The 114,725-nt window shown below is 71.2% G+C and carries 97 protein-coding genes, 1 tRNA gene and 2 pseudogenes (2 of these 100 running past the window's edge); 65 read left to right on the top strand and 35 right to left on the bottom strand.

Annotated features, from left to right (window positions below):
* Both ACIP63_RS23930 and ACIP63_RS23925 read right to left on the bottom strand, forming a co-directional pair.
* Window positions 1-245 carry the 5' portion of a lysine transporter LysE gene (locus ACIP63_RS23930; protein WP_401518987.1) on the bottom strand. Its footprint begins 94 nt before the window's first position, so the window shows 245 of its 339 coding nt (coding positions 1-245); its start codon is at window positions 243-245; its stop codon lies beyond the left edge, outside the window.
* A gap of 137 nt (window positions 246-382) precedes the next feature.
* Window positions 383-1,432 (bottom strand): LacI family DNA-binding transcriptional regulator, encoded by a 1,050-nt coding sequence (locus tag ACIP63_RS23925; RefSeq protein ID WP_401518985.1) that lies wholly within the window; start codon window positions 1,430-1,432, stop codon window positions 383-385.
* 408 nt (window positions 1,433-1,840) lie between these two features.
* Here ACIP63_RS23925 and ACIP63_RS23920 point away from each other — a divergent pair, with 408 nt between their 5' ends.
* The 6 genes from ACIP63_RS23920 (at window position 1,841) to ACIP63_RS23895 (ending at window position 11,460) form a co-directional block, all read left to right on the top strand.
* Window positions 1,841-3,127: an ABC transporter substrate-binding protein gene (locus tag ACIP63_RS23920; protein WP_401518982.1), complete on the top strand. Its 1,287-nt coding sequence runs from the start codon at window positions 1,841-1,843 to the stop codon at window positions 3,125-3,127.
* Between the two features lie 6 nt (window positions 3,128-3,133).
* Window positions 3,134-4,114: a carbohydrate ABC transporter permease gene (locus tag ACIP63_RS23915; protein WP_401518980.1), complete on the top strand. Its 981-nt coding sequence runs from the start codon at window positions 3,134-3,136 to the stop codon at window positions 4,112-4,114.
* Window positions 4,111-4,971 carry a carbohydrate ABC transporter permease gene (locus ACIP63_RS23910; RefSeq protein WP_401518978.1) on the top strand — a complete coding sequence of 287 codons (861 nt, stop codon included), beginning with the start codon at window positions 4,111-4,113 and terminating at the stop codon, window positions 4,969-4,971. Before ACIP63_RS23915 ends, ACIP63_RS23910 begins: the two co-directional genes overlap by 4 nt.
* A 43-nt stretch (window positions 4,972-5,014) precedes the next feature.
* The gene (locus ACIP63_RS23905) at window positions 5,015-6,268 is read left to right on the top strand and encodes a glycosyl hydrolase (RefSeq protein WP_401518975.1); all 1,254 of its coding nucleotides are present in this window, start codon (window positions 5,015-5,017) and stop codon (window positions 6,266-6,268) included.
* A gap of 64 nt (window positions 6,269-6,332) precedes the next feature.
* Window positions 6,333-8,390, top strand: coding sequence for an endo-beta-N-acetylglucosaminidase (locus tag ACIP63_RS23900; RefSeq protein ID WP_401518972.1), 2,058 nt, complete (start codon window positions 6,333-6,335; stop codon window positions 8,388-8,390).
* Window positions 8,391-8,430: 40 nt separating this feature from the next.
* The gene (locus ACIP63_RS23895; RefSeq protein ID WP_401518970.1) at window positions 8,431-11,460 is read left to right on the top strand and encodes an alpha-mannosidase; all 3,030 of its coding nucleotides are present in this window, start codon (window positions 8,431-8,433) and stop codon (window positions 11,458-11,460) included.
* A 61-nt stretch (window positions 11,461-11,521) separates the two neighbouring features.
* On the opposite strand, the gene ACIP63_RS23890 is transcribed toward ACIP63_RS23895, so the two are convergent.
* From ACIP63_RS23890 to ACIP63_RS23875, 4 genes are all read right to left on the bottom strand, one after another.
* Window positions 11,522-11,881, bottom strand: coding sequence for a DUF6204 family protein (locus ACIP63_RS23890; RefSeq protein ID WP_401518967.1), 360 nt, complete (start codon window positions 11,879-11,881; stop codon window positions 11,522-11,524).
* 159 nt (window positions 11,882-12,040) lie between these two features.
* Window positions 12,041-12,877, bottom strand: a complete 837-nt coding sequence (locus ACIP63_RS23885; RefSeq protein ID WP_401518964.1) for an aldo/keto reductase — start codon at window positions 12,875-12,877, stop codon at window positions 12,041-12,043.
* Between the two features lie 136 nt (window positions 12,878-13,013).
* The gene (locus tag ACIP63_RS23880; protein ID WP_401518961.1) at window positions 13,014-14,813 is read right to left on the bottom strand and encodes an AMP-dependent synthetase/ligase; all 1,800 of its coding nucleotides are present in this window, start codon (window positions 14,811-14,813) and stop codon (window positions 13,014-13,016) included.
* Between the two features lie 228 nt (window positions 14,814-15,041).
* Window positions 15,042-15,935 carry a LysR substrate-binding domain-containing protein gene (locus ACIP63_RS23875; protein WP_401518959.1) on the bottom strand — a complete coding sequence of 298 codons (894 nt, stop codon included), beginning with the start codon at window positions 15,933-15,935 and terminating at the stop codon, window positions 15,042-15,044.
* Window positions 15,936-16,050: 115 nt separating this feature from the next.
* On the opposite strand from ACIP63_RS23875, the gene ACIP63_RS23870 reads away from it, so the two are divergent.
* Both ACIP63_RS23870 and ACIP63_RS23865 read left to right on the top strand, forming a co-directional pair.
* The gene (locus tag ACIP63_RS23870) at window positions 16,051-17,085 is read left to right on the top strand and encodes a bile acid:sodium symporter family protein (RefSeq protein WP_401518956.1); all 1,035 of its coding nucleotides are present in this window, start codon (window positions 16,051-16,053) and stop codon (window positions 17,083-17,085) included.
* Window positions 17,086-17,256: 171 nt separating this feature from the next.
* Window positions 17,257-17,520 carry a hypothetical protein gene (locus ACIP63_RS23865; protein ID WP_401518954.1) on the top strand — a complete coding sequence of 88 codons (264 nt, stop codon included), beginning with the start codon at window positions 17,257-17,259 and terminating at the stop codon, window positions 17,518-17,520.
* A gap of 10 nt (window positions 17,521-17,530) precedes the next feature.
* On the opposite strand, the gene ACIP63_RS23860 is transcribed toward ACIP63_RS23865, so the two are convergent.
* Together ACIP63_RS23860 and ACIP63_RS23855 are read right to left on the bottom strand one after the other, a co-directional pair.
* Window positions 17,531-17,797: a hypothetical protein gene (locus ACIP63_RS23860; RefSeq protein WP_401518952.1), complete on the bottom strand. Its 267-nt coding sequence runs from the start codon at window positions 17,795-17,797 to the stop codon at window positions 17,531-17,533.
* Window positions 17,787-18,056: a hypothetical protein gene (locus tag ACIP63_RS23855; protein WP_401518949.1), complete on the bottom strand. Its 270-nt coding sequence runs from the start codon at window positions 18,054-18,056 to the stop codon at window positions 17,787-17,789. The genes ACIP63_RS23860 and ACIP63_RS23855 overlap by 11 nt, the downstream gene beginning before the upstream one ends.
* A 165-nt stretch (window positions 18,057-18,221) precedes the next feature.
* Here ACIP63_RS23855 and ACIP63_RS23850 point away from each other — a divergent pair, with 165 nt between their 5' ends.
* From ACIP63_RS23850 to ACIP63_RS23840, 3 genes are read left to right on the top strand one after another with little or no spacing between them, the layout of a single operon-like run.
* The gene (locus ACIP63_RS23850) at window positions 18,222-19,064 is read left to right on the top strand and encodes a helix-turn-helix domain-containing protein (RefSeq protein WP_401518947.1); all 843 of its coding nucleotides are present in this window, start codon (window positions 18,222-18,224) and stop codon (window positions 19,062-19,064) included.
* The gene (locus ACIP63_RS23845; RefSeq protein WP_401518945.1) at window positions 19,046-19,255 is read left to right on the top strand and encodes a DUF397 domain-containing protein; all 210 of its coding nucleotides are present in this window, start codon (window positions 19,046-19,048) and stop codon (window positions 19,253-19,255) included. Before ACIP63_RS23850 ends, ACIP63_RS23845 begins: the two co-directional genes overlap by 19 nt.
* Window positions 19,256-19,284: 29 nt before the next feature.
* Window positions 19,285-19,764: an NUDIX hydrolase gene (locus ACIP63_RS23840; protein WP_401518942.1), complete on the top strand. Its 480-nt coding sequence runs from the start codon at window positions 19,285-19,287 to the stop codon at window positions 19,762-19,764.
* 77 nt (window positions 19,765-19,841) lie between these two features.
* On the opposite strand, the gene fdhD is transcribed toward ACIP63_RS23840, so the two are convergent.
* Genes fdhD through ACIP63_RS23815 form a run of 5 tightly spaced genes read right to left on the bottom strand, consistent with a single transcriptional unit; the run spans window position 19,842 to window position 26,473 of the window.
* Window positions 19,842-20,690, bottom strand: a complete 849-nt coding sequence (gene fdhD / locus ACIP63_RS23835; RefSeq protein ID WP_401518941.1) for a formate dehydrogenase accessory sulfurtransferase FdhD — start codon at window positions 20,688-20,690, stop codon at window positions 19,842-19,844.
* Between the two features lie 5 nt (window positions 20,691-20,695).
* Window positions 20,696-21,556 (bottom strand): 2Fe-2S iron-sulfur cluster-binding protein, encoded by an 861-nt coding sequence (locus ACIP63_RS23830; protein WP_401518938.1) that lies wholly within the window; start codon window positions 21,554-21,556, stop codon window positions 20,696-20,698.
* Window positions 21,553-23,541: an NAD(P)H-dependent oxidoreductase subunit E gene (locus ACIP63_RS23825; RefSeq protein ID WP_401518936.1), complete on the bottom strand. Its 1,989-nt coding sequence runs from the start codon at window positions 23,539-23,541 to the stop codon at window positions 21,553-21,555. Before ACIP63_RS23825 ends, ACIP63_RS23830 begins: the two co-directional genes overlap by 4 nt.
* Window positions 23,532-25,487: a molybdopterin oxidoreductase family protein gene (locus ACIP63_RS23820; RefSeq protein WP_401518933.1), complete on the bottom strand. Its 1,956-nt coding sequence runs from the start codon at window positions 25,485-25,487 to the stop codon at window positions 23,532-23,534. The genes ACIP63_RS23825 and ACIP63_RS23820 overlap by 10 nt, the downstream gene beginning before the upstream one ends.
* Window positions 25,484-26,473 carry a 2-dehydropantoate 2-reductase gene (locus ACIP63_RS23815; RefSeq protein ID WP_401518930.1) on the bottom strand — a complete coding sequence of 330 codons (990 nt, stop codon included), beginning with the start codon at window positions 26,471-26,473 and terminating at the stop codon, window positions 25,484-25,486. The genes ACIP63_RS23820 and ACIP63_RS23815 overlap by 4 nt, the downstream gene beginning before the upstream one ends.
* A 279-nt stretch (window positions 26,474-26,752) precedes the next feature.
* Between ACIP63_RS23815 and ACIP63_RS23810 the strand changes: the two genes are divergently transcribed.
* From ACIP63_RS23810 to ACIP63_RS23730, 17 genes are all read left to right on the top strand, one after another.
* Complete coding sequence (locus ACIP63_RS23810) at window positions 26,753-27,703, top strand: beta-ketoacyl-ACP synthase III (RefSeq protein ID WP_401518927.1); 951 nt, start codon at window positions 26,753-26,755, stop codon at window positions 27,701-27,703.
* 75 nt (window positions 27,704-27,778) lie between these two features.
* Window positions 27,779-28,456 (top strand): GntR family transcriptional regulator, encoded by a 678-nt coding sequence (locus ACIP63_RS23805; RefSeq protein WP_401518924.1) that lies wholly within the window; start codon window positions 27,779-27,781, stop codon window positions 28,454-28,456.
* 258 nt (window positions 28,457-28,714) lie between these two features.
* Window positions 28,715-29,896, top strand: a complete 1,182-nt coding sequence (locus ACIP63_RS23800) for an ROK family protein (protein WP_393760670.1) — start codon at window positions 28,715-28,717, stop codon at window positions 29,894-29,896.
* Between the two features lie 225 nt (window positions 29,897-30,121).
* Window positions 30,122-31,645, top strand: a complete 1,524-nt coding sequence (locus ACIP63_RS23795; protein WP_401518921.1) for a sugar ABC transporter ATP-binding protein — start codon at window positions 30,122-30,124, stop codon at window positions 31,643-31,645.
* Window positions 31,642-32,694 (top strand): ABC transporter permease, encoded by a 1,053-nt coding sequence (locus ACIP63_RS23790; RefSeq protein ID WP_401518919.1) that lies wholly within the window; start codon window positions 31,642-31,644, stop codon window positions 32,692-32,694. The genes ACIP63_RS23795 and ACIP63_RS23790 overlap by 4 nt, the downstream gene beginning before the upstream one ends.
* A 78-nt stretch (window positions 32,695-32,772) precedes the next feature.
* Window positions 32,773-33,810, top strand: coding sequence for a substrate-binding domain-containing protein (locus ACIP63_RS23785; protein WP_401518916.1), 1,038 nt, complete (start codon window positions 32,773-32,775; stop codon window positions 33,808-33,810).
* A gap of 47 nt (window positions 33,811-33,857) precedes the next feature.
* Window positions 33,858-35,078, top strand: a complete 1,221-nt coding sequence (locus ACIP63_RS23780) for a Gfo/Idh/MocA family protein (RefSeq protein ID WP_401518914.1) — start codon at window positions 33,858-33,860, stop codon at window positions 35,076-35,078.
* A 12-nt stretch (window positions 35,079-35,090) separates the two neighbouring features.
* Complete coding sequence (locus tag ACIP63_RS23775; RefSeq protein WP_401518912.1) at window positions 35,091-36,095, top strand: sugar phosphate isomerase/epimerase family protein; 1,005 nt, start codon at window positions 35,091-35,093, stop codon at window positions 36,093-36,095.
* A gap of 324 nt (window positions 36,096-36,419) precedes the next feature.
* Window positions 36,420-40,127, top strand: a complete 3,708-nt coding sequence (locus ACIP63_RS23770; RefSeq protein WP_401518910.1) for a ThuA domain-containing protein — start codon at window positions 36,420-36,422, stop codon at window positions 40,125-40,127.
* Window positions 40,128-40,221: 94 nt separating this feature from the next.
* The gene (locus ACIP63_RS23765; protein ID WP_401518908.1) at window positions 40,222-41,340 is read left to right on the top strand and encodes an inositol-3-phosphate synthase; all 1,119 of its coding nucleotides are present in this window, start codon (window positions 40,222-40,224) and stop codon (window positions 41,338-41,340) included.
* A complete protein-coding gene (locus ACIP63_RS23760) occupies window positions 41,337-42,473 on the top strand; it encodes an SCO3242 family prenyltransferase (protein ID WP_401518907.1) in 1,137 nt (378 codons plus the stop codon). The genes ACIP63_RS23765 and ACIP63_RS23760 overlap by 4 nt, the downstream gene beginning before the upstream one ends.
* Entirely contained in the window at window positions 42,470-43,333 is an 864-nt protein-coding gene (locus ACIP63_RS23755) for a sugar phosphate isomerase/epimerase family protein (RefSeq protein ID WP_401518905.1), read from the top strand. Before ACIP63_RS23760 ends, ACIP63_RS23755 begins: the two co-directional genes overlap by 4 nt.
* Window positions 43,327-43,965, top strand: coding sequence for an EboA domain-containing protein (locus ACIP63_RS23750; protein WP_401518902.1), 639 nt, complete (start codon window positions 43,327-43,329; stop codon window positions 43,963-43,965). Before ACIP63_RS23755 ends, ACIP63_RS23750 begins: the two co-directional genes overlap by 7 nt.
* Window positions 43,962-44,810, top strand: coding sequence for a TatD family hydrolase (locus tag ACIP63_RS23745; RefSeq protein ID WP_401518899.1), 849 nt, complete (start codon window positions 43,962-43,964; stop codon window positions 44,808-44,810). Before ACIP63_RS23750 ends, ACIP63_RS23745 begins: the two co-directional genes overlap by 4 nt.
* A 3-nt stretch (window positions 44,811-44,813) precedes the next feature.
* Window positions 44,814-45,989 (top strand): metabolite traffic protein EboE, encoded by a 1,176-nt coding sequence (eboE, locus tag ACIP63_RS23740; protein WP_401518896.1) that lies wholly within the window; start codon window positions 44,814-44,816, stop codon window positions 45,987-45,989.
* The gene (locus ACIP63_RS23735) at window positions 45,986-47,383 is read left to right on the top strand and encodes an alkaline phosphatase family protein (protein WP_401518894.1); all 1,398 of its coding nucleotides are present in this window, start codon (window positions 45,986-45,988) and stop codon (window positions 47,381-47,383) included. The genes eboE and ACIP63_RS23735 overlap by 4 nt, the downstream gene beginning before the upstream one ends.
* Window positions 47,384-47,424: 41 nt before the next feature.
* Entirely contained in the window at window positions 47,425-48,495 is a 1,071-nt protein-coding gene (locus ACIP63_RS23730) for a sugar phosphate isomerase/epimerase family protein (RefSeq protein ID WP_401518891.1), read from the top strand.
* Between the two features lie 70 nt (window positions 48,496-48,565).
* Here the strand turns inward: ACIP63_RS23730 and ACIP63_RS23725 are convergent, their stop codons facing one another.
* The 4 genes from ACIP63_RS23725 to ACIP63_RS23710 all read right to left on the bottom strand — a co-directional run bounded on the left by ACIP63_RS23725 (window position 48,566) and on the right by ACIP63_RS23710 (window position 55,186).
* The gene (locus tag ACIP63_RS23725; RefSeq protein WP_401518888.1) at window positions 48,566-49,957 is read right to left on the bottom strand and encodes an OFA family MFS transporter; all 1,392 of its coding nucleotides are present in this window, start codon (window positions 49,955-49,957) and stop codon (window positions 48,566-48,568) included.
* Between the two features lie 123 nt (window positions 49,958-50,080).
* On the bottom strand, window positions 50,081-52,237 hold the full coding sequence (locus tag ACIP63_RS23720) for an acetate--CoA ligase family protein (protein WP_401518885.1): 2,157 nt from the start codon (window positions 52,235-52,237) through the stop codon (window positions 50,081-50,083).
* Window positions 52,238-52,239: 2 nt separating this feature from the next.
* Window positions 52,240-53,478 carry a formyl-CoA transferase gene (gene frc, locus ACIP63_RS23715; RefSeq protein ID WP_401518882.1) on the bottom strand — a complete coding sequence of 413 codons (1,239 nt, stop codon included), beginning with the start codon at window positions 53,476-53,478 and terminating at the stop codon, window positions 52,240-52,242.
* 16 nt (window positions 53,479-53,494) lie between these two features.
* Window positions 53,495-55,186, bottom strand: a complete 1,692-nt coding sequence (locus ACIP63_RS23710; protein WP_401518879.1) for a thiamine pyrophosphate-binding protein — start codon at window positions 55,184-55,186, stop codon at window positions 53,495-53,497.
* Window positions 55,187-55,352: 166 nt separating this feature from the next.
* On the opposite strand from ACIP63_RS23710, the gene sucC reads away from it, so the two are divergent.
* From sucC to ACIP63_RS23695, 3 genes are all read left to right on the top strand, one after another.
* Complete coding sequence (sucC, locus tag ACIP63_RS23705; protein WP_401518876.1) at window positions 55,353-56,489, top strand: ADP-forming succinate--CoA ligase subunit beta; 1,137 nt, start codon at window positions 55,353-55,355, stop codon at window positions 56,487-56,489.
* 2 nt (window positions 56,490-56,491) lie between these two features.
* The gene (gene sucD / locus ACIP63_RS23700) at window positions 56,492-57,373 is read left to right on the top strand and encodes a succinate--CoA ligase subunit alpha (protein WP_401518874.1); all 882 of its coding nucleotides are present in this window, start codon (window positions 56,492-56,494) and stop codon (window positions 57,371-57,373) included.
* Between the two features lie 390 nt (window positions 57,374-57,763).
* Window positions 57,764-59,338, top strand: a complete 1,575-nt coding sequence (locus ACIP63_RS23695) for an aldehyde dehydrogenase family protein (protein WP_401518871.1) — start codon at window positions 57,764-57,766, stop codon at window positions 59,336-59,338.
* A gap of 50 nt (window positions 59,339-59,388) precedes the next feature.
* Here the strand turns inward: ACIP63_RS23695 and ACIP63_RS23690 are convergent, their stop codons facing one another.
* Entirely contained in the window at window positions 59,389-60,243 is an 855-nt protein-coding gene (locus ACIP63_RS23690) for an NAD-dependent epimerase/dehydratase family protein (RefSeq protein WP_401518868.1), read from the bottom strand.
* A gap of 127 nt (window positions 60,244-60,370) precedes the next feature.
* Here ACIP63_RS23690 and ACIP63_RS23685 point away from each other — a divergent pair, with 127 nt between their 5' ends.
* The gene (locus ACIP63_RS23685) at window positions 60,371-61,237 is read left to right on the top strand and encodes a helix-turn-helix transcriptional regulator (RefSeq protein WP_401518865.1); all 867 of its coding nucleotides are present in this window, start codon (window positions 60,371-60,373) and stop codon (window positions 61,235-61,237) included.
* On the opposite strand, the gene ACIP63_RS23680 is transcribed toward ACIP63_RS23685, so the two are convergent.
* On the bottom strand, window positions 61,222-62,559 hold the full coding sequence (locus ACIP63_RS23680; protein WP_401518864.1) for a DUF2254 domain-containing protein: 1,338 nt from the start codon (window positions 62,557-62,559) through the stop codon (window positions 61,222-61,224). The genes ACIP63_RS23685 and ACIP63_RS23680 overlap by 16 nt on opposite strands.
* A gap of 189 nt (window positions 62,560-62,748) precedes the next feature.
* Between ACIP63_RS23680 and ACIP63_RS23675 the strand changes: the two genes are divergently transcribed.
* The 15 genes from ACIP63_RS23675 to ACIP63_RS23605 all read left to right on the top strand — a co-directional run bounded on the left by ACIP63_RS23675 (window position 62,749) and on the right by ACIP63_RS23605 (window position 77,334).
* A tRNA-Leu gene (locus ACIP63_RS23675) sits at window positions 62,749-62,833 on the top strand.
* Window positions 62,834-63,110: 277 nt separating this feature from the next.
* A complete protein-coding gene (locus tag ACIP63_RS23670) occupies window positions 63,111-64,349 on the top strand; it encodes a DUF6421 family protein (RefSeq protein ID WP_401518862.1) in 1,239 nt (412 codons plus the stop codon).
* On the top strand, window positions 64,342-65,466 hold the full coding sequence (locus ACIP63_RS23665; protein ID WP_401518859.1) for a branched-chain amino acid aminotransferase: 1,125 nt from the start codon (window positions 64,342-64,344) through the stop codon (window positions 65,464-65,466). Before ACIP63_RS23670 ends, ACIP63_RS23665 begins: the two co-directional genes overlap by 8 nt.
* The gene (locus ACIP63_RS23660; RefSeq protein ID WP_401518857.1) at window positions 65,463-66,047 is read left to right on the top strand and encodes a bacilysin biosynthesis protein BacA; all 585 of its coding nucleotides are present in this window, start codon (window positions 65,463-65,465) and stop codon (window positions 66,045-66,047) included. Before ACIP63_RS23665 ends, ACIP63_RS23660 begins: the two co-directional genes overlap by 4 nt.
* The gene (locus tag ACIP63_RS23655; protein WP_401518855.1) at window positions 66,047-67,288 is read left to right on the top strand and encodes an MFS transporter; all 1,242 of its coding nucleotides are present in this window, start codon (window positions 66,047-66,049) and stop codon (window positions 67,286-67,288) included. The genes ACIP63_RS23660 and ACIP63_RS23655 overlap by 1 nt, the downstream gene beginning before the upstream one ends.
* Window positions 67,273-68,424, top strand: coding sequence for a GNAT family N-acetyltransferase (locus tag ACIP63_RS23650; RefSeq protein ID WP_401518852.1), 1,152 nt, complete (start codon window positions 67,273-67,275; stop codon window positions 68,422-68,424). The genes ACIP63_RS23655 and ACIP63_RS23650 overlap by 16 nt, the downstream gene beginning before the upstream one ends.
* The gene (locus tag ACIP63_RS23645; protein ID WP_401518850.1) at window positions 68,418-69,668 is read left to right on the top strand and encodes an acetyl-CoA carboxylase biotin carboxylase subunit family protein; all 1,251 of its coding nucleotides are present in this window, start codon (window positions 68,418-68,420) and stop codon (window positions 69,666-69,668) included. The genes ACIP63_RS23650 and ACIP63_RS23645 overlap by 7 nt, the downstream gene beginning before the upstream one ends.
* Window positions 69,665-70,750 (top strand): aminotransferase class IV, encoded by a 1,086-nt coding sequence (locus tag ACIP63_RS23640; RefSeq protein WP_401518848.1) that lies wholly within the window; start codon window positions 69,665-69,667, stop codon window positions 70,748-70,750. Before ACIP63_RS23645 ends, ACIP63_RS23640 begins: the two co-directional genes overlap by 4 nt.
* A 74-nt stretch (window positions 70,751-70,824) precedes the next feature.
* Window positions 70,825-71,118 carry a ferredoxin family protein gene (locus tag ACIP63_RS23635; protein ID WP_401518845.1) on the top strand — a complete coding sequence of 98 codons (294 nt, stop codon included), beginning with the start codon at window positions 70,825-70,827 and terminating at the stop codon, window positions 71,116-71,118.
* Window positions 71,119-71,140: 22 nt separating this feature from the next.
* Window positions 71,141-72,661 (top strand): coproporphyrinogen-III oxidase family protein, encoded by a 1,521-nt coding sequence (locus tag ACIP63_RS23630; RefSeq protein ID WP_401518843.1) that lies wholly within the window; start codon window positions 71,141-71,143, stop codon window positions 72,659-72,661.
* A gap of 7 nt (window positions 72,662-72,668) precedes the next feature.
* Entirely contained in the window at window positions 72,669-72,950 is a 282-nt protein-coding gene (locus ACIP63_RS23625; protein ID WP_362928106.1) for a phosphopantetheine-binding protein, read from the top strand.
* A gap of 49 nt (window positions 72,951-72,999) precedes the next feature.
* A complete protein-coding gene (locus ACIP63_RS23620) occupies window positions 73,000-73,575 on the top strand; it encodes an RBBP9/YdeN family alpha/beta hydrolase (protein WP_401518840.1) in 576 nt (191 codons plus the stop codon).
* Window positions 73,572-75,155 (top strand): amino acid adenylation domain-containing protein, encoded by a 1,584-nt coding sequence (locus ACIP63_RS23615; RefSeq protein ID WP_401518837.1) that lies wholly within the window; start codon window positions 73,572-73,574, stop codon window positions 75,153-75,155. Before ACIP63_RS23620 ends, ACIP63_RS23615 begins: the two co-directional genes overlap by 4 nt.
* 65 nt (window positions 75,156-75,220) lie before the next feature.
* Window positions 75,221-76,579 carry a S8 family serine peptidase gene (locus tag ACIP63_RS23610; RefSeq protein WP_401518835.1) on the top strand — a complete coding sequence of 453 codons (1,359 nt, stop codon included), beginning with the start codon at window positions 75,221-75,223 and terminating at the stop codon, window positions 76,577-76,579.
* Window positions 76,580-76,818: 239 nt separating this feature from the next.
* Window positions 76,819-77,334 (top strand): holo-ACP synthase, encoded by a 516-nt coding sequence (locus tag ACIP63_RS23605; RefSeq protein ID WP_401518834.1) that lies wholly within the window; start codon window positions 76,819-76,821, stop codon window positions 77,332-77,334.
* Between the two features lie 83 nt (window positions 77,335-77,417).
* On the opposite strand, the gene ACIP63_RS23600 is transcribed toward ACIP63_RS23605, so the two are convergent.
* Complete coding sequence (locus tag ACIP63_RS23600; RefSeq protein WP_401518831.1) at window positions 77,418-77,900, bottom strand: MarR family winged helix-turn-helix transcriptional regulator; 483 nt, start codon at window positions 77,898-77,900, stop codon at window positions 77,418-77,420.
* A 91-nt stretch (window positions 77,901-77,991) separates the two neighbouring features.
* On the opposite strand from ACIP63_RS23600, the gene ACIP63_RS23595 reads away from it, so the two are divergent.
* The 6 genes from ACIP63_RS23595 (at window position 77,992) to rbsD (ending at window position 85,001) form a co-directional block, all read left to right on the top strand.
* Complete coding sequence (locus ACIP63_RS23595; RefSeq protein ID WP_401518829.1) at window positions 77,992-78,864, top strand: haloalkane dehalogenase; 873 nt, start codon at window positions 77,992-77,994, stop codon at window positions 78,862-78,864.
* 281 nt (window positions 78,865-79,145) lie between these two features.
* Window positions 79,146-80,162, top strand: coding sequence for a LacI family DNA-binding transcriptional regulator (locus tag ACIP63_RS23590; RefSeq protein WP_401518827.1), 1,017 nt, complete (start codon window positions 79,146-79,148; stop codon window positions 80,160-80,162).
* Complete coding sequence (locus tag ACIP63_RS23585) at window positions 80,159-81,706, top strand: sugar ABC transporter ATP-binding protein (RefSeq protein WP_401518824.1); 1,548 nt, start codon at window positions 80,159-80,161, stop codon at window positions 81,704-81,706. Before ACIP63_RS23590 ends, ACIP63_RS23585 begins: the two co-directional genes overlap by 4 nt.
* On the top strand, window positions 81,696-83,657 hold the full coding sequence (locus ACIP63_RS23580) for a substrate-binding domain-containing protein (RefSeq protein WP_401518822.1): 1,962 nt from the start codon (window positions 81,696-81,698) through the stop codon (window positions 83,655-83,657). Before ACIP63_RS23585 ends, ACIP63_RS23580 begins: the two co-directional genes overlap by 11 nt.
* Window positions 83,658-83,676: 19 nt before the next feature.
* The gene (locus ACIP63_RS23575; RefSeq protein WP_401518820.1) at window positions 83,677-84,615 is read left to right on the top strand and encodes a ribokinase; all 939 of its coding nucleotides are present in this window, start codon (window positions 83,677-83,679) and stop codon (window positions 84,613-84,615) included.
* Window positions 84,612-85,001, top strand: coding sequence for a D-ribose pyranase (rbsD, locus tag ACIP63_RS23570; protein ID WP_401518817.1), 390 nt, complete (start codon window positions 84,612-84,614; stop codon window positions 84,999-85,001). Before ACIP63_RS23575 ends, rbsD begins: the two co-directional genes overlap by 4 nt.
* 47 nt (window positions 85,002-85,048) lie before the next feature.
* Here the strand turns inward: rbsD and ACIP63_RS23565 are convergent.
* Window positions 85,049-85,366: pseudogene (locus ACIP63_RS23565) on the bottom strand (aldo/keto reductase); the annotation flags it as partial.
* Between the two features lie 275 nt (window positions 85,367-85,641).
* Between ACIP63_RS23565 and ACIP63_RS23560 the strand changes: the two are divergent.
* Window positions 85,642-86,076 (top strand): VOC family protein, encoded by a 435-nt coding sequence (locus ACIP63_RS23560; protein WP_401518815.1) that lies wholly within the window; start codon window positions 85,642-85,644, stop codon window positions 86,074-86,076.
* Between the two features lie 9 nt (window positions 86,077-86,085).
* On the opposite strand, the gene ACIP63_RS23555 is transcribed toward ACIP63_RS23560, so the two are convergent.
* The 3 genes from ACIP63_RS23555 to ACIP63_RS23545 all read right to left on the bottom strand — a co-directional run bounded on the left by ACIP63_RS23555 (window position 86,086) and on the right by ACIP63_RS23545 (window position 88,553).
* Window positions 86,086-86,886, bottom strand: a complete 801-nt coding sequence (locus tag ACIP63_RS23555; protein WP_401519558.1) for an N-formylglutamate amidohydrolase — start codon at window positions 86,884-86,886, stop codon at window positions 86,086-86,088.
* Window positions 86,883-87,566, bottom strand: a complete 684-nt coding sequence (locus ACIP63_RS23550; RefSeq protein ID WP_401518812.1) for a TetR/AcrR family transcriptional regulator — start codon at window positions 87,564-87,566, stop codon at window positions 86,883-86,885. The genes ACIP63_RS23555 and ACIP63_RS23550 overlap by 4 nt, the downstream gene beginning before the upstream one ends.
* A gap of 108 nt (window positions 87,567-87,674) precedes the next feature.
* Window positions 87,675-88,553 carry a septum formation family protein gene (locus ACIP63_RS23545; RefSeq protein WP_401518809.1) on the bottom strand — a complete coding sequence of 293 codons (879 nt, stop codon included), beginning with the start codon at window positions 88,551-88,553 and terminating at the stop codon, window positions 87,675-87,677.
* 272 nt (window positions 88,554-88,825) lie between these two features.
* Between ACIP63_RS23545 and ACIP63_RS23540 the strand changes: the two genes are divergently transcribed.
* The gene (locus ACIP63_RS23540; protein ID WP_401518807.1) at window positions 88,826-89,224 is read left to right on the top strand and encodes a VOC family protein; all 399 of its coding nucleotides are present in this window, start codon (window positions 88,826-88,828) and stop codon (window positions 89,222-89,224) included.
* Window positions 89,221-89,733 carry a DUF1772 domain-containing protein gene (locus tag ACIP63_RS23535; protein ID WP_401518805.1) on the top strand — a complete coding sequence of 171 codons (513 nt, stop codon included), beginning with the start codon at window positions 89,221-89,223 and terminating at the stop codon, window positions 89,731-89,733. The genes ACIP63_RS23540 and ACIP63_RS23535 overlap by 4 nt, the downstream gene beginning before the upstream one ends.
* 22 nt (window positions 89,734-89,755) lie before the next feature.
* On the opposite strand, the gene ACIP63_RS23530 is transcribed toward ACIP63_RS23535, so the two are convergent.
* Window positions 89,756-90,235: a hypothetical protein gene (locus ACIP63_RS23530; protein ID WP_401518803.1), complete on the bottom strand. Its 480-nt coding sequence runs from the start codon at window positions 90,233-90,235 to the stop codon at window positions 89,756-89,758.
* A 275-nt stretch (window positions 90,236-90,510) separates the two neighbouring features.
* Here ACIP63_RS23530 and ACIP63_RS23525 point away from each other — a divergent pair, with 275 nt between their 5' ends.
* Entirely contained in the window at window positions 90,511-92,040 is a 1,530-nt protein-coding gene (locus ACIP63_RS23525; protein ID WP_401518800.1) for a hypothetical protein, read from the top strand.
* Between the two features lie 72 nt (window positions 92,041-92,112).
* The gene (locus ACIP63_RS23520) at window positions 92,113-93,078 is read left to right on the top strand and encodes an aldo/keto reductase (RefSeq protein ID WP_401518797.1); all 966 of its coding nucleotides are present in this window, start codon (window positions 92,113-92,115) and stop codon (window positions 93,076-93,078) included.
* A 45-nt stretch (window positions 93,079-93,123) separates the two neighbouring features.
* Here the strand turns inward: ACIP63_RS23520 and ACIP63_RS23515 are convergent, their stop codons facing one another.
* The 6 genes from ACIP63_RS23515 to ACIP63_RS23490 form a co-directional block, all read right to left on the bottom strand.
* Window positions 93,124-93,600, bottom strand: coding sequence for a hemerythrin domain-containing protein (locus ACIP63_RS23515; RefSeq protein ID WP_401518794.1), 477 nt, complete (start codon window positions 93,598-93,600; stop codon window positions 93,124-93,126).
* Between the two features lie 54 nt (window positions 93,601-93,654).
* A complete protein-coding gene (locus tag ACIP63_RS23510) occupies window positions 93,655-94,242 on the bottom strand; it encodes a YbaK/EbsC family protein (protein WP_401518791.1) in 588 nt (195 codons plus the stop codon).
* A gap of 69 nt (window positions 94,243-94,311) precedes the next feature.
* Entirely contained in the window at window positions 94,312-95,112 is an 801-nt protein-coding gene (locus ACIP63_RS23505; RefSeq protein ID WP_401518788.1) for an SAM-dependent methyltransferase, read from the bottom strand.
* Window positions 95,113-95,307: 195 nt separating this feature from the next.
* Window positions 95,308-95,739 (bottom strand): helix-turn-helix transcriptional regulator, encoded by a 432-nt coding sequence (locus tag ACIP63_RS23500; protein ID WP_401518786.1) that lies wholly within the window; start codon window positions 95,737-95,739, stop codon window positions 95,308-95,310.
* Window positions 95,740-95,775: 36 nt separating this feature from the next.
* Complete coding sequence (locus ACIP63_RS23495) at window positions 95,776-96,588, bottom strand: SAM-dependent methyltransferase (protein WP_401518783.1); 813 nt, start codon at window positions 96,586-96,588, stop codon at window positions 95,776-95,778.
* Between the two features lie 98 nt (window positions 96,589-96,686).
* On the bottom strand, window positions 96,687-98,081 hold the full coding sequence (locus ACIP63_RS23490; protein WP_401518780.1) for an MFS transporter: 1,395 nt from the start codon (window positions 98,079-98,081) through the stop codon (window positions 96,687-96,689).
* 47 nt (window positions 98,082-98,128) lie between these two features.
* Between ACIP63_RS23490 and ACIP63_RS23485 the strand changes: the two genes are divergently transcribed.
* Window positions 98,129-99,448, top strand: coding sequence for an aminotransferase class I/II-fold pyridoxal phosphate-dependent enzyme (locus ACIP63_RS23485; protein ID WP_401518777.1), 1,320 nt, complete (start codon window positions 98,129-98,131; stop codon window positions 99,446-99,448).
* Here the strand turns inward: ACIP63_RS23485 and ACIP63_RS23480 are convergent.
* Window positions 99,425-100,732 (bottom strand): annotated as a pseudogene (locus tag ACIP63_RS23480) (MFS transporter). The gene ACIP63_RS23485 and the pseudogene ACIP63_RS23480 sit on opposite strands and share 24 nt — an antisense overlap.
* A 44-nt stretch (window positions 100,733-100,776) precedes the next feature.
* Between ACIP63_RS23480 and ACIP63_RS23475 the strand changes: the two are divergent.
* Complete coding sequence (locus ACIP63_RS23475; protein ID WP_401518774.1) at window positions 100,777-101,802, top strand: GlxA family transcriptional regulator; 1,026 nt, start codon at window positions 100,777-100,779, stop codon at window positions 101,800-101,802.
* Between the two features lie 25 nt (window positions 101,803-101,827).
* Here the strand turns inward: ACIP63_RS23475 and ACIP63_RS23470 are convergent, their stop codons facing one another.
* Together ACIP63_RS23470 and ACIP63_RS23465 are read right to left on the bottom strand one after the other, a co-directional pair.
* Window positions 101,828-102,484: a YceI family protein gene (locus tag ACIP63_RS23470; RefSeq protein ID WP_401518771.1), complete on the bottom strand. Its 657-nt coding sequence runs from the start codon at window positions 102,482-102,484 to the stop codon at window positions 101,828-101,830.
* A 119-nt stretch (window positions 102,485-102,603) separates the two neighbouring features.
* Window positions 102,604-103,368, bottom strand: a complete 765-nt coding sequence (locus ACIP63_RS23465) for an IclR family transcriptional regulator (protein WP_401518769.1) — start codon at window positions 103,366-103,368, stop codon at window positions 102,604-102,606.
* A gap of 80 nt (window positions 103,369-103,448) precedes the next feature.
* On the opposite strand from ACIP63_RS23465, the gene asnB reads away from it, so the two are divergent.
* Both asnB and ACIP63_RS23455 read left to right on the top strand, forming a co-directional pair.
* The gene (asnB, locus tag ACIP63_RS23460) at window positions 103,449-104,996 is read left to right on the top strand and encodes an asparagine synthase (glutamine-hydrolyzing) (protein WP_401518766.1); all 1,548 of its coding nucleotides are present in this window, start codon (window positions 103,449-103,451) and stop codon (window positions 104,994-104,996) included.
* A gap of 106 nt (window positions 104,997-105,102) precedes the next feature.
* Window positions 105,103-105,987, top strand: coding sequence for an alpha/beta hydrolase fold domain-containing protein (locus tag ACIP63_RS23455; RefSeq protein WP_401518763.1), 885 nt, complete (start codon window positions 105,103-105,105; stop codon window positions 105,985-105,987).
* Between the two features lie 36 nt (window positions 105,988-106,023).
* Here ACIP63_RS23455 and ACIP63_RS23450 read toward each other — a convergent pair whose 3' ends face one another.
* Window positions 106,024-107,259: a metallophosphoesterase gene (locus tag ACIP63_RS23450; RefSeq protein WP_401518761.1), complete on the bottom strand. Its 1,236-nt coding sequence runs from the start codon at window positions 107,257-107,259 to the stop codon at window positions 106,024-106,026.
* Between the two features lie 255 nt (window positions 107,260-107,514).
* Between ACIP63_RS23450 and ACIP63_RS23445 the strand changes: the two genes are divergently transcribed.
* The 3 genes in view from ACIP63_RS23445 to ACIP63_RS23435 are tightly spaced (each overlapping or abutting the next) and all read left to right on the top strand, a layout consistent with a single transcriptional unit that may run on beyond the window.
* Window positions 107,515-108,375 (top strand): DUF4132 domain-containing protein, encoded by an 861-nt coding sequence (locus ACIP63_RS23445; protein WP_401518758.1) that lies wholly within the window; start codon window positions 107,515-107,517, stop codon window positions 108,373-108,375.
* Window positions 108,372-113,561 carry a hypothetical protein gene (locus ACIP63_RS23440; protein ID WP_401518755.1) on the top strand — a complete coding sequence of 1,730 codons (5,190 nt, stop codon included), beginning with the start codon at window positions 108,372-108,374 and terminating at the stop codon, window positions 113,559-113,561. The genes ACIP63_RS23445 and ACIP63_RS23440 overlap by 4 nt, the downstream gene beginning before the upstream one ends.
* Window positions 113,558-114,725 carry the 5' portion of an AAA family ATPase gene (locus ACIP63_RS23435; protein WP_401518753.1) on the top strand. It continues 56 nt past the right edge of the window, so only the first 1,168 of its 1,224 coding nucleotides appear in the window; the start codon lies at window positions 113,558-113,560; the stop codon falls past the right edge of the window. The genes ACIP63_RS23440 and ACIP63_RS23435 overlap by 4 nt, the downstream gene beginning before the upstream one ends.

The following is a 114,725-nucleotide window of genomic DNA, read 5'->3' as shown; positions in this document are numbered from 1 at the left end:
CGTCGGCGGCGGCCCTTCACCGGATCGCGAAAGGTTCCCCAGGCGCCGTGGGCGAGGAACAGGCCGAGCAGTCCGGCACCCGCGACGGTCAGTGGTGGGCTGAAGGACCAGCTCAGGTAGGCGATCAGAACCAGTCCGGCGAGCAGGGCGCAGGCCAGCAGGCCGAGGATCGCCTCGGCGACGGCTTCCCCGATCGTCTCCGCCAGGAACTCGCCGACGCTCTTCGCCGCTCTGCGGATCCTCACGGCGCTCCTCCGTCCTCACGGGCGAGGAGGCCCTGCATGGGGCCCGGGGTGGAGGACCCGTGAACGGCCGGAACGGTTGCCCGGGAACACCTTCCGGTGCGGTGAGCGCCGCCGGCCGTGGAGGCAGGACCTTCCGGTCATCCTGCCGGCCCCGCTCCCGCCCCGCCCCCGCCGTCCCGCGCCGACGCCGTGCTGCCGCGCTCGATCAGCCGGGGAAGCGGGACCTGTACGGTGCGGGCCGGGCCGCCGTCGAGCAGTACGGTCAACTCCCTTGCCGCGAGCCGGCCGAACGCGACCGGGTCCCGGGAGAGCGCCGTCAGCCATGGTGCGGTCAGCCGGCAGAGTGCCGAGTCCTCCCACGACACCACCGAGACGTCGTCGGGGACCGCGAGGCCGAGGCCCGTGGCGACAGCGGAACCCGCCGCGGCCATCACATCGTTGTCGTAGATCAGGGCCGTCGGCGGCACCGGCTGCTCCAGCACCTTCCTGGTGACCGCCGCTCCCTCGATGTCGGAGTAGTCCGTGGTCACCGAGTGCGCCTCGGCCAGGCCGCGCCGGTCGGCCTCGATCCGCAGGGACTCGATGCGCCGGTCGGTGTGGGCGAGGCTGGACAGTCCCGCGATGTGCACGATGCGGCGGTGCCCCAGCTCGTGCAGACGGCCGACGACCGCCGCCATGGCGCCCGCGTCGTCCGCGCGGATCTGTGAGAGCCCCGGGTGCGGACCCGTGTCACCGCCGGGCAGCGTGCCGATGACGACGGCGCGCAGGCCCAGTTCGTCCAGCAGGTCCGCACGCGGATCGTCCGTACGCGGGTCGACCATCAGCACGCCGTCGACCCGGTGCTCGGCCCACCAGCGCCTGTAGACCGCACACTCGGCGGCGACGTCCTCCACCACCTGGAAGAGCAGGCCGAGTTGGCGCTCGGCGAGCACCTCCTGGATTCCGGAGATCAGCTGCAGGAAGAACGAGTCCACGCCCAGGTTGGCCGCCGGACGTGCCACGACCAGACCCACGGTGGCCGACCCCTCCCCGGACAGTGCCCGCGCGGCTGTACTCGGCCGCCAGCCCAGCTGTTCGGCTACGCGCCGGATCCGGTCCCGGGTGATCTCCGAGACACCCGGACGGCCGTTGAGCGCGAACGAGACGGCGCTCTCCGACACGCCGGCGCGCTGCGCGATGTCCTTCATGGTCGGCCGGCGTGCCGGTGTGCGTCTGGCCGGTGAGATGTCCTCGGCCGACGGCCCCTTCGGTATCACCCGGTGCCTCTTTCCCGCGTTCCCCGTGGTCCCCAAGTGAGGTCGGCGTCTTCGCCCGGCCCCGGGGCAGTGTAAGCCTTGCCGAGGGCTGGGTCGAGGGAAGCCGACGGACAACTAATGCGCTTGAGTTGCGGGAGTCTAATGCGCTTTAGTGCGCAACGGGCACTGGGGCTCCATGGTCGTCTGACCTGCATGTATCCCGAAAAATTCGTTCAGTTTTCGATGAATGTATTGACTTTCCCTCAGGTGCCTTGCAGTCTCAGCCGAGCGAAGGCGGCCGACGGGTTCACCCATCCGCTTGCCTTCGCATGCCTGGTCCGAGCAAAGGAGCCGTTCACCGTGCGCATCTCCCGCAGAGCAGCCGCCGCTGCCGTCGTACTCGCCACAGTCCTGCCGTTGAGCGCCTGCGGGGGCGGCTCCGGAGCGGGCTCCACCGACGCGTCGGGCAAGGTCGAAGGGAAGATCACCTTCCAGACCTGGAACCTGCAGGCGAACTTCAAGGACTACTTCAACGGTGTGATCGCCGACTTCGAGAAGAAGTATCCCGGCACCGAGGTCAAGTGGGTCGACCGTCCGGGCGAGGGTTACGCGGACAAGATCAGCGCCGACGCCGCCGGCGGCACCCTGCCGGACGTCGTGAACGTCTCGCCCGACCTGGTGGCGCCCTTGGCCGAGGCGGGAATCGCCCTCGACCTCGACAAAGCGGCGTCGAAGTACCGCGAGGAGTACCTGCCGGAGGCGTGGGCCAGTCACCAGGTCCCGGGTACGGAAGGCACGTTCGCCTTCCCCTGGTATCTCAACACCGGGCCGATGTTCTACAACAAGCGGCTGCTGGAGAAGGCCGGGCTCGACGCGGCGAAGCCGCCGTCCACCTACGACGAGGTCTTCTCCGCCGGGCTGAAGCTGGCCGAGGCGAGTGACGGGAAGGTCGCGGCCCTCGCGAACGTGCCCACCATCGAGGACTTCGGCCGCTACGGCGGCGGGCTGATGAACGACGAAGGCACCGGCTTCACCTTCAACGATGCCAAGGGCGTCGAACTCCTCACGAAGTACAAGCAGTTGTACGACGCGAAGGCGCTCGACCCGCAGGCGCTGACCGCGACACCCGAGTCCTCGGGGCACAAGTTCCTCACCGAGTCCGTGGCGATGAACCCCGGCAGCGCGCTGGACCTGGCCAACTTCAAGAAGCAGGCCCCTGGGCTCTACAAGAACATCGGCATCACCGACCAGGTCAGCAACACCGGCAAGGCCAACATGTACGTCATGGGGCTCATGGTGAACGCGCAGACCCAGCAGAAGCCCGCCTCCGTGGCCTTCGCCCACTACGTCACCGACGCGACCCGGCAGATGCGGTTCGCGAAGCAGGTCGCCATCTTCCCGAGCACCGCGGGATCCCTCGACGATCCCTACTTCACCGAGGAGGACGGCACGGACGAGACCCGCGTCCGGATAGCCGCGGCCAAGTCGTTGAAGACGGCCGTCAATTACACGCCGGTGCTGTTCAGCGAGCAGATGAAGACCGAGCTCCGCAACCAGATCGCCAAGGCGCTCCAGGGGAAGCAGAGCCCCGAGCAAGCTCTTGACAACGCTGTCAAGGCCTGTGACCGGCTCCTGCAGCAGAGCTGAGACCTGATGAAGACCCCTGTCACCCCCTCCGCCACCACGCGCGCGACGGCCGGCGGCGTCCCCGGGCCTCGTACGGCCCCGGGGGCGGCCCCCGGCGGCGGCCGGCCGGTCCGCCGGATCAGCCGCCATCTCCCGCTGAGCCCCTGGCTGTTCGCGGCACCCGGACTGCTGGTCGTCGGCGCCTTCAGCCTGTACCCGTTCTTCAGCACCCTGGTCAACGCCTTCACCGACCGCCGGACGCTGGTGCCCGGCACATTCGTCGGCCTGGACAACTTCCAGGAGCTGTTGCACGACGAGATGTTCTGGATCGGCCTCCGCAACAGCACGCTCTACGTCCTCGGCGTCGTGCCCGCGCTCGTGATCCTCCCGCTGCTGCTCGCGATGCTCGTCCAGCGGCACATCCCGGGCATCTCGTTCTTCCGCTCCGCCTTCTACACCCCCGTCGTGGCGTCCATCGTGGTCGTCGGGCTGATCTGGGTGTGGATGCTCGACGACCGCGGGCTGATCAACTCCCTGCTGGAGGCGGTCGGCATCGGCAAGGTCGGCTTCCTCAGCGACCAGTGGCTGCTCCTGCTGAGCGCGATGACGGTCACGGTCTGGAAGGGCCTCGGCTACTACATGATCATCTACCTCGCGGCCCTGGCGAACGTGCCACGGGAGCTGCACGAGGCCGCGGCCGTGGACGGCGCCGGAGCGGTACGCCGCTTCTTCACCGTCACCGTTCCCGCCGTCCGCTCGACCATGGTGCTGGTCGCGGCGCTCGCCTCGGTCTCGGCCTTCAAGGTCTTCTCCGAGGTCTACCTGATGGCCGGACCCTCGGGCGGCCCGGCCGGCGAGGACACCACGCTGGTGATGCTGGTCCAGCGGGTCGGCACCGGCCTGACCGGACGCGTCGGTTACGCCTCCGCGATCTCCGTCGTCATCTTCGTCGTCACCGTCGGGCTGATGCTGCTGGTGCTCCGCGCCGACCGCAAGGAGGACACGTGAGCATCCTGAGGACCACCGACGCCGAGGGCCGCCGCATCCCGGTCTGGCAGCTCGTCCTGCGCTACGTCCTGCTGCTCCTCGTGCTGGCCCTGACCGTCGGGCCGTTCCTGTGGCAGCTCTCGACCTCGCTCAAGGGGCCGGGCGAGGACATCTTCAGTTCCCCGCCGAAGTTCTTCCCCAGCGACCCGACGCTGGACAACTACACCCGGGTCGCCGACACCATCCCGGTCTGGGAGTACGCGCTGAACTCCCTGAAGGTCGCCTCCGCCAACGTGGTGACCAACTGCGTGGGCGCCGCCCTGGCCGGCTACGCGCTGGCCAGGCTGCGCTACCGGGGGCGCCGGGCCGCGACCCTGGCGTTCATCCTCGCCATGCTGGTCCCCGTGGAGGGCATCATCATCGCCCAGTTCACCACCATGCGTGATCTCGGCCTGAACAACACCCTGCTCGGGGTGCTCCTGCCGGGCTCCATCGGAGCGATGAACGTCCTGCTGATGCGCAACGCCTTCCTGAACCTCCCGCAGGAGGTGGAGGAGGCCGCGTACGTCGACGGAGCCAACGTCTGGCAGCGCTTCCTGCGGATCGCCCTGCCCTCGGTCAAGGGCACCCTCGCCGTCGTCGCGATCTTCGCCTTCATGGGCGCCTGGGACGACTTCCTGTGGCCGCTGATCGTGCTCAGCGACCCGGAGAACTTCACCCTGACCATCGGACTGAACTACCTGCACGGCACGTTCGCCAACGACGAACGGCTCGTCGCGGCGGGCACGATCATCGCCGTGGCCCCGCTCATCGCGCTCTTCGCCTGTCTGCAGCGCTTCTTCTTCCGGGGAGTCGGCGAAGGCGCCGTCAAGGGCTGACCGTCCACCGCCCCCCACCACAGAACCAGGATCACCCCTTCCCATGAGCTCCACCGTGCCGCGTTTCGGCGCCAACTACACGCCCAGCCAGGGCTGGTTCCATCACTGGCTGGACTTCGACCTCGACGCCGTGCGCGCCGACCTGGACTCGATCGCCGGTCTCGGCCTCGACCACATCCGCGTCTTCCCGCTCTGGCCGCTCTTCCAGCCCAACCGCACGCTGATCCGCCCGCGCGCCGTCGAGCAGCTCGTCTCCCTGGCCGACGCCGCGGCCGAACGCGGCCTCGACGTCAACGTGGACGGGTTGCAGGGGCACCTGTCGAGCTTCGACTTCCTGCCCGCCTGGACACAGACCTGGCACCGCCGCAACCTGTTCACCGACCCGGACGTCGTGGCCGGCCAGGCCGCATACCTGCGGACCCTCGCCGGGGCCCTCGCCGACCGGCCCAACTTCATCGGCATGACCCTGGGCAACGAGATCAACCAGTTCTCCGGAAGCCCGCACCCCGACCCCGACCCCATCACACCCGCCCAGGCCGCCGACTGGTTGCGGACCCTGCTCGACGCGTGCGAGGAAGGCGCCCCCGGGAAGCTCCATCTGCACGCGGAGTACGACGCGTCCTGGTACCAGGACGACCACGCCTTCACCCCGGCGCACGCGGCCCGGCTCGGTGCGGTCACCGCCGTCCACTCCTGGGTCTTCAACGGCACCGCCCAGCGCCACGGACGTGACGGCACGGCGACTGAGCACCACGCGGCGTACCTGATCGAACTCTCCAAGGCGTGGGCGCACGACCCCCGCCGGCCGGTGTGGCTCCAGGAGGTGGGCGCCCCCGCGCCCCTGATCCCCGCCGGCCACGCCGCCTCGTTCACGGAGGCGACCGTCGCCAACGCCCTGGACTGCGAGGACGTCTGGGGCGTCACCTGGTGGTGCTCCCACGACGTCTCACGCTCCCTGGCCGACTTCCCCGAACTGGAATACGGGCTCGGGCTGCTGACCAACGACCGGCAGGTCAAGCCGGCCGGGCGGGCCATCGCCAAGATGATCGAGGAGCAGCGCGCGGCCGCCCACCGCCCCGCGCCCCGGACCACCGCGCTCGTCGTCGACACCGGGGACGACGAAACGGCGCCCCGCCGGTCGGTGTGCGCGCCGGGCGGCGCGGTCTTCGAGGCGTTCGCCCGGCTCACCGCGGACGGCGCCCGCCCCACCACGGTGCTCGCGAGCCGTGCGGAGGACCCGCACCACCTGGCCGGCCGCGGTATCACCGAGGTCGTCAGCCCCGGCCAGGTCCTGTGACCCGCTGACGCCGCACCGCCCCGCCCGGCACCGGAATCGCACCTCGCACGATACGGAGCAGACCATGACCCCGCCTCACCCACGCCCCGCCGCCCCCAGCCGGCGCACCGTCGTCCTCGCGGGTGCCGGTACGGCGGCCGCTCTCCTCGCCCCCGCCCTTTCCGGAACGGCGGCGGCAGCCACCCGCGGAGAGCTCCAGCCCTACGCCTCGTACTGGTTCCCCGACTCGCTGCCCACCGGCACCCCCGGGGACGGTGTCACCTGGCGCAGCCTGAAGAGCTGGCGCGCCGAGGACGACCGGGACCTCGCGTTCAACACCGCGACCGTCCCGCTCGCCGAACGCTTCACCCCCGTTCCGGTCAACACCACCGCCCGGACCGGTCAGGCACGCAACACCTCGCTGGTCGCCTTCGGGCACACCGCGGGCAACCCGTCCCAGGGTTCGGCCACCGCGGACCACTACGCGCTGAGCCAGTGGGCCTACCTCGACGAACTCGTCTTCTGGGGCGGCTCGGCCGGCGAGGGGCTGATCCTCGCGCCCAACGCGCCCGTCGTGGACGCCGCCCACCGCAACGGCGTGCCCGTACTCGGCACCGTATTCCTCCCCCCGGTCCACCACGGCGGTGACCTCCGCTGGACCCGCGACCTCGTGCAGCGCGACGCCGCGGGACGCTTCCCCCTGGCCGCGAAGCTGGTGGAGGTCGCCACCGTGTACGGCTTCGACGGCTGGTTCCTCAACGCCGAGACCGAGGGCGGGGACGCCGGACTCGGGGCCGACATGCTGGCGTTCGTCACCGACCTGCGGGAACGCGGGGAGGCCGCCGGGCTCCGCACCACCTGGTACGACGCCATGACGGTCGGCGGCCAGGTCGGCTGGCAGGGCGCCCTCAACGAGGAGAACACCGCGCTGTTCCAGCAGGCGGACTCGATGTTCGTCGACTTCCGCTGGACCCCGGACACCCTCACCGCGTCCGGTGAGCGGGCCGACGCCATCGGCCGCAGCCGCTACGACCTGTGGGCAGGGGTGGACGTCGAGTCCACCGGGTGGAACAAGGCCGTCGACTGGGACGCGATCGTCCCCACCGACCGCCCGCACACCGTGTCGTACGGCTTCTACCGCCCCGAATGGACGCTGAACCACCTTCCCGAGGACCGCACGCCCGGCCAGTTCCACGCCGCCGACCAGCGGTTCTGGACCGGCAGCTCGCTCGACCCCGCCAGGCCCGGCCCCAAGGAGGAGTGGCGCGCCCCGGCGGCGGTGCTCGCCGACCGCTCGACGGTCGACCGGCTTCCGTTCGCCACCACCTTCAACACCGGGCACGGTCTGCGGTGGTACGAGAACGGGCGGCCGGTCTCGGACACCGCGTGGAACCACCTGGGACTCCAGGACCGGCTCCCGGCGCGCCGCTGGGTCGTCCGCACCGAGGGAAGCAGGCCCGCCGTCGCCTTCGACTTCGCCGACGCCTGGCGTGGCGGGAGCAGTCTCCTGGTCGACGGTGACCTGCGGGCCCCGGCCACCGTCGAACTGTTCGGGACCCGGCTGTCGCTCTCCCGGCGTACGGTCGTCGAACTCACCCACCGCATCGATCCGGACTCCGGTCCGGTCACCGTGGAACTGGCCGTCGCCCCCCACGAACCGGACCGCGCGGGCGACCCGTTCGCCTACACCTATGTGCCGGCCGGAGAGCTGAGGCCCGGCGCGGCCGGCTGGACCACCGCGACGCTGCGGCTGGGCTCCCTCGGCGGCACCGCCCACGCACTGGGCGTCCGGCTCACGGGCGCGGGAACGGGCGCGGTGCGGTGGCGGCTCGGTGCGCTGGCCGTACGCGACACCGTCGGGAAGCCGCACGCGCCGACCGCACTGCGCATCACCGACGCCGCCGACGACGGCTCGGAGCTGCGCCTGCGCTGGCACCGAGCACCGGGCCCGGTACGTCACTACGAAGTGCACCGGATCCTCCCCGACGGCACCCCGCGCTTCCTCGGAGGCACCTGCCAGACCGCCTTCTTCCTGTCCGGCATCCGCAGGGAGGCGGGCGAGAGGTCCGCGCGCTTCCAGGTCCGGGCCGTCGACGAGCTCTACGGCCTCTCCGGCGCCGCAGTCGCCGCGCACCGCTGGTAATCCGCCCCACCCGCACCCACATCACAACGGAGTCACCCTCATGCACGACGACCGCAGCCTGGTGGAAGCCCGTCTGAAGCGTGTTCTGGACGAACGCATCCGCCCCGCCGTGTACCCGGAGTCCGTACCACTGGACGTCGCCGTCTGGAACGCCCCGGGCGAGCCCGTCCCCGTCGCCGAGGGCCTGGCCGGTCCCGTCGAGCCCATCGCGGTCGGCGACCGGTGGGGTGCCCCGTGGAGCACCTGCTGGTTCCGCGTCTCCGGTACGGTCCCCGCGCACTGGGCGGGCCGCACCGTCGAGGCGCTCCTCGACCTGGGCTTCGACGAGAACATGCCTGGCTTCCAGTGCGAGGGCCTGGTGTACCGGCCCGACGGCACCCCGGTGAAGGGCCTCAACCCGCGTAACCAGTGGGTGCGTGTGGGGGCTCCCGTCGAGGGCGGCGAAGAGGTCCTGCTGCACGTCGAGGCCGCCTCCAACCCCGTCATCCTGGACTACCACCCCTTCCTGCCCACGCAGCTGGGTGACAAGGAGACCGCCGGCAGCGAGCTCCAGTACACCCTCGCCCGGATGGACCTCGCCGTCTTCGACGAGCACGTGTGGAACCTCGTCCAGGACCTGGAGGTGCTCGGGGAGCTGATGGCGGAGCTGCCCGTCGAGGGAGCCCGCCGCTGGGACATCCTGCGCGCCGTCGGCCGGGCACTCGACGCGGTCGACCTCCAGGACGTCAACGCCACCGCGGCGGCCGCCCGCGCGGAGCTGGCCGAGGTGCTCGCCACCCCCGCTCAGCCGTCCGCGCACCGCATCAGCGCGGTGGGGCACGCCCACATCGACTCCGCCTGGCTGTGGCCGCTGCGCGAGACCGTCCGCAAGGTGGCCCGGACGACGTCCAACATGACCGCCCTGCTGGAGGACGAACCGGACTTCGTCTTCGCGATGTCCCAGGCGCAGCAGTTCGCCTGGATCAAGGAACACCGGCCCGAGGTCTACGCCAAGGTCAAGAAGGCCGTCGCGGACGGCAGGTTCGTACCCTCCGGCGGCATGTGGGTCGAGTCCGACACCAACATGCCCGGCTCCGAGGCGATGGCCCGTCAGTTCGTGCACGGCAAGCGCTTCTTCCTCGACGAGTTCGGCATCGAGAACGACGAGGCCTGGCTGCCCGACACGTTCGGCTTCGCCGCCGGACTGCCGCAGATCATCAAGGCCGCTGGTTCCAAGTGGCTGCTCACCCAGAAGATCTCGTGGAGCCAGACCAACAAGTTCCCGCACCACACCTTCCGTTGGGAAGGAATCGACGGCACGCGGGTCTTCACCCACTTCCCGCCGGTCGACACGTACAACTGCTCCATGAAGGGCAGCGAGATCGCCCACGCGGCGGGCAACTTCAAGGACAAGGGGGTCGCCCGTCACTCGCTGGCTCCCACCGGCTGGGGCGACGGCGGCGGCGGTACGACCCGCGAGATGATCGCCAAGGCCGGCCGGATGCGGAGCCTGGAGGGCTCGGCCACCGTCGAGTGGGAGACACCCGCCGACTTCTTCGCCAAGGCCGAGGCCGAATACCCGGACGCGCCGGTGTGGGTCGGTGAGCTGTACCTGGAGCTCCACCGCGCCACACTCACCAGCCAGGCCAAGACCAAGCAGGGCAACCGCCGGAGCGAACACCTGCTGCGGGAGGCCGAGCTGTGGGCCGCGACCGCCGCCGTCCAGGCCGGATTCGCCTACCCGTACGAGCAGCTGGACCGGATCTGGAAGACGGTGCTGCTCCACCAGTTCCACGACATCCTGCCGGGATCGTCGATCGCGTGGGTGCACCGCGAGGCGGAGAGGACCTACGCGGCCGTCGCCGAGGAGCTGAACGGCATCGTGGACGCCGCCCAGCGCGCACTGGCGGGCGATCCCTCCGCAGGGCGCGAACTCGTCTTCAACTCCGCCCCGCACACCCGTGCCGGGGTGGAGGCGGGCGCGGCCGGTACCGCGCACCCCGGCAGCGAGGGGCAGCTGGCCCCGCGCGAGGACGGCGGCTTCGTGCTCGACAACGGACTCCTCCAGGTCGAGATCGACGCGAGGGGCCTGGTCGTCTCCGCGTACGACATCGGTGCCGAGCGCGAGACAGTCGCACCGGGGCAGGCGGCCAACCTCCTCCAGATCCACCCCGACTTCCCGAACATGTGGGACGCCTGGGACGTCGACGCGTTCTACCGGAACACCGTCACCGACCTCACGGACCTCGACGAACTCACCCCGGTCGAGGGCGAAGGCATGGTCGGTGTCCGGATCGTGCGGAGCTTCGGCACCTCGAAGGTCACCCAGCTGCTGACCCTCACCTCCGGTGCCAAGCGCCTCGACATCGACACCGAGGTCGACTGGCACGAGACGGAGAAGTTCCTCAAGGCCTCTTTCCCGCTGGACGTGCACGCCGAGCGCTACGCCTCCGAGACCCAGTTCGGGCACTTCTACCGGGCCACCCACACCAACACCAGTTGGGAGGCGGCCAAGTTCGAGGCGTGCAACCACCGGTTCGTCCATGTGGAGGAGCCGGGCTGGGGCGTGGCACTCGTCAACGACTCGACGTACGGGCACGATGTGACCCGCACGGTGCGCGCGTCCGACGCGGGCACCACCACCACGGTGCGCGTCTCGCTGCTGCGCGCTCCCCGGTTCCCCGACCCGGAGACCGACCAGGGCGTGCACCGCTTCCGGCACGCCCTCGCGCCTGGCGCGGCGATCGGCGACGCGGTGCGTGAAGGCTTCCGCATCAATCTGCCCGAACGCCGCGTCACCGGAGAGCGTGAAGTCGCCCCGCTGGTGACCGTCGACAACGACGCCGTGGTGGTCAGCGCGGTCAAGCTGGCCGACGACGCGAGCGGTGACCTCGTCGTCCGTCTCTACGAGTCCACCGGGGGCCGGGCCCGGGTCCGCCTCGCCACCGGGTTCGACGCGGCAGGCGTCGCGGTCACCGACCTGCTGGAGCGGCCGCTGGACGACGTGCCGGCGCCCGTACTCACCGAGGAGGGTGTGAGCCTGTCACTGCGCCCGTTCGAGCTGGTGACGCTGAGGCTGGCCCGCCGCTGAACCGATCGCGTGGGGGCCGGCGTCCGGCCCCCACGCCGCTCCGGAGCCTGAGGCTGGAGGCTCAGGCGTCCTTCCCGGCCGCGGCGCGGCGCTGCCGCTTGCCGAGGGGCGCCTGGGAGAGGTCCTCGGCGCTGCTCCTGAGGTTCTTGAAGCCGTAGCCGCGTTCCGACAGCCACGTCCTTGCCGCGTTCTCGGCACGTTCGGTCGCCTCCAGGATGTCCTCTTCCGCATCGCCCGAGTCCTGGAATCGGAAGGTGAAGGCCGAGCGGGCCGCCAGGTCGTAGCTCAGGTGGCCCTCAGGGGTGAAGGCCGCGCGCAGGACGTCATGCTCCGGGGCACGGGTCAGGAGCTCGGCCCGCTGGTCGGGGCTGAGTCCGTCGAAGACGCCGCGGACCGTGATGCGGAAGGTTCGAGTACTCATCCGGCGACCTTTATCAGCCTGGCCGGCGCCGTTCCACCGCGTTTCCCGCGCACGGCACTCCCGGACGTGCGGGCACGGAGGCGCGGGCACGGACGCGAGGGCACACACCGGCGCCCCCACCGGACGTACAGCGGTGGGGGCGCCGGGGAGAGGCGGGGGTCAGGCGCCGGCGTTCATCTCGGCCGGGTGGGATCCGATGCGCTTGCCCTCGTCGAGCGCGGCGAACGCGGCGAGGTCGTCGGCGTCCAGCTCGAAGTCGAACACGTCGATGTTCTCCGCGATCCGCGACGGCGTCACGGACTTGGGGATCACCACGTGGCCGGTCTGCAGGTGCCAGCGGAGCACCGCCTGTGCGGGGCTCCGGCCGTGCTTGTGCGCGACGGCGGCCACCGTCGGGACCTCCAGGAGGCCCTTGCCCGAGCCCAGCGGCGACCAGGCCTCGGTGACGATGCCGTGCTCGGCGTGGACGGCGCGCGACTCGGCCTGCTGGAGCTGCGGGTGCAGCTCGATCTGGTTGACCGCGGGAACGACGGAGGTCTCGCCCATCAGGCGCTCCAGATGTTCCGGGAGGAAGTTCGACACACCGATGGCCTTCGCGCGGCCGTCGGCGAGGATCCGCTCGAAGGCCTTGTACGTGTCGACGTACGCGTCCTTCGCCGGCGTCGGCCAGTGGATGAGGTAGAGGTCGACGTAGTCGAGGCCCAGCTTGTCCAGCGACACGTCGAACGCGCGCAGCGTCGAGTCGTAGCCCTGCTCGCTGTTCCACAGCTTGGTCGTGACGAACAGCTCCTCGCGGGCCACACCCGAGGTGGCGAGGCCCTTGCCGGTGCCCGACTCGTTCCCGTAGACCGCGGCGGTGTCGATGCTCCGGTACCCGGCCTCCAGGGCCGTGGCCACGGCCGTCGTGGCTTCGTCGTCAGGCACCTGCCAGACACCGAAGCCGAGCTGCGGCATCTCGAGGCCGTTGTTGAGGGTGATGGTGGGGACCTGGCTCACGAGCGGTCGATCCTTACGTTGTGGGTGGGTACTCCCAGAGGGAACGATCGGAAAAGCCTAACCATTCCCACCTGCCCCGATCCGGTGAACCGGAGAAGGAGTGCACACCTGACGCCCCGTCAGGAAAGGCCCCGGCTCATCGGTAGAGAGCGTCGACCTCGGCCGCGTACGCCGTCTCGATCGCCTTGCGCTTCAGCTTGAGCGACGGGGTGAGCAGGCCGTGTTCCTCGGTGAACTGGTGCGCCAGTATGCGGAAGGTGCGGATCGACTCGGCCTGGGACACCGCCGTGTTCGCCGCCACCACGGCCCTGCGCACCTCCATCTCCAGATCGGGGTCGCGCACCAGATCGGCGGGACGCATCGGCGTACGGCCCTGCATAGCGAGCCAGTGCTCCACCGCCTCGTGGTCCACGGTGACCAGGGCCGCGATGTAGGGCCTGTCGTTACCGACGACGATGCACTGCGCCACCAGCGGATGCGCGCGCACCCGCTCCTCCAGGCCGCTCGGGGCCACACTCTTGCCCCCGGAGGTCACCAGGATCTCCTTCTTGCGCCCGGTGATGGTCAGATAACCGTCCTCGTCGAGCGCGCCCAGGTCGCCGGTGGCCAGCCACCCGTCGTGCAGTACGGCATCCGTGGCCTTGGGGTCACCCAGGTAGCCGGAGAAGACGTTGGCCCCGTGCACCCACACCTCGCCGTCCCTGGCGATGTGCACCGTGGAACCGGGGATCGGCTGGCCCACCGTGCCGTAGCGGGTGCGCTCGGGCGGATTGGCCGTGGCCGCGGCCGTCGTCTCGGTCAGCCCGTAGCCCTCGTAGACCGTGACGCCCGCGCCCGCGAAGAACAGCCCGAGCTGCCGGTCCATCCCGGAGCCGCCCGACATGGCGTGCCGCACCCGGCCACCCATCGCGTCGCGGACCTTGCGGTAGACCACCTTGTCGAAGAACTGGTGCTGCATCCGCAGCCCGGCGGACGGTCCGGGGCCGGTCCCGAAGGCCCGCTCCTCCATCGCCTCGGCGTACTTCACCGCGATGTCCACGGCCTTGTCGAACGCCCCCGCGCGGCCCTCCGCCTCCGCCTTGCGCCGTGCGCCGTTGAAGACCTTCTCGAAGATGTACGGCACCGCCAGGATGAAGGTGGGCCGGAAGGCCACCAGGTCCGGCATCAGGGCCTTCGCGGACAGCTCCGGCTGGTGCGCCAGCTTCACCCGGCCGCGCAGCGCCGCGATCTCCACCATGCGGCCGAAGACGTGGGCGAGCGGCAGGAAGAGCAGCGTCGCCGCCTCCTCGCCGGGCTTGGAGAGGAACACCGGATGCCAGCGGCCGACCATGGTGTCGGCCTCGAACATGAAGTGCGAGTGCGTGATCACACAGCCTTTGGGGCGCCCCGTCGTGCCGGAGGTGTAGATCACGGTCGCCACGGAGTCGGGGGTCACCGCGCGGCGGTGCCGGTGGACGACCTCGTCGTCGACCAGCGCACCGGCCTCGTTGAGCTCGGTCACCACGCCGGCGTCCAGCTGCCAGAGCCTGCGCAGGTTCGGCAGCCGGTCTATCACCGAGCCGATCGTCATCGCGTGGTCCTCGTGCTCGACCATGACGGCCGCGACCTCGGCGTCGTGCAGCATCCACAGGACCTGCTCGGCCGACGACGTCGGATAGATCGGCACGGACTGGGCGCCCACCGCCCAGAGCGCGAAGTCGAAGAGGGTCCACTCGTAGCGCGTGCGCGACATCAGGGCGACCCGGTCGCCGAACCGGACGCCGTGCGCGATCAGCCCCTTGGCGAGAGCGAGCACCTCGTCGCGGAAGGTGGCCGCCGACACGTCGTGCCACCGGCCCTCCGCGTCCTTGCGGCCGAGGGCCGTCCGGTGGGGGTCCTCCTCCGCATAGTCGAAGACGGTATCGGCAAGACCGCCGACTTGAGGGGCAGCGGCCATGGGTGGGACAGTGAACTCGCGCAATGACCTGCTCCTTGTGGCGCTCCGCACGGCGCCGCGACGCTACCTCACCGTGAGAGGCTGCGGGAGGGTCCGAAGTCTCCGGAAAACGTGGCATCTGGCCATGCCGACCGCAGAAATCGGGCCAGATAGGCAAGGCTCGGGCGGAGTTCTGACCACGGAGTAAGTAGCTGGGGCGGGAATCTCCACCGAATCTGTACGCGGCACTTACGCCGATTCCGCGTGTGAAGGCATGACCGGACCGCGGTGGAGACGGTCGCCGCCCGCCAGGATCGCGGCCGCGAGGGCGTCCGCCGCCTCCTGGGCGGTGTCCCTGCGGCGCCCGTGCAGCAACACGAAGTCCACATCTCCGAGCTCCGGCAGACCTGCCCGGGACGGGACCGGCACGAGCCCCGGCGGGATGAGCCCCCGGGTGTGTGCCATCACCCCCAGACCGGCACGGGCCGCCGCCACCAGTGCGCTCAGGCTCGCACTCGTACACGCGAAGCGCCAGGACCTGCCGTGCTCCTCCAGCACCTCCAGGGCGCGCGCTCTGGTGATGCCTGGAGGCGGGAAGGCGATCAGCGGGAGGGGACGCTCGGGATCGATCCGCAGCTGCGGGGCGCCGATCCAGGCCAGGGTGTCCTGCCACACCAGCTCCCCGTGGGTGTCCCCGACGCGCCGCTTGGCCAGCACCAGGTCGAGCCGGCCCGCCGCGAGCTGCCGGTGCAGCGCACCGGACAGCTCCACGGTGAGCTCCAGCTCGACCTCGGGGTGCTCCCGCCGGAACGACTCCAGGATCTCCGGCAGACGGGTCAGGACGAAGTCCTCGGAGGCCCCGAAACGCAGCCGTCCGCGCAGTCTCGTGCCGGTGAAGAAAGCCGCCGCCCGCTCGTTGGCCTGAAGGATCGTCCGCGCGAAGCCCAGCATGGCCTCGCCGTCCTCGGTGAGATCGACCCGGTGCGTGTCCCGGTCGAACAGCTGGCGGCCGGCCTCGGACTCCAGCCGGCGGACGTGCTGACTGACCGTGGACTGCCGGACGCCGAGCCGGCGTGCGGCCTGCGTGAAGCTCAGGGTCTGGGCGACGGCCAAAAAGGTGCGGAGCTGGACGGGGTCGTACATGGTCCGAGGCTATCGCGAACCGTGATGACAGTCAGTGCGGTGTACGGGATTCCCGATCGCGGGGTTCAGGAGCACGATGGGGAGGGCACGATTCCACCGAGAGAGCACGGAGCACATGAGCCGCCGCACCAGCCGCCGTATCCCCGCGCTGCCGTCCTGGCTGCCGGTCGACCCCTACATCCTGGCGCTGATCGGCACGGTGGTACTCGCGGCGCTGCTGCCCGTCTCCGGGACCGGCGCGGATGTGGCGGGCGGCGCGTCGACCGGCGCGGTGGCCCTGCTCTTCTTCCTCTACGGAGCGCGGCTCTCGACAGCCGAGGCGCTCGACGGCCTGAAGCACTGGCGGCTCCACCTCACCGTCCTGGCCTGCACCTTCGTGGTGTTCCCGCTGTTCGGGCTGGCCAGCCACGGCCTGGTGCCGTACGTCCTGACCCCCCAGCTCCAGGACGGCTTCCTCTTCCTGTGCCTGGTGCCCTCGACCATCCAGTCGTCGATCGCCTTCACCTCGATCGCCTGCGGCAACGTGCCGGCCGCCATCTGCGCCGGCTCCTTCTCCAGCATCGCCGGGATCCTTCTCACGCCGCTGCTCGCGGCCGTGCTGCTCGGCGGCAGCGGCGGGGGGTTCTCCGCGGACTCGCTGGTGAAGATCGTCCTCCAGCTGCTGGTGCCCTTCCTCGCGGGCCAGCTGCTGCGCCGCTGGGTCGGAGGGTTCATCAGCCGTCACCGCAAGGTGCTGGGGTACGTCGACCGCGGCTCGATCCTGCTCGTCGTCTACACGGCCTTCAGCGAGGGCATGGTGGCCGGAATCTGGCACCAGGTCACCCCGCTCCGCCTCGGCGCGCTGCTCGGCGCCGAGGCCGTGCTGCTGGCCCTCATGCTCGCGGTGAGCTGGTACGGGGCGAAGCGGCTGGGCTTCGGGCGGGAGGACCGGATCGCCATCCAGTTCGCCGGCTCCAAGAAGAGCCTGGCGGCCGGCCTGCCGATGGCCAGCGTCCTGTTCGGCGCGCACGCGAGCCTCGCGGTGCTGCCGCTGATGCTCTTCCACCAGATGCAGCTGATGGTCTGCGCGGTGATCGCCAAGCGCCGCTCCCGTGACCCGCTGCCGGAGCAGGCCCCGGTCAATCCTGCTCCGGCGGAGGCGCTGAACTGACGTTCCGGTGAGGCGCGGGTCCGATGGGCGGCAACGGGTGAGCGGCTCCTGTGCGTCTAGGTCCGCAGGGGGGCAATACCGGCCTTCCCACGCGCTGGAGACGGTCCGCTGATGTCTGACCGCATGGGAGAGGGCCCCGTGGCTGAGGATGACGGGTGCCTCCGCTGGGTGATGGCTGTACCTCTTGGGATTCTCCATCTGCTTGCTGCCGGTCTCTGCTACTCGGCGTGGGCGATCCGCCCGTCGGGGCTCTGGGACAAGGACGCGTACGGCGCCATCACCTTGCTGTGTTTCCTTGCCGGGGCGGTCTGCGCCATCGCGCTGGTCGTTACAGTTGCTCCTCCCACGGTGCGGCGCGCCATGGGCGCCTGGTGGGTGGCGCCACCGCTGATCCTCAGCGCGATCGCGGTGACCCGGTGGACTTCGGGCGGTTAAAGCCGTCGTACTACGCCCGGTCGGTGTGCGGGGAGCCTCGTATGTCGCCGAGTCCGAGGCCGGTGCGGCTGCGGGCGTTGGCCTCGGCGACGCGGGCGCTCAGCAGCTCGGCGGGGCCGAGCGGCCGTAGGTGGGCCGGGTTGGCGTCCCACTCGCGGCCACCGCCGAGTGGGCGGAGTTGGAGGTGGGGGCCATCGTGGCCCATCACCAGGCCCACCCGGCCGCTCTCGTCGTCGTGCACGGCCGCCCCGATGCGGAGAGCGCCGTCATCGCCCACCAGCCACTCCGTCCCTGATCACCGCAGCGAGGGCGTGCGCCACGGGGGCGGAGCAGACGCCGAGGTGGACGAGGGCGTAACGGGCCGGCCGCGCGGTGTCGCCGTCCTCGGTCTCCGGCCACGGGTTACGCACATCCATCGCGGGCAGTTGGATGCCGGCGCTGCTCAGCGCGGCGGCGAGGGCGTCGCGCGCGTCGACGACCTCCTGGATCTTGGCTGTCCTGCGGGGGAGGGGCGGCCTCTGCGACGGCGGAGTCATGGGTGTCTTCCTTCGGTTGTTCTTTCGCGGAAATCTCTGCCTGGCCTCATGCGTCGGACTACGGTGCGTGAGGGGCTCATCACGAGAATGACCTGGTCGGGGGTGTGACACACCGAGGGCGGGGCGTGCTTCCCCGGCGGTGAGTCACGTTCCACGGAGGGCGAGATGCCGACGAGGCGGGCGGTCACGGGCCGCAGCAGGGAACCACGCGCACGGTTTGCGGAAGAGCTACGGCGCCTGCGTACCGAGCGCGGCGACAGCCTGCGGCAGCTCGGCGAACGGCTGGGCTGGGACTGGTCGTTGTTCGGAAAGATGGAGAAGTGCGAGACGGTCGGCGGGCCGGAGGTTGTGGAGGCGCTCGACCAGTACTACGGCACGCCGGGGCTGCTCCTGGCCATGTGGGAGCTGGCGATCAGCGACCAGACGCAGTTCAAGGAGCGGTACCGGCGGTACATGGCCCTGGAGGCGGAGGCGACGAGCCTGTGGCACTTCGCGGTGAGCGTGCTGCCGGGGCTTTTGCAGACACCGGGGTATGCACGGGAGTTGCTGGCGTCCGGAGGTTTCAGCGGGGAACGGTTGACGCAGCAGGTGGAGGCGCGGATGGGGCGGCGGAGCCTGCTGGAGGGGGAAGAGGCGCCTCCGTTCCGGACGATCCTGTCGGAGGCGGCTCTCCGGACGGCACTGCGGAGTGCTGACGAGTGGCGGAACCAGCTCGAGTATCTGTCCGAGATGGCGGAGCGGCCGAATCTGACGCTTCAAGTGCTGCCCCAGAGCGCGGGGTTGCACGGGCTGTCGAGTACCGACGTCTGGTTCCTGCGACTACCGGACAGCCGTACTGTGGCGTACACGGAGCACGGGTACGGAGGGGAACTCCACGAGGAAAGCGTCGTGGTGGAGCGCATGCAACGTGCGTACGATGCAACGCGTGACCTGGCGCTTTCCCCCGCCGAGTCGCAAAAATTCGTTCTGCGCATGTTGGAGGAACTGCCGTGCGATCCATCGACCTGAGCGCCGCGACCTGGCGTAAGAGCAGCCACAGCAACCAGGACGGTGGCGCGTGCGTAGAGGTCTCTGACGACTTCGCCGCTGTCGTCCCAGTGCGTGACAGCAAGTGCCCACACGGCCCCGCGCTCACCTTCGCGGCGGACGGCTGGTCGTCGTTCGTGTCCGCAGTGAAGGACGGAGGAGTGGACGCCTGAACCGCCCACCGGCACAGGATTCCAAGACCTTGAAACCCCGGGCGCAGCTGGTCATCGGCATCATCCGCCGAGGTAACGAGATCCTGCTCGTACGCGAAAGTCTCGGCGCCGCCAATGAGGTCCTCTGGTCGTTGCCCGGTGGCGGGGTCGAGGACGGTGAGCTCATGCACGAAGCCCTCCGGCGCGAGCTGCGGGAGGAGACCGGGCTGCTCGTGGGCGATCCGGTGCGGACCGCGTTCCTCATGCACATCGACTCGGAGCGTCATCCTTCTGCCGTGGCCGCCGCCTTCGAGATCGACGAGTGGTCGGGGGACATCGCGCCGCAGGACGACGACATCGAACAGGCCGCCTTCTTCCCCCTGCCCGACGCCCTGAAGCTGCTGGGTGAGCTGGACAGCGCAACGCAGCGGGAGCCCATCGTCGGCTACCTGAGCGGGGAGGTCACGCCCGGGACCACCTGGCTGTACCGCAACCGAGGCGGAGAAGAGACGCTCGTCGCCCGCTGGTGACGCACGAGAGGGCCCGGCCGGCGCAGGGGGCGCTCCCCGTCGGCCGGGCCCCTGCCCCGTGCAGCGGGCGGGCCGGTTCAGCCCTGGCCCACCGTCGCCTCGAGGGCGATGCGGTGGTCACCCGCGTACACGTTCATGGACTGCCCCCGCAGGAAGCCGACGAGGGTCAGTCCGCTCTCGGCCGCGAGGTCCACGGCCAGCGACGACGGCGCCGAGACCGCCGCCAGCATCGGGATCCCCGCCATCACCGCCTTCTGCGCCAGTTCGAACGAGGCCCGCCCCGACACCAGCAGGATCGCCTGCGAGAGCGGCAGCCGGTCGTCGGTGAGGGCGCGCCCCACGAGCTTGTCGACCGCGTTGTGGCGGCCGACGTCCTCCCTGATGTCCAGCAGCTCGCCCTCCGGGGAGAACAGCGCCGCCGCGTGCAGGCCCCCGGTCCGGTCGAACACCCGCTGTGCCTCGCGCAGCCGGTCGGGGAGGGCGGTGAGCAGCGCGGGCGTCACCCGGACCGGGGGAGTGTCGGCGACGGGATGGCGGGTCGTGGTGCGGACGGCGTCGAGGCTCGCCTTGCCGCAGAGTCCGCAGGACGAGGTGGTGTAGACGTTGCGCTCCAGCGTGATGTCGGGGACCACGACGCCGGGAGCCAGCTTCACGTCCACCACGTTGTACGTGTTCACCCCGTCGGCCGTCGCCCCCGCGCAGTACACGATCGACTGCACCTCGGAGCCCGCACCGATGACGCCCTCGCTCACCAGGAAGCCCGCCGCGAGCGCGAAATCGTCGCCCGGGGTGCGCATCGTGATGGCGAGCGGCTTGCCGTTCAGCCGGATCTCCAGGGGCTCCTCCGCCACGAGGGTGTCGGGGCGGGTCGTGACCGCCCCGTCCCGGATGCGGATCGTGCGGCGACGTTCGGTGACCCGTCCCATAACCGTCAATCCCGATTCTGTACGTGCTGGTAGCCGAAACGGCCCTTGATACAGAGGTTGCCATGGGTCACGGGGTTGTCGTGCGGCGAGGTGACCTTGACGATCTCGTTCTCCTGCACATGGAGGGTCACGTTGCAGCCCACGCCGCAGTACGCGCAGACCGTCGTGGTCCGCGTCTGGGCCGCCTCGTCCCAGGTGCCCGCCGCCCGCATGCCGAACTCGGTGCTGAACGAGAGCGCGCCGGTCGGGCACACCTCGATGCAGTTCCCGCAGAAGACACAGGCGGAATCGGGGAGCGCTGCATCGTGCTCGGTGGAGATACGGGCGTCGAAACCCCGTCCCGAGACGGCGATGGCGAACGTGTTCTGCCACTGCTCCCCGCAGGCGTCGACGCACTTGTAGCAGAGGATGCATTTGTCGTAGTCGCGGACGTACAGCTCGTTGTCGATCTTCGGCTGTTCGTTCATCCGGGCGGCGTCCGTGCCGAAGCGGTCGGGCTTCGCCTCGTACTCCTTGATCCACTCCTCGGCCCGTGGCGTCGTGGACAGATCCGTCGACGACGCCAGCAGCTCCAGGACCACCTTCCGGCTGTGCCTGGCCCGCTCCGTGTCCGTACGGACCGTCATGCCCGGCTCGGCGCGCCGGGAGCAGGCCGGGGCGAGCGTGCGGGAGCCCTCCACCTCGACCACACACACCCGGCAGGCGTTCTTCGGGGTGAGCGTGTCCCCCTGGCACAGGGTCGGGATGTCCTTGCCCGCCGACCGGCAGGCGTCCAGGATCGTCGATCCCTCAGGTACCCGGGCCTCCTCGTCGTCCAGCGTGAAGGAGACGAGCCGGCGCGGTGGATGGAGCGGCACAGTGGTCACTTGTAGACCCCCAGACGGTCGATGGCTGACTCCACGGCGTTCCACGCTGTCTGGCCGAGACCGCAGATCGAGGCGTCCCGCATGGCCTGCCCCACCTCTCTCATGAGCGCGATGTCCTCGGCGGCCCCGGCGCCCGTACGGTCCACGATCCGGTGCAGGGCCTCCTCCTGACGGACCGTGCCCACCCGGCAGGGCACGCACTGGCCGCACGACTCGTCGCGGAAGAACTCCGCGATGCGCAGCAGCACACGGGGGAGCTCCACCGAGTCGTCCAGGACCAGGACCACCCCCGAGCCGAGTGTCGTCCCCGCCGCGCGGGTGCCCTCGAAGGTCAGCGGGACGTCCAGCTCGTCGGGGCGTACGAAGCCGCCCGCCGCCCCGCCGAGGAGCACGGCCCGCAGCCGCTCGGGCGGGCCCGCGAGGTCGAGCAGCTCCCGCAGGTTCGTGCCGAAGGGCAGTTCGTAGATGCCGGGGCGGGCCACCTGGCCGGAGACGCAGAACAGCTTGGTCCCGGTGGACGTCTCCGTGCCGGTCGCGGCGTACGCGGCGGCGCCGTGCTCCAGGATCGGCAGCACGTTCACCAGCGTCTCGACGTTGTTGACCGCGGTCGGCTTGCCGAAGAGGCCCTTCTCGACCGGGAACGGCGGTTTGGAGCGCGGTTCGCCCCGCTGCCCCTCTATCGAGTTGAAGATCGCGGTCTCCTCGCCGCAGATGTACGCCCCCGCACCGCGCCGGATCTCGATGTCGAAGGCGTACCCCTGCCCGAGGACGTCGGGGCCGAGCAGTCCGCGGGTACGGGCGCTCGTCAGGGCGTGGTCGAGCCGTTCGTACGCGCGGGGGTACTCGCCGCGCAGGTAGACGTAGCCCTCGTGGGCGCCGATGGCGTATCCGGCGATCGTCATCGCCTCGACCAGGGCGTACGGATCGCCCTCCATCAGCACCCGGTCCTTGAAGGTGCCGGGCTCGCTCTCGTCCGCGTTGCAGACCAGGTAGTGCGGGCCGTCGGCCTGCTGGGCGGTGGCCTGCCACTTGCGCCCGGTGGGGAAGGCGGCGCCGCCGCGGCCGACGAGTCCGGCCTCCAGCACCTCGCGGACCACCCCGGCGGGTCCGAGCGTGAAGGCGCGCCGCAGTGCTGTGTAGCCGCCGGTGGAGCGGTAGTCGTCGAGGGAGGCGGGGTCCACGGTGCCGATGCGCTTGAGGAGTACGAGGGCGGGGTCGCCGGACTGGGGGACGGCTGCGGCGGGTGGGGGCTCGGCGGGGGCCTTCTCCGGGGCCCGGGCTGCCGCGACGAGCGCCGGTGCGGTGGTGGGGGCGAGCACGGCGGAGCGGCGGGGGGCGCCTGCGGCGGGCTCTTCCCCTCCCCGCCCCTTCTCGTAACCGGGGGCTCCGCCCCCGGACCCCTGCTCCTCAAACTCCCCCAGACTCCGTCCGGGGGGACCCCCAAGGGGCTGGATCTGCCTGAAGCTCCGGAGGCCTGGGTCTTCCCCCGCCTGGAGCAGCAGTGCCGCCGGGGCCCGTTCGCACAGGCCCAGGCACGGGCTCTCCTGCCAGACCGTGCCCTCGGCCGGGGTGCCCGGAGCACCCAGGCGCTCGGTGAGGTCCGCGCACACGGCCGCCGAGCCGCGGGCGGCGCAGGCGAGGTCCGTACAGACGTGGAGCACCTTCGCCGGGCGGGGCCGCACCGAGAACATGGCGTAGAAGGTCGCGACACCGTACGCCTCCGCCGGGGCGACCGTGAGCCGCCGGCAGATGTAGTCCAGCGCGCCCTCGCTGATCCAGCCCACGCGGTCGTTCACCGCGTGCAGTGCGGGCAGCAGCTGGTCCCGGCGGTCCTTGGCCGCGGCGGCGCCGCCCCTCGCCCACCGGAGGTCCTCGTCGGTGCGCTCGGCGGCGCCCTCCCAGCCGGACGGCGCGGGGCCCAACAGGGCGTCCACCGCTTCCCGTTCGGCGTCGGACGGGGCCGCGTCGGTGTACCTCAGGTCCATGCGGGCACCAGCTTCTCTATCCGTACGGCGGAGGCCTTGAATTCGGCTGTGCCGGCGATCGGGCAGTTCGCCTCGATGGTCAGCTGGTTGGTGTCGACCTCGTCGGGGAAGTGCATCGTCATGAAAGCCAGACCCGGCCGCAGCCCGGGGTCGATCCAGACGGGCGCGGTAACACTGCCCCGCCGCGACGAGACCCGCACCTCCTCGCCCACGGAGACGCCGTACGACTGCGCGTCCTCGGGGCAGAGCTCGATGTACTCGCCCCGACGCAGAGGTGACGCGTAACTCCCGCTCTGTACACCGGTGTTGTACGAGTCCAGGCGCCGCCCGGTCGTCAGCCTCAGCGGGTAGGACTCGTCGGTGAGGTCGACCGGAGGATCGTGCTGCACCAGACCGAAGGGGGCCGCGGGGCCGCGCCGGTCCGGATCGGTCTCCCAGAGCCGGGCGTGCAGGAAGCTGGACGGCAGCTTCTCCGTGTCGGGGCAGGGCCATTGCAGCCCCTGGTGCTCCGCCAGGCGTTCGTACGTCATCCCGAAGTGGTCGGGGGAGAGGGAGCGCAGCTCGTTCCAGACGGCTTCGGAGTCCTCGAACTTCCAGGCGTGGCCCAGCTGTCCGGCCATGGCGCAGATGATGTCGATGTCCTCCCGGGCCTCGCCCGGCGGCACGAGCGCGGCCCGGACCCGCTGCACGCGCCGTTCGCTGTTGGTCGTGGTGCCGTCGGTCTCGGCCCAGGCGGCGGTGGCGGGCAGGACCACGTCGGCCAGTTGGGCGGTCCTGGTCAGGAAGATGTCCTGCACCACCAGATGGTCGAGGGCCTCCAGCCGGCGCACCGCCTGGTCGCTGTCGGCCTCCGACTGTGCGGGGTTCTCCCCGATGCAGTACACCGCGCGCAGTTCGCCGGTCTCCATGGCCTCGAACATCTGGGTGAGGGTCTTGCCGTACCGCGGCTGGATGACGGTGTCCCAGGACCGTTCGAACTTCTGCCGGACGGGCGGGTCCAGGATGTCCTGGAAGCCGGGGAGTTTGTTGGGGATGGCGCCCATGTCGCCGCCGCCCTGCACGTTGTTCTGCCCGCGCAGGGGCTGGACCCCGGAGCCGTACCGCCCGACGTGGCCGGTGAGCAGCGAGAGGTTGATCAGCGCACGGACGTTGTCGGTGCCGTTGTGGTGCTCGGTGATGCCCAGGGTCCAGCAGAGCTGGGCCCGTTCGGCCGTGGCGTAGGCGTGGGCGAGGTCCCGGATGGCCTCGGCCGGGACCCCGGTCACCTTCTCGGCGGCGGTCAGGGTCCAGGGTTCGACGAGCGCGGCGTACTCCTCGTACCCGCTGGTCGCGCGGTCCACGAAGGCCTGGTTGACCAGCCCCGCGTGGATGATCTCGCGGCCGATCGCGTGGGCGAGCGGGATGTCGGTGCCGACGTTGAGACCGAGCCAGCTCTCCGCCCATTCGGCGGTCGAGGTGCGGCGCGGGTCGACGGCGTGCATACGGGCGCCGTTGCGGATGCCCTTGAGTACGTGGTGGAAGAAGATCGGGTGCGCGAAACGGGCATTGGAGCCCCACATCACGATCAGGTCGGTGTGTTCCACCTCCTCGTACGAGGACGTACCGCCGCCTGAGCCGAAGGCGGCCGAGAGGCCCGCGACGCTCGGGGCGTGACAGGTGCGGTTGCAGGAGTCGACGTTGTTGGTGCCCATCACGACGCGGGTGAACTTCTGGGCCACGTAGTTCATCTCGTTGGTGGCCCGGGCGCAGGACAGCATCGCGAAGGCGTCGGGACCGTGTGCCTCGCGGACCTGCCGGAACCCGGCAGCCGCCCGGGCCAGCGCCTCCTCCCAGCTCGCCCGGCGCAGCACGCCGTCCTCGCCGCGGACGAGGGGGTGGGTGAGGCGTTCGTACGTCTTCGGCTGCCGGCCCTTCCGGCTCCGGCCGCCTGTGCGTTCGCTCTTCATGGTGCGCTCCCTGCCGGTGCCGAGGACGTGGTGGCGAGGAGATCCGCGAGCGCGTGCACGGCGCGCAGCGTCGGTACGGGCGTTCCGGCCAGCTCGGCCAGCTCGACGACGGCCGCGAGCAGCACGTCGAGTTCGAGGGGTTTGCCCTTCTCCAGGTCCTGGAGGGTGGATGTCTTGTGATCGCCGACGCGCTCCGCGCCCGCGATGCGCCGCTCCACGGAGATCTCGGGGCGGCAGCCGACGGCCGCCGCCACTTCGAGGGTTTCGCGCATCATCGACTCCACGAGTGCGCGGGTGTCCGGATGGCGGCAGATCTGGCCCATGGTGGCGCGGGCCAGCGCGCTGATCGGGTTGAAGGAGATGTTGCCGAGCAGCTTGATCCAGATGTCGTTGCGCAGGTCGGACTCCACGGGGCACTTGAGTCCGCCCGCGACCATGGCCTCGCTGAAGTCCAGACAGCGTCTGGACACCGTCCGGTCCGGCTCGCCGATGGCGAACCGGGTGCCTTCGAGGTGGCGCACCACGCCCGGTGCCTCGATCTCGGTGGCGGCGTAGACCACGCAGCCGATGGCGCGTTCGGGCGGCAGCGTGGCGCTCACCGAGCCCGCCGGGTCGACGCTCTGGAGCCGACGGCCGGTGTACGGGCCGCCGAGGCCGTGGAAGTACCACCAGGGGATGCCGTTCTGGGCGGCTATCACGGCGGTGTCCCGGTGCATCAGCGGATGGACCAACGGCCCGGACACCGCGTACGAGTTGGCCTTGAGGCCGAGGAACACATAGTCGACGGGCCCGACCTCCGAGGGGTCGTCGGTGGCTGCGGGCCGCGCGGTGAAGTCACCGCGCGGGCTGAGCACGCGCACACCGTCACGGCGCATGGCCGCCAGATGCGGGCCCCGGGCGATGAGATGGACGTCGGCGCCCGCGCGGTGGAGCGCGGCCCCGACATAGGCGCCGATTGCTCCGGCGCCGACAACTGCGACTTTCACGGGGCTCTCCGTTCGGTGAGAGGACCGAGCGAGGGTGTCAAGTCGACAGAATATTGTCTACAGTATGCCTTCAGGGAGGGTCAATACTCGTGACAGCGGGTGCCTGGCCCCGTACGCGATTCCGGCAGGTACTCCGGAGTGTCCGCGAGAGTTCCCGGGGAGCTGTTCGAGACGCTCCAACCTCGGGCCCGTATTCCTGTGGGGTTAGGTGCCCCCGTACCGGTCGGTAGCAACCAAGACTGGATAGTTCCTGCCAAACGTAGCGAGGGGAACCCGTACATGACCGGCTCACGTGTCGTGGCGCTCGGCCACTACCAGCCTGCCAAGGTCCTCACCAACGACGATCTGGCGGCCATGGTCGACACGAGCGACGAGTGGATCACCAGCCGGGTCGGCATCAGGACCCGGCACGTGGGCGGGCCCGACGAGCCGGTGGACGAACTGGCCGCCCACGCCGCGGCCAAGGCCCTCGCATCGGCCGGGCTCCAGCCGGCGGACATCGACATGGTCCTGGTCGCCACCTCCACGGCCATCGACCGGTCGCCGAGCATGTCCGCCCGGGTCGCCGCCCGCCTGGGCATGGGCTCACCCGCCGTCATGGACATCAACGTGGTCTGCTCCGGGTTCACCCACGCGCTCGCCACCGCCGACCACGCCATCCGGGCCGGAGCCGCCACCCGGGCCCTCGTCATCGGCGCCGACAAGATGGGCGACATCGTCGACTGGACGGACCGCTCCACCTGCGTCCTGATGGGCGACGGCGCGGGTGCGGCCGTCGTCACCGCGGACCCCGAAGGGGGCGACAGGCCAGGGATCGGCCCCGTCCTGTGGGGTTCGGTGCCGGAGATGGGCAACGCCGTACGGATCGAGGGCACGCCCCCGCGATTCGCGCAGGAGGGGCAGTCCGTCTACCGCTGGGCCACCACTCAGCTGCCGCCGATCGCCCGCGAGGTCTGCCAACGGGCCGGTGTCACACCCGAGGATCTCGCCGCGGTGGTGCTGCACCAGGCCAACCTGAGGATCATCGAACCCGTCGCCCGGAAGATCGGGGCGGTCAACGCCGTCATCGCCCGGGACGTGGTGGATTCCGGTAACACTTCGGCCGCGTCGATCCCGATGGCCCTGTCCAAACTGGTGGAGAGAGGCGAGGTCGAGAGCGGTGCGCCGGCCCTGCTCTTCGGCTTCGGCGGAAATCTTTCGTACGCGGGTCAGGTGATCCGCTGCCCCTGAGGCCCCCGGCGTGGCATTGTGCTCGGTAGACTGTAGACGATAAGCAATGGCCCGGGCGCCCGGAGGGGGACCGCGATGTTGTCCGCAGGACTGCCGCAAGGAACGGTGCCGAAGCTGGAGCGGCCGGGACCGCTGCGCGAGCGCGTCTACGAGGCGCTCCTCGAGCTGATCACCACGCGCGCCCTCAGCCCCGGCCAGCATCTGGTCGAGAGCGAACTCGCGGGCCATCTGGGAGTGTCGCGGCAGCCGGTGCGCGAGGCGCTCCAGCGGCTGAACACCGAGGGCTGGGTCGATCTGCGCCCCGCGCAGGGCGCGTTCGTCCACGAGCCCACCGAGGAGGAGGCGGACCAGCTCCTCTCGGTCCGCACCCTCCTGGAGGCGGAGGCCGCCCGGCTGGCCGCCGCCCACTCCGGGCGGCCGGGCATCGAGGCCCTGGAGGAGCTGTGCTCGAAGGGGGAGCAGGCCGTCGCCGCCGACGACGTGGACCTCGCCGTCGCCACGAACGCCGCCTTCCACGCCAAGGTCATGGAGCTGGCGGGCAATGTCGTCCTGTCCGAGCTCGCCGCCCAGGTGGACCGCCGGGTCCGCTGGTACTACACGCCTGTGGCCCGCCAGCGCGGCACCCAGTCCTGGATCGAGCACCGGGAGCTGATCGCGGCGATCGCCTCCAGGGACGAACAGCGGGCGACCGAGATCATGCGGGCACACACCGAGCACACGCGACAGACGTACCACCGGCGCGAACAGGCCTGATCGCCGTCCGACCGGAGATCACCGCCTGACACCAAGGCCGGGGCAGCAGGACGCCCCGGCCTTTTCGCGCGCTCCTGACCGGTACACCGCACGCCGGGGCCATCGGCCGGCGCCCGCGAGCCGCATCTTTGTCCTGAGTGTGGAGAAAGTTGGAGTGGATTCGTGCGCAACTTCTTCCCAGTCCGGTAAACCGCTGCTACGTTCCCCTCGAAAGCCCGACGGACTGGCCGATGTGGCGGGGAGGGACGCGTGAGACGTATGACGGCACGACCCGCGAACACGCACCAGGCGCGACTGCTCCGGCTGTTGCGCGACGGAGGGCCCAACTCCCGCGCACAGCTGGGCGATCAGGTCGATCTCTCACGCTCCAAGCTCGCCGTCGAGGTGGACCGGCTCCTGGAGACCGGACTCGTCGTGGCCGACGGGCTCGCCGCGTCCCGCGGTGGACGCCGGTCCCACAACATCCGGCTCGCCCCGGGACTGCGCTTCCTCGGCGTCGACATCGGTGCCACGTCCATCGATGTGGCCGTCACCAACGCCGAGTTGGAGGTCCTCGGGCACCTCAACCATCCGATGGACGTACGGGAAGGACCCGTCGCGATCTTCGACCAGGTGCTGGCGATGGCGGCGAAGCTCCGGGCCTCCGGGCTCGCCGAAGGCTTCGACGGCGCCGGCATCGGGGTACCGGGCCCCGTCCGCTTCCCCGAAGGCGTACCGGTCGCTCCGCCGATCATGCCGGGCTGGGACGGCTTCCCGGTCCGCGAGGCGCTCAGCCAGGAACTGGGCTGCCCCGTCATGGTGGACAACGACGTGAACCTGATGGCACTGGGGGAGCAGCACGCGGGCGTCGCCCGTTCCGTGGGCGACTTCCTCTGCGTCAAGATCGGTACGGGTATCGGCTGCGGCATCGTGGTGGGCGGCGACGTCTACCGCGGCACGACGGGCAGCGCCGGAGACATCGGCCACATCCAGGTGGAACCGGACGGACGCGCCTGCGCCTGCGGCAACAAGGGCTGCCTGGAAGCCCACTTCAGCGGCGCGGCCCTCGCCCGCGACGCCGAGGACGCGGCCCGCGCCGGACGGTCCCCGGAGCTGGCGGCCCGGCTGGAAGCGGCCGGAAAGCTCTCGGCCGTGGATGTGGCCGCCGCAGCCGCGGCCGGCGACCCCACGGCGCTCGACCTGATCCGCGAGGGCGGAAACCGGGTCGGCCAGGTCATCGCCGGACTCGTCAGCTTCTTCAACCCGGGCCTCGTCGTGATCGGCGGCGGGGTGACCGGGCTCGGCCACAACCTGCTGGCCAGTGTCCGCACCCAGGTCTACCGGCAGTCCCTGCCGCTGGCCACGGGCAACCTCCCCATCGTCCTCGGTGAGCTGGGGCCCGTCGCCGGGGTGACCGGCGCGGCCAGGCTCATCAGCGACCACCTGTTCTCGCCGGCCTGATGTCCGGGCCGGCGCGCCGTTCGGCACGCGTTCCGCAGCCACCTCCGTAAGCAGCCTGTTCCGAGCTCCGCCCGCAGGACCGCACAGCACGCGCCCAGCAGTACCACCCAGCAGTTCCGTCAGCAGTACGGCACCGCCGGCACTGCCCCCTGCCCGCTCACCGGCCTTCCCCGCGATCTCGGCCCGTCCGAGCAGGGGAGAACCCACCCGCCGAGGGGATTCGTCATGGCACCAGAACCACCTCTGCTCACGATGTCCGGCATCACCAAGTCGTTCCCCGGTGTGCGCGCCCTCGACGGCGTGGACCTGGAGGTGCTGGCCGGTGAAGTCCACTGCCTCCTCGGCCAGAACGGTGCCGGCAAGTCCACCCTCATCAAGGTGCTGGCCGGGGCCCACCAGCCCGACGACGGCGCGATCACCTGGCGCGGCGAGCCCGTCCAGCTGTCCTCGCCGATCACCGCGATGCGGCTGGGAATCGCCACCATCTACCAGGAACTCGACCTGGTGGAGGGCCTCTCGGTCGCGGAGAACGTCTTCCTCGGCCACGAACCGACCAGCGCGGGCTTCGTCGTCCGGACCCGGGAGGCCCGCACCACGGCCGCCGCACTCCTGAAGCGGCTGGGACACCCGGAGATCGACCCGGCCCGCCCGGTCGGCGACCTGTCCGCGGCCCACCAGCAGATCGTCTCCATGGCGCGGGCGCTCTCCCACGACGTACGGCTCATCGTGATGGACGAGCCGTCCGCGGCACTGGACCCCGACGAGGTCGACAACCTCTTCCGCATCGTCGACGGGCTCACCGCCGACGGGGTGGCCGTCGTCTACATCTCGCACCGGCTGGAGGAGATCCGCCGCATCGGCGACCGGGTGACGGTGCTCAAGGACGGCAGGGCCGTCGCCGTCGGGCTGCCCGCCCACTCCACCCCCACGAACGACATCGTTGCCATGATGACCGGCCGCAACGTCGAGTTCGTCTTCCCCGAGCGGCCCGCCCCCGGCGCCCGTGCCACGGCCGAACCCGTACTGAGGGTCGAAGGGCTGTGTCGCACAGGGGAGTTCGAGCCCGTCGACCTGGAGCTCATGCCCGGCGAGATCGTCGGCCTGGCCGGACTCGTCGGCTCCGGTCGCTCCGAGATCCTGGAGACCGTCTACGGCGCCCGCAAGCCGACCGCCGGCCGCGTCCTCGTCGACGGCACACCGCTGCGGGCCGGCAGCGTCCGGGCAGCGGTGGCCGCGGGAATCGGCCTGGCTCCCGAGGAACGCAAGGCGCAGGCACTGCTGTTGACGGAATCCGTCACCCGCAACGTCTCGATCTCCACCCTGTCCCGGTTCGCCCGCGGCGGCTGGCTCGACCGGGGCGCCGAGCGCACCGCTGCCAGGACCGCGACCCGGGAACTCTCGCTGCGGCCCGACAACCCGGACGCCGCTGTCCGCACCCTCTCCGGCGGCAACCAGCAGAAGGCGGTCCTGGCCCGCTGGCTGCTGCGCGGCTGCCGGGTCCTGCTGCTCGACGAACCGACCCGCGGCGTCGACGTCGGCGCCCGCGCCGAGCTCTACGCAGTGATCCGCCGGCTGGCCGACGAAGGCCTCGCCGTTCTGCTCGTCTCCAGCGAAGTGCCCGAAGTGCTGGGCCTCGCCGACCGGGTGCTGGTGCTCCGGGAGGGCCGTGTCGTGCACACGGCCGATGCCAGGGAGCTCGACGAGCACCGTGTCCTCGACCTCGTCATGGAAGGGAGCCCGACGTCATGACACAGCCCGCACCGTCGGCGCAGCACCAAGGGCCCGAGAAGGGGACCGCGACCGGCCCCGTGGCCGCGCCGCCCTCGAAGCAGAGCGGCGGACCGCGCGCACTCGGCCTGCGAGCCGACGTCCGAAACCTGTCGCTGCTCGGCGTACTCGCCGTCCTGGCGCTCGTCGGCGGCATCACCGAACCCGACGCGTTCCTGGACACCGGGAACCTCCAGCTGATCCTGACGCAGTCCTCCGTCATCGGGGTCGTCACCGTCGGCATGACCCTCGTCATCATCGGCGGCGGCATCGACCTCTCGGTCGGCGCGATGGTGGCCCTCGCGTCCGTCTGGGCCACGACGCTCGCCACCCAGGACTTCGGCTTCGCCGGCATCCTCTTCACCGCGGTGGTCGTCGGCCTCGCCGCCGGGCTCGTCAACGGGGTGCTCATCGCCTACGGGCGGATGGTGCCCTTCATCGCGACGCTCGCCATGCTCGCGTCGGCCCGTGGACTCGCCCTGCTGATCACCGACGGAAAGACACAGATCGTCACCGTCCAGTCCGTCCTCGATCTGGGCCTGCCCGACTCGTACGTCCTGGGCATCCCGCCGCTGGTCCTGGGCTTCGCCGCGGTCACCGTGGTCGGCTGGCTCATCCTGAACCGGACCACGTTCGGACGCCGTACGGTCGCCATCGGAGGCAACGCGGAGGCGGCCAGGCTCGCCGGCATCGACGTACGCCGCCAGCGGCTCTACCTCTATCTGCTCTCCGGCGTGTGCTGTGGCATCGCGGCCTTCATGCTGATCATCCTGTCCGGCTCCGGGCAGAACACCAACGGCAACCTGTACGAACTCGACGCCATCGCGGCCGCGATCATCGGCGGCACCCTGCTGAGCGGTGGCAGGGGCACCATCGTCGGATCCGTGCTCGGGGTCCTCGTCTTCACCACGATCACCAACATCTTCGCCCTGAACAACCTGCAGAGCGACGTCCAGCAGATCGCCAAGGGCGCCATCATCGTCGCCGCCGTCCTCGTCCAGCACCGCACACTGCGCGGCGGCGAGACCTGAGTTCCCCCTGCCTGACAGAGCACTGATCACCCACCCGCTGTTCCGTACGTATCGCACCGGATGAAGGGTTTGACAGCCATGCCAGAAACCAGCCGCAGAGGACTGCTCTTCGGCACCGCGGCCGTCTCCGCGGGAGCCTTCCTCACCGCCTGTACCAGCAACGAGCCCAAGGAGAAGGAGACAGCCCAGAACAACCAGCCCGCCGCCGACGACAAGCCCGGCAAGCCCGTCACCATCGGCTTCGCCGGACCCCAGGCCGACCACGGCTGGCTCAACGCCATCAACGTGAACGCCAAGTCGCGGGCGGAGAAGTACTCCGAGGTCACCCTGGAGATCACCGAGGGGTCCAACGACACCGCGGCCCAGATCGGCCAGGTCAAGACCCTCATCAACAAGAAGGTCGACGTCCTCGTCATCCTCCCCGCCGACGGCAAGGCACTCACCCAGGTCGGCCTGGAAGCGATGAAGGCCGGCATCCCCGTCGTCAACCTCGACCGCGTCTTCGCCTCACCGCAGGCCTACCGCTGCTGGGTCGGCGGCGACAACTACGGCATGGGCCTCAACGCCGGGCACTACATCGGTGAGCAGCTCAAGGGCAAGGCGAACGCCAAGGTCGTCGAGCTCGCCGGCATCGACAACCTGGAACTCACCAAGCAACGCAGCCAGGGCTTCGCCGACGCGCTGAAGAACTACTCCAACATCAAGCTGGTGGCCCGTCAGGCCGCCGACTTCACCGTGGAGTCGGGTCAGGCGAAGATGGCGCAGCTCCTCCAGGCGCAGAAGCAGTTCGACGCGATGTGGAACCACGACGACGACCAGGGCGTGGGCGCGCTGCGGGCCATCCAGCAGGCCGGCCGCGACGAGTTCATCATGGTCGGCGGCGCGGGCGCCAAGTCCGCGATGGACGCCATCAAGGCCGACAACAGCGTCATGAAGGCCACCGTGCTCTACCCGCCCACGATGGCCGCCTCCGCGATCGACCTGGCGCGCGCACTCGGCCAGGGCAAGGGCGTCGCGGGCCTCTCCGAGATGGAGATCCCGACCTCGCTGACCCTCTACTCGGCCGTGGTCACGAAGGACAACATCGACCAGTACCTGCCGACGGGCTTCAGCTGATCCCGCACCGCCGCAGCCACCGAACCACCGACGAGGAGGAAGCCCGCATGGCCCGCAGGGAAGAAACGGAGCAGGAGACCGAGGCACCGCCGCCGACGGCGACGCTCGGTGTCGGCATGGTCGGATACGCGTTCATGGGTGCGGCCCACTCCCAGGGGTGGCGCACCGCGGGACATGTCTTCGACCTGCCGGTGCGACCCGCTCTCGCCGCGATCTGCGGACGTGACCGGACGGCCGTCGAGGCCGCGGCCGTCCGGCACGGGTGGGCTGCCGCGGAGACCGACTGGCGTGCCCTGATCGCCCGGGACGACGTGCAGCTGGTCGACATCTGCACCCCGGGTGACAGTCACGCGGAGATCGCGATCGCCGCCCTGGAGGCGGGCAAGCACGTCCTCTGCGAGAAGCCGCTCGCCAACACGGTCGCCGAGGCGGAAGCCATGGCCCAGGCCGCGGAACGGGCGGCGGCCCGCGGCCAGGTGGCGATCGTGGGCTTCAACTACCGCAAGGTGCCCGCCCTCACGTACGCCCGCCGCATGATCGAGGAGGGCAGGCTGGGCTCCCTCCGGCACGTACGGGCCACCTACCTCCAGGACTGGCTCGTCGACCCCGAATCACCGCTCACCTGGCGGCTGGAGCGGGAGCGCGCCGGTTCCGGCGCACTGGGAGACCTCGGGGCGCACATCGTCGACCTCGCCCAGTACCTGGCCGGGGAGACGCTGGTCGGGGTGTCGGCGATGAGCGAGACCTTCGTACGCGAGAGGCCCGTGCTCGCCGGGGCCGCAGCAGGGCTCTCAGGGGTCGGCGACAGTACCGCGCGGGGGGCGGTCACTGTCGACGACGCGACCCTCTTCACCGGGCGGCTGGCGTCGGGGGCCCTGGCCTCCTTCGAGGCCACCAGGATGGCCGCCGGGCGTAAGAACGCCCTGCGCCTGGAGATCAACGGGGAACTCGGGTCGATCGCCTTCGACCTGGAACGGCTCAACGAGCTCTCCTTCCACGACCACACCGAACCCGCCACCAGCGCCGGTTTCCGACGGATCCTCGTCACCGAACCCCAGCACCCCTACCTGGAGGCGTGGTGGCCGCCGGGCCACGGTCTGGGCTACGAGCACACCTTCGTCCACCAGGCCCATGACGTGGTGCGCACCATCACCGAAGGGCGCACCCCCGTACCGTCCTTCGCCGACGGTCTCCAGGTGCAGCGGGTGCTCGCCGCCGTCGAGGAGAGCGCCGCGAAGAACTCCGTATACACCCCGGTTCCCTTCTAGGAGGTTGTGGGCATGCCCCGTCCCTTCACTCTCTTCACCGGCCAGTGGGCCGACCTGCCGCTGGAGGAGGTCTGCCGGCACGCCCGGGACTTCGGTTATGACGGGCTCGAACTCGCCTGCTGGGGCGATCACTTCGAGGTGGACAAGGCGCTGTCGGACCCCGGCTACCTCGACGGCCGGCGACAGCTCCTCGACAAGTACGGTCTCAAGTGCTGGGCGATCTCCAACCACCTGGTCGGACAGGCCGTCTGCGACAACCCGATCGACGAACGCCACCAGGGGATCCTGCCCGCCCGCATCTGGGGGGACGGGGAGCCGGAAGGCGTCCGGCAGCGGGCCGCCGAGGAGATCAGGAACACCGCCCGGGCGGCGGCCGCCTTCGGCGTGGACACGGTCATCGGCTTCACCGGGTCCTCCATCTGGCACCTGGTCGCCATGTTCCCGCCCGTCCCGCCGCACATGATCGAACGCGGCTACGAGGACTTCGCGGAGCGGTGGAACCCGATCCTGGACGTCTTCGACGCCGAGGGGGTGCGCTTCGCCCACGAGGTGCACCCGAGCGAGATCGCGTACGACTACTGGACCACGCACCGCGCCCTGGAGGCCGTGGGCCACCGGCCCGCTTTCGGGCTGAACTTCGACCCGAGCCACTTCGTGTGGCAGGACCTCGACCCGGTCGGCTTCCTGTACGACTTCAGGGACCGGATCTACCACGTGGACTGCAAGGAGGCCCGCAAGCGCCTCGACGGCCGCAACGGGCGCCTCGGCTCCCATCTGCCCTGGGGCGATCCACGGCGTGGGTGGGACTTCGTCTCGGCGGGGCACGGCGACGTGCCCTGGGAGGACGTCTTCCGGATGCTGCGGTCCATCGGGTACGAGGGGCCGGTCTCCGTGGAGTGGGAGGACGCCGGCATGGACCGGCTGACGGGGGCGCCCGAGGCGCTGGCGTCGCTGAAGCGGTTCGACTTCGACCCGCCGAGCGCGTCGTTCGACGCGGCGTTCGGCGGGGGCGAGTAGCGGGGGCGGCGCGGGGCCCTCTCCGGGGGCCCCGCCCCGGCCCCACGCGCCTCGAACGCCGGCGGGGCTTGATCCCGGGGCTCCGCCCCGGGGCGATCCCGCCTGCCCTGACGGCCCTTTGTCCTGCCGTGGGTAAAAGTTCAACTCGGCAGCTGCGCAAGGGCTTTCCGTACGGGACGAACACGGCTACGGTCCCCTACGTGTACACGACATGACTCGCGTCACCAGGGCCCCGTAAGGAGCCCCGGAGGCGAGCGCGGCAGTCCCCGCGCGGAACGGCAGAACGCACCCGCCCGTACAACCGGCACACTCCGGAGGACGCACGTGCACAGAAGCAGCAGACGGCTCCGCGCCCGAAAAACACTCGCACTCCTCACCGGCGGGCTCCTCGCCGCCGCCACCCTCACCCTGGGCTCCTCGCCCGCCGCAACCGCCGACGCCCCGAAGGCAGCGGCCGCGCAGGCAGCCGCTGAGGACTTCCAGCAGGTCACTCTCGCCAAGGGCGCGGCCGAGACCGGCGAACCCATCTCGCTGGCGGTGCTGCCCGACCGCAGCGTGCTGCACACCTCGCGCGGCGGCGAGCTGCGGATCACGGACAGCGCGGGCAACACCCGGGTCTCCGGCACCATCCCCGTCTACTCGCACGACGAGGAAGGCCTCCAGGGCGTCGGGATCGACCCGGACTTCGCGGAGAACCGCGCGATCTACCTCTACTACGCGCCCCCGCTGGACACCCCCGCCGGCGACGCCCCGGAGAACGGCACGGCCGCCGACTTCGCGAAGTTCGACGGCGTGAACCGGCTCTCCCGTTTCGTCCTCAACGAGGACGGCACCCTCGACAACGCCAGCGAGAAGAAGGTCCTCGACATCCCGACCACGCGCGGCATGTGCTGCCACGTGGGCGGCGACATCGACTTCGACGCGCAGGGCAACCTCTACCTCTCGACGGGCGACGACTCCAACCCGTTCGCCTCCGACGGCTTCTCCCCGCTGGACGACCGGGCCGACCGCAACCCCGCCTTCGACGCCCGCCGCACCTCCGGCAACACCAACGACCTCCGCGGCAAGATCCTCCGCATCAAGGTCGCCGACGACGGCTCGTACACCGTCCCCGAGGGCAACCTCTTCGCCGCGGGCACGGACAAGACGCGCCCCGAGATCTACGCGATGGGCTTCCGCAACCCCTTCCGCTTCAGCGTCGACCAGGCCACCGGCATCCTCTACGTCGGTGACTACGGCCCCGACGCGGGTGCGGCGGACCCGAACCGGGGACCGGCCGGGCAGGTCGAGTTCGCCCGGGTGACCAAGCCCGGCAACTTCGGCTGGCCCTACTGCACCGGCGACAACCAGCCCTACCGCGACTACGACTTCGCGACGCAGACCTCCGGTCCTGCCTTCGACTGTGCCGCCCCGAAGAACGAGTCGCGGTACAACACGGGCCTGGTCGACCTGCCGCCCGCGCAGGCGGCCTGGATCCCGTACGACGGCGCGTCCGTACCCGAGTTCGGCACCGGCTCCGAGTCCCCGATGGGCGGCCCCGTCTACCACTACGACGCGGACCTGGACTCACCGGTGAAGTTCCCCGAGGAGTACGACGGTGACTTCTTCGCCGGGGAGTTCGGCCGGCAGTGGATCAAGCGCATCGAGCAGGACGCGGACGGCGCGGTCCAGTCCATCAACGACATCCCGTGGACCGGGACACAGGTGATGGACATGGCCTTCGGCCCCGACGGCGCACTGTACGTCCTGGACTACGGCCTCTCCTGGTTCGGCGGCGACGAGCACTCGGCGCTGTACCGCATCGAGAACGCCACCGGCGGACGCTCGCCCATCGCCGAGGCCTCCTCCGACAAGACCTCGGGCACCGCGCCCCTCAAGGTGAGGTTCTCCTCCGCGGGCACGGCCGACGGGGACGGCGACGCGCTGACGTACGCCTGGGACTTCGGCGACGGCGGCACGTCCACGGCCGCCAACCCCACGTACACGTACAAGAAGAACGGCACCTACACCGCCACGGTGACCGCCAAGGACCCGACGGGCCGCACCGGTTCGGCGAGCGTGCACGTCACCGTCGGCAACACGGCGCCCACCGTCGTGCTGCAGGCCCCGGCCGACGGGCAGCCGTTCGAATTCGGCGACGAGGTGCCCTTCAAGGTGACCGTCACCGACCCGGAGGACGGCACCGTCGACTGCTCCAAGGTCGAGGTCAAGTTCACCCTGGGCCACGACAGCCACGGTCACGACATCACCACCGAGCACGGCTGCGAGGGCACCATCAAGACCGCCATGGAAGGCGGCCACGACCCGAACGCCAACATCTACGGCGGTATCTCGGCCTCCTACACCGACGGCGGGGGCGGCGGACAGGCCGCGCTGACCGGCCGTGACGGGGCGAAGCTCCAGCCGCGCCACCGCCAGGCCGAGCACTTCGACAACTCCTCCGGTGTCACCACGCCGAGCAAGACCAGCGCCCACGGCGGCCGGACCGTCGGTGACATCGACAACGACGACTGGATCTCCTTCACCCCGTACATCCTCGACGGCTCGACCAAGCTCACCGCCCGTACCTCGTCGGCCGGCGCGGGAGGCTTCCTCGAGGTGCGGGCCGGATCGCCCACCGGCAAGATCCTCGGCTCCGCGCCCGTCCCGGTGACCGGCAGCTGGGACACGTTCCAGGACATCGACGTGCCGCTGCGCGGCGCACCCAAGAAGGCCACCGAGCTCTTCCTGGTCTTCAAGGGCGGGGCCGGAGCCCTGTACGACGTCGACGACTTCGAACTCTCGAACAGCCCGGTCGACCGGACCGCGAAGCGCGTCCTCGTCTTCTCGAAGACGGGCGGCTTCCGGCACGACTCGATCCCCGAGGGCATCGCCGCGCTGAAGGAACTGGGCAAGGACACCAACATCACGGTCGACTCCACCGAGGAGGCCGGACAGTTCACCACCAGCAACCTGGCGCGCTACGACGCGGTCGTCTTCCTGTCGACCACCGGTGACGTCCTGAACGCCGACCAGAAGAAGGCGTTCGAGAACTTCGTGTCCACCGGCGGCGGTTACATGGGCGTCCACGCCGCGGCCGACACGGAGTACGACTGGAAGTTCTACGGAGGGCTCGTCGGGGCGTACTTCGACTCGCACCCGCAGATCCAGCCCGCGACCGTCCGTGTGGAGAACCACGACCACCCGGCGACCGCGCACCTGGACGAGGCCTGGGACCGTACCGACGAGTGGTACAACTACCGCACCAACCCCCGGGACAAGGCCCAGGTCCTCGCCACCCTGGACGAGACGACGTACACCGGCGGCACCATGAAGGGTGACCACCCCATCGCCTGGTGCCAGGCGTACCAGGGCGGCCGCTCCTTCTACACCGGTCTCGGCCACACCAAGGAGTCCTACGCCGAACCCGCCTTCCGGCAGCACCTGCTGGGCGGTCTGCGCTACGCGGCCGGGCAGGTGAAGGCCAACTGCAAGCCGGACACCGGCTACCGGTCGATCTTCAACGGCAAGACGCTCGAAGGGTGGAAGCAGGCCGGCCCCGGGAAGTTCGCCGTGGCCGACGGTCAACTCCGCTCCGAGGGCGGCATGGGCCTCCTGACCTACCAGGCCAAGGAGCTGAAGTCCTACTCGCTGAAGCTCGACTGGAAGATGGCGGGCGACGACAACTCCGGTGTCTTCGTCGGCTTCCCCGAGTCGGACGACCCGTGGTCCGCGGTGAACAACGGTTACGAGGTCCAGATCGACGCCACCGACGCGGCGGACCGCACGACCGGCGCCGTCTACACCTTGAAATCCGCCGACATCAAGGCCCGTGACCAGGTTCTGCGACCGCCCGGCCAGTGGAACAGCTACGAGATCAAGGTCCAGGGCGAGCGGCTCCAGGTCTTCCTCAACGGGGTGAAGATCAACGACTTCACCAACACCGACCCGGCCCGCAGCCTCAAGAACGGCTACATCGGCCTCCAGAACCACGGAGCCGACGACCAGGTGTCCTTCCGTGACATCCAGCTGAAGGAGCTGCCCTCCACGTAGGGCGGCGACCTCCTGCGCCGGTGGTGGGCGGGGAAGCGTTCCTCTTCCCCGCCCACCGTCCACCATCCCTCTTCAGCCCCCAGGGAGGCAGCCCGTGACCGCACGTGCCGTTCGTACCGGAGTCTGGTTCATCGGAGCACGCGGCTCCGTCGCCACCACCGCCACCGCCGGGTGCGCGGCCATCGCGGCAGGGCTCCACCCGCCGACCGGCATGGTCACCGAGACACCACCCTTCGCCGACAGCGGGCTGCCACCGCTGACCACCCTCGTCTTCGGCGGGCACGACACCCTCGACTGCCCTCTGCCCAAGCGGGCCGAGGCCCTCGCGGCCGGGGGAGTGCTCCCGCACGGGCTCCCCTCCGCGATCGAGGCCGAACTCACCGCCGCCGACGCGGAGATACGCCCCGGAGGGCCGCTCCGGGGTGACACCCGCACCGACGAGGAGCTCATCGCCGCCTTCGCCGCCGACATCGAGGACTTCGCGCTCCGCCACGAGCTGGCCCGCACGGTCGTCATCAACGTCGCCTCGACCGAACCGGCCCCCGGCGAGGACGACTCCCGCCTGCCCGCCAGCACCCTCTACGCGGCGGCCGCGCTCCGCGCCGGCTGCCCGTACGCCAACTTCACCCCCTCCACCGGGCTGCGCAGCCCGCACCTCCAGGACGCCGTCGACTCCTGCGGACTTCCCCACGCCGGACGCGACGGCAAGACAGGCCAGACGCTGCTCCGCTCCGTGCTCGCACCGATGTTCGTCCAGCGCGCGCTGCCGGTGCGCGCGTGGTCGGGCACGAACCTGCTGGGCGGCGGGGACGGGGCGGCGCTGGCCGACCCGGCCGCGGCGGCCGCCAAGAACGCGGGCAAGGAACGCGTGCTCGCCGACACGCTCGGAGCGGCCCCCGAGGGCGAGGTCCACATCGACGACGTACCGGCGATGGGCGACTGGAAGACGGCGTGGGACCACATCGCCTTCGACGGCTTCCTCGGCTCGCGGATGATCCTCCAGACGATCTGGCAGGGCTGCGACTCCGCCCTCGCCGCACCGCTGGTCCTGGATCTGGCCCGGCTGCTGGCACGCTCCCACGAGACGGGTCTGAGCGGGCCCCGGCCCGAACTCGGCTTCTACTTCAAGGACCCGGACGGCGGCCCGGCCGCACTGTCCGAGCAGTACGCCGAGCTGCTGGCCTTCGCCGAACGCCTGCGGGCCGCCCGGTGAAGGCGCTGCGGCTGCTCGCGGCGGTGACCGGCGCCCCGCGGTTGCAGGCCGCCCGCCCGGCGGCGCCCTCGTACAGCCTGTCCGGTGCGGGCGGGACTGCGCCCGCACCGGACAGGCCCCCCGTCCGCGCGCGCCTGCGGGCCTGGGCGGAGCTGCTCCGGGTGTCGGCGCTGTTCACCGTGCCCGGTGACGCGCTGGCCGGGGCCGCGGCCGCGGGGCGGAGTCCCGGCCGGGGCACGGCACTCGCGGTCGGCGCCTCGCTGTGCCTCTACGAGGCGGGCATGGCACTCAACGACTGGGCGGACCGGGAGGAGGACGCCGTCGACCGCCCGCACCGGCCGATCCCGTCGGGCCGTGTCGCGCCGGGGGCCGCCCTGGCCGCCGCGGGCGTCCTGACGGCGGCGGGCCTGGCGCTGGCCGCACGGGCGGGGCGCCCCGCACTGGCGGTGGCATCCGGCCTGGCGGCCACGGTCTGGGCCTACGACCTGCGCCTCAAGCACACGAAGCTCGGGCCGGCCGCGATGGGCACGGCCCGCACCCTTGACCTGCTGCTCGGCGCGACCGCCACGGTGGCAACGATGTCGAACGCGACTGCCGGGGGAGGTGCGGCCCCGGCCACCCGGCCCGCACCCGGCCGCACCCCTGCTGCCGGGGGAGGTGCGGCCCCGGCCACCCGGCCCGCACCCGGCCGCACCCCGGCTGCCGCGCTCCCCGCCGCCCTCCTGCTCGGCGCGCACACCTACGCCGTGACCGCCGTCTCCCGCCACGAGGCGCACGGCGGATCCACCGCCGCACCGCTGGCCGCGCTGGCCGGTGTCGCCGGACTCGGGGCCGCCGTCCTGCGAGGCCGGGCGGCCCCGGGGGAGCCGCCAGGGCCTCCCTCCGACGCCGTACGGCTCCTGCTCCCGGCCTTCGCCGGCGCCTACCTCCGCACCTCCACGGTCCCCCTTCTCCACGCCGCACTCAACCCCTCCCCGCCCCTCACCCAGCGTGCCGTCGGCGGCGGTATCCGGGCGATGATCCCGCTGCAGGCAGCGCTCGCGGCCAGGGCCGGGGCGCCCTTCAACGGGCTCGCGGTCATGGGGCTCGTCCCCCTCGCCCGCGCGCTCGCCCGGAAAGTGAGCCCGACATGACCCTCCGCCTCGGCTACGGCACCAACGGGCTGACCGACCTCCGGCTCGACGACGCCCTCGGCCTCCTCGCCGACCTCGGTTACGACGGGGTCGGTCTGACCCTCGACCACATGCACCTCGACCCGCTCGCGCCGGACCTCGCCGCCCGCACCCGCCAGGTGGCCCGCACGCTCACCGGACTCGGCCTGGGCGTCACCGTCGAGACCGGCGCGCGCTACGTCCTCGACCCCCGGCGCAAACACGGGCCGTCCCTCCTGGACCCCGACCCGGACGCCCGCGCGGCCCGCACCGGTCTGCTCGTCCGCGCTGTCGAGGTCGCCACGGACCTCGGCGCGCACGCCGTGCACTGCTTCAGCGGCGTCACCCCGCCGGACACCTCCACGGACACCGCGTGGCAGCGGCTGGCCCAGGCCCTCGACCCCGTGCTGGAGGCATCCGACCGGGCGGGTGTCCCGCTCGCCGTCGAACCCGAACCCGGCCATCTCCTCGCCACGCTCGCCGGCTTCCACCACCTGCGCACCCTCCTCGGTGACCCGGGCCCGCTCGGACTCACCCTCGACATCGGCCACTGCCAGTGCCTCGAACCGGCCTCGCCCGTGGACTGCGTGAAGGAAGCCGGCCCCTGGCTGCGCCACGTCCAGATCGAGGACATGCGACGCGGCGCCCACGAACACCTGCCGTTCGGTGACGGCGAGATCGACTTCCCGCCGGTGCTCGAAGCGCTCGCCTCCACCGGATACTCCGGCCTCACCGTCGTCGAACTGCCCCGGCACTCCCACGCGGGCCCCGAACTGGCCCGCAGCTCCATCGACTTCCTGCGCCGAGCCACCGGGGCGACGAACGGAGCCGGACCATGCTGATGAGCCGCAAGGAACTCGACGACCGGCTCCCAGGGGCGGCCAGGGCCTGGCTGGACGAAGCGCTCGCCGAGGCCACGCACGCCGCGGCACACCCCGGAGCGGACAGCGGCAACCCGCCCTGGGAGCTGAGGTTCGCGTCGGCGGGAAGGCACTGCGGCCTGGAGAACGCCGACTCCGTGCGCGCGGTGCTGCTCGTCGAAGCCCGCGCGGGGCTGCCCGCCGTGACCAGGCTCTACGAGCAGGGCACCGCTGCCGAACGCCGCGCGGTCCTCCTCACCCTGCACCGTCTCGACCTCGGCGCCGCCGCGCTCCCGCTCGTCGAGGACGCCTTGCGCACCAACGACACCCGGCTGGTCGCCGCGGCCGTCGGCCCGTACGGCGCGGCCCACCTCGACGCGCACGGCTGGCGGCACGCCGTCCTCAAGTGCCTCTTCACCGAGGTCCCCGTCGAAGCACTCGACCGGCTCGCCGAACGTGCCCGCGGTGACGCCGAACTCGCCCGGATGCTCGGCGACTTCGCAGCCGAACGCACTGCCGCGGGGCGCGCCGTCCCCGCCGGTCTGCGGACCGTCCTCGACCTCACGGCCCCGGCGCCCGCCACCGCCCCCACGTCCACGGAGGAAACCCGATGAGGATCTTCGACCCCCACATCCACATGACCTCCCGCACCACGGACGACTACCAGGCGATGTACGACGCAGGGGTCCGCGCCCTCGTCGAACCCTCCTTCTGGCTCGGCCAGCCCCGCACCTCGCCCGCCAGCTTCTTCGACTACTTCGACGCCCTGCTGGGCTGGGAGCCCTTCCGCGCCTCCCAGTACGGCATCGCCCACCACTGCACCCTCGCCCTCAACCCCAAGGAGGCGAACGACCCCCGCTGCACCCCCGTCCTGGACGCGCTGCCCCGCTACCTCGTCAAGGACTCCGTCGTCGCCGTCGGCGAGATCGGCTACGACTCGATGACCCCCGCCGAGGACAAGGCACTCGCCACGCAGCTCCAGCTCGCCGCCGACCACGGCCTGCCCGCGCTCGTGCACACCCCGCACCGCGACAAGCTCGCCGGCCTGCACCGCACCATCGACGTCATCCGCGAGTCGGCCCTCGCCCCGGAGCTGGTCCTGCTCGACCACCTCAACGAGACGACCGTGAAGGACGCGCTCGACAGCGGCTGCTGGGCCGGATTCTCCATCTACCCGGACACCAAGATGGACGAGGACCGCATGGTCACGGTCCTGCGGAACCACGGCACCGACAGGATCCTCGTCAACTCGGCGGCCGACTGGGGCAAGAGCGACCCGCTGAAGACCCGCAAGGTCGCCGACACCATGCTGAAGGCCGGATTCGACGAGGACGACGTCGACAAGGTCCTCTGGCGCAACCCCGTCGCCTTCTACGGGCAGAGCGGCCGGCTCCAGCTCGACATCGACGCACCGGGCCCCCTCCACGAGGGCAACTCCATCCTCCGCGGCGGGGAGTGACCCATGCGCTTCCGCCACCCCGACGGCTCGACCGTGCACCTCGCCTACTGCACCAACGTGCACCCCGCCGAGACCCTCGAAGGAGTCCGCGCCCAGCTGCGCGACCACTGCGAGCCCGTACGCAAACGGCTCGGCCGTGACCGCCTCGGCATCGGACTCTGGCTCGCCAAGGACGCCGCCCGTGCCCTGATCAACGACCCCGCCGCCCTGCGCTCCCTGCGGGGCGAACTCGAACACCGCGGACTCGAAGTGGTCACCCTCAACGGCTTCCCGTACGAGGGCTTCGGGGCCCAGGAGGTCAAGTACCGCGTCTACACACCGGACTGGACCGATCCCGAACGGCTCTCGCACACCACCGACCTGGCCCGACTGCTCGCCGCGCTGCTCCCCGACGACGTCACCGAAGGCACCATCTCCACCCTGCCGATCGCCTGGCGCACCCCGTTCGCCGACGACCCCACGGCAGCGGGCACCGCGCGGAAGGCGTTCACCACGCTCGCGCAGCGGCTCGACGCCCTCGACGAGCTGACCGGCAAGACCATCAGGATCGGTCTCGAACCCGAACCCGGCTGCACCGTGGAGACCACCGCCGACGCCATCGGCCCCCTCACCGCGGTGGGCCACGACCGCATCGGCATCTGCGTCGACACCTGCCACCTCGCCACCTCCTTCGAGGACCCGGACACCGCTCTCGACGCCCTGCGCGCGGCCGGGATCACCATCGCCAAGGCCCAGCTCTCCGCCGCACTGCACGCCGAACACCCCCATCTGCCCGAGGTGCGTGCCGCCCTGGGCGCCTTCGCCGAGCCCCGCTTCCTGCACCAGACCCGCACCCTCACCGGTGCGGGCCTCCGCGGGACCGACGACCTCGACGAGGCCGTCTCCGGTGGCGCGCTCCCCGACAGCACCCCCTGGCGTTCCCACTTCCACGTCCCCCTGCACGCGCCCCCCGCACCCCCGCTCACCTCCACACTCCCCGTGCTCCAGTCCGTCCTGAACCGGCTGGTCGGCGGGCCCGCGCCCCTCACCCGGCATCTCGAGGTCGAGACCTACACCTGGCAGGCGCTCCCCGCCGAGCTGCGGCCGCGCACCCGCACCCAGCTCGCCGAAGGCATCGCCGCCGAGCTCACCCTCGCCCGCGACCTCCTCGTCGACCTCGGACTCAAGGAGCTCCCATGACCACGCCCGGCGCCGCGACGCGCCCCACCCCGCTCCTCGTCCTCGACGTCGTCGGCCTCACCCCCCAGCTGCTCCAGCACATGCCGAACCTCCAGGCCATGGCCGGAGCCGGCGCGCAGGCCCCCCTCTCCACCGTCCTGCCCGCCGTCACCTGCGCCGCCCAGTCCACCTTCCTCACCGGCACCACCCCCTCCGAACACGGCATCGTCGCCAACGGCTGGTACTTCCGCGAGCTCGGCGACGTCCTCCTGTGGCGCCAGCACAACGGCCTCGTCGAAGGGGACAAGCTCTGGGACGCCGCCCGGCGAGCCCACCCCGGCTACACCGTCGCCAACATCTGCTGGTGGTACGCGATGGGCGCCGACACCGACTGGACCGTCACCCCCCGCCCCGTGTACTACGCCGACGGCCGCAAGGAGCCCGACTGCTACACCCGGCCCCCGGCACTGCACGACGAACTGACCGAGAAGCTGGGCACCTTCCCCCTCTTCCATTTCTGGGGCCCCGGCGCCGACCTCGTCTCCTCGCAGTGGATCATCGACGCCACCCGGCACCTCCTCACCACGCGCAGCCCCGACCTGGCCCTCTGCTACCTCCCGCACCTCGACTACGACCTCCAGCGCTACGGCCCCGACGACCCCCGCTCCCACCGGGCCGCGGCCGACCTCGACCGCGCCGTGGCCCCCCTGCTGGACGACGCCAGGGCCGGGGGCCGCACCGTCGTCGCCCTCTCCGAGTACGGCATCACCCGCGTCGACCGGCCCGTCGACATCAACCGCGCCCTGCGCCGCGCCGGACTCCTGGAGGTCCACACCCAGGACGGCATGGAGTACCTCGACCCGATGGCCTCCCGTGCCTTCGCGGTCGCCGACCACCAGCTCGCCCACGTCTACGTACGCCGGCCCGAGGACCTCGACGCCACCCGGGAAGCCCTCGCGGACCTCCCCGGCATCGCGGAACTCCTCGACGACGAGGGCAAGAAGGCGAACCACCTGGACCATCCCCGCTCCGGCGAGCTCGTCGCCGTGGCGGAGAAGGACGCCTGGTTCACGTACTACTACTGGCTCGACGACGCCCGCGCGCCCGACTTCGCGCAGCTCGTCGAGATCCACCGCAAACCGGGCTACGACCCCGTGGAGCTCTTCATGGACCCCCAGGACCCCTATGTCCGGGTCAAGGCCGCCTCGGCGGTCGCCCGCAAGAAACTCGGGATGCGCTACCGCATGGCCGTCGTCCCCCTGGATCCGTCACCTATCCGCGGCAGCCACGGCCGCCTGCCCACGAGCGACGACGAAGGTCCGCTCATCCTCTGCTCCACCCCCCACGCGTTCAACGGCCGAGTCCAGGCCACCGAAGTGAAGTCCTTGCTCCTCCAGCTTGCCGGACTCCACTGACAATCCGCCCCGCCCGCACGTTCACAGGGAGATTCGTGATCATGAGCCGCACCCCGAAGGACCCCGAGCTCGCGCGCAGACTCAGCCGCCGCAACGTCCTGGGTGTCGCCGCCGGAGCCACGGCCGCGACCCTCCTCAGCGGCGCCGCCGCCCAGGCGGCCGGCCCGCACAGCGGCCAGGGACACGGCCACGGACAGGGCAACGGGCACGGCAAGGGCCGCGCCGTCCTGCCTCCGGGCCGCCTCGGCATCCAGCTCTACAGCCTCCGCGACAAGGTATCCACCCTCGGCTTCGCCCCCGTGTTCGCCGAACTCGAGAAGTACGGCTACGACGAGATCGAGTTCGCCGGATACACCCAGGGTTCGGCCGGAGCCATCACCCTCGCCCAGCTCAAGCGGCTGGCCAAGGACCACGGGCTCAACCCCATCGGCAGCCACGTCAACTACTACGACGACAACAACCCCGACGCCTACTCCTTCGCGCAGAACCTCACCAAGGTCCTCGACGAGGCGGAGGCCCTCGGCCTCAAGCACATCGGCACCGCCTCCGGACCGTTCCGCTACGGCGACACCGTCGACGGCTGGAAGCGGGCGGCCGAGGACTTCAACACCTACGGAGCCGCCGCCCGCAAGCGCGGCATGAAGTTCTACCAGCACAACCACGCCGAGGAGTTCTCCTTCGCCACCGACAAGCCGAAGGTGCGCCTCTACGACGTCCTGCTCGCCGAGACGGATCCCGACCTGGTCTACCTCGAGATGGACATCTACTGGGCGTTCTGCGCCCAGTTCCGCTTCGGCAAGCGCGAGGACGGCACGCCGGCCCCCTTCAACCCCATCGACTACGTGCTCAAGCAGCCCGACCGCTACCCCCTCTTCCACGTCAAGGACGGCACCCGCAACGACGCCGCCCGCGACGGCTACGACATGACGGACGTCGGCGACGGTGACATCGACTACAAGAACTTCCTGAGCCGGGTCACCGCCCGCACGCACCGTGGCCGGACCTACCACCACTGGCAGACCGAGCACGACAACCCGGTCGACTCCCTCGCCTTCGCGCGCAAGTCCAGCGAGCACCTCCACTCGCTCCGCGAGAGCCGCTGCGGGGACTGACGCCCGGCAGACGCAACGCGTGGGGCCCGGTTCCAGGAACCGGGCCCCACGCGTGTGCCGCGGTGTGCGATCAGTCGGTCTCCCGGATGGGCGGGGCCGCAGGCGCCTTCACCAGCGGGTTGCCCTTCCGGTCACGGCCGGGTGCCGCGAGGAACAGCGCGAGGAATCCCGCGAAGAACGAGATGCTGCCCGCCAGGATGAACGCACCGTTGAGCCCCCAGGCGTCGACGACCAGGAAGCCCATCCCGGCTCCGAGTCCGGAGACGAGCTTGGAGCTGTAGACCATGCCGTAGTTGGTGGCGTTGTTGTTCTCGCCGAAGTAGTCCGCGGTCATCGCGGCGAACATCGGGAAGATGGCGCCGCCGCCGAAGCCCGAGACCGCCGAGAAGAACAGGAACAGCGGCAGGTTCCGCAGTTCGGCCGCCCCGATGATGCCGAACTGGGCGACCCCGAGGATGACGCAGACGTAGAGCAGGCACTTCTTGCGGCCGTAGAGGTCGGAGAGCCAGCCGATGACGCCGCGCCCCGTGCCGTTGACGATCGCCTTGAGCGACATGGCCGTGGCCACGATGCCCGCGGCGAAGCCCGCGTCCTGGCCGATGTCGACCTGGAAGGCGATGCCGAAGATGTTGACGCCGGAGGTACAGGCGAGGCAGCACCACATCAGCGCCACGCGGCCGGTCCTCCATGCCTCGCCGGGGGAGTACTGCTTGATGGCCGGCGGGTTCTTCTCCAGTGCACGGCGGGCCCGTGGGTCTTCGGGCGGGTTGAGCGGGTCGATCTCCGCGGGCCACCAGTTCTTCGGCGGGTCCCGGAAGAAGAAGCCGGCGCAGGCCACGAGCGCGGCGAGGAAGACCCCCACCGAGACGAGGACCCACCTGAAGTTGGTGATGTCCATGAACCCGGTGAAGATGAAGACGAACGGCACCGAACCGTAGGCGAAACCGCCGTTGACGAAGCCCGTCTTGCCGCCCCGGCGCTCCGGGTACCACTTGCCGACCATGTTGACGCAGGTGGCGTACACCATCCCCGCGCCCATGCCCGAGAACACACTGAAGCCGATGTACGCGAAGATCACGTGCGGCGCGTACGCCAGTGACAGGTAGCCGAGGAGGGTGCCGGCCGCGCCGAGCATCATCGCCCAGCGGGCCGGCAGCCTGCCGGTCTCCCTCAGCCTGCCCGCGGGCATCGCGACGGCGGCCTGGAAGAACACCCAGACGGTCATCATCCAGTAGATGTGACCGCTGTCCCAGTTGTGCGCGTGGTGCAGCGTGTCCTCCGCCGACGCGAAGGCGTACTCCGCCGAGCTGATGCCCATCATGCCGACCCACGGCAGGATGACCATCCACTTGCGCTTGCGGCCCATGATGTCGATGTCGCTCTCGCCAAGGCGGTAGGTCCTGCCGTTGGCGTCCGTCACCTCCCTGTAGGGGACGGAAGTCGAGATGTCGGTAGTCGCCATGTAGATCGAACCCCTTGCGTGGAAGAAGTCTGGCCAGCGCCCCCTGCCCGTTCTCACTTCGCGCCGGGGTCCGCGGCCGAGCGGTAGGCCGCAGACCCCGTGGTTCGAGCCGTCGTCATCAGGTCATCGGCCACCGCCCAACAAACCGGCGGCCCTGGCCCACCTGTACTTCGCGCCGAGTACGGCGACCGGCAGCTCCGTGGTGTACGGATACGCCACGACGCCCCTCTCGAACAGGTATGCGCATGCCTCCTCGACCTCCGTGTCACCGGCGAGCGACGCCACCACGGGCTTCTCGATCCCGCGCGCCCGGAACTCCTCCACCACCCGGGCCGTGAGCTCCGCGAAGACCATCGGCGGGGTGACGATCGTGTGCCAGTAGCCCAGCACAAGCGCGTGGATCCGCGGATCCTCCATCCCCAGCCGGATCGTCGCCTCGTACGTCGACGGCGGCTCGCCGCCCGTGATGTCGATCGGGTTCCCGGCCGCTCCGAACGGCGGGATGAACGCCTTGAACGCCGTGTCCAGGTCCGGCGGGATCTCCATCAGCGAGAGCCCGTTGTCGACGATCGCGTCCGACAGGAGCACCCCCGAACCACCGGCCCCCGTGATGATCACGACGTTGTCGCCCTTGGGAGCCGGCAGCACGGGCAGCGCCCGCGCGTACTCGAGCATGTCGTTCAGCCCCGGGGCCCGGATCACCCCCGCCTGCCGCAGGATGTCGTCGTACACGGCGTCGTCCCCGGCCAGCGCGCCCGTGTGGGAACCCGCCGCCCTGGCGCCCGCGCTCGTCCGGCCCGCCTTGAGGACCACGACCGGCTTCTTCGGCACGGTCGCCCGCGCCGCCTCCACGAACGCACGCCCGTCCTTGAGGTCCTCCAGGTGCATCGCGATGCACTCGGTGTTCGGGTCCTCGCCGAACCACGTCAGCAGGTCGTCCTCGTCGATGTCCGACTTGTTGCCGAGCCCGACGATCGCCGACACCCCCGTCTTCGTCGACCGTGCGAAGCCCAGGATCGCCATGCCGATGCCACCGGACTGTGAGGTCAGGGCCACGGGGCCCTTGACGTCGTACGGGGTGCAGAACGTGGCGCAGAGGTCCTGCCACGTCGAGTAGTAGCCATAGATGTTCGGCCCGAGGAGCCGCACGCCGTGCTCCTCGCCGATCGCCACGATCTCGTCCTGGAGGGCCTGTTCACCCGTCTCGGCGAAGCCGGACGGAATGAGCACGGCGTTGGGGATGCCCTTGCGGCCCACTTCCCGGAGCGCCGACGCGACGAACTTGGCGGGTATCGCGAAGACCGCCACATCCACCTCACCGGGAACGTCGGTGACACTCTTGTACGCCTTGCGGCCGAGAATGTCATCGGCCTTGGGGTTCACCGGATGGATCTCGCCCGCGAACCCGCCGTCGATGAGGTTGCGCATCACCGAATTGCCGATCTTGCCCTGCTCGTTGGACGCGCCGATGACCGCGACCGAACGCGGCTCCATCAGCCGGCGCATCGATACGAGGATCTCCTCCCGGCTGTAGCGCCGCCGCGCCTTCACCTCCTCGGTCGTCAGCAGGATCCGGATGTCGGCGGCGACCGCGCCGTCCGGAGACGCGATGACGGGGTTGAGGTCGACCTCCGCGATCTCCGGGAAGTCCGTGACCAGTTGGGAGACCCGCCGGATCTGTTCCGCCAGCGCCCACCGGTCCACGGCCGGCGCACCGCGCACCCCCTTGAGGATCTCCGCGGCGCCGATCGAGTCGAGCATCGACCGCGCCTCGTCCGCCGTCACCGGTGCCAGCCGGAAGGTGATGTCCTTGAGCACCTCGACCAGGACACCGCCGAGGCCGAACGCCACCACCTTCCCGAACGTGGGGTCGGTGACCGCCCCGACGATGACCTCCTGGCCGGGCGGCACGAGCTGTTGCACCTGTACGCCCTCGATCCGCGCGTCGGCCGCGTAGGCCCTGGCGTTCTTCACGATGGCGCAGAACGCCGCGCGCACCTCCTTGGCGCCCGAGACACCGACCACGACGCCGCCCGCGTCCGTCTTGTGCAGGATGTCGGGGGAGACGATCTTGAGGACCACCTGCCCGCCGAGACGGTCGGCCAGCGCCACCGCCTCGTCCACGTCCCGGGCCAGGCCCTCGCCCGGCACCGTGATCCCGTACGCGTCGGCGACGACCTTCCCCTCCGGCGCGGTGAGCGCGCTGCGCCCCTCGCCCCGGACACGGTCGAGCAGTGCCCTGACGCGCTCATGCTCCTGGTTCTCGACTGTTCCGGCCATGCTCAGATGACTCCGTTCGTCTTGAGAAGCCGCAGTTCCTCGTCACCCAGGCCCAGTTCGCCGACGTAGACCTCCGCGTTGTGCTCACCGAGCAGCGGGGAGGTGACGATGTCGACGGGGGAGTCGGAGAGCTTCAGCGGGCTGCCGACGGTGGTGAAGGTGCCGCGCTCGGGGTGTTCGACGCGGACCACCATCTCGTTGGCGGCGAGGGACTCGTCCTCGACGATCTCCTTGGTGGAGAGGATCGGACCGCACGGGATGTTGTGCGCGTTCAGCTGTCCCAGGACCTCCCACTTGGGGAGCGTCGCCGACCACTCCTCGATCAGCTGGAACATCTTGCCGAGCTTCGGCAGCCGGGACTCGGGCGTCGCCCACTCGGGGTCGTCCGCCAGCTCCGGCCTGCCGATCAGCTCGGACAGGGGTTTCCAGCCGACGGGCTGCACGATGACGTACACGTAGTCGTTGGGGCCGCCCGGCGCGCACTTCACCGCCCATCCCGGCTGGCCGCCGCCGCTGGCGTTGCCGCTGCGCGGCACCTCGTCGGCGTCCGCGGTGTCCTGCGCGTCCGGGTACTCGGCGAGCGGCCCGTGCTCCAGGCGCTGCTGGTCGCGCAGCTTGACCCGGCAGAGGTTGAGCACCGCGTGCTGCATCGCCACGTTCACCCGCTGGCCGCGCCCGGTGTTCTCCCGCTGGAAGAGGGCGGCGAGGATGCCGGCGACCGCGTGGACCCCCGTACCCGAGTCGCCGATCTGGGCGCCGGTGGCCAGCGGCGGGCCGTCGGCGAAGCCGGTGGTGGACATCGAGCCGCCCATGGCCTGCGCGACGACCTCGTACGCCTTGAAGTTGGTGTACGGGCCCTCGCCGAAGCCCTTGATCGAGGCGTACACGATCCGGGGGTTGATCTCCTGGATCCGCTCCCAGGTGAACCCCATGCGGTCCACGGCGCCCGGGCCGAAGTTCTCCACCATCACGTCGCTGCGGCGGATGAGCTCGGTGAGGATCTCCTTGCCGCGCTCGCTCTTGGTGTTGAGGGTGATGCTCCGCTTGTTGCAGTTGAGCATCGTGAAGTAGAGGGAGTCGACGTCGGGCAGATCGCGCAACTGCTTGCGGGTGATGTCGCCGCTCGGCGCTTCCAGCTTGACCACGTCCGCCCCGAGCCAGCCGAGCAGCTGGGTGGCGGAGGGACCGGACTGTACGTGCGTCATGTCGAGGACGCGCACGCCCTCAAGAGCCTTGGTCATGCCAACCGCTCCTCTGTCACTTGTACATGGTCTGGTTCATCGTTCCGGGGGCGTACGCGTCCGGGTCGACCCAGACGTTGATGAGCGAGGGCAGGCCCGACTCGCGGGCCCTGCGCAGGGCGGGTGCGATGTCGGCGGGGTCGCGGACCTCTTCGCCGTAACCACCCAGCATCTGGGCGAACTTGTCGTAGTGGACGTCGCCGAGGGTGTTGCCGACCCGCTCGCGCTCGTCGCCGTACTTGGCCTTCTGGCCGTAACGGATCTGGTTCATCGAGGAGTTGTTGCCGACGATGCCGACGAAGGGGAGGTTGTAGCGGACCAGCGTCTCGAAGTCCCACCCGGTGAGGGAGAACGCGCCGTCGCCGAAGAGCGCCACGACCTCCTTGTCGGGCCTGGCCTGCTTGGCGGCCAGCACGAACGGCACCCCGACCCCGAGCGTGCCGAGCGGGCCCGGGTCCATCCAGTGGCCGGGGGTGCGGGGCTGGACGACCTGTCCGGAGAAGGTGACGATGTCGCCGCCGTCCCCGATGTAGACGGAGTCCTCGGTCAGGAAGTCGTTGATCTCGCTCACCAGCCGGTAGGGGTGGATGGGAGAGGCGTCCGACTTCAGCTGGGGCAGCCGCTTCTCGATCGACACCTGCTCGGCGGCCCGCAGTTCGTCCAGCCAGGCCTTGCGCCGTGCGGATCCGCCGTTGAGCCGGCCGCTCGCGGCCTCCGTGACCGCCTTCAGGACCAGCGAGGCGTCACCGACGATCCCGAGGTCGACATCGCGGTTCTTGCCCACCGTGCGGTAGTCCAGGTCGATCTGGACGACGGTGGCGGCAGGGGAGAGCCGCTTGCCGTAGCCCATCCGGAAGTCGAACGGGGTCCCCACGATCACGATCAGGTCGGCGTTGGAGAAGGCGTAACGACGCGAGAGCTGGAAGTGGTGCGGATCGCCGGGCGGGAGGGTGCCGCGGCCCGCCCCGTTCATGTACGCCGGGATGTTGAGCGTCCGGACGAGCTCGGTGGCGGAGTCCGTCGCGCGGGTCGTCCAGACCTGACTGCCCAGCAGGATGGCGGGCTTCTCGGCGTGGACGAGCAGATCGGCGAGCTTCTCGATGTCGGCCGGATCGCCCGCCCCGCGGGTGGACGCACGGTACCGCCCCGCCTCGGGGACCCGGGCCCGGTCCGCCGGGACCTTCGCGTCCAGCACATCGCGCGGGATCTCCAGGAACGACGGGCCGGGCGCCCCGTGGTAGCACTCCCGGAACGCCATCGACACCATGTCCGCCGCCCGCGCGGTGTCCGGCACGGTGGCCGCGAACTTGGTGATGGGGGTCATCATGTCGACGTGCGGCAGGTCCTGGAGAGAGCCCATCTTGTGCTGGGTGTGGGCTCCCTGACCACCTATCAGGAGCATCGGTGACTCGGCACGGAAGGCGTTGGCGACCCCCGTGACGGCGTCGGTCGTCCCGGGACCCGCGGTGACCACGGCGCACCCCGGCTTCCCCGTGATCCGGGCGTAGCCGTCGGCCGCGTGGGCGGCCACCTGCTCGTGCCGTACGTCGACGACTTCGATGCCCTCGTCGACGCAGCCGTCGTAGATGTCGATGATGTGGCCGCCACAGAGGGTGTAGATGCGTTCCACCCCCTCCGCCTTGAGTGCCTTGGCGACCAAGTGCCCACCGGAGATGAGGTTCTGGCTGTCCTGGCTGTCCTCGGGCATGGCGATGTCCTGTCCCTTCGTAGGGGAGTGCGGGAGCCGTTCCGCCGCTCTCGCGGTACATTGCATACAGTCGACGAATACTGTATGAAGCTTGTTATCCCGCATCCGGTGGGTGGTGTCCAGGGGGCGTGCGGCACTTTCACAATCGGCACGATCGGGAGTGGCTATGGATCTGTACGAGCACCAGGCAAGGCAACTCTTCGCGGATCACGGCATCGCCGTACCGGACGCCGAGGTCGTGGACCACCCGTCCGCGGTGCACGCGGCGGCCGAACGGCTGGGCGGCCGTGTCGTCGTCAAAGCGCAGGTCAAAGTGGGCGGCCGGGGCAAGGCCGGCGGGGTGAAGGCCGCCGCGGACCCTGCGGCAGCCGTCGTCACCGCGCGCGGGATTCTCGGCATGGACATCAAAGGCCACCTCGTGCGGACCGTGATGCTCGCTCAGCCCGTGGACATCGAGGCGGAGTTCTACGTCAGCTATGTGCTGGACCGGGCCGCGGGGACCTTCCTCGCCATCGCCTCGGCGGAGGGCGGCATGGACATCGAGGAGGTCGCCGCCACCCGTCCGGAGGCTGTGGCCCGGATCCCCGTGGACCCGGCCGAGGGGGTCACGGAGGCCAAGGCGGCGCAGATCGCGGAGGCGGCCTCGCTCCCGCCGGAGACCGCACCCGTGCTCCAGGCGCTGTGGCAGGTGCTCACCCAGGAGGACGCCCTGCTCGTCGAGGTCAATCCGCTGGTCCGCACCACGGACGGCCGGATCCTCGCCCTGGACGGCAAGGTCACGCTGGACGACAACGCCGCCTTCCGGCAGAGCCGTTGGGGTGAGGACACCGCCGACCCCCACGGGGATCCGCTGGAGGCGGCGGCCGCCGCCAAGGGGCTCAACTACGTCAAGCTCGACGGCGAGGTCGGCATCATCGGCAACGGCGCCGGACTCGTCATGTCCACCCTCGACGTCGTCGCCGGCTGCGGCGCACGCCCGGCGAATTTCCTCGACATCGGGGGAGGAGCCTCGGCCGGTGTCATGGCGGACGGCCTCACGGTCATCCTCTCCGACCCTTCGGTGAGGTCCGTCTTCGTCAACGTGTTCGGCGGCATCACCGCCTGCGACGCGGTCGCCGACGGGATCGTCCAGGCCCTCGACTCGGTCCACCTGACGAAACCACTGGTGGTCCGCCTCGACGGCAACAGCGCGGCACGCGGGCGGGCGATCCTCGACGACCGTGCGCACCCGATGGTCCAGCAGGTCACCACGATGGACGGCGCGGCCGACCGAGCAGCCCGACTCGCCCTGGGAGGGCACTGATCATGGCCATCTTCCTCAGCAAGGAGAGCAAGGTCCTCGTGCAGGGCATGACCGGCGCCGAGGGCATGAAGCACACCAGGAGGATGCTCGCCGCGGGCACCCAGATCGTCGGCGGCGTCAACCCGCGCAAGGCGGGCCGCACCGTGGACCTCGACGACCGTACGGTCCCGGTCTTCGGCTCCGTACGCGACGGCATGGACGCCACCGGCGCCTACGTCACCGTCGTCTTCGTCCCGCCGCCGTTCGCCAGGGCGGCCGTGGTCGAGGCGGCGGACGCGGGCATCGGCCTGGCCGTGGTCATCACCGAAGGCATCCCCGTCCACGACGCCGTGGCCTTCCACGCCCACGCGAAGGCTCGCGGCACGCGCGTCCTCGGGCCCAACTGCCCCGGGGTGATCAGCCCGGGGCAGTCCAACGCGGGCATCATCCCCGCCGACATCGCGACGAAGCCCGGTCGCATCGGCCTGGTCTCCAAGTCGGGCACGCTCACCTACCAGCTGATGCACGAGCTGCGCGAGACGGGCTTCTCCACGGCGGTGGGCATCGGCGGCGACCCGGTGATCGGGACGACGCACATCGACTGCCTGACGGCCTTCGAGAACGACCGGGACACCGAACTGATCGTCCTCATCGGCGAGATCGGCGGAGACGCGGAGGAACGCGCCGCGGCCCACATCGCCCGGCACATCACCAAGCCGGTGGTCGGTTACATCGCCGGCTTCACGGCCCCCGAAGGCAAGACGATGGGCCACGCAGGAGCGATCGTCTCGGGGTCGAGCGGCACGGCCGCGGCGAAGAAGGAGGCACTGGAAGCGGCGGGAGTCGCGGTGGGCGCCACCCCGACGGAGACGGCCCGCCTGGCGGAGGACAGGTTGCGCGGCTGACAACCGAGCCGGTTCCCGGGCGTCGGGTTCGCAGCGCCGCAGCAATACAGCCCGTCCGGCACCGCAGGACCACGTCCGGGGCAGAGCCGCACCGAATCAGCCCGTCCGGCACCGCGGGACCGCGTCCGTGGCAGAGCCGCACCGAATCAGCCCGTCCGGCACCGCGGGACCGCGTCCGTGGCAGAGCCGCACCGAATCAGCCCGTCCGGCACCGCGGGACCGCGTCCGTGGCAGAGCCGCACCGAATCAGCCCGTCCGGCGATTGAGGACCGGGGTCCGGGGCGGAGCCCCGGTCACGGGCAGGGGCGGGCAGGGGAACAGGCCCGCCGCAGGCGCCCCACCAACCCCCTCCACCCGCACCCCCGCCACCGCACCCAGAGCGGAGACCCGATGACACAGACACCCGCACCGACACCCGCCGCCACCCCCACCCCCCTCATCCTCAAACCAGGAACCGCCTGGCAGGACGCCTGGAACCGCTGCCTCACCACCGCCCCCGAAGCCTTCGAGGAGGACAGGGCCCGCAACCTCTGGGCCGCCACCTGGCACCGGGACGGCCGCACCCTCCCCGCCACCAGCCCCGTCGACAACACCCCCATCACGGGACCGCCCCGCCTGGACGCGGACACCGCCCGCCAGGCCGTACGAGCGGCTCTCGACGCCCACCGCGCCTGGCGCCACATCCCGCTCCCCGAGCGCCGCGCCCGCGTCTCGGCCACCCTCGACTCCCTCACCGAGCACCGCGAGCTCCTCGCCCTCCTCCTGGTCTGGGAGATCGGCAAGCCCTGGCGCCTCGCCCAGGCCGACGTGGACCGCGCCATCGACGGCGTCCGGTGGTACGTCGACCACAGCGACCGTCTCCTGGCCGACCGCACCCCGCTCGCGGGCCCCGTCTCCAACATCGCCAGCTGGAACTACCCCATGTCCGTGCTGGTCCACGCGATGCTCGTCCAGGCGCTGGCCGGCAACGCGGTGATCGCCAAGACGCCCACCGACGGCGGGGTCTCCTGCCTCACCCTGGCGTGCGCACTCGCCGCCCGCGAGGGCGTCCCGCTCACCCTCCTCAGCGGCAGCGGAAGCGAACTGTCGGAACCGCTCGTCCGCTCCGCCGAGATCGGCTGTGTCTCCTTCGTCGGCGGCCGGGACACCGGCGCCCGGATCGCCACCGCCGTCGCCGACCTCGGCAAGCGGCACATCCTCGAACAGGAGGGCCTCAACACCTGGGGCATCTGGAACCACACGGACTGGCCGTCCCTCACCTCGCTCATCCCGAAGCTCTTCGACTACGGCAAGCAGCGCTGCACCGCCTACCCCCGCTTCGTCGTCCAGCGCACGCTCTTCGCGGACTTCCTGGCGGCCTACCTCCCCGCCGTACGGTCCCTCCGCACCGGGCACCCCCTCGCCGTGGAGCACCCCTCCGACCCCCTTCCCGTACTGGACTTCGGCCCTCTGATCAACGCCACCAAGGCCAAGGAACTGCACGACCAGGTCACGGAGGCCATAGACCGCGGGGCCGTCCCCCTCCATCAGGGATCCGTGGCGGACGCCCGTTTCCTCCCGGGCCAGGACACCGGCGCGTACCTCCACCCGGTCACGCTCCTCAACCCGCCCCCGTCCTCCCCGCTGCACCACGCGGAACCCTTCGGCCCGGTCGACACCATCGTCCTGGTCGACACCGAGGCCGAGCTCCTCGCCGCCATGAACGCCTCCAACGGAGCCCTGGTCGCCACCCTGTCCACGGACGACCCGGCGACGTACGAGCGACTGGCGCCGCAGATCCGCGCCTTCAAGACCGGGCACGGCAAGCCACGTTCCCGGGGTGACCGCGAGGAGCTCTTCGGCGGCTTCGGCGGATCCTGGAGAGGCGCCTTCGTGGGCGGCGAACTGCTCGTACGCGCCGTGACCGAGGGCCCGCCGGGGGAGCGGCTGCCGGGCAACTTCCCCGACTACCACCTCATGCCGTAACCGTGGGTGGTGGCCCCGCGGCGCGGGGCCACCACCCACCGGCCGAGCCGTTACAGGACACCCGCCTCCCGCGCCGTCCACACCGACGGGATCAGGGGGCGGTAGCCCAGTTCACGACGGATACGGGTCGTCGACATCACCCCGTGCCAGGGGTCAGGGACGTCCATGTCGAGAACCTCCTGCGGCACCGGCAGCCCATGGAACTGGAAGAGGTCGACCATGGTGACCGGGGCGTCGTCGGCGATGTTGTAGACGCCGTGCGCCCCGGGCGCGTACAGCAGCCGCCGCAGGCCCTGCGCCACGTCCACGTGGTGACCCATGTGCAGGCGCTGCATGGCCGGCCACTTCGGCGCCCACTTCATCACGTCGGCGAGGTGCGGATCCCCGTCGCCGTACACGAACGGCAGACGTCCGATGCGGAGGTCGTCCAGGCCCTCCATGGATCCGAGGGCCTGCTCCGCCTCCCACTTGGACTCCGGATAGGCGCCCCACAGGTGGGTGCCGGGCACTGTCTCGTCGCTCTCCACCAGGGCCCTGCCCCGCCCCGCGCCGTACGCGAGCCCGGTGCTGACCTGCACGAACCGCCGCACTCCGGAGGCCACCGCGGCCCGGCCGAGCTCGATGGCCGCATCGCGGTTCACCGCCCGCGCCTCCTCGTCCGGCACCCCGCGGAACGCGGCGGCGACGTTCACCACCGCGTCCACGCCGGCCGTCGCCTTGCCGAGCACCTCCGCGTCGCGCAGATCACCGACCAGCACCTGCGCGCCCAGCTCGGCGAACCGCTCGCCACGCGCCGCGTCACGCACCAGGACCCGCACCTCGTCGCCGGCCGCCGCGCTCCGCAGCAGCCGGGGCACGAACCGTCGCCCGACCTGGCCCGTCGCACCTGTCACCAATGTCAGCATGGCCGCCTCCTCGTTCTCGTAGCCGTGCCCCCACCGTGGGGGAGCCGCGGGGAGAGCGGGAGAGACGCGTCTGTCCAGGGAGCGGCACTCCCTGGATACGGGTCCGCATGCGAGGGATCCTGAAGCGGTGGACCGAACCGAACTCGCGGACTTCCTCCGCCGTGCCCGTGCCCGCCTGACCCCCGGCGACGTGGGCCTGAGCGCGGGACCGCGGCGTCGCACCCCGGGCCTGCGCCGCGAGGAGGTGGCGCAGCTCGCCGGAATGTCCACGGACTACTACACGCGGCTGGAGCAGCGCCGCGGCTCCCACCCGTCGCGGCAGCTGCTCACCGCCCTCGCCCGCGCCCTGCGGCTCACGGACACGGAGCGCGACCACCTGTTCCACCTGGCGGGCGAGGAGCCGCCCCGGCCGGGCGGCTCCTCCGACCACGTCCGTCCGGGACTGCTGCTGATCCTGGACCGGCTCCACGACCTCCCGGCGATGGTGGTGAGCGACTGGGGCGAGGTGCTCGCGCAGAACACCATGGCGGTGGCCCTGGCCGGTGGTGATCACACCGGGACGAATCTGATCCGTCGCTGGTTCACGGTGCCGGGCGCTCGGGAGCTGTCCCCGCCCGAGTACCACGAGCAGCACGCCCGCGCGCACGCGGCGAGCCTGCGGGCGGTCGTCGGGGCTCGCCCCGACGACCCCGGTCCGGCCGCACTCGTGGCCGAACTCCGCTCCGCGTCGCGCGAGTTCGAAGCGCTGTGGAAGTCGCACGACGTCCTGGCGCGCCGCCCCTCGCCGAAGCGGTTCCTGCACCCGGTGGTCGGTCTCCTCGACCTCGACTGCGACGTGCTGCTCAGCGACGGTCACAGTCAGCAGCTCGTCGTGCACTCCGCGCGGCCGGGCACGCCGACGTACGAGCGCCTCGAGCTGCTGCGGGTCGTCGGTCTCCAGGATCTGGGCCCCGGCCCGCAGGAGCAGCCGCCGCCCCGTCACCCGATCCCCTGACGGTCCGGGCGCAGCGCGAACGCCCGTCCGGCCGCCTCGGGGACCGTGCGCTCCACCGCTTCCACGAGAAGTACGCGGTGCCTGAGCAGCGGTTCCTTCCGCTCCTCGGAGGCGAGCAGCAGCAGATCGTCGAGCCCGGCCAGCAGCCGCCGCGTGACCTGAGGGCTCGCGGCGGCGCACCACCGGATCTCCTCGAACGCGAGATCCACGAGGTCCGTCCACCCCGGCACCCGCTGGACGAGCCGTACGTCGCCCCGCCGGTCCCGGTGGTGCAGCGGCGTGAGCGGCAGACGGACGGCGACGGCCAGGTACTGCACGATGCGGTCCAGGCACTGCACGGCGGTGGTCGGGTCGTTCACCGAGGACGACAGGGCGCGCAGCGCGATGTCGGAGAGCTGCCGCAGACCGAACGCGGGGTCCTGGAACAGGGTGCGCTCGACGCCGACCGAGACCGTGTGCCTCAGGGCGCGCCGGGACGGCGCCGCCCCGCCGTGCACGGCCAGCACCGGCGTGCCCGGCACCAGGAAGTCCCCGGTCCGGGGCACCAGCCGCAGCACGACCCCGTGGCGGCGTGCGGCCCTCACCAGCCGTGCGACCGCCACACCCCTGAGCACCCCCGCCCGGTCCCGGTGCGCCACGTGCGCGGTGACGGGCCCCAGCGACGGCTCGTCCACCGACCCCTCCGGCTGCCGTGCGAGCGCACGGAGCGACTCGCCGGCGATGTGGTCCAGGACGGGGCCGACCTGCATCAGCCGCAGGGTGGAGGAGACGTAGGCGACGAACAGCAGCAGGCTCAGTCCGACCAGCCCGAGGGTCAGCAGGCTCTGGAGCAGGGGCGCCGACGTCACCCGGTGGGGATCGGGTTCCGCCCCGCCCTCGTACGAGGTGAGCACCAGGAGCGAGAACGCGAAGGTCGCGAGGAACACCGCCAGCGTGAGCTTGCTGATCCTGCTCCGTACGAAGATCCGGACGACGCGCGGGGTGAGCTGGCCGCTCGCCATCTGCACCGCCACCAGCGAGATGCTGAACACGACACCGATGAACGTCATCATCGCGGCGCTGACCGTGGTGACGATCGTCCGGGCGTCCCCGGCGAACGTGAGGAGGTCACCGAGCTCCTCGTAAGCTCCCTCCTCCTTGAGGTACGAGACGATCCGGGTGTCCAACTCGGAGAGGACCAGCCACAGCGCGAAGGCGCCCACGAGCCCCGCGGCCGGCGCGCACCAGAAGGTGTCCCGCAGCCGCTCCCGCAGCGAAGCCAGGGCGCGGGGCGCCCGCCGGACGGATGCGCTCGTGCCGCTCGGGCCGCTCTTGCCACTCATGCCCGCGAAGGTAGCCCGGCAGCACGCCGCGTACACGGCACGCCACGGAGTGTGCGCAACGGGACGCCAGGGGTGCCGGGACGTGCCCACACCGCACTGACCACCTAAAACGCAGGTGAGAGGCACCTCAAACCCCTGGTATTGTTTTCTTTGTCGCCACGGGGAGGACCCCGGGACGACAGACACCTTGTCCGGGTGGCGGAATGGCAGACGCGCTAGCTTGAGGTGCTAGTGCCCTTTATCGGGCGTGGGGGTTCAAGTCCCCCCTCGGACACATATCCGTACCGCGTGGTTCATGCGCGGACGGCATCGGCGCCCGCTCCCGGCCCTCGGCCGGGGCGGGCGTTCGTCGTTTCGCGCTCCGTCCCGAGCAGCCGAGAGCGAGCCCCGGGTCCGAGCCTCCACGTCGAGCCCGGAGCTGACCGACGGGTTCGGGCTCCCCTGTTCGGCGCATGCCGGGGCCGTGCGTTCGGAGATCGAACACCCATTGTGCGGGCGAGAGTTGACTGTTAGCCTCCCGGGCGATCGGTCGTTTGTTGCGGAAATGATAAGTGGGGTCCGCGACTTCGGGGGAAGATCGTCACTGTGGGGGTGGAGTGGATCCGCGTAGTGTTGCCGGAATTCTGAACTTCGAACGACATGTGGTCCCTGCCGTTGACCGCTTCAGGGACGCCCGGCAGGACGCGGGCGCGGAACAAGCGCTGGCTGATGTGATCGGAGCGGTCCAAGGACTGTCCGGTCTCATGCCTGACCGTCAGATAGCGGCGACTGTACGGGACTTGACGACATGGCAAAGATCCGGGTGCACGGGCGTACCGGATTTTGACGCCACGCGGGACGCCGTGCCCGCTCCGCAGGACGGCGGGGCGGCCGCGTTCGTCGGGCCCGTGATCCTTCCCAACAGCGACCGCCGCGAGGTCGAGCTCGAAGCGTTCTCCGTCGTCCGGCAGGACCCCGACTGCACCCCGTACCTCCAGGCCGCGTACCCGCACCCGAAGGCGATGTTCCAGTCCACCCGCCTGCTGTCCGCCTCCCGAGGCCTGCGGGAAGGGAACTGCGTGGTGTTCTTCCCCGAGAACATTCCGACGGCCACCCCCTGCACGCAGCAGAACTTCGCATGGTTCTTCTTCAGCCGGCACGTGGACATCTACGCCGACACCCTGGCGATCACGACCCGGCTGTGCGGTCCCGGATCACCGTTCGCCGGTGAGACGCGGCTGGTCTCCGCGGAGGTCGACCCCGAGGACGTGTACCAGGCCCGGTGCATCTGGGGTTACCTGCACGACTACTTCCACCACACCGGCCCCCGGCCCCTCGACCAGCACCTGGCGTTGAAGACGACCTGGCGTCCCGGGCTCCTCGAGGAGCTCAAGGTCGACATGAAGTCGGCGATCGCCTGCTTCGAGGAAGAAGTGCCTTTCGGCCCGGTCGTCTTCGAGTACATCCTGCTGGAACGTCTCTTCCGCTACCCGGCACAGCCCGACCCGCTCCGCAACTTCGACGCGGGCACCGGCTTCGCGCTGGGCACCTGGCTCGCCGAGCACGGTCTGTTCACCGACGACGGCCGCGGCCGGCGCACGCTGGGCCCCAAAGCGGAGATCGTGGCGAGTGTCCGCGAACTCATCGGCCTGATCGAGGAGATCGAGACGATCGCGGAGGACGACGCCTACCGCAAGGCGGCCGTCGACTTCCTCTACGAGAAGCTGCTGCGCCGTCCCGAGACCAAGCCCTACCGGTACGGTGGCCCCCTGGCACCACTCAGTCTCTGGGGTGCCGAGGTCCATGTCTGACGAACCGAGGACCGGCACGGCCGAGCTGGACCGCATACGCCAGGAGCCGGGCTTCTGCCGCTACCCCACGAGCCATATGGCCGTGGTGGAGTGGGACGCGGACACCGGCTGGTCCGGTCCCACCGTCGAGCCGTACGGCGCGTCCCCGATGGACCCGAGGACCCTCGGCCTCCACTACGGACTGGCCGTCTTCGAAGGACTGAAGGCGTTCCGCGGCCAGGACGGGTCGGTGTCCCTGTTCCGTCCGGACGACCACGGCACCAGGCTCGGGCGCTCGGCCGAGCGGCTGGCCATGGCCGCGATGCCCGCCGGCCTCTTCACCCAGGCGTGCGCCCGCCTGGTCGCCACCGTCGAGCACTGGGTGCCGGGTGGCTACGGACAGAGCCTGTACATCCGGCCGCTGCTGCTCGCCACCGAGGCCGAGCTGGGTCTGCGGCCGTCGCGGAACTACCGCTGCGTCTTCCTCGCCTACCCCGCCGACCCCTGCTTCGGCACCGGCTTCCGTCCGCTCGCGGTCACCACCGCGACGGAGGAGGTACGCGCGGTGCGCGGCGGCACAGGCGAGTCGAAGTGCGCCGGCAACTACGCCGCGAGCCTCTACACACGGACGCGGGCCCAGGCCGCGGGCTACGACGAGGTTCTGTGGCTCGACGGACTGGAGCGCCGGTGGATCGAGGAACTCAGCACCATGAACGTCTTCCTCGTCTGGCGGGACGAGCACGGCACGCGCCTGACCACACCCCCGTGCGAGGGAACGATCGTCCGGGGCCTCACCCGTGACTCGCTGCTCACCCTGGCGGAGGACCTCGGCCTGCCCGTCACGGAGGAGCACACCGAGATCGACGCCGTACGCGAAGGAATCCGCTCCGGCCGCCTGACCGAGATGTTCGCCTGCGGGACGGCCGGCGTGGTCATCGCCGTGGGCCGCCTCGGCACCGGAGGCGAGGACATGACCGTCGGCGACGGTGAGGAGGGCCCGGTGACCGGACGGCTCCGGGGCGCCCTGCTCGACGTACAGCAGGGACGCACACCCGACAAGCACGGGTGGCTGTTCCGTGTCACCGGAGCCGCAGCCACCACCACCCACACAGACGAGAGCGGAGGGCGGCACACATGAACCACCGCTCGGGAGCGACAGTCGACCTCGACCGCACACTGGCGGGAGTCACCCGGATCCACACACTCGGCCCGACGGGCACGAACCTGGAGAAGGCGGCCCACCACTGGTTCGCCGACCGGCGGGTCACCGGCACGGTCGTCCTCCACGCCGAGGTGGAGGACGGGCTCGACGCCATGAACTTCGACGGCACCGAGGCCATCCTCGCGTGCGCCGTCTACCCGCGCCTGCACGACCTCGTCTTCGGCAACCTGCACCGCCTGGAGATGGTGGACAGCTTCATCCTCGACACCCACGACATGGTCCTGGCCAGCCGGCCGGACCAGGGGGCGGTCACCACGATCGTCACCCACCCGGCCCCGAGCTGCCTGGTCACCGGACGAGGTGACGTCTCTCTCACGAGCAGCAACTCCCGCGCGGCCGCCCTCTGCGCCGCGGGGGAGTTCGACGCCTGCGTCACCACCGACGCGGCGGCCCTCGCCGAGGGGCTGCGGGTCGTCGAGAACTTCGGGCCGGTGCCCATGGTCTTCACACTGCACTCGGGCAAGGCCGTCGGGGGCCCCCCGCCCGGGGCGGTGTGATGCGGAGCACCACCTCGCCGTCCGGCCGCCGCATGCCCGGGGCCTTCCGGGCCCTCATGGTGAGCGAAGCCGTGTCCTCGGCGGGTTCGCAGTTCACCCTCGTCGCGCTGCCCGTGCTCGCCGCGGCGGGCCTGGGCGCGTCCCCGTCGCAGATCGCTCTGCTGAGCGGGGCGCAGTTCGTCCCTGTCCTCGTCGTCACGCCCTACGCCGGGAAACTGGCCGACATGCGGGACCGGGCCCCTCTGCTGTACATGTCCCACTTCGCGCGCGCCGTCGTCCTGCTCCTCGTGGTCACGATGTCCGCGGCGGAGCTGCTGAACTACGGGACGCTCTTCGCGGCCGCCGTACTCCTGGGTGCCTTCACCGCACTGTTCGACACCTCCCTGCTCGCCTACGTCCCGGACACCGTCGACTCCCCGGAGCTGACGCGGGCCAACGGACAGCTGGCATCGGTCAACGCGGTCTCCCAGACGGCGGGGCCGGCCGTGGGCGGTCTCGTCGTCTCCGGTCTCGGCCCGCTGCTCGCGGTCGCGCTGGACGCCGTCTCCTACCTGGTGGGCGGAGCGGCCCTGCGGATGCGTCCGAAGCCTTCCCGGCACCGGGCCCTCAAGGAGAACGCGACCATTCGCGCCGGGTTCACCGCCGTCGCCGCGTCCGACCCGCTGCGCCGCCTGGTGGCATCCGGCTCCCTCTTCAACCTGGCCGAACAGGTCGCTCTGAGCGTGCTGTTCATCGCCGTGGTGCAGGAGGCGGACCACTCCGTCGCGTTCCTCGGCTTCGGCTTCAGCGCCGCCGGCATCGGCAGCGTGATCGGAGCCAGAGCGACATCCAGCTACGGCGGCGGTGACGCCGGCCGGTCCTGGGTGTGGGCCCTGCTCCTGTCGCAGGCCGCGTTGCTCGCCGCTCTCTGGTCACTCGGCCTGGGCGTCTGGGGCGCCGCGGCGTTCATGGCGGGCATGTTCGTGTACGGCGCCGCAATCGCCTACTACAACGTGCATGCCCTGACGCGGCGTCAGATCGTGTCGCCCACAGGGATGCTGGGCCGCGTCAACGCCGTCTACCGGACGTTCGCCTTCGGCGCCATCCCCCTCGGATCGGGCCTCGCCGCGCTCCTGCTGCTCTTCACCGACGCTCCGACGGCGGCCACTCTGGTCGCCGTGCTGAGCGTGGCGGCCACCTGGATCCTCATCAGGGGGAACTACTCGATCGAGAGGCGGGACGAGGCATGGACCACCGGCTGACCTCCTTCGTGGTGAGCGAGCGGTCGCGGCTCGACGCCTCCGGCACCGACGAGTCATGGCTCGACGAGGGCGGTTTCTACACCTCTCGACGCTGGACGGTCTCCCAGGAGGGCGACCGCGGATTCAGCACGGCCTATCTGGCCGGGCACGACGAGAAGACCGGCCGGACCGCCGCGCTCGTCCCCTTCCACATGGCTCCCGGCGGCGACAGCAACCCGCTCTACAACGAGACCACACTGCTGGGACAGGCCCCGGACGTCCAGCTGCTCGCCGGCTCGCGCACCGGGTACGACAACCGGCTGCTGCTGCGCCCCGGCCTGTCGGGCGCCGACCGGTCCCGGCTCATGACCACCCTCTGCACCCGGCTCCTGGAACGCGCCGAGGAGCACGGGGCCCGGCACGTGTCCTGGTGGTACCTGCCGGACGAGGAGGCGCGTGAGCTCGGGGGCCTGCCCGGGTTCGCCACGGTCACCACCCTCTGCCTGCCGACCGCGGTGGTCCGCCCGCGCGGCGCGACCTTCGACGCGCACGTCGCCGCCCTGCCGGCCTCGCGGCGCTCACTGGTCCGGCGCGATCTGAAGCGGCTGACCGCGGGCGGCTACCGGACCCGGACCCTCCCCGCCGAGTCGGTCCCCCTGGAGAGGTACGCGCCTCTCGTCGTCCAGGTGCAGGTCCGGCACGGCGAGGAGCTGAGCGAGGAGGGCGCCGTCCGCTACCTCCGCAGGTGTCTGAGCATCGGCTCCGGCGACGACGTGGTGATCACCGAGGTGCTGGACAAGCAGGAGCGCCCGGCCGCCTTCGCGCTGGGGATCGTCCACGGCCGGACGCTGCACATGCGGGTGTTCGGCTGTGACTACCGGGCAGGCCACGGCACCAGTGGCGAGTACTTCGAGGCGACCGTGTACGAGCCGCTGAGGTTCGCCCTGGAACGGGGCCTCGACGCGGTCCACCTGGGGGTCACCTCCTACCGGGCGAAGTCACTGCGGGGCGCCGAACTACGCCTACGCAGCACGCTGTTCATGTCCCGCTCGGAGCAGGACCTGCCCACGCCCGCACCCGACTGGAGCTTCCTCGGGGACGACGAGCGATTCCTCGCGGGCGGAGCAGGCGGACCATCGGAGGTCATCCCGTGCTGATCGTCGTACAGCCCCTTTCCGCCGGCGCGCGTCTCGTCTCCAGAGTCGTGCGGTCCGGGGTTCCCTGTCTGATCCCCACCCAGTTCCCCGAGCTGCTGCCCCCGGAGGTCACCGCGGCCGCCACCGTCGTCGACTGGCACCCCGACCAGGGGGTACCCGGTCTGCTCCGCTGCGTCGAGGAGTCCGGGGGCCGGCCGACCGGCGTCGTCGCGGGCTTCGAGTACGTGGTGCCGGAGAGCGCGGAACTCGCCAGGTCGCTGGGGCTTCCCGCGCTCGGCGCGGACGCGGCGGAGGCGGTCCGTCAGAAGGACGTCATGCGCCGGTGGTGCGCCGAGCGGGGCATCGCGTTCCCCCGCTCCGTCGCCGTCCCCCCTGATGCCGCGGGGCCGTGCCCGCTGCCGTTCCCCGTCGTCGTCAAGCCGGTCGACTGCGGGGGCAGCCTGCTGGTGAGTCTCTGCCGCGACCAGGAGGAGTACGAGCGGGCCTGCGCGTCCGTGCACCACCCCGGGGAGGTGAAGTTCCACCCCAGCCCCCGGCGCACGGCGCTCGTCGAGGAGTACGTGGAGGGGCCGGAGTTCTCCCTCGACGGCTGGGTGGACGCGGGCGGGCCGCACGTCGCCAGTGTCACGACCAAGTTCGTCTCGGACCCGCCCTACTTCTTCGAGACGGGCCACATCGCCACCGCTCCGGCCCATTCCCCGTACGGCGAGGTCCTCGAGGAATTCGCACGGAGCGTCGTGGCGGCGTTCGACCTGTCGGTCGGTCCCTTCCACATCGAGACCCGGATCGACCGCGAACGCGGGCCCGTGCTGATCGAGGTCGGTGCCCGGCTGGCCGGCGACAACATCCCCGAACTCGTGCTTGCCGGGCCCGGGGTGGACCTCTGCGCGGCGGCGGCGGACGCCGCCCGGGGCCGGCGGCACCCGGAACCGCCGACGTCGCCGATCAGCGCGGGTCTCGCCTTCGTCACCACCGGCCGGCCCGGCGCGTACGCCGGCACGCTCACCGGCCTCGAACCGTTCCCCGAGGCCTCCGAGTTCCGGGGCCTCGTCCCGGAGGCGGACCCGGGGGCGGTGCTCGACCCGGACGACATCTTCAGCAACCGGGTCGCCCGGATCCACTTCGAGGGAACTCTCGACCGGGTCGAGCACCTGGTCGCCTCGGTCATCAAGGACGTCATGGTCGACATCGAGGTCGACAACGAGAACGGTGATCTCAAGAAAGAGGAAGCTGCCCGCGTATGAGCAACGAACTGACCGTCACGCCGACCGCCGCCCCCCGCCCCAAGCCGGAGGCGGGCTCGTCCGCCGGGACGATCCTCACCGACCACGCGTTCTTCATGCGCTCCGGGAAGCGCCGCAGCTGGCAGGGACTGACCGTCGCCGACCGGGACACCATCCCGGCGCTGCGGCCCACCGCCGCCGCCCTGCAGGGCGGACAGGTCGTGGTGGACGGGCTCAGGGCGTACCGGATGACGGACGGGACGGTCTCCGTCTTCCGTCCCGACAGCCACATCAAGCGGCTCAACAACGGCGCCCGCCGACTGGCCCTGCCCCAGGTCGACTTCGACAGGGTGTGGAGCTCCGTACGTGCCCTGGTGCAACTGGACCAGGACTGGCTCCCCGAGGAGCCGGGCGGAGCCATGGACCTGCGCGCGGTGCTGGCCGCCGACGGCACGGGGCTGACCGCGGGCCCCGTGGACGACTGCCTCTTCTACGTACTGGCATCCGTGGCGGACCAGGACGAGGCGGGAGGGAAGGCCGTACGGGCGATGACGCTCGACGGCTACGTCCGCGCCTGGCCCGGGGGCTTCGGCGACATCAACGCCGTCGGCACCCTCGCGATGGGCGTGGTGCCGGGCGAGATCGCGGCCAACTACGGCTACGACCACGTGCTGTGGCTCGACGGCCCGCAGGGCCGCCTCGTCCAGCAGATCGGGAACCTCAACGCCTTCTTCGTGATCGACGGGGTCCTGACCACGCCGCTGCTCGACCGTTCCGTCCTTCCCGGCATCACACGCGACTCCCTCGTCAAGCTGGCGCGCGACTCCGGGACGCGGGTCGTCGAACGGCCGGTGGAACTGGCGGAGATCCTCAAGGGCATCGCGGACGGCACCGTCACCGAGTGCTTCGCCACCGGGACGGAGGCCGGGGTGGCGCCCGTGACCTCACTCGGTCACCAGGGGGAGGAGTACCGCCTCGCCGACGAGGCGGGGCCCGTCACCACGCGCTTCCGCGGTCTGCTCCGGGACCTCCACCGGGGCGAGGCGGTCGACCGCTTCGGGTGGATGCGACGGGTGACCGAGGTCGCGCCGGTCCATGCCTGAGGGCGGCCGTACGTCCCGTGGCGGGAGCCGCGCCGAGAACGTCCTGGAAGAAGAAGCCTGGAGGTACCGCTGACATGGCCTATGTCGTCACCGACGAGTGCATCGGCTGCAAGTACACGGACTGTGTGGACGCCTGTCCCGTGGACTGCTTCCACGAGGGCCCCGACATGCTCTACATCGACCCCGAGGAATGCATCGACTGCAACGCGTGCGTCGCCGAATGCCCGCCCGAGGCCATCTGGGCGGACGTCGACCTGCCGGAGGACAAGCTCCGGTGGATCGAGATCAACGGAGAGATGAGCGGAAAGTACCCGGTCCTCTTCGAGAGCCGTGGTCCCAAGGGACAGCCAGAAAGCCAGCCTTCCTGACCAGAGAGCGGGAACCGACGTCATGACGACCCAAGTCGAAAACCCCTTCATGCTCGGACTGGACTCGAACTTCTACCTGAAGGACGAGTTCGAGAGCCCGGAGAAGCGCACCAACGTCACCTGGTTCTACCCCAAGATCTGCGGCTTCCAGGACGCCCTCGACGACGAGGCGAAGAAGGCGGAGTACTTCTCCTTCCTGGACCGGCAGTCCCACCCGGAGCAGACCGACATCCTGCTCTACTTCCACATCCCCTTCTGTGAGGCGTTCTGCAACTTCTGCGCGTGCTTCAAGGAGTCCGCGGCGAAGTACCAGGGCGAGCGGCAGAAGCGGTTCGTCAAGGCGATGGTGCGGGAGATCGAGCGCAACGCCCGGTCGAAGTACTTCCAGGGTACGAAGATCAAGTACGTCCAGTTCGGCGGCGGCACGCCCTCCGCGCTGGAACAGGAGTCGATGGCCGACATCCTGGAGGCCGTGCACCGTGAGTTCGACCTCAGCGAGGTCGACGGCATCTCCCTGGAGGGCAGCCCGCTCGGCCTCTCCAAGGACGGGTACATCGAGATGCTCAAGTCCCTGGGCATCACCCGTATCTCGTTCGGCGTGCAGACCCTGGACGAGGAGATCCGGCGGAAGCTGACCATCAAGGCCACCGTCGAGCAGGTGCACCAGACGGCCGAGAACATCCGCCGGGCCGGCATCCGCACCTTCGCGCTGGACCTGATGTACAACCTGCCGGGGCAGGACGACGAGGTCCTCGCCCGGGACCTGGAGGGCATCTGCGCAGAGCTGCGGCCCAGCTTCGTCCAGACCTACCGCTTCAACCAGTGGGAGGGGACGCGGCTCGACCAGCAGATCCGCGCGGGCAAGGTGGCCGAGGTCAAGCCCTCGGGCAGCATCGAGCGGGTCCAGTACCGGCAGATCAAGGACGGGCTCGCGGCCTACGGCTACGACAAGCAGCTCCTGATCAACTTCTTCACCCACCTGGACGACCCGGGCGAGATCGGCCTGAACCACGCCTGCGGAGGCAACGGCTACCGCGCCAGCTACACGCTGGGCATCGGCCCCGCCGCCGAGAACTACATGGGCGAGCGGAGCTACCGGAACCACACCGACGTCGAGCGGTGGATGCGTGACGTCGAGGCCGGGATCCTCCCCATCGAACAGGGCCGGATATGCAGTGACGACGAGGTCGAGAACCGCGTCATGGTCTTCTTCCCGGTCTTCGGCAGCGTCCGCAAGGAGGACGTCGCCAACTTCGAGAAGTACCGCCGGGAAGTCGACTGGCTGGTCGAGGGCGGCTACGCCGTGGAGACCGACGAGGAACTCACCCTGACCGAGTCCGGCCGGGAGAACGCGGGCAACATCGCCTTCCTCTTCTACTCCGACGAGGAGAAGGCCCGGGCCCGCCGCACCATGTACCTCTCGCTGAAGAACAAGCGGAACCCGTTCCACCAGGACCAGCAGAACATCCCGCGGACCCCGCTCTTCCTGCAGACCCGCCCCAAGACGCAGGACGAGAAGCCTGCCGCCCCCGAGAGGAGCTGAACCGAGGGTGAACGACCGCAAGACCCAGGCGGACATCGAGAACGACCTCCGTGAGGTCATCGCCCAGATCTTCCCGCACCAGAAGGTCGACCTGACCTCCAGCACCCCGCTCTTCAACGGCGGACTCTCGCTGAACTCGACCCAGATGATCGAACTCACGCTGGCCTTCGAGACGTTCTACGACATCGAACTCGAACCGGAACTGCTGACGGTGGAGAACTTCGCGTCCCTGGGCTCCCTGTCCGAGCTGATCCAAGAGCTCCTGGACGACGAGGTGTCCACTGTCTGAGATCGCCACGACGGGGCCGGCGGAAGCCGGCTCCCGTTCTCCAGCGGACGTGCGGATCGTCCTGATCCACGGAAACGCCGGGGCGAGCGTCGAGGGCATCTGGTTCCCGTACCTCAGACGGGAGCTGGAGGCCCTCGGCCACCGGGTCGTGGCCGAGACCTTCCCCGACCCCATCAAGGGCCGTATGCGGTACTGGCTCCCGTACCTCACGGACGTCATCCGCCCGGACCGGAACACGGTGATCGTCGGGCACTCGTCCGGGGCGCTGACCGCCTTCCGGTACGCGGAGACGGCGCCGCTGCTCGGCACCTTCGCCGTGGCCGGCCACCACAACGACTGCGGCTTCGAACTGGAGCGCCGCAGCGGGTTCTTCGACCGGCCGTGGGACTGGGAGGCGATCCGGCACAACCAGCGGTTCATCGCACAGTTCCACTCGAAGGACGACCCCTGGGTCCCCTTCGAGGTGGCCGAGGAGCTCCACCGTCTGACCGGCAGTGACTTCACGGTGATGGACGACATGGGCCACTTCGGCTCGTACGACCAGCAGATGGACACCTTCCCGGAGTTGCTGGACGCCATCCGGTGCCGGCTGGAGGACCCCGCGACCTGGCAGGAGGAAGGATGAACGGCTTCGAGGACGGCACCGTCCCGCGGCTGGCGGACGGCATCCTGGAACGCCGGTGCGGGAGCGACGCCACGGCGGTGGTGGACCTGAGCACGGGGGAGCAGGTCTCCTACCGGACCCTGGCACGGCGGACCCAGGCGCTGGCGGACCTCCTGGCCCGGCACGGGGTCGGCAGGGGCACGACCGTCGCCATGGTCATGGACAAGTCCGCCGCCTCCGTGGCGGTCATGTGGGCCGCCCTCCGGCTGGGCGCCCGCTACGCGCCGGTGGACGAGTCACTGCCCTCGGCGAGGGTCGCACTGCTGCTCGGCATGTGCGCGCCCACCGTCACCCTGGTCCACCACCGGCACCGAGCCCTGCTCGACGGCGCGCCCGCCGGTACGGTCCTCACTGTCGGGGCGGAACCTCCGGAGGAACCCGGCGGGAAGCAGTGGGACCCCGTGGCCGAGACCGACGTCCGCCCCACGGACGCCTCGGACCGGAGCCCCGAGGACCACGCCTATGTCGTCTTCACCTCGGGATCGACCGGCCTGCCCAAGGGGGTCGTGATCAGCCACCGCTCCCTGTGCGCCCTCCTCGAAGGAGTGCAGCGGGTGGTCGGCTTCGACGACGGCATGCGGTTCCTCAATGTGGCGCCGCTCTTCTTCGACGCCTCGGTCGTCGACCTCTGGTCGACCTTCCTGGTCGGGGGCAGCGTCCACCTGCTGCCCCGGCTGCGCGTGCCCTCACAGATCACCCGGGCCTGCGAGGAGTGGCGGATCACCGACACCCTGCTCGTCTCCTCAGTGGTCCGTATGCTGGTCGGCCGCTTCAGCGACGCCGGCCGCCGGGATCTGAGCTCCCTGCGACGGCTCTGGTTCGGCGGGGAGTCCTGCCCCGTTCCGGTGCTGCGAGCCTTCGCCGCCCTGGTGCCCGGACTCACCTACGTCCACGGGTACGGTCCGACCGAGACGACGCACAGCGCGACGCTCTTCCTCACCGACGACATCGCCGGTTACGACGAGGAGTTCCTGCCGATCGGGAGCCCCCTGCCGTCCGTCGACCTCCTGGTCGTCGACGACGTTCTCCGGCCGGTGCCCGACGGTGAGACCGGCGAACTCCTCATCGGCGGACCGCAGGTGATGGCGGGATACTGCGGCGACCCGGAACGCACCGAACGCGCCCTCGTCAGCCCTCCGGGCTCCGGCGGCGCCCGCTACTACCGGTCCGGCGACTACGTCCGCGTCCGGGACGACGGTGCACTCATGTTCCTGGGCCGGCGCGACGACGCCCTGAAGATCAACGGCAACCTCGTCCACCTGTCCGAGGTGGAGGCGGCGGCACTCGCCGTGGAGTGGGTGACGGACTGCTGCGCGGTTCCGGCCGAACACCCCGTGGCAGGGAAGGTGATCGGCCTGTTCGTCCTGGGCCGACGGGACGGCACGGGCCCGGACGAGGAAGAGCTGCGCCGGGAACTGGCTCTGCGGCTGCCTCCCTACATGATCCCGGCCCGGATCGACTTCCTGGCCGACGAGGACGTCGATCTGACCGCGTCCGGCAAGCTCGACCGCAACCGCCTGCGGGAACTCACCAACAAGTGACCTGCGGAACTCACCCGACAAGTGACCTGCGGAAACTCACCCGACAAGTGAAGGGAAGTCACCACATGGCGGAGGACGAGCTCGCCTCCTTCGGGCGGCGCGGCACGGTGACCGTCGTCCCCCGCTCCGCCAGGGGCCTCAGCCTGGGCGACGACCCCGCGCGGCTCCTGCTCCACCCCGTGGAGCACTTCCTCCCGGAGCCGGCCGTGGTCGACCGGCTGGCCGACGCCTTCACCCGCGAAGGGCTGACCGTCGAGGCGCGCTCCGGCGCCGGCCTCACCGTCAGCGGTGAGAACGCACTGGTCGAAGAGGTCTTCGGCAGCCCGGTGGTGCCCGTGCGCAACAAGTACATCAGGGAGTCGGTCCGCTACGAACTGTCCGCGACGGGCACCCTCCGGTCCCGCCTGCACCCCGAGCTGATCACGGAGGTCCGGGCACCCCGCGCCGGCTTCGAGCTGGCGCCGAGCGCCGTTCCTCCGCTGCCGGACACCGCCGGGTACCTGAGACTGCCCGAGGACGCCGCACGGCTGGCCGGCGCCGACCGGCTGCACGCGGCCGGCATCCGGGGCGACGGCGTCCGGGTGGTGATGGTGGACACCGGACTGTACGACCACCCGCACCACCGGGCGCACGGCTACACCACGGCCGTGGTCCCGGCGCTGACACCGCTCGACCCCCGTAGCGACGAGCGAGGCCACGGTACGGCGATGTCGGCGCTGCTCCTGGCAGTGGCTCCGGGGGTGTCGCTCACCATGGTCAAGATGGCGGGCGAGGCGTTCTCCTTTCCGGTCGCGGCATTCCAGCGGGCGGTGCAGCTGGAGCCGGACATCATCTCGTGCAGCTGGGGGACCCTGCGGGAAGAGCCCCACCTCCACCTGGAGGTGGCCGACGCGGTCCGGCGCGGGATCACCGTCCTGTTCGCCGCCGGAAACGGCTCCACCGACCGGCGTGACGCCATGTTCCAGTCGGTGGCGACGCCCGGGGCCCTCACCGTCGGCGGCGTCCACGTGGGCCCCGGCGGAGAGCTGCGCGCCTCGGATCTCGCCTCCAGCTACCGGTCGGCGGTCTTTCCCGGCCGGACCGTGCCGGACGTGTGCGGCCCCTGCGGGATGCTGCCCAACGGCGACTACATCGTGTTCCCGACCCAGCCGGGCTGTCTGTTCGACCGGCGTAACAGCAAGTACGACGGAACGGCTCCCGACGACGGCTGGCTGGTCTCCAGCGGCACGTCGGGAGCGACGGCCTACGCGGCCGGTGTGGCGGCGCTCGCCGTGCAGCAGGGCATCGGTCAGGGCCGGGCCCTCCGGACGGAGGACCTGGTGAGCGCCTGCCTGCCGGTGACCCAAGGGCGTTCGATCACCGGGGACGACTGCGGCGGAGTCTGTCCGAACCACGCGGTGGGCCACGGCCTCCTCACCGTCTGAACCGCCCGGTCGCGCCGCGAACGGGGGGATGTCGGACGAGGCGCCGCATCCACACATGGGGGTCGTCCGCCCGGCCGAACTGGATGCGGCACCCCAGCGCAGCCGACACCGTTCGGGACGCGCCCAGAACACACATCAGTGGGGCTTCTCCCGGTCGTCATTCAGGAACGTGGTGTGTGGCCCATCATGGAGTGACGGTTCGGAACCCTAGCGGTCGATCAGTTTGCGGAGCAAGAGAATTGGATCTTGGAACGGCGGGCGGTCGCGCCACCGGCAACGAGGACATCAGGGCGCTCGGAGAGGCTGCCGCCGCTGCCGCCGCCGATCTCGTCGGCAGGCCCGTGCTGTGCGTGGGGAGCGACCTGGCCGACGTGGACGAGATGCGGGCCACCCTGGCCCGCCAGCCCCGCTTCGCCGGCCATGTCTTCACCCCTGCCGAGCGCGCCTATTGCGAGATCCCCGACGACTCCGCCGAGCGCTATGCCGTGCGGTTCGCCGCCAAGGAGGCGGTCCTCAAGGCCCTGGGCGTGGGCCTCACCGGTTCGGTCCTGACCGAGATCGAGGTGCTGCACACCCGGTCCGGCAGTCCGGCCCTCCAACTCACGGGCCGCGCGGCGGCGTTGGCCGAGGGGGCCGGTGTCAGGTCCTGGCTGGTCACTCTCACCCACAGCCGGAGCCTGGCACACGCCTTCGTCGCCGGACTCTCGGGAGGATCGGCTACAGCTACAGCTACCGCTACATCAACTCGGCCGTAGACGGCCCTTCGTGGGGCCCCCGGAGCGTGCGGTGATGCGTACGCAGGGCATTGCTTCGATCCCGGCGAGGGAGCGTGGCTTGTTCACATCTTCTGGCCGTGATGATCCACAAGGGTGGCAAGGAGCCGGGTCAACTGCTCCCGTTCCGGCGGGGTCAGCGGCGCGAGCACCTCGTTCTCCACCTCGGCGAGCAGCTTGTCCAGCTTCGGCAGCTGCCGGCGGCCCTGTTCGGTGAGGGCGATGATGTTCTGCCGCCGATCGGCGGGGTTGGGTGAGCGTTCCACCCACTCACGATCGCCCAGTTCGTTGATCACCGCGACCATGTCGCTGCGGTAGATCCCTGTGCGGCAGCTCAGTTCCGCCTGGCTGGCGGGTCCGAACTCCTCCAGGGTGGCGAGCACCGCGTAGTGCCACTTGCGGGTGCCTGCGCGCGCCAACTCCTCGTTCACCAGGCGATCGGACTGGATCGCGGCCAGTGACAGAAGCCGGGTCCGCAGATTACGCAGTCGCGCGGCCGCGGCCTGCCGGTTGGTCGAGCGCGCCATGCCGGGCGTGCTGTTGCTCATGCCGCGATCATACCCCGTTGCGTTAGTCCCACTAACAAACTATCTTCGTCGACCGAGGAACGTTAGTGGGACGAACGATTTGGGGGACGTCATGCCGGTGACGAACGTGCTGGATTCGACGATGTTCCACGAGGAGGCCGGCGGTGGCATCCCCTTCGTTTTTCTGCACGGCAACCCCGGCTCGTCCTATCTGTGGCGCAAGGTGCTGCCCGCGGTGGACCTGCCTGCCCGCCTGCTGGCCCCCGATCTGATCGGCATGGGCCGCTCCGGCAAGCCCGACGTGCCGTACCGGTTCGCCGACCACGCTCGCTACCTGGACGACTGGTTCGACCGGTTGGGCCTGAACGAGGTGGTGCTCGTCGGGCACGACTGGGGCGGGGCACTCGCGTTCGACTGGGCAGCCCGCCACCCCGGCCGGATCCGCGGCATGGCCTTCTTCGAGACCATCGTGCGGCCGATGTCCTGGAGCGAGCTGGGAGACGGACCGCGCTCGCGCGCCCGGGCCATGCGCGGGCCACAGGGTGAGGCGCTGGTGCTGGACCAGAACACCTTCCTGGAGTCGGCCTTCACCGGCGGGGTGCTGAACCCGGTGAGCGAGGAAGACATGCGGGTCTACCGGGCGCCGTACCCGACCCGGGAAAGCCGCCGCCCGATACTGGAATGGGCGCGCTCGCTACCGCTGGACGGGGAGCCGGCCGAGGTCGCCGAACGCGTCGAGCGATACGGCACCTGGCTGGCGGACAGCGGTGAGGTTCCCAAGCTGCTTCTCACGTTCGACTCCTCGCCCACCTTGCTGATCGGCGAGGAGATGACCGATTGGTGCGCTGCCAACATCGCCGCGCTGGAGATCCGGCGCTGCGGCCCGGCCGGTCACCACGCCCCCGAGGACCAGCCCCAGGCCATCGCTGACGCCATCGGCGCATGGGCCCGGCGGCACACTCTGACCGGCGGCCGGCGGCGCTGAGGGACCTCGTTCCCGGACGCCTGGTCCCGGCGCGCCGGAGCTCGCCCGCCGGCAGGCGGCCGGGCAGCGGCCGGCACCACCTCGTCACCGCTGCCCGGGCATGCCGTCTGTAACCGCCCCCTGCCCCGCAGCCGATCAGGCCGGATCACGATCCGGTCTCGGGCGACCCCGAGGGTCTTGCTTTCGGTCGTGTAATCGATTCCAATCATCCGTGTAATCGATTCCACGGCTCGTTCCGCTGGTCTCGAGGGTCACGGAAACCACAAGGAGGTGGTCCGGAAATGGCGAGCATCAAGGATGTCGCGGCCCAGGCGGGAGTCTCTGTCGCCACGGTCTCCCGCGTCCTCAACAGCCATCCGTCCGTCAGCCCGGACGCACGCAGACGTGTCCTCGCCGCCGTCGACGCCCTCGGCTACCGGCCCAACGCCGTGGCCCGCTCGCTGCGCACCGACCAGACACGCACACTCGGCCTCGTCATCAGCGACGTACTCAATCCGTACTTCACGGCGCTGGCCCGCTCCGTCGAGGAGGAGGCGCGCGGACTCGGCTACAGCGTGATCATCGGCAACGCCGACGAGCGGCTCGAACAGCAGGACCACCACGTCCGTACGCTCCTGGACCGCAGGATCGACGGGCTCCTGGTCTCGCCCGCCGACGGCGAGTCCCCGCTCCTGCTGGATGTCGCGCGCACCGGCACGCCGATGGTCTTCGTCGACCGCTGGATCCCCGGGGTGGACATCCCCGTCGTGCGCGCGGACGGGCACCGGGCCATCCAGGACCTGGTCGCCCATCTGTACGCCCTCGGCCACCGCAGGCTCGCCATCATCGCGGGCCCGGCCGCCACCACCACGGGCAACGAACGCGTCGAGGCATTCCGGGAAGCGATGGGGGCCCACGGCCTCGCCCTGCCCGACGCCTACATCGGGCAGGGCGACTTCCAGGCCGCCAGCGGCCGGCGCGCCACCGAGAACTTCCTGTCGCTGCCCGAACCGCCCGAGATCGTGTTCGCCGCCGACAACCTCATGGCGCTCGGCGCCCTGGACGCGATCCGCGCACGCGGCCTCCGTGTCCCCGAGGACATCGGGATCGCGGCCTTCGACGACATCCCGTGGTTCCTCCACACCGCCCCGCCGATCACCGCGATCGCCCAGCCGACCGGCGAGCTCGGCCGAGCCGCCGTGCGCGCGCTGATCGACATCGTCGAGGGCCGGCCCCCGCAGTCCGTGACCCTGCCCGCCCGCCTCGTCGTACGCAGCTCCTGCGGCGAGCGCCCTTCCACCCCCGGGAGCAACGAGTGAGCGAATCAGTCGAGTTGCTGCGCATCGAAGGCGTACGCAAGACCTTCCCCGGTGTCGTCGCCCTGGACAGCGTCGACTTCGACCTGCGCAGCGGCGAAGTGCACGTCCTCCTTGGTGAGAACGGCGCGGGCAAGAGCACCCTCATCAAGATGCTCTCCGGCGCCTACCGACCGGACAGCGGCCGGATCTTCACCGGCGGCCGGGAGGTGCGCATCCACGGAGCGCAGGACGCCGAGAAGCTCGGGATCGCCACGATCTACCAGGAGTTCAACCTGGTCCCCGATCTCACCGTCGCCGAGAACATCTTCCTCGGCCGTCAGCCGCGCCGCTTCGGCATGATCGACCGCGGGCGCATGGAGGCCGACGCCGAGGTGCTCCTGCGCCGGGTCGGCCTGCACGTCTCGCCCAGGGCCAGGGTCCGTGAACTGGGCATCGCCCGGCTGCAGATGGTCGAGATCGCCAAGGCGCTCAGCCTGGACGCGCGTGTCCTGATCATGGACGAGCCGACCGCCGTCCTCACCTCCGAGGAGGTCGACAAGCTCTTCGTGATCGTGCGGCAGCTGCGTGCGGACGGCGTCGGCGTCGTCTTCATCACCCACCACCTCGACGAGATCGCCGCCCTCGGCGACCGTGTCACCGTCCTGCGCGACGGCCGCAGCATCGACCAGGTGCCCGCGTCGACACCCGAGGCGGAGCTCGTCCAGCTCATGGTGGGACGCAGCATCGACCAGCAGTACCCGCGCGAACGCCCGGAAACGGGGCAGCCGTTGCTCTCCGTGCGCGGGCTCACCAGGGACGGGGTCTTCCACGACATCAGCTTCGACGTGAAGGCCGGTGAGGTCGTCGGCCTCGCCGGACTCGTCGGAGCCGGCCGCACCGAGGTCGCCCGCGCGGTCTTCGGCGCCGACCCCTACGACGCCGGAACCGTCGAGGTACGCGGCGAGCGCCTGGGCAAGCACGACGTGACCGCCGCCATGGGCGCCGGGATCGGCCTCGTCCCCGAGGACCGCAAGGGCCAGGGCCTCGTGCTCGACGCCTCCGTCCAGGAGAACCTCGGCCTGGTCACCCTCCGCTCGGCGACCCGCTCCGGCATCGTCGACGTCAAGGGCCAGCGCACCGCCGCCGCCCGCATCGCCGAGCAGCTCGGCGTACGCATGGCGGGCCTCGGCCAGCACGTCCGCACCCTGTCCGGCGGCAACCAGCAGAAGGTCGTCATCGGGAAGTGGCTCCTGGCCGACACCCGGGTCCTGATCCTCGACGAGCCGACCCGGGGCATCGACGTCGGCGCGAAGGTCGAGATCTACCAGCTCATCAACGAGCTGACGGCCTCCGGCCACGCGGTCCTGATGATCTCGAGCGACCTGCCGGAGGTCCTGGGCATGAGCGACCGGGTCCTCGTCATGGCCCAGGGCCGTATCGCCGGAGAACTCCCCGCCCACGAAGCCACCCAGGACGCCGTGATGGCCCTCGCCGTCAGTGCCGCGCCTGTCACCGACCCCACCGAGCACGCAGAGAACGCAGAGGAGAGCCCCCGTGGCCACTGACACGCATCCGAGCAAGACGGGCGCGGGCGGCGCCGGACACACCCTTCGCCGCCTCCTGCTCGACAACGGCGCGCTCAGCGCGCTGGTCGTCCTCCTGGTGGCGATGTCGCTGCTCTCCGGCGACTTCCTCACCACCCAGAACCTGCTGAACGTCGGGGTCCAGGCCGCGGTGACCGCGATCCTCGCGTTCGGTGTCACCTTCGTCATCGTCTCGGCGGGCATCGACCTCTCCGTCGGCTCGGTCGCCGCCCTCTCCGCGACCGTCCTCGCCTGGTCGGCGACATCCGCGGGCGTACCCGTCTGGCTGGCGGTCATCATCGCCGTGGCCACCGGCATCGCCTGCGGCTTCGTCAGCGGGGCCCTCGTCGCCTACGGCAAGCTGCCGTCGTTCATCGCGACACTGGCCATGCTCTCCGTCGCGAGGGGGCTGTCCCTGGTCATCTCCCAGGGCCGGCCGATCCCCTTCCCCGACTCCGTCTCCGTGCTCGGTGACACGCTCGGCGGCTGGCTGCCCGTCCCCGTCCTCGTGATGATCGCGATGGGCCTGATAGCGGCACTCATCCTGGCCCGCACCTACATCGGCCGCTCCATGTACGCCATCGGCGGCAACGAGGAAGCAGCCAGGCTGTCCGGACTGCGCGTCAAGAAGCAGAAGCTCGCCATCTACGCCCTCTCCGGCCTCTTCGCCGCAGTGGCCGGCATCGTCCTCGCCTCCCGTCTGGTCTCCGCACAGCCGCAGGCGGCACAGGGGTACGAACTCGACGCGATCGCCGCGGTCGTCATCGGCGGCGCGAGCCTCGCGGGCGGCGTCGGCAAGGCGTCCGGCACCCTGATCGGCGCGCTGATCCTCGCCGTGCTGCGCAACGGCCTCAACCTCCTGTCCGTGTCCGCCTTCTGGCAGCAGGTCGTCATCGGCGTCGTCATCGCCCTCGCGGTGCTGCTGGACACCCTGCGCCGCAAGGCCGGGTCCGGCGCCTCCGCAGGCGGCGCGTCCGCCGCACCCGGATCACCCGGGAAGGGCCGCAAGAGCGCGCTGCGGCTGGGCATCGCGGTGGTCTGCCTGGCCGCCGTCATCGCCGCCGTGACCTTCTTCAAGTCCGGTTCCTCCGGCACCACCACCAAGGTGGGCATGTCGCTCTCCACCCTGAACAACCCCTTCTTCGTCCAGATGAAGGAAGGCGCGCAGCAGGAGGCCGAGAAGGCGGGGATCGACCTCACCGTCACCGACGCCCAGAACGACGCCTCGCAGCAGGCCAACCAGCTGGAGAACTTCACCAGCTCCGGGGTGGACTCCGTCATCGTCAACCCGGTGGACTCCGACGCGGTCGGCCCCGGTGTCCGCAACGCCAACAAGGCGGACATCCCGGTCGTCGCGGCGGACCGGGGAGTCAACAAGGCCGAGACGGCGGCACTCGTCGCCTCCGACAACGTCGCGGGCGGCAAGCTCGCCGCGAAGACACTCGCCGACCGGCTCGGCGGCAAGGGCAGCATCATCGTCCTCCAGGGCACCGCCGGCACCTCCGCCAGCCGTGAGCGCGGCGCGGGCTTCGCCGCAGGCATGAAGGCGTACCCGGACATCAAGATCGTGGCGACCCAGCCGGCCGACTTCGACCGCACCAAGGGCCTGGACGTCATGACCAACCTGCTCCAGTCCCACCCGGGCATCAACGGCGTCTTCGCCGAGAACGACGAGATGGCGCTCGGCGCCGTCAAGGCACTGGGCAGCAAGGCCGGGAAGTCCGTCCCGGTCGTCGGCTTCGACGGAACCCCCGACGGCCTGACGGCCGTCGAGGCGGGGACCCTGTACGCCTCCGTGGCACAGCAGCCCAGGGAACTGGGGAAGATCGCCGTACAGAACGCCGTCAAGGCTGCCGACGGCAAGAAGACCGACAGCATGGTGAAGGTGCCGGTCAAGGTCGTCACCCGGCAGAACGTCGCCGACTTCTCCTGATCACGAAAGGCACTGCCTGATGCACGCGACCGATGCCTCCGCGGCCTCCGCACCCTCCGGGCACGACCTCCTGGTCGTCGGGTCGGCCAACGCCGACCTGGTCGTCGGCGTCGACCGCCGCCCCGGGCCGGGGGAGACGGTGCTCGGCTCCGACCTCGTCGTCCACCCCGGCGGCAAGGGCGCCAACCAGGCGGTCGCAGCCGCCCGACTCGGCGCCCGTACGGCGCTGCTGGCCCGGGTCGGCGACGACGCCCACGGGCGGCTGCTGCGCGCCTCGCAGCAGGAGGCGGGTGTCGACACCGACGGAGTCCTGGTCGGAGGGGCGCCCACCGGCGTCGCCCTCATCACCGTCGACCCCTCGGGCGACAACAGCATCGTCGTCTCCCCGGGCGCCAACGCCCGGCTGACCCCCGAGGACATCAGGGCCGCGGGACCGCTCCTCGCGTCGGCGCGCGTGGTCTCCGTACAACTGGAGATCCCGTTGGACACCGTCGCGGAGACGGCCCGCGCCCTCCGTCCGGGCGCGCGGCTGGTCCTCAACCCCTCCCCGCCCGCGCCGCTGCCCGACGAGGTGCTGGCCGCCTGCGACCCGCTGGTGGTCAACGAGCACGAGGCGCGCTACATCCTGGGGGAGGGCGCGGGCAGCACCCCGGAGTCCTGGGCGCGCGGACTGACCGCCCTCGGGCCGCGCTCGGTGGTGATCACCCTGGGTGCCGAAGGAGCGCTGGTCTCCGACACGCGTGGGGGCGAGCCCGTACGCGTACCGAGCCCCCGGGTCGACGCCGTGGACACGACGGGCGCGGGCGACGCGTTCACCGCGGCCCTGGCCTGGCGGCTCGGCCTGGGCGAGGAACTCACCGAGGCCGCCGCGTTCGCCGTACGGGTCGGCGCGGCAGCCGTCACCAAGGAGGGCGCGCAGGCGTCCTTCCCGACAGCGGAAGAGGTCGCGGCGCTGTGAAGAAGGCAGGCATCCTGAACCGCCATCTGGCGGGAGCGCTGGCGGAACTCGGGCATGGCGACGGCGTGCTGATCTGCGACGTGGGCATGCCCATCCCCCCGGGGCCCCGCGTGGTCGACCTCGCCTTCCGGGCGGGCATCCCGTCCTTCGCCGAGGTCCTGGACGGCCTGCTGGACGAACTGGCCGTGGAGGGCGCGACGGCGGCCGAGGAGATACGGGAGGCGAACCCCGAAGCCGCCCGCCTCCTGGCCGCCCGCCTCCCGGACCTCGCACACGTGTCCCACGAACGGCTGAAGGCGCTCACCGCGTCCGCCCGTCTGGTGGTGCGGACAGGGGAGGCCCGGCCGTACGCCAACGTGCTGCTGAGGTGCGGCGTCTTCTTCTGACACCGGCCCCGGCCGGACCCTTACTCGGGTGCGGCCAACCGGTCGAGGATCTCGAGGTTCTCCCGCGCCTCCGCGAGTTCGTCGGCGGTGACCTCGGAGAGGCCGATCCGGCCGATCTTTCCCTCGTCCCGGAGGTCCCGGAGGGTGCCTAGCTGGTCGGCGAGCGGGGTCTCCGGGTCGATGCGGTGCAGTTGCAGGAGCTCGATCCGCTCGACACGCAGGCGGCGCAGCCCCTGCTCCACCTGGTCGCGCAGGACGGCGGGCCTCCCGTCGAGCTTCCAGTCGGCCGAGGGATTCGGCCGGGTGAGACCGACCTTGGTGGTGAGGAGGTCCTAGGGGTAGGGGGGCAGGGCTTCCGCGAGCAGTTAACGGGACACGCTAGCAGCCCAGTTGGCAGGGCGGCCGGTACCGCGAGCGTGCTCGTCGTGCGTCCCCGGCTCCGTTGCGGCCGGATTCCCGAGCCCTTAGAGTCGGGCCTGTGACTGCCGGGTCGGCCTTGGGCCATGTACGAGAGAGAAGCCCGGCTCCTGCATGAGCGCGTGGCGGGCGCGAGCCCCGCCACCCTGTCGTGTTCTCCCGCCCGGCGCCCTGCGCGGCGCCCCCCTCCCAGCGGAATCCACGACACGGAGAAGCAGCAGACATGTCCCACACAGAGAAGCAGGACCCGCACGGAAGCGAACAGGGCGTCGACGTCGTCCAGTTGGACCACCACGCCGTGTTCGCCAGAGACCGCAGCCTGTCGGCCGAGTTCCTCGCCACCGTCCTAGGCCTGGAGGTCGGCCGGCCGTTCGGGCCGTTCCTCCCCGTCGACCTGGGCAACGGCGTGACGCTCGACTACTACGAGCTGCGGGGCGAGCCGGTGCAGTCGCAGCACTACGCCTTCCTCGTCCCCGACGCGCAGTTCGACACCATGGTCGCCCGGCTCGAGGCGCTCGACGTCACCTATTACGCCGACCCCAATCACAAGGAACCCGGCTGCGTCAACCGGCTCTTCGGCGGCCGCGGGGTCTACTTCGAGGACCCGGACGGCCACAACATGGAGATCATGACCAGGCCCTACGCCCGGCCCAGGTAGCCGCCGCCGTCATGCGTCCGTGAGTCCGTCCACCAGCGTGGCCAGCGCGGTGGCGAGCGCGTCGAGCCCGGGGCCGGCGGGGCCGCCCGGCTCGCTCATGTACAGGTCGCGCCGGATCTCGATCATCAGCGCGCCGACCCGGCGGTCCTTCCCGTAGTGCTTGAGCGGCACGTACGTACCGGGGAACGGGCTGTTCAGCCCCGTGCCGCCGAATCCCGCGAACGCCGCCTCCGCCCGGGCCAGAAGCCCGGGCGGGGTGTGGAAGCCGTCGGTGCCCAGACAGACCGGAGGCCGCGGGCCGGCGCCGTGCAGCTCGTACGGGAGCGCGACGGCCGGGTAGGAGTGGACGTCGACCACGACGGCACGACCCGTGGCGGCCAGCCGTTCGTCGACGGCGGCGGTCATCGCCCGGGCGTACGGGTGGAAATAGCGGTCGAGCAGCGGCGCCGGATCCGCACCGGGCGGGCGGAGCCGCTCCCGGTGCGTGGTGCGGGTGTACACCGCGCCCATGCCGGCGGCCAGCATCTCCTCCCGGTCGTCGGGGAACCGCTCCGGGTCGACGACCAGCCGCGACAGGCCGTTGACGAAGCGCCAGGGGGCCACCGCGCAGGCCGCGGAGGCCCTGGCGGCCAGGTCGGCCGTGTGGGAGTCGGTGATGTGGTCGAGCTCGGTGTCGAGGGCCGCGTCGTCGAGCACGATGCCCTCGCGCACGCGCTCCGGGACGACCCGGGAGGAGTGCGGGACATGCAGCAGCACCGGAGACCCGGCGGCGCCGGGCAGGAGCTGGAAGGGGGACGGCTCGGGGCTCAGGAGTCGGCCCCCGCACGTGCGGCCTCGGGGTGGGGGGCGGTCGCGTAGCCCGCGAGGGCCGGTCCCAGCAGATCGAAGGCGGCGGCGGCCTCGTCCCCGATGATCGCGGCGATCTCGGAGTTGTCCCTGCCCGCCAGTGTCAGTTCCTGGATGCGCCGGAACAGGACGCGGTGCACCCCGCCGAGCAGGGCGGCCGCCGTGCACGGGGTGATGTCGTCGGAGGAGGTGCCGGTCGCCTCGGCGAGCACCTCCGCCAGAGCGTCCTCGCGCCGGTCGTGCAGGCCGCGCAGGCACGTCGAGAGCGTCGGGCTGTCGGCGATCATCCGGGAGAACCGGGGACCGGCGAACCCCGCCACCGGGTCCTGCGCCGCGGCGGAGGCCAGGAAGCCGCGACGGAGCGCGGCGAGCGCCGATTCACCCGCGGCGCGGCCGGCGACCGTACGCGCCAGGCTCGCGGCGAACTCGTCCTGGTGGTCCAGCGCCAGGTCCTCCTTGCGCGCGAAGTAGTTGGTCACCGTCTTCTTCGCGACCCGGGCGGCGGTGGCGATCTCGGCGATCGTCGTCCGCTCGAAGCCCTGCTCGACGAAGAGCCTGGTCGCGTGGTCGGAGATCGACTGCCGCGTCTCGCGCTTCTTCGACTCGCGGAGTCCGACGGTCTCGGTGCTCGCCTGGATGCTCATGAGTGAAGTTTATACTCGTCGTATCTTTCTGTGCCGACCGGTGGGGGACCCGGCTGACGCCGCCCCGTCGGCAGGGGCCGGGCGGGGCGGCGTGTGCGGGCCGGGAGGTCAGTTCGCCCAGACCTCGGCGTCGTCGGCCGGGACGGTGGTGGCGAGCTTCAACTCCTTGCGGGCGGCGACCGTCCCGTTCGGGTCGATGCCGGTGAAGGCGAGGTCGTAGGCGATGTAGAAGTCGTCGATGCTCCCGGCCGAGGCCGCCTCCTCCCACGCGTCCGCGGTCTCCTCCAGCCGCGTGCGGAGCTTGGTGGTCTCCGGCTGCTTCAGGCTCTTCAGGCCGGTCACGTGGGCGTTCAGCGCCGTGGAAACGGCCTCGGCCTGCTCCTTGTAACCGGCAAGGTCGTCCTCGATCTGGTCCGCCTCGGGCTGGTTGTTCCAGAGCGCCTCGTAGACGGCGTTGGAGCCCTTCAGGTACGCCAGCTGGTCGGCGTTCAGGGACTTGTTCTGGAGCGATCCGGTGAACGTCCCCGACTCCTTGGCGTACGTGCAGCTCACCGCCCGGTCGCCGGTCTTCCAGGTGTCGCTGGTGGGGTAGTAGTAGAAGAGGCTGACGCCCGCCGGGACCGCCCAGGTGTCGGAGATGAACTTCTGCGACTCCACCGGGCACTGCTTGTCGGCGATCTTCGTCGCCCCGTCGTCACCGGGGTATGCCGACTCTCCCTTGATGGTGAAATCGCCGACGACCTGCCCCTTGTGGGCCTCCCCGCACGGGACGATCTCGACGCTGAACTCCTGGCTCGCGGTCGCCCCGCTGTTCGGGTTGTAGCAGTCGCCCGGAGTGAGGGAGAAGACCGACCGCTGACGAATCGCCTTCTTGGCACCGGCCTTGGCGCTGTCGATGGCATCGCCGCAGCCCACCGCGCCGATCGCGAGAAGGGCGACGGCGGCGGACATGCCGCGCGCTGAACGGGACGTGACACCGAAAAACATGACGTGGGCATCCTCAAGCGGAAGAGCTGTGAACAGGTGTGCGCATCGTATGGCATATGTGTGACGACTCTGTGTACGGGTGAAACGTACGCTCGTGGTATTTTTATGTTGACGGTCCTTGTTCTCCAAGGCTAAAGTTACGTCCATAGTAAATATGCTGTCGCGTGATACGCAGGGGGCGGCCACGAGGGGTGGCAACTTCCCGCGTCGGCCTCATAACTGAGGCTCCGTCATCCGACCGCCCCCCGGACCACTTCGGCTCAGGAGCCCGCATGCAGATCACCACGTCCACCGTCTCGCTCACCGTCGACGACGTCGCCGCGTCCAAGGCCTTCTTCACCAATCACCTCGGGTACGGCGAGACCGTCGCCACCGAGGACTTCGCTTCCCTCGCCCGCGAGGACGCCGCGGTCGATATCGTTCTCCTGCGCCGCGGCATCGACATCCTGCCCGCCGCCCAGCGCGACCAGCACGCCTCCGGACTGATCCTCGCCTTCACCCTCACCGGTCTGGAGGACGAGGAGAAGCGGCTGCGCGCGGAAGGCATCGAGATCACGATGCCGCTGCGCGAAGAACCGTGGGGCGAGCGCCTGTTCCAGATCACCGACCCCAACGGGGTCGTCGTCCAGTTCGTCGAGTGGGCGCCGGCGCCGGATTCGGAGCACGCATGAGAACACTGCAGACCGTGGTACTCCTCGCCTCGGCCGTGGGAGCGGCCCTGATGGCCGGGCTGTTCTGCGCCTTCTCCTACGCCGTCATGCCGGGCCTGTCCCGTGGCGACGACCGGGCGTTCGTCCAGAGCATGCGGCACATCAACCGGGCCATCATCAACGGCTGGTTCCTCACCCCCTTCCTGCTGCCGCTGCCGCTGCTGGTGCTGGCGACGGTCCTCGCCGCGAAGGGGCACAGCGGGGGAGCCCTGCCGTGGATCATCGCCGCGCTGGTGCTCTACGGCGCGGCGTTCCTCGTCACCGGAACGCAGAACGTCCCGCTCAACGACACGCTCGACAAGGTGCCGCTCGACTCGGCCCCCGACCGGCTCAGGGAAGCCCGCGCCGCGTTCGAGGACCGCTGGGTCACCTGGAACACCGTCCGGGCCGTCCTCCACACCGCGTCCCTCGGCGCCGTGCTGTGGGCGCTCCACGTCCATGGCACGGCCGTACGGGAGTTGAGCCCTTAGGGGTCGTACGGAGCCCGGGGGATCAGGCCGCGATCACGACCGCCGGCCTGGTCAGGGCGGGGGAGTCCGACGGCGCGGGAGCCGGTGTGAAGACGACCATCCGCAGCAGCGCGAACCGCCCGACGCCGGCCGCCGCGGACGCCGACAGATAGACGGTCTGCTCGACGAGCGCGGAGGGAGCCGCCTGCACGGCGTGCAGCACGAGCAGGGCGCCGGTGGTGAACGCGTAACTCACCACCACCGTCAGCCCGGACTGCAGGTGGATCCGCCACCCCCTGCGGTCGCTCCGGAAGGAGATCCGGCTGTGCAGCTCCGTCGCTATCACCGTGGAGACGACGGTGATCACGGCGTTGGCGAGGACCAGCGGTATCCGCTCGCCCAGCAGCACCAGCGCACCACTGGCGGCCAGTCCGACACCGCCCCCGCAGACGACGAAGCGCACGAACGCCGCGACCAGCGGATGGGCGGTGCGCTTCGTCGGCAGGTGCAATCGGGCGGTCACGGGGTTCCTCCGGGAGGGATGCGGGGACGGTGCTCTGATTCCACCCCAAACCTAGGGACGGCACGTCCCCCCAGCGATGCAGCCAGGCCCCGACTTTTCATGGGGGCTGTCCCCCAGGGGGACTGGGGGATTGCCTGTCCCACCACCGGTCATGGCGCGCCGCGCGCCGACCGTCGTTCGCGGCGCACGGCCCGCGCGTGACTCCAGGCGCACCTCCCTCGTTGACCAAGGCCGCACACCTCCGCCCCGCGGCACCGGTGAGGAGAGGAGCGGTCATGCGTGAGTGCCCGCCACTGAGCCCGTCGCAGAAGGCGCCGGAGGTCCGGCCGAGCCTGCGGGCATCCCGCCCGCTGCCATGGCTGACGGCGGTCGCATCGGTCTTCGCCGCGGTCCAACTCGCCTTCGTCGTACCGGGTTCAGGGCTGGCATGGGACGAGACGGTCTACGTCAGCCAGGTCGGAGGCAACGCCCCTGCCGCCTTCTTCAGCGCCCCCCGCGCCCGGGGGATCTCCTATCTGGTCGCTCCGGTCGCCGCGCTCACCCCGTCCACCACCGCGCTCCGGATCTATCTCGCCCTGCTGTCCGCCGCCGCCCTGGTCCTCGCCCTGTGGATCTGGCGGAGGGTGTTGCCCACGCCCGTGCTCGTAGGCGCGGGCGCGCTGTTCGGGAGCCTGTGGCCGACCCTGTTCTACGGCCCCGCGGCCATGCCCAACCTGTGGTGCGCCCTGGGCGCGCTGGCCGCGACCGGATGGGTCGTGAGGGCTCTGCGCGACGGTGCCGGGCCGACGGAGACGGCAGGCGCGGGGGCGGCCGTGGCCCTGGTCGCGCTGATGAGGCCGGCCGACGGTTTCTGGCTCGCGCTGCCGCTGGCCCTCGCCGTCTCCGTGGTGCCAGGCCGACGCCTGCCACGCATGTGCGCCGCGCTCGTCGGCGGACTCGTGGGGGGCTGCGCGCCCTGGGCCGCCGAGGCCTACGCCCACTACGGCGGCCTCCCCGCCCGGCTGCACCGGGCCGGCGAGATCCAGGGCGGGCTCGGGTGGAACTTCGCGGTCGACGACCACCTGCGTTCGCTCGCCGGCCGGACCCTGTGCCGCCCCTGCGACATCGGCTGGGAGAACCCGGCCACGGCCGTGTGGTGGGTGGCACTGCCCCTGCTCGCGGCCGGCGGGATCGCGGCGGCGCGGCGTGCGGGCCGAGGTGCCACGGCACTGCTGGCGACGGCGACGGGCCTCTCGTCGGCTGTTCCGTATCTGTTCCTGGTCGAATACGCCGCTCCCCGATTCCTGCTCCCCGCCTACGCGTTGCTGGCCGTACCCGCGGCGGAACACGTGGTGCACCTCTACGCACGGACACGGCGCTCACGCCGCCGCGCGGGAGCCGCCGCGCTGACGCTGGCCCTGGCCGCCCATCTCACGGTCCAGCTCTCCGTGCTCAGTCATGTCGTCCGCACCAGCCAGGCCACGACCGCGGAATTCGCCGCCGTGGCCGGGGCGTTGAACCGGCTGGGCGTGCGCCCGCCCTGCGTGGTCAGCGGTGACCACGCCGTGCCGATCGCCTACTACGCCGGCTGCGCCTCGCGCCAGACCGACGGGCACGACGCGAGCATCACCCCCGGAGCCCTCCACGACCTCGCGCGGCGCGTGCCCACAGCCGTCCTGGTGCCCGGGGGCGGCGCACCACCCCCGGGCGCCGGCGGCACGCGGGTGGTCCCCCTGCCGGCAGGCCGGGGCCCAGGCCCCCACCGGACCTATCTGCTGCCGGGCCCCGCCACCGGCTGGTCGGCGGCCTCCGGACAATCCAGCTGACCGGAACGCCCGACTCGCCTATCGTCGACGTGTTTCCCACCGGGGAGCCATGTCGCGACGTGGAGGATGACTGTGCGTTATCGCAAGCTGGGGCGTAGCGGACTCCCGGTGTCGGAGATCGGATACGGCGCCTGGGGCATCGGAGAGTCCAGCTGGGTCGGGGCCACCGAGAACGAGTCCGTACGCGCCCTGAACCGGGCCGTGGATCTCGGAGTGAACTTCATCGACACGGCGCGGGGCTACGGCGAGAGCGAGCGCATCGTCGGCCGGGTCGTCCGCGAACGCACGGGCGACGACGTACTGGTCGCGACCAAGGTGCCGCCGAAGAACAGGGTCTGGCCGGCGCCGGACGGGGTCGACCCTGCCGAGGCGTTCCCCGGCGAGCACATCCGTACGAGCCTGGAGACCAGCCTCCGCGCCTCCGGCCTGGACCACTTCGACGTCCTGCAGTTCCACGTCTGGAACGACGAGTGGATGGGCCGCGGGGACTGGCTGGAGACCGTCGCCGATCTGAAGCGGGAGGGCAAGATCCGCCTCTTCGGCGTCTCCGTCAACGACCACCAGCCCGACACCGCCCTCGCGCTCGTCCGCAGCGGCGCCGTCGACAGCGTCCAGGTCATCTACAACGTGTTCGACCAGGCGCCCGCCGACGCGCTCCTGCCGGCCTGCGAGGAACACGGCGTCGGCGTCATCGTGCGGGTGGCGCTGGACGAGGGCGGGCTCACCGGGCGGATCACCGCCGGCACGACCTTCCCCGAGGGCGACTGGCGCAACCGCTACTTCCGGGGCGACCGCCCGGCCCAGGTGGAGCGCCGGGTGGCCGCGATCGTCAGCGACCTCTCCATCGCACCCGACGAGATCGCCGAGAACGCGCTGCGGTTCGTGCTGAGTTCACCGGCGGTCTCCACCGTGATCCCCGGCATGCGCTCCGTACGCAACGTCGAGCGGAACACCGCGCTGAGCGACGGCCGCACCCTCACGGAGGACCAGCTCGCGATCCTCGCCGGGCACCGGTGGCAGCGCGACTTCTACGCCTGACGTGGACGGCCGAGGGCCGCCGCCACCGTGACCCGCGGGTCACGGTCAAGGGCGGCCCAGGTCTCCGGGGGCGTCCGGATGCGCCGCCCGCCACGCAGCCATCGAGCGGTCCCACTCGTCCCCGGAGAGCGCGGTGAGAGAGGCCGGGAAGAGGCCGTCCTCCTCCTTGGTGATGTGGCGGTGCAGCTCGTCGACGGCCTCCCGCAGCTGTACGACGTCCTCGGGGCGGCCCAGATCGACCCGGTCGAGGAACGCGGCGAGCTCGCGGTGCTCCCGTACCAGGACGTCGACGTATCCGGCGTACTCGGGGTCGCCGCCCATGACCGCGAAGAGCCCGTCCTCCTCGCCCTGCCAGTGGGCGAGGAGCTCCCGCCCCATCCGGACGACCAGCTCCCCGGCGAGTGCCGGGTCGCCGTGGTCGAGGGCGCGCACGGCGTCCCCCGCGGTGTCGGTGACGGACTCGTGCTCCGCGATGAACTCCTTGATCAGCGGAATCTCACGGCAGCCGCAGTAGTGGCACATGCGGCCACCGTAACCGGGCGCGCGGCTTATGGGTGACAAGTGGTGACATGCCCCCTATGAGCCGGTCGCCTCCGGCTGCTTCGCGACGATCGGGTGGATCCGCGCCTCCGCACGACGGAGATGGTCCCGGTAGTCCCGCGTGTCCAGGGCCAGGGAACGGTCGAGCCGCGCGGCGTTGAAGAAGATCTCCTCGTGTTCCAGGACCCCCGGGTCCACGACGAGTTCGAGATCCGGATGGAAGCTGAACGGCAGAATGGTGCCGCTGACGCTCCCGGACAGCGCCTCGGCCCGGTCCGGCGAGGCGAACGACACGTAACTGCCCTCCGCCAGGGCCTTCAGGCCCGGCAGGTCGACCCGTGCGTCGCCGGGGACGACCGCGAGGAAGTACCGCTTGGTGCGCTTGCCCGTCTTGACCATGACGACCAGGCACTTGGCCCCCTGCGCCACAGGATGCCCCCGGTATCGGCTGACCTCCTCGGTGCGCCCTTCCGGGGCGTGGTCGATGACGCGGTACCGCGCACCGCTCTCGTCGAGCAGTGCGATGAGCCGCAGATAGGCGGCATCGCCGCTCGGGTCTGCCGCGGGCTCCTGCGAGACGGACGTGAAGTGTTCGGGCACGTGCACCAATCCTTCGTCGGACATGCGCTTGACCTCGGTGATGAGCTGCTGCCGCGCAGGCGGCACGGGATGTCGTCCCCGGAGGAGCGGGCGTTACACCTTGCGGGCGACCCCGCACCACATGGGCAGGGTGTCGTCCGGAGCGTCGGACGGCCCGGGACGCCAGCGGGTCAGGGTGACCACGCCCGGTTCCAGGATCTCCAGGCCGTCGAAGAAGCGTTCCACTTCCTTCTGCGTGCGAGGGGTCGCGGAGGCGTGGCTGGCGGCCCGCTCGTTGTAGATCCGCATGGATTCGGCGACCTCGGGGGCGGTGACGTCAGCGGCCGGGTGGGACAGGACGAGGTGGCTGCCCGGGGCGAGACGGTCCAGCAGCCGGCGGGTGATGTCCCACGGGTCCTCGGAGTCCTTGATGTACTGCAGGATCGCCACGAGCATCAGGCCGACCGGCCGGTCCAGATCCAGGGTGCGCGAGGCGGCGTCGAGAATCGTGTCGACCTCCCGCGCGTCGGCCTGCACGTAGTCCGTCTGCCCCTCGGCACCACTGACCAGCAGCGCCCGGGCGTGGGTGAGGACGATCGGGTCGTTGTCGACGTACACGACACGCGCTTCCGGAGCGGCCTGCTGGGCCACCTCGTGCGTGTTGGCCGCGGCGGGGATGCCCGTACCGATGTCGAGGAACTGGCGGACCCCGGCTGCCGCCAGGTGATGCACGGCACGGCCGAGGAAGGCCCGGTTGGCCCGCACCGACGGCACGATGGTGGGGTTCGCCGCCGCTGCGAGGTCGGCCGCCTCCTGGTCCACCGGGTAGTGGTCCTTGCCGCCCAGCCAGGCGTTGTAGACGCGGGCGGGATGCGCGTCCGTGGGGTGGGGCGTGGGCAGCGGGTATTCGTTCATCGTGCGTCACCTCGTGTGGCCAAGAGGCCCAGGTCGGACTCGTGTGCGATCACGGTACCCCTTGACCGGCCGTCCGACGGAGACCGACGACCACCGCGACCGCGCGGCCAAGTCCGATGGCACGTAGGCGTGCTGACGGTCGGAGGGGCTGTGTTACGAAGGGCGGCCGGCCCGCGGGTGCGACAGGGAGCCCCGTCACCGCCCGTGGACGCGCGCCGTGCCGTCGCCGCCCAGGGGTGCGCTGCCACCGGCCGGGTCCTTGTCCCGGCCGATCCACGGTGCCGACGGGTGGCTGTCCCTGCGGTAGACCTTCGGCGACCGGCCGACGATGCCACTGAACGTGCGGCTGAAGGTGCCCGGACTGCCGAACCCGACCTCGTGACCGATGTCCGTGACGCTGCGGCCGGTCTCCCGCAGCAGGAACATCGCCCGCTCGACGCGGCGGCGCCGGAGGTAGCGGTGCGGTGTCTCGCCGAAGGTGGCCCGGAAGGTACGTGCGCAATGGGCCGGGGACACATGGGCGATCCGGGCCGGCGCCGGGACGTCCAGCGGCTGCGCGTACGCGCGGTCCATCGCGTCCCTGGCGCGGAGCATACGGCGGTTGGTGTCCTCCACGGCGCGGCTCACGGCACCATCGTGCCACCCCGGCCGGGCAGGGACGCGTCACGGCTTGCGGGCGAGACCTCCGTGCTCACCGATCGGCAGGGGCGTGGGCGCGGAGGGGTCCGGACGCCAGAAGGGCACCGACACGACTCCCGGGTCCAGGAGTTCGAGGCCGTCGAAGAACGCCGTGATCCTGTCGACGGGGCGCAGGAAGTACGGGATGGCCCCGGTGTCGTTGTAGGCGTCCTGGGCCTGCTCGTAATCGGCGTCGACACCCCGTGAACCGTCGTTGACGGAGAGGTAACTGCCGGACGGCAGCCCGTCCATCAGGCGGGAGACGATCGCGCGCGCCTGGTCGTAGTCGGCGATGTGGCCCAGGATGTTGCTGAGGATCAGGGCGGTGGGACGGCTCAGGTCCAGCGTGCCGGCGGCGGCCGACAGGATGCGGTCGGGGTCGGCCAGGTCGGCGTCGATGTAGGCGGTCGCGCCCTCGGGGGTGGAGGTGAGCAGGGCTCGGGCGTGCGCGAGGACCAGGGGATCGTGGTCGACGTAGACGATCCGCGCTTCCGGGGCGAGGCGCTGGGCGACCTCGTGGGTGTTGTCCTCGGTCGGCAGGCCCGTCCCGACGTCCAGGAACTGCCGGATGCCGGCCTCGGTGACCAGGTGGGCGATGTTACGGCCCAGGAAGGCGCGGCTGCTGCGGGCCACGGTCACGATGCCGGGGAAGACGGCGCTGTACGCGTCACCGGCCCGCTCGTCGACGGGGTAGTTGTCCTTCCCGCCCAGCCAGTAGTTCCAGATCCGGGCCGAGTGCGGCACCGAGGTATCGATCTCCTGCTGTGCGGAGCCGGGCACTGTCGCGTGGTCGGTCATGCGTACCGTTCCGTCTTTCCCCGAGGCGTGAACCGTTCATCGCACAACCTACGCCCCCAAGAGCCGTGATGGGCATGCCGGTTCGCCTGGCCGGCGGGTCAGCCCGGCGGGACGGCGGAAGACCGGCCTGCCCCGGCTGGGCGGGCCCTCGGCCCGTCCACGCTCCCGGCCGCCGGTGCGGACGAGCGCGGCCTGACCAGCCGGTGCTGTGCGAGGCATGCCACCACGAGCGTGGCGCCGAGCACCGGCCAGGCGAACGGGCCCGCGCTCACGGCGGCTCCGACGACTACGGGACCGAGGCTGCGCTGTGCGGACTGGGCCAGGCCGTGGACGCCGAGGTAGGCGCCTTGTGCTTCGCCGGGGGCGAGGGCGACGGAGAGTTCCCAGGACGAGAGCGCGTGCAGGATCTCGGCGAGAGTGAAGGCGGTGGCCGCGAGGAGGACGGCGCCGGTGGCGAACCAGGGGCCGCCGCCCGCCGATGCGGCGAGGGCCACTCCTCCCGTGAGGAAGGCGGCGCCGATCGGGACGAGCAGACGGCGGGCGGCCGCCCTGGTCTCGCCGAAGTGGGACAGCGGGACCTGGAGCGCGATCACCAGCACGCTGTTGAGGACGAGGACCAGCGGCGCCAGCCCGACCGGAGCGTCGGTGGCGTGGACGATCCACAGAGGGAATCCGACCTGGAGGATGCTGTCGTCCAGGAACAGCCAGATCTCCGATCCGGTGAACGCGAGGTAGCGGCGGTCCCGCCAGGGTGTCGCCGGCTCGGTCCGGGCGGCGGGAAGGCCGCGCCGGACGTCTGCGGAGCCGCCCCCGCCCGCTGAAGTGTTCGGCCCGGCGACGACACGGCCGGGGGCCGGTGGTTCCGCGCACCGCAGGGTCAGGACCCCTATCACCAGGTACGAGGCGACGTTGGCGAGCAGCAGCGCCTGGTAGGAGGCGGTCGTCCCCACGGTGAGTGCGGCAGCGGCCCCGGCCGCGCCGACGGCCCACCCGATGTTCACGGCGGTGCGCTGGATCGCCTGGTAGCGGATGCGGTGGGGACCGGCGACCCGCGCGGCGAACAGCTTGGTGAGGACGCTCGACGCGCGGTCCGGCAGGGCGCCCAGCGCCGAGAACAGCACCAGCAGCGCGTAGTCGTCGGTCGTCAGCAGAGCCAACAGTGCGGCTCCCCGCCCCAGTTGGGCGACGACCAGGACACGGGTCACCGGAAAGCGGTCGGCGAGCCGGCCCGCGAGCGGCGGCCCGGCTATGCCGAGAATGCCGGACAGCCCCATCAGCAGGCCGATCTGAGCCACCGACAGGTGCGCGACGTAGATGAAGTAGAGCGTGGCCGCTCCGCTCCACAGGCCGGTGCCCACCTTGTCGATGACGGCGACCACCAGCATGCGCCTTCCGTCCCGGCCGCCCGGGATGGCGATCCGCCGGGCGAACGGCACGCGTTTCGTTGCCGGTTCCGCTTCCACCGTCGCTTCCTTCTTCTCCGTCGGTTCCATCGGATTCCCCCTTGACACCTATTTTGTATCGGTACAAACTGTGCTCTGTGGCAGAACAATATGGGATCGCAGGCGGAACGGCCAGAGAGATTTCGGCGTCCGTCGAGAGCCGCGTGTCCGACGGCACGCTGCGGCCCGGCGCCTCGCTGCCTCCCGTGCGGCGGCTCGCCGAGGAGCTGGGTGTGAGTGCGGGAACGGTCGCGGCGGCCTACAAGGAGCTGCGCGGACGCGGGGTGGTGGTGACCCTCGGACGCGGCGGCACGGTGGTGGCGTCCGCCCCCGTCGTCACCTCACGGCGGCCTCCCAAGGTGCCCGCGGGGCTGCGCGACCTGGCCGGCGGACACCCCGATCCCGCCTGCCTCCCGGTGCTGAGCCCGCCCGCGCGCGTGAAGCCCGTGCCCGGATCGCACCGCGCCTCGCCGCGCTTCTCCGTGCTCGAGGACGCCGCCCGCGCCTGGTTCGCCCGGGACGACGTGCCCACCGGTTCGGTGACGTTCGCCCACGGTGCCCTGGACTGCGTCGCCAGGCTGCTGTCCACCGAGCTCAGGCCCGGTGACGCCGTGGCCGTGGAGGACCCCGGCTTCCACCATCTCCTCGACCTGGTACCGGCCTTGGGCCTTCGCATGCTGCCGGTGGCCGTCGACGACGAGGGGATCCGCCCGGAGGCGCTGCGCACCGCACTGCGGGCGGGAGCCCGGGCCCTGGTGTGCAGCCCTCGCGGACAGAGCCCGCTCGGTGCGCGCTTCACCCCCGGCCGCCGGGACGCGCTCCTGGCCGTGCTGCGCGACTTCCCCGACGTACTGGTCGTGGAGGACGACCACAACGCGGACATCGCCGGTGCGGACGCGGTGACCCTCGCCGCCGGCGGACTGCCCCGCTGGGCCCATGTGCGTACGGTGTCCAAGCACCTCGGGATCGATCTGCGCTGGGCCGCCCTCGCCTGCGACCCCGCCACCCTCGCGCGTCACGACGGACGGATGCTGCTGACCTCCGGATGGGTCAGCCACATCCTCCAGGCGACCGTCGCGGGCCTGCTGACCGACCCGGCGGTGACCCGGCTGGTGGCGGTAGCGGCCCGCACCTACACCACCCGCCGCGACGCCCTCGGTGCGGCGCTGGCCGAGCACGGCATCGCCTCCCACGGGGTCAGCGGACTCAACGTCTGGGTGCCCGTCCGGGACGAGTCCGCCGTCGTCAACGCCCTTCGCACCCGCGGCTGGTGGACCGCCGCGGGCACCCGCTTCCGCATCGCGTCCCCGCCCGGGGTGCGCGTCACCACCGCCACGCTCACACCGGCCGAAGCCGCGCGTCTCGCAGGCGACTTCGCGGACGCGCTCGGTGAGTCACAGGTGGTCTACGGCGGATAGGCACGGCCCGGCGGCCCGGTCGGCCGGGGCGACGCGCCGGACGAGCAGCGACAGCAGCGCCGCCCCCGCGCACAGCGCGCCGAGCGTCACCCAGACGGGAGCGTACGAACCGAAGGCGTCGCGGGCGGCTCCGCCTCCGTACGCGGCCACGGCGGCGCCCACCTGGTGCGCCGCGCCGACCCAGCCGAAGACCACGGCGCCGGCGTCCCCGTAGAACTCCCGGCACAGCGCGATGACCGGCGGGACGGTCGCGAGGTCGAGCAGGCCGAAGGCGACGACGAAGACCACCATCGACGGCTGAACCGTGGCGCTCATCAGCAGGGGCAGGCACATCAGGAGCAGACCGCGCCGGGCGAAGAACACCGCGAGCAGCCGTCGCGGGTCGCGCCGGTCCGTGGCCCAGCCGGATGCGACGGTGCCGATCACGTTGAAGACCCCGATCGCCGCGAGCAGGGAGGACGCGGTGGTGGCGGGCATGCCGTGGTCGTGGGCGGCCGGGGTGAATGCGTCCACATGATGCCGTTGGTGGAGGCCCCGCAGATCGCGTACGCGCCGGCCATCAGCCGGAACGGGGCGGTGCGCGCCGCGTCACGCAGCACGGCGACCGCCCTGCGGCCGGCGACTTCGGCGGGCAGGGGCTTCGGCACATGACGTCCGGCGCCGTAGGGCTCGCGGCCGACGTCGGCGGGGTGGTCCCGCAGCACGAGCCACATCAGGGGCGCGGTGGCGCACGCCGCGAGCACGAGGGTGACCAGGGACGGACGCCAGCCGTGGTGGTCCACGGTCCAGGACAGGGCGGGAAGGAACACCATCTGCCCGAAGACGCTGCCGGAGGCGAGCACACCGGTGACCAGCCCACGCCTCGGTACGAACCAGCGCTGGGTGACCGTGGCGCCGAATGCCGTGGCCATGGAGCCGGTGCCCAGGCCGACGAGCATCCCCCAGAACAGGGTGAACTGCCAGGCCGTGGTCATGACGGTGGTGAGTCCGGCCCCCGAAGCGATGACCAGGAGGGCGGCGACCACGACGCGGCGGATGCCGAAGCGGTCCATGAGCGCGGCTGCGAAACGGGGCGGTGAGACCGTAGAGCACCATGTTCACCGAGGCCGCAAGGCCGATCGACCCCCGGGACCAGCCGAACTCCCGGTGCAGGGGCCCGGTGAGCAGACCGGGCAGGGTCGAGAAGGCGCCGGCCACGACGATGGCGAGCAGCGCGGCCGCCGCCACCCACCAGGCGCGGTGCCCGAAGCGGCCGCGGTGCGAGAGGTCCTTGACTGCGTCCATGCGTTCGATCGTCGACGTGGCCAGGGGGCCCGGCCACTGGCGAGATGGACGACTTCTGCAAGAATCTGGCCATGACGGTCCTGACCCAGCAGAAGCATCGGGTGGTCGTGCTCGTGCGGCCCGGGCTGCTCCCGATGGAGCTCGGGATCGTGCACCGGCTGTTCGGGCAGGCGGTCTCGGACTCCGGCGAACCCCTGTACGAGGTCGTCACGTGCACACCGGGACCGGGTGTCGTCCCGACGGACACCGACTTCACCGTCAATGTGGCCCACGGCCCCGAGGCGCTGGAGAACGCGGACACCGTCGTCGTACCGGCCGCCGAGGAGGACTACGAGCCGCAGGAACGCGGCCGGATCGGCCCCGATGTGGAGCGGGCGCTGGCCCGTGTCCCCCCGGGGGCGCGGGTGGCGTCGATCTGCACCGGCTCGTTCGTCCTCGCGGCGGCGGGGCTGCTGGCAGGGCGACGCGCCACGACACACTGGAAGTCGTGCGAGGAGTTCAGGACGCTCTACCCGGAGATCGAGGTGGACGCCGACGTGCTGTACACGGACGACCGCGGGGTCCTGACCTCGGCCGGTGTGGCCTCCGGCATCGACCTCTGTCTCCACATGATCCGTACCGACCACGGTGCGGAGGTCGCCAACCGCGTCGCCCGGGGGACCGTCGTACCACCGCACCGGGAGGGCGGCCAGGCCCAGTACATCGACCGCCCGGTCACCCCGCCCGAGCAGTGCTCGACGGGCCCGGCCCGGGAGTACGCGCTGCGCAACCTGGAACGTCCGCTGAAGCTCGACGAGTTGGCCGGGCGAGCGTCCATGAGCGTGCGTACGTTCAACCGGCGCTTCCGGCAGGAGGCCGGGCTCACGCCCATGCAGTGGCTCACCCAGCAACGCGTCGACAGGGCACGGCGGTTGCTGGAGCGGACCGACCTGCCGGTGGACCGGATCGCCGCCGACGCCGGCTTCGGGACCGGCACCGCCCTGAGGCAGCACTTCCACACGGCGCTGGGGGTGTCGCCGCGCACCTACCGCCGCACGTTCAGGGGTGCGGCCGGCGGCCCGGTCACCTGAGGGGGCAGGCCGGTTGCCCGAACGGTCAGCCGGCGGAAGGGGTGCGGATGGCGGCGATGTCGAACTGCAGGCGGAGCCTCTCGCTGACCATGGCACCGCCCTCGGCCAGGCGGGCGTTGTAAGTCAGGCCCCAGTCGGAACGGTTGATGGTGGTGGTCCCGTCGAAACCGACGCGCTCGTAACCGAACGGGTCGGTGACGTAACCGATGTACGTGAGGTCCAGGACCACGGGGTTGGTGATGCCCCGGATGGTGAGGTCGCCGGTCATGCGGTAGACGTCCTTGCCGATGAGCTGCACGGCGGTGCTCACGAAGCTGATGTGCGGGTACTTCGCCGCGTTCAGGAAGTCGCGGCCGACGAGGTGCGCGTCGCGCTGCTCGACGCCGGTGTCGACACTCGCGGTGGCCAGTGAGATCTCGGCGCGGGAACGTCCCGGGTCGCGCCCGTCGAAGTAGAGGCGGCTCTCGTACTCCAGGAACGCGCCGCGCACCGTGGTCACCATGGCGTGCCGCACGGAGAAGCCGATCCTGCTGTGCGCGGGGTCGATCATCCAATCTCCGGAGAGAGCCGCCAGACGGCGATCGGGCAGAACCGAAGTACCAGCGGCCGCCGGGGCGGAGACGGGCTCCTCCGTGCGGGGCTCCGGGCGGCGGAGCAGGGAGCTGCGGCTGAAGAGGTTCATGAACCAGTTAGTTACTCCGAGGTAAGTCGCGCCCGCAAGAGCTGATCAAGGAACCCGAACATTCATGGTCAGACCTTCACAGCGTGACGCGTCGGCGAAGCAGTGGAGGTCGCGGGGCGTCAGGCCTCGGTTCCGTCGAGGCGGGCCGACAACCGGTGAGCGGCGGTGACCACCGCGTCCACCACCTTCGGCACCGCGTCCGGCGGCAACCGGAACACGGGCGCGGAGACGTTGAGCGCGGCGACGACATCGCCCCGGTGGTCGCGCACGGGAGCGGCGACCGCGATCAGCCCCGGCTCCATCTCCTCGACGGCCACCGCATGACCACGCGCCCGCTCCGTCCGCAGGCGTTCCAGCACGGCCGGTACGTCACGGGGTGCGGCGTCCGTCCCCGGGAGCCGCGCCCCGTCCGGGGTGGCCAGCAGTGCCTCGGCCTGCTCGTCGGGCAGCCCGAACAGCAGGGCGCGGCCGCTCGCGGTGCAGTTCAGCGGTGTGGTGCGGCCGACCCACTCGTGCGCCTGGAGCCCGCGCGAGGCGCGCTCGGTCAGCACCGTCACCACGCCGTGCCCGGACAGCACCGTGAGGTACGCGGGCTCGCCGACCTGGTGCACCAGCTCGCGCAGCACGGCCGGGGCCTCGCGGTGCATCCGGTCCTCGCCCGCCGACGCGGCCAGCACCAGCAGCTGCCGGCCGACGCTGTAGCGCAGGCTGCGCGGATCCCGTTCGAGAAACCCCTCCTCCGCCAGGACTTTGAGGGTCCGGGACACCTGAGTCTTCTCCCGGCCCACCGCCTCGGCCACCTCCTGGACGCCCAGGGGCCCCTGCCCGAGGACGCGCAGCACATCCAGTGCCCTGCGCACGCTGCTCAGGCTCTCGCTCACCATGACACCCAGTCTGACGCGTCCGTGCGTATGCGGCAACTCGCGTTGTTCTCCTCGCACCAGCCCCCTCTATGGTCGACGGCATGTGCGGAATCGCAGCCATATACAGCCCCCAGGAAGACATCCACACCGAGTGCGCATGCCCGGCCGCGGAGGAGATGCTCGACCGGCTGGCCCACCGTGGTCCGGATGACCGCGGGACGCGGACGGTCGGCGGCCACGCCTGGCTCGGACACCGCAGGCTGTCGATAGTCGACCTCGACGGCGGACACCAGCCCCTCGGCGGCACGAGCGGCGCCGACGACTGGTCGCTCGTGTGCAACGGCGAGATCTACAACCACCAGGCGCTGCGGGACGAGCTGCCCGCAACCGCCTTCGGCTCCTCCTCCGACTCGGCGGCGGCCCTGGCCGTCCTGCGCGCCGACGGGCCCGAGGGGCTGCGCCGGCTCCGCGGCATGTGGGCCCTGTGCGCCGCCACGCCGGGCGGCCGCTTCGTCGCCGCCCGCGACGCCATCGGCATCAAGCCCCTCTACTGGGCGCGTACGGGCACGACGGTGCACTTCGCCTCCGAACTGCGCGCCTTCACGCCCGAGGTGCGGCCCAGCGCCGAGATCTTCCCGCCGGGGCACCGGTGGTCACCCGAGGAGGGCCTGCGGCGTTTCGCGGAGCCGGTCCCCGAGCCCGTCGGAGCGGTGGACTGGAACGGCGTGCCGCAGGAGGTCGCCGAGAAGGCCACGTTCGAGGCCGTCGCGGATTCCGTGCGCCGGCACCTGATGGCGGACGTCGAGGTCGGAGTGTTCCTGTCCGGGGGCCTCGACTCCGGTGTCGTCGCCGCGGTCGCCGCCGAGGCGTACGCCCGGCAGGGGCGCAGGCTCAAGACGTTCGCCGTCGGCACCGACGGCTCCCCGGACCTGCTCGCCGCCCGGGAGACCGCCGCGCACCTGGGCACCGAGCACCACGAAGCGCTGCTGGACGCCGAGGCGGCGGGGAGGGTTCTCGACGCCGTGGTCGCGTGTGTGGAGTCCTTCGACGCCAGCCTCATCCGCAGCGCGGTCCCCAACTGGTTCCTGTCCGAACTGGCCTCGCAGCACGTCAAGGTGGTGCTGACCGGCGAAGGCGCGGACGAGCTGTTCGCCGGGTACGGCTACTACCACGAGCGGCACGCGGCACCCGAAGCCCTGGACGCGGAGCTCCGGCGTACGGTGGGCGCGCTCCACGGCCTCAACCTCCAGCGCTGCGACCGCGTCACCATGGCCCACGGCCTGGAGGCCCGCGTACCCTTCCTCGACCACGACGTCGTGGCCCACGCCATGTCCCTGCCCGCGCACATGAAACTGCTCGAGGCGGACGGCATGGAGAAGGGGCATCTGCGCCGGGCCTTCACCGGCCGGCTGCCCCACCACCTGCTGTGGCGCCGCAAGGAGCAGTTCGGCACGGGCAGCGGCGCGGAGAGCCTGCTCAGCCCACTCTGGGACACGCGCATCACGGACGAGGAGTTCACCGCGGCAGCGGCCCGGGAGGACGCGCCGGAACTGCGCGGCAAGGAGGAGCTCGGCTACTACCGCACGTTCCGCAAGGCTCTGCCGGGAGTACGCCCGGAGGCTGTGCTCACGCGGTTCGCCACGGGGTGAGTACCGTGCTCGGATCAGCGGACGGGCGCCCCGCGACCCCTGTGACGGCTCGACGCGACATCAATTGTGTTGCCGCGCCCCATGACCGGTTGATAGCTCTCTGATCATGGACATCACACACATCCCCGCCGAGCCCGACCCCACCACGGCCGCCGCCGCGGTCATGGCAGAGCTGGCCGGTCTCGGGAGCCGGTCCTTCGCGCTGCCGGCCGACGCCGGACCGGACCCGGTGCTGCCCGGGAGCGGTGGTGTGACCGCGGTCTGGGTGAGGGCGGGCGGGGCGTCCGTCGAGGAGGGCGTGGTGCTCTACGTCCACGGGGGCGGATTCGAGCACCGTATGCCGGAGCTGATGAACCTGACGGCCCACCGGATCTCCCGGGCGACGGCCCGGCCTGTCCTCGTCGTGCACTACCGCCTGGCCCCGGCCCACCCGTACCCGGCGCCGCTGGACGACGTCGTCGCCGTCTACCGGAGCCTGCTCGACCAGGGGGTGCCCGCCGCGAAGATCGTCATCTTCTCCGAGTCCTCCGGTGCCACGCTGGCGCTGTCCGCCCTGCTCGCCCTCAAGGAGTCCGGCACCGCCCTCCCGGCAGCCGTCATCGCCAACTCCGCGATCACCGACCTCACCCTGTCCAGCCCGTCCATCGACGCCAACGCCCCTCACGACTCAGGGGTCGACCGTGCACTGCTCACCCGACTCATCGGCCAGTACCTGGGCGGTGCCCGGCCGGACCAGGCTCCGCAGTCACCGATCCACGGAGACCTCCACGGCCTTCCGCCGCTGCTGTTCACGGTCGGGGCGGCGGAGGCGCTCCTGGACGACACCCTGCGCTTCGCGCAGACGGCCTCCGACGCCGGAACCCGGGTATCCGTCGAGGTGTACGAGGCGATGCCGCACGTCTTCCAGGTCACGATCCTGTCCGAGCGGAACCCGACAGGGAGGCGCCTGCTGGAACGCATCACGGAGTGGGTCGCCGACGCCGACCGGTGAGGAACGGCTCCCGGCGGATGGGCCGTTCCGCCGGGTCTACGGCGACGTGGGCAGGTGCGGTGAGCGGAGCACGAGCAGGGTGATCTCGCTGGGGGCGAAGACGCGGAACGGCGGGCCCCAGAAACCGGTGCCGCGGCTGGTGTAGAGGAGGGTGCGGGCGCCGTGGCGGCTGAGGCCGGCAAGGGCGGGCTGGTCGATGCGGACCAGGTGGTGGAAGGGCCAGATCTGGCCGCCGTGGGTGTGGCCCGAGAGCTGGAGGTCGACGCCGCCTGCCGCGGCCCGGTCGACGAACTTGGGCTGGTGCGCCAGGAGCAGGACGGGCAGGTCCGGGTCGGCACCGTTCAGGGCTCCTGCGAGGTGGGCGCGGTGGCCGGCCAGGCCGGAGGACTCGGCGGTGACGTCATCCACCCCGGCGACCACAAGAGTGTCGCCGCCGCGTTCGAGCAGGAGGTGACGGTTGCGCAGCGGCTCCCAGCCCAGCTCGTCCATCAGGTCGACCCAGCCCTGGGCCTCGCTGTAGTACTCGTGGTTCCCGGTGACGTAGACCCGGGCCCGGGTGGCTCGCACGGTGCCCAGCGGAGCGGCCTGGGCACGACGGCGCTGCGCCGTGCCGTCCGCGATGTCGCCGGTATGGCAGACCAGGTCGGCCTCCAGCGTGTTGACCTTCGCGCAGACCCGTTCCGACCAGCGGGCGCGGTCGAGCGGGCCGTAGTGGGTGTCGGTGATGAGGACCACGCGGGTGCCGTCCAAGCCCGCTCCCAGACGCGGGAGTTGTACGTCCAGCCGGCGCACCCGCGGCACCCGGCGGGCCTCGGCGTACCCCCAGGCGAGCAGCACGACGGCCACACCGAGGACCGCCCAGGTGACGATCCGGGCCCGGCTCTGCCCGTCGCCCACACCGGTCACGGTCAGGGCGAGCCGCAGCAGGACGCCGAACAGGACGGACCAGGTGAACAGGACCCAGCCGGCCCCCAGGAGGGTGTCCCCGACGATCGCCGCCCGGTCCTGCTGGCGCCGGCCGTGACCGCGCACCATCGCGAGCGGCATGGCGACCAGTCCGAGGACGAACAGGGCCGTGCCGCCCAGCGCCACGGGGAGCGGCCAGCGCTGGCCGGCGTGCAGCAGCACCCAGCAGGGCACGGCCCACAGCAGGATCGGGGCGACCAAAGGGATGAAGCGCATAAGGCGGCTCAGCCGGCTCTGCCGAGTCGCAGGAGCCGCACCGTCCGCGGATCGCCCGTCCGCGGATCGGGCTTCGTCGGTGTCGGTCACGCTTCCCCTCCTCGATGAACCAAGGCTGCCGGCGCGCACTGTACCCGGTCGTCCTGATGACCTGAGTCGGAGACATCCGGCGAACTTCTCGATGACCTCGTGGTGGGGGCCCGTACGACGAAGCAGAGGTGCCCGGAACGATTGTCACTGGTGGCGCCTAGAGTCTGTCCCACTCGTCACGGTGCGTTGCCGTCGACGGGTCTCATCAGCGTGCCGCCGGTTCGGCGGCCGTCCGTCCAAGGGGGAGAACAGCGCATGGGGTGGGTTCCGGCGGGCGATTACGAAGTCGCCCTGGAGGCGGGCAAAGTGGTCTGCCGCAACGGGAAGGGCCGGCGGCTGAAGTCCGTCCCGGCCAGGTTGAAGGACGACCCGGCGGTCGTCGGACTCCGGCAGTTGACCGAGTGGCTCGAGCGGCACGAAGCCCGGTGCCTGACCGACGTCGAGCAGTGGATGGTGCGTTCGCTGCCCGTCCCCACCGCCGTACTCGCCCGGGTCTGGCCCGACCCGGCGTGGCAGGCGGCCCTGCGGGACGTGGTGGTCACCGGCCAGGACGGCGGGGTCGCCGGGTTCCTGCGCGATGTCGACCCCGACCGCGGTCTCGGCCTCGTCGACCTGGACGGCGACACGGTCCGCATCACCCCGGACGTCGTCAGCGTTCCCCACCCCGTCCTCCTCGACGACCTCGACGACCTGCGCGAGTTCGCGGTCGAACTGGGGGTGCGCCAGAACGTGGAGCAGTTGTTCCGCGAGGTGTGGCGCCGTCCGCAGGGCCTCGCCCCGGACACCACCTCCGTGGACACCTACGCGGGCGGCGTGTTCAAGGAACTGCGCTTCCTGCACGGCCGCGTCACCCAGCTCGGGTACCGGTCGCGCGGCGGATACGCGGTCTGCCCGGTCGTCGAGGACGGCGCCACGGCCGAGGCGCGCATCTGGATCGGCGAGCACGACGGATACGGCGAGTACGACACCGAGACGGGCCCCCTGGGCTGGACCGACCCCGCGGGGCGCGCGCTGACGGCGGCCGAGGTCGGCCCCGTCGCATGGTCCGAGGGCATGCGCATGGCGGCGGCGCTCTATGCCGGCCGCGACGTGGAGGACGAGGAGCGGGCGGCATGAGCACCACGACGACGAACATCGACACGACCACGGCGGCAGCGAGCACGGCGCCCATTCCCGCCCAGGCCCTGGGCGAGGGCACCTCCACCCCCGCCGCCGAGGCCCGCGCGGCGGCACTGCTGGACGCCGGCGCGATCCTCGCGGCGGACACCACCGACGCGGACGACGCCGACACACTGACAGCCCGCACCTACACCCACCACGCCCTCGGCGACCGCCCCGTGGTCCGGCTCGTACCCGGCACCCTCGGCGAAGCCGAGGACCTGGCCCTGGAGTTCCTCGGTCTGGCCCGGGCCGCCGAGGCCCCCGTCGTGGGCCAGGTGCGCCGCGAGACGCTGGGCTTCCCGGCCTGGGCGCTGGTCAACGACCCGGCCAACGGGCACCACGCCCTGGCCCTGGTCAAGGACATCGAGCGGCTGGGCCGGCAGGCCAGGACCCGCGCGGGGGCGGCCAAGGACGGCTTCGACGCGCTCGGCACCCGGCTCGGCCGTGCCGTGCCGCACTTCCTCCCCACGTACTACGAGCAGGTGGCACGCCTCTTCCTCCAGGCGGAGAACACCACCTACGCCGCCTCCTTCTTCGGCAAGGCCCGCGAGGCCGAGCGGGTGCACGGGCTGGCCGTGGACGAGGACCGTCAGCGGGCCGTCTTCCTGGAGTTCGCCTTCGCCGGTGCGCTGACGGTCAAGGCGCTGCGGCAGTACGTGCGGGACCTGGTGGCCCGGCTCGCACCGGCGGACGCCTGGGCGCAGTTCCGCCGTCTGCTGGTCGAGCGCTGCGCTGCCGGCATGCCGCCGTACGCGGCGCTGCCGCAGGACGTGCGCGCACTGGTCAAGGCCGCCGGGCTGGACCGCGAGGCCGCCGAACGCGACCTGGTGGCCGATCTGATCGGCTCCCCGGGGATCGTCCGCGCGCCCGCCTCGTTCTGGGCGGCGTACCGCTCCGCGATCGTCGCCCTCGCCCGGCGGGACGCGGCCGTGCGGGCGAGGCTCCTCGGCTTCTTCCCGGAGACCTTCAGCGAGAGCGGCCGGGACACGGACAGTGAATCCGGCTGGCTCGCGTTGCTTGCCGAGTCCGGAGCGGAGGGCCTGCTGACCGGCCTCCCGGACGCCTCCCACGCTGCCACCGCCTCCGCTGCCTCTGTCTCCCCGGCGGACTGGCTCGCCCGCTGGGAGGCACACCGCCGGCGCAACCGCGCCACCTCGGGCCGCAGCCCGCAGACGCTCGACCTGGCCGCCCGGATGGCGGACCGGCTGCGCGCCGACGGGCGCCCCGTCGAGCTGTTCCAGGGCCGCTGGCACCGCACCGCCGATCTGGACCTTCTCGACCTCTGCCTGGCCACCGGCGTCCCCGTCGCCGAACCGGACGAGCAGGAGGAGACCGGCGCACGCTCCCTCCAGCTCGCGTGCGGCCCGTGGCTCACCGACACCGCGCCCGGTGCGCGGGATCTCACCGCCGTCGCCGAACGGCCGGCCTTCCGTGCCCTCCTGCGCCGGAACATCGGCGGCCTCGGCGGCCGGCACGGCCAGGGGCTGGGCGACGTCGGCATGGCCAAGCTGGCGGAGCACCCGGTGCTCTCCGCGATCCTGCGGGAGTGGCTGACCGCCTGCGCGGAGGAGTACACGGCAGCCCGGGGGCTCCCCGGGCTTCAGACCGCCCTCCACAAGCTCTCGGCGTTCCGCTCCGTGGTCGCGGACGTCGCTCCGGAGGCCGTGCGGCTCCTCGAGGGCCACGACGTCGTGCCGCTGCTCGCCTCCACGCTGCGTACCGGCGTCCTGGACGAACTGGGCTGGTCCGCACTGGACGAGGCCTACGCCGAACTGGCGGCGGAGGCCGCGGAGGCCGCCGCCGCGGGTCCGCGGAACCGGCGCTCGGAGGGCGTCGGCGTCACCGGCGCCTGGCCCGCGCTGATCCTGAACACGCTCGAACGGGCCGTCGTCGTCGGCCCGGACGGCGTTCTGCTGCGGCACACCCTGCGGCTGCCCGCCACCGTCGACCACTGGCGGACGCTCGCCTTCCGTTACGTCGACGGCGAGTTGCTGGTCATCTGGTGGGAGGACGGCAAGCAGCGCGGCTACTGGTCGCACCGCCCCGCCGAGGTGTTCACCGTCGGCGGCGAGCAGATCCCCCGCTGGGGCGGCTCCAGCCCCTCGGACGAGGTCTGCCTGCCGCTGCCCGGCGGCGGTCGCGCCACCGGCGGCAAGGCCCTGCACGCGGGCGACACCTCTCTCCCGCCCCAGCGCGCCGTCATCTCCGACGGCACGGGCCACTGGCGGGAAGGCCACCAGGGCACACAGCGGGTGTGGCTGGAGTACGACCCGGCCGGCGGCACGCACGGCCGCGCGTCCCTCCCCGCCTTCCTCCGGTCCGGGGTGCGGGACGGCAGCCGGCTGCTGACCGAGCACTGCCAGGTGCTGCCCCTCCAGCCCGGTCTGGAGACCACCCCGTTCGGCACGGACGGCACCGTCCTGGGCCGCTGGGTCCGCCGCACCGTGACCGAGCCGGGCACGGCGGCCCCCGCCGACGGGCACCGGGCCGTCGCCGGCACCCCCGACGGCCACACGGTCACCCTGCCGCACCCGCTGGCCGACGGCGGCTCCCCGGTGCCGCTCGGCGCCCTCACCCTGCCCGGCGGGTCGCGGCCGGTCGTGGCCCTGCGCCACCGCTCCGTCGAGGCGCACCCGGCGGACACGGACGGCATCGGTGGCAGCCTGTGGTCCGTCACCCCTGGCTCCTCCGGCGGGAACAACGCGGCGGGCACCCGCTATCTGCCTCCCGTCGCCTACTGGCACGCCCTGCGCCCGAGGGACGAGCGGGGCTCCGCCGCCCTGCGCGACATGACGGACTCCCGCGCGGAGGAGCTGTTCAAGGAGGTCGTCGACGCGGTCGCCCAGCACACGGAGGCATTCCGGGCCGTCGAGGAGTACACGGGGCCCTCGGTGCGGGAACTGAGCGAGGAGGCCGTCGCCCGGGCGCTGCCCGAGGTGTCCGACACACGACTCCTCGCGGGTGTCACCGCGATCGTCCGGAGCGCCGTGGACCGGGCTGTCGCAGTCCTCCGGTATCTGGAACCGCCCCGGTCCGCGCAGCCGGCCACCCCCCGGAACACCGCACGCACCCAGGGCATGTTCTTCGACCACTCGCCCGAGCACGGCGACGACATGACGCTGCGGAACGCCTCCGCCTGGGGCTCCGAGCGGATGCACGGCAGCTGGTGGGGAGGCGGGCCCCGGTGGACCGTGATCCGGCAGATCCTCGCCGTCAACCATGTCCTCGGCGGTGAACCCGCGTTCGGCCCGCCCATACCGTCCAAGGTCCCGTTCACCCCTGCGGACGGCTGGCAGCGGGACGAGTACACGGTGCCCGGCGACGCCTCGGCCTGGACCTCCCTTCTCGACAAGCTGCCCGAACTGGCCTACCGGGCGGCCTCGGCGACCACGTCGCCCGAGCACCGCACCGGTCTCCTCGTGCTGCTGGAAACCCTCGCCGCGGGCCCGCTGGCCGACCCGGCGGGCACGGTCCGGCAGGTGGAACTCGTCGAGCCGTTCGTCGGAGGAGCACCCGGACCGGGACGCCCCGAGGCCGTACACCGCCTCGGCCAGGTGCTGCGCAAGGGCGCCCGCACCGTCGTCATCGTCGCCAACCGCGGCCGGAACTCCCGGAACGACGCGGCACGCTGGGTTGCCCTGGACCACGACCCGACGGGTGCCTTCGGCCCCGTCCCCGGCTTCACCCTGGACCACGAGCACGTTCACCGGCAGGGCATCGCCCGCGACCGGCTCACCCGGCTCACGGCTCTGGTGCGGGAACAGGGCCCGGCACCCTGGCGTCCGGAGGCCGCCGAGGCGTTCCACACGGCCACCGGAATCGGTCCCCTCCAGTCCGCCGCCCTGCTGTCGGCAGCCGTCGAGGAGCCCGGCGCCGAGGCGCTCGCGCTGCTCGGGGCGAAGACGCGTGCCTTCGAGGCGACCCAGGCCAGGCTGGCCGCCCTGCCCCGCGACGACCGGCACGCCGTTGTCCGAGCACTCCTGCCCGCGGACCCGGCCGAGCTGTGGACCACGGGACCCGACGTCCAGGCCGCCGCCGAGGTCTGGCAGAAGCGCCTGTCCTCCCTCGTCCGTGTCCCCGAGGAACTGGACCTCGACCTCTCGGGCACCACCCCGGGCGCCGTCGACCTGATCCTCAACGCGGGCCACCGGACCTGGCTCGCCCACGGCACCGACGTCCAGGACGGCACAGGCCGCCCGGGCCTGCGCCGGGTGAGCGCACGCGGTGCGGTCCACACGGCCCTGACCGCCCTGCGCACCCTCGCCTACACGCTGCCGTACGGACACCCCCTGCGGGCACACCTGCCCGTCGGACTCGCGGCCCTGCGCGGCCGCCTCGCCGACCAGGACCTGGTGCTGGACCTCGGTCTGGACTGGACCGACTCGGGGGACTCGATCGGCCCCGCGGTCCGCGCCGCCCACGGGCTCCCCGAGTCCGGCGGCGCCGACGCCGACGGTCTGGTCCGGGCCGGCACGGCGCTGCTCCTGGCCCCCGGCCACGGCAGCAACGAGAAGCTGCTGATCCGCCCGGCCGGCCTGACAGGGCCCGACGACCCGGCGTTCGGCCTCGTCGAAGGAATCGTCAGCCCTTACGGCACCGGCGATGTGCTCGCCCTCCGCGCGCTGCTGGGTGAGGAGACCGACGCGTTGGTCTCGGCGGGTGCCACCGACGGTTCCCCGCTCCACCCGGCCCAGGACCCGACGCGTGTGGTGCCCGGCCTGGTGGCCGAGGTCGTCGACGTCCTCGGCCTGAGCGCGGACACCGCCGCCCTGTACCTGATGCTGCTCGCCCTGCCCGACCCGACGGACCGCAACTGCGTCCGCTGGACCGGGTGGAAGCCGGCACGGGTCAAGAAGGCCAGGGCTGAGCTCGCCGCCACCGATCTCGTGGTGGAGGCGAAGCGCTCCCGCGCCGGCCGCACCCTGTTCCTCCCCTGCGGCTGGCTCGAACGCGGCGCCCCCGGGCTGCCGCTGGAGACCTGGAAGGAACGCCTGTACCCCGTGGCCGGGTCCACCCGGATCCTGCCCCACCTCCCCGTGCCCGCGCTGTTCGCAGCCGCCTGGGCACGGGTCCGGGGCGGCGACGCCCCCGCCTTCGAAGAACTGGACACCCGCGCAACCCGGAAGGGCCGCCGCCGATGACGAACGACACCACGACCACCCTCGACAGCACCACCTCGGGCGGCGTCCCGGACCAGGCGACGGCTCCCGGCCGGGAGCACCGCCAGGTCACGCCGCCCGAGGACCGGTACGCCACCGAGCTGGCCTTCCTCGCCGCCCACGACTCCGGCCCCCGCCCACCCGGCTGGCTGCTCACCCCGCGCGCCGTCGTCACCTTCGTGATGGGCAGCGCGGGCGACGCACTGAGCCTGCCGAAGGGGGCCCTGCCCGGAGACGGGGTGCCGCGCCGCCTGGCGATCGAGCAGAAGTTCGTCGGCGAGCGCGCCCTGGTCGAACGGTGCGTGGTCACCCTTGCCGGAGAGCGCGGACTCCTCCTCGTGGGCGAACCGGGCACCGCCAAGTCCATGCTCTCCGAGCTGCTGTCGGTAGCCGTCTGCGGGACCAGCGCGCTCACCGTGCAGGGCACCGCGGGCACCACCGAGGACCAGCTCAAGTACGGCTGGAACTACGCACTTCTGCTCGCCCAGGGCCCCACCGAGCAGGCCCTGGTGCCCTCCCCGGTACTCACCGCCATGACCCGGGGCGCCGTCGCCCGCGTCGAGGAGGTCACCCGCTGCCTGCCGGAGGTCCAGGACGCCCTCGTGTCGCTGCTCTCCGAGCGGCGGATCGCGGTCCCCGAACTCGCGGGCGGCAAGGGCGCCCAGGTGCACGCGGCCCCCGGTTTCACCCTCATCGCCACCGCCAACCTGCGGGACAAGGGCGTCTCGGAGATGTCCGCGGCGCTGAAGCGACGCTTCAACTTCGAGACCGTGGGCCCCATCGGGGACGTGGACGCCGAGACCGCGCTCGTCCGGCGCCAGTCGCGGGCAGCCGTCGAACGCGTGGGCGCCGCCTACCAGGTGGACGACGCGGTCCTCGAAGCCCTCGTCACGGCCTTCCGGGACCTGCGCGAGGGCCGCTCCGTGGAGGGCTGGGAGGTCGAGCGCCCCTCCACGGTGATGAGCACGGCGGAGGCGGTCTCCGTCGCGGGCTCCCTGGGCCTGGCCGCCGCGTACTTCCCAGGGGACCGGGACGTGCTCTCCCTCCTGCCCGGGCATCTGCTCGGCGTCGTACGGAAGGACGACCCCGGCGACGCGGCACGCCTGCTGGGCTACTGGGACGGGCCGGTGCGCAGGCGCGCGGAGC

This window comes from Streptomyces sp. NPDC088746, assembly GCF_044751065.1.
Lineage (GTDB): Bacteria > Actinomycetota > Actinomycetes > Streptomycetales > Streptomycetaceae > Streptomyces.
Note: the sequence above shows the minus strand (reverse complement) of the source record. Positions and strands in the feature narration are given on the sequence as shown.

Bases quoted from the DNA above. Each gene is read 5' to 3' on its own strand.
- ACIP63_RS23925 (WP_401518985.1), bottom strand. From the start codon at position 1,432: ATGAAGGACATCGCGCAGCGCGCCGGCGTGTCGGAGAGCGCCGTCTCG.
- ACIP63_RS23915 (WP_401518980.1), top strand. From the start codon at position 3,134: ATGAAGACCCCTGTCACCCCCTCCGCCACCACGCGCGCGACGGCCGGC.
- ACIP63_RS23905 (WP_401518975.1), top strand. From the start codon at position 5,015: ATGAGCTCCACCGTGCCGCGTTTCGGCGCCAACTACACGCCCAGCCAG.
- ACIP63_RS23900 (WP_401518972.1), top strand. From the start codon at position 6,333: ATGACCCCGCCTCACCCACGCCCCGCCGCCCCCAGCCGGCGCACCGTC.
- ACIP63_RS23895 (WP_401518970.1), top strand. From the start codon at position 8,431: ATGCACGACGACCGCAGCCTGGTGGAAGCCCGTCTGAAGCGTGTTCTG.
- ACIP63_RS23890 (WP_401518967.1), bottom strand. From the start codon at position 11,881: ATGAGTACTCGAACCTTCCGCATCACGGTCCGCGGCGTCTTCGACGGA.
- ACIP63_RS23880 (WP_401518961.1), bottom strand. From the start codon at position 14,813: ATGGCCGCTGCCCCTCAAGTCGGCGGTCTTGCCGATACCGTCTTCGAC.
- ACIP63_RS23875 (WP_401518959.1), bottom strand. From the start codon at position 15,935: ATGTACGACCCCGTCCAGCTCCGCACCTTTTTGGCCGTCGCCCAGACC.
- ACIP63_RS23870 (WP_401518956.1), top strand. From the start codon at position 16,051: ATGAGCCGCCGCACCAGCCGCCGTATCCCCGCGCTGCCGTCCTGGCTG.
- ACIP63_RS23865 (WP_401518954.1), top strand. From the start codon at position 17,257: ATGGCTGTACCTCTTGGGATTCTCCATCTGCTTGCTGCCGGTCTCTGC.
- ACIP63_RS23855 (WP_401518949.1), bottom strand. From the start codon at position 18,056: ATGACTCCGCCGTCGCAGAGGCCGCCCCTCCCCCGCAGGACAGCCAAG.
- ACIP63_RS23850 (WP_401518947.1), top strand. From the start codon at position 18,222: ATGCCGACGAGGCGGGCGGTCACGGGCCGCAGCAGGGAACCACGCGCA.
- fdhD (WP_401518941.1), bottom strand. From the start codon at position 20,690: ATGGGACGGGTCACCGAACGTCGCCGCACGATCCGCATCCGGGACGGG.
- ACIP63_RS23825 (WP_401518936.1), bottom strand. From the start codon at position 23,541: ATGGACCTGAGGTACACCGACGCGGCCCCGTCCGACGCCGAACGGGAA.
- ACIP63_RS23820 (WP_401518933.1), bottom strand. From the start codon at position 25,487: ATGAAGAGCGAACGCACAGGCGGCCGGAGCCGGAAGGGCCGGCAGCCG.
- ACIP63_RS23810 (WP_401518927.1), top strand. From the start codon at position 26,753: ATGACCGGCTCACGTGTCGTGGCGCTCGGCCACTACCAGCCTGCCAAG.
- ACIP63_RS23805 (WP_401518924.1), top strand. From the start codon at position 27,779: ATGTTGTCCGCAGGACTGCCGCAAGGAACGGTGCCGAAGCTGGAGCGG.
- ACIP63_RS23800 (WP_393760670.1), top strand. From the start codon at position 28,715: ATGACGGCACGACCCGCGAACACGCACCAGGCGCGACTGCTCCGGCTG.
- ACIP63_RS23795 (WP_401518921.1), top strand. From the start codon at position 30,122: ATGGCACCAGAACCACCTCTGCTCACGATGTCCGGCATCACCAAGTCG.
- ACIP63_RS23790 (WP_401518919.1), top strand. From the start codon at position 31,642: ATGACACAGCCCGCACCGTCGGCGCAGCACCAAGGGCCCGAGAAGGGG.
- ACIP63_RS23785 (WP_401518916.1), top strand. From the start codon at position 32,773: ATGCCAGAAACCAGCCGCAGAGGACTGCTCTTCGGCACCGCGGCCGTC.
- ACIP63_RS23780 (WP_401518914.1), top strand. From the start codon at position 33,858: ATGGCCCGCAGGGAAGAAACGGAGCAGGAGACCGAGGCACCGCCGCCG.
- ACIP63_RS23775 (WP_401518912.1), top strand. From the start codon at position 35,091: ATGCCCCGTCCCTTCACTCTCTTCACCGGCCAGTGGGCCGACCTGCCG.
- ACIP63_RS23755 (WP_401518905.1), top strand. From the start codon at position 42,470: ATGACCCTCCGCCTCGGCTACGGCACCAACGGGCTGACCGACCTCCGG.
- ACIP63_RS23750 (WP_401518902.1), top strand. From the start codon at position 43,327: ATGCTGATGAGCCGCAAGGAACTCGACGACCGGCTCCCAGGGGCGGCC.
- ACIP63_RS23745 (WP_401518899.1), top strand. From the start codon at position 43,962: ATGAGGATCTTCGACCCCCACATCCACATGACCTCCCGCACCACGGAC.
- eboE (WP_401518896.1), top strand. From the start codon at position 44,814: ATGCGCTTCCGCCACCCCGACGGCTCGACCGTGCACCTCGCCTACTGC.
- ACIP63_RS23735 (WP_401518894.1), top strand. From the start codon at position 45,986: ATGACCACGCCCGGCGCCGCGACGCGCCCCACCCCGCTCCTCGTCCTC.
- ACIP63_RS23730 (WP_401518891.1), top strand. From the start codon at position 47,425: ATGAGCCGCACCCCGAAGGACCCCGAGCTCGCGCGCAGACTCAGCCGC.
- ACIP63_RS23725 (WP_401518888.1), bottom strand. From the start codon at position 49,957: ATGGCGACTACCGACATCTCGACTTCCGTCCCCTACAGGGAGGTGACG.
- ACIP63_RS23720 (WP_401518885.1), bottom strand. From the start codon at position 52,237: ATGGCCGGAACAGTCGAGAACCAGGAGCATGAGCGCGTCAGGGCACTG.
- frc (WP_401518882.1), bottom strand. From the start codon at position 53,478: ATGACCAAGGCTCTTGAGGGCGTGCGCGTCCTCGACATGACGCACGTA.
- ACIP63_RS23710 (WP_401518879.1), bottom strand. From the start codon at position 55,186: ATGCCCGAGGACAGCCAGGACAGCCAGAACCTCATCTCCGGTGGGCAC.
- sucC (WP_401518876.1), top strand. From the start codon at position 55,353: ATGGATCTGTACGAGCACCAGGCAAGGCAACTCTTCGCGGATCACGGC.
- sucD (WP_401518874.1), top strand. From the start codon at position 56,492: ATGGCCATCTTCCTCAGCAAGGAGAGCAAGGTCCTCGTGCAGGGCATG.
- ACIP63_RS23695 (WP_401518871.1), top strand. From the start codon at position 57,764: ATGACACAGACACCCGCACCGACACCCGCCGCCACCCCCACCCCCCTC.
- ACIP63_RS23690 (WP_401518868.1), bottom strand. From the start codon at position 60,243: ATGCTGACATTGGTGACAGGTGCGACGGGCCAGGTCGGGCGACGGTTC.
- ACIP63_RS23680 (WP_401518864.1), bottom strand. From the start codon at position 62,559: ATGAGTGGCAAGAGCGGCCCGAGCGGCACGAGCGCATCCGTCCGGCGG.
- ACIP63_RS23665 (WP_401518859.1), top strand. From the start codon at position 64,342: ATGTCTGACGAACCGAGGACCGGCACGGCCGAGCTGGACCGCATACGC.
- ACIP63_RS23660 (WP_401518857.1), top strand. From the start codon at position 65,463: ATGAACCACCGCTCGGGAGCGACAGTCGACCTCGACCGCACACTGGCG.
- ACIP63_RS23655 (WP_401518855.1), top strand. From the start codon at position 66,047: ATGCGGAGCACCACCTCGCCGTCCGGCCGCCGCATGCCCGGGGCCTTC.
- ACIP63_RS23650 (WP_401518852.1), top strand. From the start codon at position 67,273: ATGGACCACCGGCTGACCTCCTTCGTGGTGAGCGAGCGGTCGCGGCTC.
- ACIP63_RS23640 (WP_401518848.1), top strand. From the start codon at position 69,665: ATGAGCAACGAACTGACCGTCACGCCGACCGCCGCCCCCCGCCCCAAG.
- ACIP63_RS23635 (WP_401518845.1), top strand. From the start codon at position 70,825: ATGGCCTATGTCGTCACCGACGAGTGCATCGGCTGCAAGTACACGGAC.
- ACIP63_RS23630 (WP_401518843.1), top strand. From the start codon at position 71,141: ATGACGACCCAAGTCGAAAACCCCTTCATGCTCGGACTGGACTCGAAC.
- ACIP63_RS23615 (WP_401518837.1), top strand. From the start codon at position 73,572: ATGAACGGCTTCGAGGACGGCACCGTCCCGCGGCTGGCGGACGGCATC.
- ACIP63_RS23610 (WP_401518835.1), top strand. From the start codon at position 75,221: ATGGCGGAGGACGAGCTCGCCTCCTTCGGGCGGCGCGGCACGGTGACC.
- ACIP63_RS23600 (WP_401518831.1), bottom strand. From the start codon at position 77,900: ATGAGCAACAGCACGCCCGGCATGGCGCGCTCGACCAACCGGCAGGCC.
- ACIP63_RS23595 (WP_401518829.1), top strand. From the start codon at position 77,992: ATGCCGGTGACGAACGTGCTGGATTCGACGATGTTCCACGAGGAGGCC.
- ACIP63_RS23590 (WP_401518827.1), top strand. From the start codon at position 79,146: ATGGCGAGCATCAAGGATGTCGCGGCCCAGGCGGGAGTCTCTGTCGCC.
- ACIP63_RS23575 (WP_401518820.1), top strand. From the start codon at position 83,677: ATGCACGCGACCGATGCCTCCGCGGCCTCCGCACCCTCCGGGCACGAC.
- ACIP63_RS23560 (WP_401518815.1), top strand. From the start codon at position 85,642: ATGTCCCACACAGAGAAGCAGGACCCGCACGGAAGCGAACAGGGCGTC.
- ACIP63_RS23550 (WP_401518812.1), bottom strand. From the start codon at position 87,566: ATGAGCATCCAGGCGAGCACCGAGACCGTCGGACTCCGCGAGTCGAAG.
- ACIP63_RS23545 (WP_401518809.1), bottom strand. From the start codon at position 88,553: ATGTTTTTCGGTGTCACGTCCCGTTCAGCGCGCGGCATGTCCGCCGCC.
- ACIP63_RS23540 (WP_401518807.1), top strand. From the start codon at position 88,826: ATGCAGATCACCACGTCCACCGTCTCGCTCACCGTCGACGACGTCGCC.
- ACIP63_RS23535 (WP_401518805.1), top strand. From the start codon at position 89,221: ATGAGAACACTGCAGACCGTGGTACTCCTCGCCTCGGCCGTGGGAGCG.
- ACIP63_RS23525 (WP_401518800.1), top strand. From the start codon at position 90,511: ATGCGTGAGTGCCCGCCACTGAGCCCGTCGCAGAAGGCGCCGGAGGTC.
- ACIP63_RS23515 (WP_401518794.1), bottom strand. From the start codon at position 93,600: ATGTGCCACTACTGCGGCTGCCGTGAGATTCCGCTGATCAAGGAGTTC.
- ACIP63_RS23510 (WP_401518791.1), bottom strand. From the start codon at position 94,242: ATGTCCGACGAAGGATTGGTGCACGTGCCCGAACACTTCACGTCCGTC.
- ACIP63_RS23505 (WP_401518788.1), bottom strand. From the start codon at position 95,112: ATGAACGAATACCCGCTGCCCACGCCCCACCCCACGGACGCGCATCCC.
- ACIP63_RS23495 (WP_401518783.1), bottom strand. From the start codon at position 96,588: ATGACCGACCACGCGACAGTGCCCGGCTCCGCACAGCAGGAGATCGAT.
- ACIP63_RS23490 (WP_401518780.1), bottom strand. From the start codon at position 98,081: ATGGAACCGACGGAGAAGAAGGAAGCGACGGTGGAAGCGGAACCGGCA.
- ACIP63_RS23475 (WP_401518774.1), top strand. From the start codon at position 100,777: ATGGACGACTTCTGCAAGAATCTGGCCATGACGGTCCTGACCCAGCAG.
- ACIP63_RS23470 (WP_401518771.1), bottom strand. From the start codon at position 102,484: ATGAACCTCTTCAGCCGCAGCTCCCTGCTCCGCCGCCCGGAGCCCCGC.
- ACIP63_RS23465 (WP_401518769.1), bottom strand. From the start codon at position 103,368: ATGGTGAGCGAGAGCCTGAGCAGCGTGCGCAGGGCACTGGATGTGCTG.
- asnB (WP_401518766.1), top strand. From the start codon at position 103,449: ATGTGCGGAATCGCAGCCATATACAGCCCCCAGGAAGACATCCACACC.
- ACIP63_RS23455 (WP_401518763.1), top strand. From the start codon at position 105,103: ATGGACATCACACACATCCCCGCCGAGCCCGACCCCACCACGGCCGCC.
- ACIP63_RS23445 (WP_401518758.1), top strand. From the start codon at position 107,515: ATGGGGTGGGTTCCGGCGGGCGATTACGAAGTCGCCCTGGAGGCGGGC.
- ACIP63_RS23440 (WP_401518755.1), top strand. From the start codon at position 108,372: ATGAGCACCACGACGACGAACATCGACACGACCACGGCGGCAGCGAGC.